The sequence below is a fragment of the Fretibacterium sp. OH1220_COT-178 genome (assembly GCF_003860125.1).
Taxonomy (GTDB): Bacteria; Synergistota; Synergistia; order Synergistales; family Aminobacteriaceae; genus CAJPSE01.
Genome location: NZ_RQYL01000019.1, coordinates 1 through 98,294 on the forward strand (window position 1 = coordinate 1; position 98,294 = coordinate 98,294).

General features: G+C 67.1%; 97 protein-coding genes and 2 tRNA genes. 55 read left to right on the forward strand and 44 right to left on the reverse strand.

Annotation, left to right across the window (positions count from 1 at the left end):
* The 4 genes from EII26_RS08275 to EII26_RS08290 all read right to left on the reverse strand — a co-directional run.
* On the reverse strand, nucleotides 1–3,556 hold a 3,556-nt coding region (locus EII26_RS08275), incomplete at its 3' end, for an RHS repeat protein (RefSeq protein WP_148092555.1).
* A gap of 446 nt (nucleotides 3,557–4,002) precedes the next feature.
* Nucleotides 4,003–4,584: a hypothetical protein gene (locus EII26_RS08280; protein WP_124888690.1), complete on the reverse strand. Its 582-nt coding sequence runs from the start codon at nucleotides 4,582–4,584 to the stop codon at nucleotides 4,003–4,005.
* A 77-nt stretch (nucleotides 4,585–4,661) separates the two neighbouring features.
* On the reverse strand, nucleotides 4,662–5,447 hold the full coding sequence (gene amrB, locus EII26_RS08285; protein ID WP_124888691.1) for an AmmeMemoRadiSam system protein B: 786 nt from the start codon (nucleotides 5,445–5,447) through the stop codon (nucleotides 4,662–4,664).
* Nucleotides 5,448–5,518: 71 nt separating this feature from the next.
* Entirely contained in the window at nucleotides 5,519–8,017 is a 2,499-nt protein-coding gene (locus EII26_RS08290; protein WP_124888692.1) for a DUF3160 domain-containing protein, read from the reverse strand.
* 461 nt (nucleotides 8,018–8,478) lie between these two features.
* Between EII26_RS08290 and EII26_RS08295 the strand changes: the two genes are divergently transcribed.
* The 6 genes from EII26_RS08295 to EII26_RS08320 all read left to right on the forward strand — a co-directional run bounded on the left by EII26_RS08295 (nucleotide 8,479) and on the right by EII26_RS08320 (nucleotide 13,562).
* Nucleotides 8,479–8,694 (forward strand): hypothetical protein, encoded by a 216-nt coding sequence (locus EII26_RS08295; RefSeq protein WP_124888693.1) that lies wholly within the window; start codon nucleotides 8,479–8,481, stop codon nucleotides 8,692–8,694.
* A gap of 4 nt (nucleotides 8,695–8,698) precedes the next feature.
* A complete protein-coding gene (locus EII26_RS08300) occupies nucleotides 8,699–9,073 on the forward strand; it encodes a DUF134 domain-containing protein (RefSeq protein WP_124888694.1) in 375 nt (124 codons plus the stop codon).
* 166 nt (nucleotides 9,074–9,239) lie between these two features.
* Nucleotides 9,240–10,628 (forward strand): extracellular solute-binding protein, encoded by a 1,389-nt coding sequence (locus EII26_RS08305; RefSeq protein WP_124888695.1) that lies wholly within the window; start codon nucleotides 9,240–9,242, stop codon nucleotides 10,626–10,628.
* The gene (locus EII26_RS08310; RefSeq protein ID WP_124888696.1) at nucleotides 10,621–12,222 is read left to right on the forward strand and encodes a helix-turn-helix transcriptional regulator; all 1,602 of its coding nucleotides are present in this window, start codon (nucleotides 10,621–10,623) and stop codon (nucleotides 12,220–12,222) included. Before EII26_RS08305 ends, EII26_RS08310 begins: the two co-directional genes overlap by 8 nt.
* A 319-nt stretch (nucleotides 12,223–12,541) precedes the next feature.
* Entirely contained in the window at nucleotides 12,542–13,066 is a 525-nt protein-coding gene (locus tag EII26_RS08315) for a LemA family protein (RefSeq protein ID WP_158612215.1), read from the forward strand.
* Between the two features lie 109 nt (nucleotides 13,067–13,175).
* Nucleotides 13,176–13,562 carry a helix-turn-helix domain-containing protein gene (locus tag EII26_RS08320; RefSeq protein ID WP_158612216.1) on the forward strand — a complete coding sequence of 129 codons (387 nt, stop codon included), beginning with the start codon at nucleotides 13,176–13,178 and terminating at the stop codon, nucleotides 13,560–13,562.
* Between the two features lie 124 nt (nucleotides 13,563–13,686).
* Here the strand turns inward: EII26_RS08320 and EII26_RS08325 are convergent, their stop codons facing one another.
* The 5 genes from EII26_RS08325 to EII26_RS08345 all read right to left on the reverse strand — a co-directional run bounded on the left by EII26_RS08325 (nucleotide 13,687) and on the right by EII26_RS08345 (nucleotide 17,998).
* On the reverse strand, nucleotides 13,687–14,442 hold the full coding sequence (locus tag EII26_RS08325) for a hypothetical protein (RefSeq protein ID WP_124888699.1): 756 nt from the start codon (nucleotides 14,440–14,442) through the stop codon (nucleotides 13,687–13,689).
* A gap of 92 nt (nucleotides 14,443–14,534) precedes the next feature.
* Nucleotides 14,535–15,155, reverse strand: a complete 621-nt coding sequence (locus EII26_RS08330; protein WP_124888700.1) for a hypothetical protein — start codon at nucleotides 15,153–15,155, stop codon at nucleotides 14,535–14,537.
* A 175-nt stretch (nucleotides 15,156–15,330) separates the two neighbouring features.
* Nucleotides 15,331–16,038, reverse strand: coding sequence for an SH3 domain-containing protein (locus EII26_RS08335; protein WP_124888701.1), 708 nt, complete (start codon nucleotides 16,036–16,038; stop codon nucleotides 15,331–15,333).
* A 157-nt stretch (nucleotides 16,039–16,195) separates the two neighbouring features.
* Nucleotides 16,196–17,599: a helix-turn-helix transcriptional regulator gene (locus tag EII26_RS08340; protein ID WP_124888702.1), complete on the reverse strand. Its 1,404-nt coding sequence runs from the start codon at nucleotides 17,597–17,599 to the stop codon at nucleotides 16,196–16,198.
* A gap of 174 nt (nucleotides 17,600–17,773) precedes the next feature.
* Nucleotides 17,774–17,998, reverse strand: coding sequence for a hypothetical protein (locus EII26_RS08345; protein WP_124888703.1), 225 nt, complete (start codon nucleotides 17,996–17,998; stop codon nucleotides 17,774–17,776).
* A 183-nt stretch (nucleotides 17,999–18,181) separates the two neighbouring features.
* On the opposite strand from EII26_RS08345, the gene EII26_RS08350 reads away from it, so the two are divergent.
* The 10 genes from EII26_RS08350 (at nucleotide 18,182) to recA (ending at nucleotide 28,781) form a co-directional block, all read left to right on the forward strand.
* Nucleotides 18,182–19,327 carry a DegT/DnrJ/EryC1/StrS family aminotransferase gene (locus EII26_RS08350; RefSeq protein WP_124888775.1) on the forward strand — a complete coding sequence of 382 codons (1,146 nt, stop codon included), beginning with the start codon at nucleotides 18,182–18,184 and terminating at the stop codon, nucleotides 19,325–19,327.
* A gap of 104 nt (nucleotides 19,328–19,431) precedes the next feature.
* Nucleotides 19,432–20,121, forward strand: a complete 690-nt coding sequence (locus EII26_RS08355) for a zinc metallopeptidase (protein WP_124888704.1) — start codon at nucleotides 19,432–19,434, stop codon at nucleotides 20,119–20,121.
* A gap of 106 nt (nucleotides 20,122–20,227) precedes the next feature.
* A complete protein-coding gene (locus EII26_RS08360) occupies nucleotides 20,228–21,601 on the forward strand; it encodes an RsmB/NOP family class I SAM-dependent RNA methyltransferase (protein ID WP_158612217.1) in 1,374 nt (457 codons plus the stop codon).
* A 6-nt stretch (nucleotides 21,602–21,607) separates the two neighbouring features.
* Nucleotides 21,608–22,852, forward strand: a complete 1,245-nt coding sequence (locus tag EII26_RS08365; protein ID WP_124888706.1) for a PASTA domain-containing protein — start codon at nucleotides 21,608–21,610, stop codon at nucleotides 22,850–22,852.
* Nucleotides 22,853–22,897: 45 nt separating this feature from the next.
* On the forward strand, nucleotides 22,898–23,632 hold the full coding sequence (locus tag EII26_RS08370) for a ribulose-phosphate 3-epimerase (RefSeq protein WP_233572675.1): 735 nt from the start codon (nucleotides 22,898–22,900) through the stop codon (nucleotides 23,630–23,632).
* Nucleotides 23,613–24,458: a helix-turn-helix domain-containing protein gene (locus EII26_RS08375; protein ID WP_124888707.1), complete on the forward strand. Its 846-nt coding sequence runs from the start codon at nucleotides 23,613–23,615 to the stop codon at nucleotides 24,456–24,458. Before EII26_RS08370 ends, EII26_RS08375 begins: the two co-directional genes overlap by 20 nt.
* A 112-nt stretch (nucleotides 24,459–24,570) precedes the next feature.
* Nucleotides 24,571–25,887 carry a 30S ribosomal protein S12 methylthiotransferase RimO gene (rimO, locus tag EII26_RS08380; RefSeq protein WP_233572676.1) on the forward strand — a complete coding sequence of 439 codons (1,317 nt, stop codon included), beginning with the start codon at nucleotides 24,571–24,573 and terminating at the stop codon, nucleotides 25,885–25,887.
* 13 nt (nucleotides 25,888–25,900) lie between these two features.
* Nucleotides 25,901–26,377: a phosphatidylglycerophosphatase A family protein gene (locus EII26_RS08385; RefSeq protein WP_124888708.1), complete on the forward strand. Its 477-nt coding sequence runs from the start codon at nucleotides 25,901–25,903 to the stop codon at nucleotides 26,375–26,377.
* Nucleotides 26,374–27,621: a nicotinamide-nucleotide amidohydrolase family protein gene (locus EII26_RS08390; protein ID WP_124888709.1), complete on the forward strand. Its 1,248-nt coding sequence runs from the start codon at nucleotides 26,374–26,376 to the stop codon at nucleotides 27,619–27,621. The genes EII26_RS08385 and EII26_RS08390 overlap by 4 nt, the downstream gene beginning before the upstream one ends.
* An 8-nt stretch (nucleotides 27,622–27,629) precedes the next feature.
* The gene (gene recA, locus EII26_RS08395) at nucleotides 27,630–28,781 is read left to right on the forward strand and encodes a recombinase RecA (protein ID WP_124888710.1); all 1,152 of its coding nucleotides are present in this window, start codon (nucleotides 27,630–27,632) and stop codon (nucleotides 28,779–28,781) included.
* A gap of 59 nt (nucleotides 28,782–28,840) precedes the next feature.
* On the opposite strand, the gene deoC is transcribed toward recA, so the two are convergent.
* Both deoC and rbsK read right to left on the reverse strand, forming a co-directional pair.
* Nucleotides 28,841–29,494, reverse strand: a complete 654-nt coding sequence (gene deoC / locus EII26_RS08400) for a deoxyribose-phosphate aldolase (RefSeq protein WP_124888711.1) — start codon at nucleotides 29,492–29,494, stop codon at nucleotides 28,841–28,843.
* Nucleotide 29,495: 1 nt separating this feature from the next.
* Nucleotides 29,496–30,404 (reverse strand): ribokinase, encoded by a 909-nt coding sequence (rbsK, locus tag EII26_RS08405; protein WP_124888712.1) that lies wholly within the window; start codon nucleotides 30,402–30,404, stop codon nucleotides 29,496–29,498.
* 203 nt (nucleotides 30,405–30,607) lie between these two features.
* Here rbsK and EII26_RS08410 point away from each other — a divergent pair, with 203 nt between their 5' ends.
* From EII26_RS08410 to EII26_RS08460, 11 genes are all read left to right on the forward strand, one after another.
* Nucleotides 30,608–31,315, forward strand: a complete 708-nt coding sequence (locus tag EII26_RS08410) for an ABC transporter ATP-binding protein (RefSeq protein ID WP_124888713.1) — start codon at nucleotides 30,608–30,610, stop codon at nucleotides 31,313–31,315.
* Nucleotides 31,309–33,681, forward strand: a complete 2,373-nt coding sequence (locus EII26_RS08415) for an ABC transporter permease (protein WP_124888714.1) — start codon at nucleotides 31,309–31,311, stop codon at nucleotides 33,679–33,681. Before EII26_RS08410 ends, EII26_RS08415 begins: the two co-directional genes overlap by 7 nt.
* Before the next feature lie 4 nt (nucleotides 33,682–33,685).
* Nucleotides 33,686–34,900, forward strand: coding sequence for an efflux RND transporter periplasmic adaptor subunit (locus EII26_RS08420; RefSeq protein WP_124888715.1), 1,215 nt, complete (start codon nucleotides 33,686–33,688; stop codon nucleotides 34,898–34,900).
* A 115-nt stretch (nucleotides 34,901–35,015) separates the two neighbouring features.
* Nucleotides 35,016–35,156: a 50S ribosomal protein L34 gene (gene rpmH, locus EII26_RS08425; protein WP_124888716.1), complete on the forward strand. Its 141-nt coding sequence runs from the start codon at nucleotides 35,016–35,018 to the stop codon at nucleotides 35,154–35,156.
* Nucleotides 35,138–35,527: a ribonuclease P protein component gene (gene rnpA / locus EII26_RS08430; RefSeq protein WP_233572678.1), complete on the forward strand. Its 390-nt coding sequence runs from the start codon at nucleotides 35,138–35,140 to the stop codon at nucleotides 35,525–35,527. Before rpmH ends, rnpA begins: the two co-directional genes overlap by 19 nt.
* Nucleotides 35,517–35,828, forward strand: coding sequence for a membrane protein insertion efficiency factor YidD (gene yidD / locus EII26_RS08435; RefSeq protein ID WP_124888717.1), 312 nt, complete (start codon nucleotides 35,517–35,519; stop codon nucleotides 35,826–35,828). The genes rnpA and yidD overlap by 11 nt, the downstream gene beginning before the upstream one ends.
* 97 nt (nucleotides 35,829–35,925) lie before the next feature.
* Nucleotides 35,926–36,741: a YidC/Oxa1 family membrane protein insertase gene (locus tag EII26_RS08440; RefSeq protein ID WP_233572679.1), complete on the forward strand. Its 816-nt coding sequence runs from the start codon at nucleotides 35,926–35,928 to the stop codon at nucleotides 36,739–36,741.
* Nucleotides 36,742–36,787: 46 nt separating this feature from the next.
* Complete coding sequence (gene jag, locus EII26_RS08445; RefSeq protein ID WP_158612218.1) at nucleotides 36,788–37,501, forward strand: RNA-binding cell elongation regulator Jag/EloR; 714 nt, start codon at nucleotides 36,788–36,790, stop codon at nucleotides 37,499–37,501.
* A 7-nt stretch (nucleotides 37,502–37,508) separates the two neighbouring features.
* Entirely contained in the window at nucleotides 37,509–38,309 is an 801-nt protein-coding gene (locus tag EII26_RS08450) for a prolipoprotein diacylglyceryl transferase (protein WP_124888719.1), read from the forward strand.
* A gap of 204 nt (nucleotides 38,310–38,513) precedes the next feature.
* A complete protein-coding gene (locus EII26_RS08455; RefSeq protein WP_124888720.1) occupies nucleotides 38,514–39,965 on the forward strand; it encodes a Do family serine endopeptidase in 1,452 nt (483 codons plus the stop codon).
* Between the two features lie 80 nt (nucleotides 39,966–40,045).
* On the forward strand, nucleotides 40,046–41,287 hold the full coding sequence (locus EII26_RS08460) for a serpin family protein (RefSeq protein ID WP_158612219.1): 1,242 nt from the start codon (nucleotides 40,046–40,048) through the stop codon (nucleotides 41,285–41,287).
* Nucleotides 41,288–41,339: 52 nt separating this feature from the next.
* Here EII26_RS08460 and EII26_RS08465 read toward each other — a convergent pair whose 3' ends face one another.
* The 8 genes from EII26_RS08465 to EII26_RS08500 form a co-directional block, all read right to left on the reverse strand.
* Nucleotides 41,340–42,299, reverse strand: a complete 960-nt coding sequence (locus EII26_RS08465; RefSeq protein WP_124888722.1) for a serine hydrolase domain-containing protein — start codon at nucleotides 42,297–42,299, stop codon at nucleotides 41,340–41,342.
* Complete coding sequence (locus EII26_RS13555; RefSeq protein WP_158612220.1) at nucleotides 42,242–42,682, reverse strand: serine hydrolase domain-containing protein; 441 nt, start codon at nucleotides 42,680–42,682, stop codon at nucleotides 42,242–42,244. Before EII26_RS13555 ends, EII26_RS08465 begins: the two co-directional genes overlap by 58 nt.
* Before the next feature lie 132 nt (nucleotides 42,683–42,814).
* Nucleotides 42,815–42,901: transfer RNA gene (locus EII26_RS08475), tRNA-Leu, on the reverse strand.
* Nucleotides 42,902–43,067: 166 nt separating this feature from the next.
* The gene (locus tag EII26_RS08480) at nucleotides 43,068–44,576 is read right to left on the reverse strand and encodes an ABC transporter substrate-binding protein (protein ID WP_124888724.1); all 1,509 of its coding nucleotides are present in this window, start codon (nucleotides 44,574–44,576) and stop codon (nucleotides 43,068–43,070) included.
* 51 nt (nucleotides 44,577–44,627) lie between these two features.
* Nucleotides 44,628–45,605: an ABC transporter ATP-binding protein gene (locus tag EII26_RS08485; protein WP_124888725.1), complete on the reverse strand. Its 978-nt coding sequence runs from the start codon at nucleotides 45,603–45,605 to the stop codon at nucleotides 44,628–44,630.
* A complete protein-coding gene (locus tag EII26_RS08490) occupies nucleotides 45,602–46,570 on the reverse strand; it encodes an ABC transporter ATP-binding protein (protein ID WP_124888726.1) in 969 nt (322 codons plus the stop codon). Before EII26_RS08490 ends, EII26_RS08485 begins: the two co-directional genes overlap by 4 nt.
* Nucleotides 46,571–46,580: 10 nt before the next feature.
* Nucleotides 46,581–47,480: an ABC transporter permease gene (locus tag EII26_RS08495; RefSeq protein ID WP_124888727.1), complete on the reverse strand. Its 900-nt coding sequence runs from the start codon at nucleotides 47,478–47,480 to the stop codon at nucleotides 46,581–46,583.
* A 12-nt stretch (nucleotides 47,481–47,492) separates the two neighbouring features.
* Nucleotides 47,493–48,446, reverse strand: a complete 954-nt coding sequence (locus EII26_RS08500) for an ABC transporter permease subunit (RefSeq protein WP_199735152.1) — start codon at nucleotides 48,444–48,446, stop codon at nucleotides 47,493–47,495.
* A 226-nt stretch (nucleotides 48,447–48,672) separates the two neighbouring features.
* On the opposite strand from EII26_RS08500, the gene lysW reads away from it, so the two are divergent.
* The 6 genes from lysW (at nucleotide 48,673) to EII26_RS08530 (ending at nucleotide 53,913) form a co-directional block, all read left to right on the forward strand.
* Nucleotides 48,673–48,846 carry a lysine biosynthesis protein LysW gene (gene lysW, locus EII26_RS08505; protein ID WP_124888729.1) on the forward strand — a complete coding sequence of 58 codons (174 nt, stop codon included), beginning with the start codon at nucleotides 48,673–48,675 and terminating at the stop codon, nucleotides 48,844–48,846.
* Nucleotides 48,847–48,849: 3 nt separating this feature from the next.
* Nucleotides 48,850–49,692, forward strand: coding sequence for a lysine biosynthesis protein LysX (gene lysX, locus EII26_RS08510; protein WP_124888730.1), 843 nt, complete (start codon nucleotides 48,850–48,852; stop codon nucleotides 49,690–49,692).
* A 16-nt stretch (nucleotides 49,693–49,708) separates the two neighbouring features.
* Nucleotides 49,709–50,758 (forward strand): N-acetyl-gamma-glutamyl-phosphate reductase, encoded by a 1,050-nt coding sequence (gene argC, locus EII26_RS08515; protein ID WP_124888731.1) that lies wholly within the window; start codon nucleotides 49,709–49,711, stop codon nucleotides 50,756–50,758.
* A 169-nt stretch (nucleotides 50,759–50,927) separates the two neighbouring features.
* The gene (locus EII26_RS08520; RefSeq protein WP_124888732.1) at nucleotides 50,928–51,779 is read left to right on the forward strand and encodes an amino acid kinase family protein; all 852 of its coding nucleotides are present in this window, start codon (nucleotides 50,928–50,930) and stop codon (nucleotides 51,777–51,779) included.
* A complete protein-coding gene (locus tag EII26_RS08525; protein WP_124888733.1) occupies nucleotides 51,749–52,873 on the forward strand; it encodes an aspartate aminotransferase family protein in 1,125 nt (374 codons plus the stop codon). Before EII26_RS08520 ends, EII26_RS08525 begins: the two co-directional genes overlap by 31 nt.
* The gene (locus EII26_RS08530) at nucleotides 52,870–53,913 is read left to right on the forward strand and encodes a M20/M25/M40 family metallo-hydrolase (RefSeq protein ID WP_124888734.1); all 1,044 of its coding nucleotides are present in this window, start codon (nucleotides 52,870–52,872) and stop codon (nucleotides 53,911–53,913) included. The genes EII26_RS08525 and EII26_RS08530 overlap by 4 nt, the downstream gene beginning before the upstream one ends.
* 235 nt (nucleotides 53,914–54,148) lie before the next feature.
* Here EII26_RS08530 and EII26_RS08535 read toward each other — a convergent pair whose 3' ends face one another.
* The 3 genes from EII26_RS08535 to nhaC form a co-directional block, all read right to left on the reverse strand.
* Nucleotides 54,149–54,979, reverse strand: a complete 831-nt coding sequence (locus EII26_RS08535) for a MerR family transcriptional regulator (RefSeq protein ID WP_124888735.1) — start codon at nucleotides 54,977–54,979, stop codon at nucleotides 54,149–54,151.
* A 76-nt stretch (nucleotides 54,980–55,055) separates the two neighbouring features.
* A complete protein-coding gene (iadA, locus tag EII26_RS08540) occupies nucleotides 55,056–56,243 on the reverse strand; it encodes a beta-aspartyl-peptidase (RefSeq protein ID WP_124888736.1) in 1,188 nt (395 codons plus the stop codon).
* A gap of 1 nt (nucleotide 56,244) precedes the next feature.
* The gene (gene nhaC, locus EII26_RS08545; RefSeq protein WP_124888737.1) at nucleotides 56,245–57,663 is read right to left on the reverse strand and encodes a Na+/H+ antiporter NhaC; all 1,419 of its coding nucleotides are present in this window, start codon (nucleotides 57,661–57,663) and stop codon (nucleotides 56,245–56,247) included.
* A gap of 210 nt (nucleotides 57,664–57,873) precedes the next feature.
* On the opposite strand from nhaC, the gene EII26_RS08550 reads away from it, so the two are divergent.
* Entirely contained in the window at nucleotides 57,874–59,076 is a 1,203-nt protein-coding gene (locus EII26_RS08550; RefSeq protein ID WP_124888738.1) for a hypothetical protein, read from the forward strand.
* Nucleotides 59,077–59,152: 76 nt separating this feature from the next.
* Here EII26_RS08550 and ybaK read toward each other — a convergent pair whose 3' ends face one another.
* From ybaK to EII26_RS08570, 4 genes are read right to left on the reverse strand one after another with little or no spacing between them, the layout of a single operon-like run.
* Nucleotides 59,153–59,662 (reverse strand): Cys-tRNA(Pro) deacylase, encoded by a 510-nt coding sequence (gene ybaK / locus EII26_RS08555; RefSeq protein ID WP_124888739.1) that lies wholly within the window; start codon nucleotides 59,660–59,662, stop codon nucleotides 59,153–59,155.
* 13 nt (nucleotides 59,663–59,675) lie between these two features.
* Nucleotides 59,676–60,395, reverse strand: coding sequence for a Crp/Fnr family transcriptional regulator (locus EII26_RS08560; RefSeq protein ID WP_199735145.1), 720 nt, complete (start codon nucleotides 60,393–60,395; stop codon nucleotides 59,676–59,678).
* On the reverse strand, nucleotides 60,386–61,594 hold the full coding sequence (locus EII26_RS08565; protein WP_124888740.1) for a hypothetical protein: 1,209 nt from the start codon (nucleotides 61,592–61,594) through the stop codon (nucleotides 60,386–60,388). Before EII26_RS08565 ends, EII26_RS08560 begins: the two co-directional genes overlap by 10 nt.
* Nucleotides 61,595–61,633: 39 nt before the next feature.
* A complete protein-coding gene (locus tag EII26_RS08570; RefSeq protein WP_158612221.1) occupies nucleotides 61,634–62,911 on the reverse strand; it encodes a 3-deoxy-D-manno-octulosonic acid transferase in 1,278 nt (425 codons plus the stop codon).
* Nucleotides 62,912–63,056: 145 nt separating this feature from the next.
* On the opposite strand from EII26_RS08570, the gene tal reads away from it, so the two are divergent.
* Nucleotides 63,057–64,493: a transaldolase gene (gene tal / locus EII26_RS08575; RefSeq protein WP_158612222.1), complete on the forward strand. Its 1,437-nt coding sequence runs from the start codon at nucleotides 63,057–63,059 to the stop codon at nucleotides 64,491–64,493.
* Nucleotides 64,494–64,525: 32 nt separating this feature from the next.
* Here tal and EII26_RS08580 read toward each other — a convergent pair whose 3' ends face one another.
* The 3 genes from EII26_RS08580 to EII26_RS08590 are packed head-to-tail and all read right to left on the reverse strand — an operon-like array spanning nucleotide 64,526 to nucleotide 69,101.
* A complete protein-coding gene (locus EII26_RS08580) occupies nucleotides 64,526–64,876 on the reverse strand; it encodes a PG0541 family transporter-associated protein (protein ID WP_233572680.1) in 351 nt (116 codons plus the stop codon).
* A 20-nt stretch (nucleotides 64,877–64,896) separates the two neighbouring features.
* The gene (locus tag EII26_RS08585; protein WP_124888744.1) at nucleotides 64,897–68,004 is read right to left on the reverse strand and encodes an efflux RND transporter permease subunit; all 3,108 of its coding nucleotides are present in this window, start codon (nucleotides 68,002–68,004) and stop codon (nucleotides 64,897–64,899) included.
* Nucleotides 68,001–69,101 (reverse strand): efflux RND transporter periplasmic adaptor subunit, encoded by a 1,101-nt coding sequence (locus EII26_RS08590; protein WP_124888745.1) that lies wholly within the window; start codon nucleotides 69,099–69,101, stop codon nucleotides 68,001–68,003. The genes EII26_RS08585 and EII26_RS08590 overlap by 4 nt, the downstream gene beginning before the upstream one ends.
* Before the next feature lie 185 nt (nucleotides 69,102–69,286).
* On the opposite strand from EII26_RS08590, the gene prfB reads away from it, so the two are divergent.
* The 13 genes from prfB (at nucleotide 69,287) to EII26_RS08655 (ending at nucleotide 82,053) form a co-directional block, all read left to right on the forward strand.
* Nucleotides 69,287–70,397, forward strand: a protein-coding gene (prfB, locus tag EII26_RS08595; RefSeq protein ID WP_124888746.1) for a peptide chain release factor 2 whose coding sequence is annotated in 2 segments (ribosomal slippage) — nucleotides 69,287–69,355 and nucleotides 69,357–70,397 — 1,110 coding nt in all. Because the reading frame shifts where the segments join, the coding sequence is not laid out codon by codon here.
* Between the two features lie 178 nt (nucleotides 70,398–70,575).
* On the forward strand, nucleotides 70,576–72,321 hold the full coding sequence (locus EII26_RS08600) for a peptidase S55 (RefSeq protein WP_124888747.1): 1,746 nt from the start codon (nucleotides 70,576–70,578) through the stop codon (nucleotides 72,319–72,321).
* Nucleotides 72,318–72,950: a dTMP kinase gene (tmk, locus tag EII26_RS08605; RefSeq protein ID WP_124888748.1), complete on the forward strand. Its 633-nt coding sequence runs from the start codon at nucleotides 72,318–72,320 to the stop codon at nucleotides 72,948–72,950. The genes EII26_RS08600 and tmk overlap by 4 nt, the downstream gene beginning before the upstream one ends.
* Nucleotides 72,947–73,384 carry a DUF327 domain-containing protein gene (locus EII26_RS08610; RefSeq protein ID WP_124888749.1) on the forward strand — a complete coding sequence of 146 codons (438 nt, stop codon included), beginning with the start codon at nucleotides 72,947–72,949 and terminating at the stop codon, nucleotides 73,382–73,384. Before tmk ends, EII26_RS08610 begins: the two co-directional genes overlap by 4 nt.
* Nucleotides 73,360–74,103 (forward strand): hypothetical protein, encoded by a 744-nt coding sequence (locus EII26_RS08615; RefSeq protein ID WP_124888750.1) that lies wholly within the window; start codon nucleotides 73,360–73,362, stop codon nucleotides 74,101–74,103. The genes EII26_RS08610 and EII26_RS08615 overlap by 25 nt, the downstream gene beginning before the upstream one ends.
* Nucleotides 74,075–75,490 (forward strand): regulatory iron-sulfur-containing complex subunit RicT, encoded by a 1,416-nt coding sequence (gene ricT / locus EII26_RS13615; RefSeq protein WP_124888751.1) that lies wholly within the window; start codon nucleotides 74,075–74,077, stop codon nucleotides 75,488–75,490. Before EII26_RS08615 ends, ricT begins: the two co-directional genes overlap by 29 nt.
* A complete protein-coding gene (gene ftsY, locus EII26_RS08625; RefSeq protein WP_342447307.1) occupies nucleotides 75,487–76,425 on the forward strand; it encodes a signal recognition particle-docking protein FtsY in 939 nt (312 codons plus the stop codon). The genes ricT and ftsY overlap by 4 nt, the downstream gene beginning before the upstream one ends.
* Nucleotides 76,422–77,444 carry a hypothetical protein gene (locus EII26_RS08630; protein ID WP_124888752.1) on the forward strand — a complete coding sequence of 341 codons (1,023 nt, stop codon included), beginning with the start codon at nucleotides 76,422–76,424 and terminating at the stop codon, nucleotides 77,442–77,444. Before ftsY ends, EII26_RS08630 begins: the two co-directional genes overlap by 4 nt.
* Nucleotides 77,441–78,004 carry a DUF4416 family protein gene (locus EII26_RS13620; RefSeq protein WP_124888753.1) on the forward strand — a complete coding sequence of 188 codons (564 nt, stop codon included), beginning with the start codon at nucleotides 77,441–77,443 and terminating at the stop codon, nucleotides 78,002–78,004. Before EII26_RS08630 ends, EII26_RS13620 begins: the two co-directional genes overlap by 4 nt.
* Entirely contained in the window at nucleotides 78,001–79,299 is a 1,299-nt protein-coding gene (purB, locus tag EII26_RS08640; RefSeq protein ID WP_124888754.1) for an adenylosuccinate lyase, read from the forward strand. The genes EII26_RS13620 and purB overlap by 4 nt, the downstream gene beginning before the upstream one ends.
* A 13-nt stretch (nucleotides 79,300–79,312) precedes the next feature.
* A complete protein-coding gene (locus tag EII26_RS08645) occupies nucleotides 79,313–80,209 on the forward strand; it encodes a tyrosine-type recombinase/integrase (RefSeq protein WP_233572681.1) in 897 nt (298 codons plus the stop codon).
* A gap of 52 nt (nucleotides 80,210–80,261) precedes the next feature.
* Entirely contained in the window at nucleotides 80,262–81,110 is an 849-nt protein-coding gene (locus tag EII26_RS08650; RefSeq protein ID WP_124888756.1) for a purine-nucleoside phosphorylase, read from the forward strand.
* Entirely contained in the window at nucleotides 81,100–82,053 is a 954-nt protein-coding gene (locus tag EII26_RS08655) for a M23 family metallopeptidase (RefSeq protein WP_124888757.1), read from the forward strand. The genes EII26_RS08650 and EII26_RS08655 overlap by 11 nt, the downstream gene beginning before the upstream one ends.
* Nucleotides 82,054–82,248: 195 nt before the next feature.
* On the opposite strand, the gene EII26_RS08660 is transcribed toward EII26_RS08655, so the two are convergent.
* The 3 genes from EII26_RS08660 to yqeC all read right to left on the reverse strand — a co-directional run bounded on the left by EII26_RS08660 (nucleotide 82,249) and on the right by yqeC (nucleotide 85,231).
* Entirely contained in the window at nucleotides 82,249–83,730 is a 1,482-nt protein-coding gene (locus EII26_RS08660; RefSeq protein WP_199735146.1) for a sodium:solute symporter family protein, read from the reverse strand.
* Nucleotides 83,731–83,813: 83 nt separating this feature from the next.
* Complete coding sequence (locus EII26_RS08665) at nucleotides 83,814–84,419, reverse strand: nucleotidyltransferase family protein (protein WP_124888758.1); 606 nt, start codon at nucleotides 84,417–84,419, stop codon at nucleotides 83,814–83,816.
* Nucleotides 84,416–85,231 carry a selenium cofactor biosynthesis protein YqeC gene (gene yqeC, locus EII26_RS08670; protein WP_158612223.1) on the reverse strand — a complete coding sequence of 272 codons (816 nt, stop codon included), beginning with the start codon at nucleotides 85,229–85,231 and terminating at the stop codon, nucleotides 84,416–84,418. Before yqeC ends, EII26_RS08665 begins: the two co-directional genes overlap by 4 nt.
* Nucleotides 85,232–85,412: 181 nt before the next feature.
* On the opposite strand from yqeC, the gene EII26_RS08675 reads away from it, so the two are divergent.
* From EII26_RS08675 to EII26_RS08700, 6 genes are all read left to right on the forward strand, one after another.
* Nucleotides 85,413–85,640: a DUF1659 domain-containing protein gene (locus EII26_RS08675; RefSeq protein ID WP_124888760.1), complete on the forward strand. Its 228-nt coding sequence runs from the start codon at nucleotides 85,413–85,415 to the stop codon at nucleotides 85,638–85,640.
* A 75-nt stretch (nucleotides 85,641–85,715) separates the two neighbouring features.
* Nucleotides 85,716–85,928: a DUF2922 domain-containing protein gene (locus tag EII26_RS08680; RefSeq protein ID WP_158612224.1), complete on the forward strand. Its 213-nt coding sequence runs from the start codon at nucleotides 85,716–85,718 to the stop codon at nucleotides 85,926–85,928.
* 93 nt (nucleotides 85,929–86,021) lie between these two features.
* Nucleotides 86,022–86,198: a YvrJ family protein gene (locus EII26_RS08685; RefSeq protein WP_124888762.1), complete on the forward strand. Its 177-nt coding sequence runs from the start codon at nucleotides 86,022–86,024 to the stop codon at nucleotides 86,196–86,198.
* Nucleotides 86,199–86,201: 3 nt separating this feature from the next.
* Nucleotides 86,202–86,579, forward strand: a complete 378-nt coding sequence (locus EII26_RS08690; RefSeq protein ID WP_124888763.1) for a D-Ala-D-Ala carboxypeptidase family metallohydrolase — start codon at nucleotides 86,202–86,204, stop codon at nucleotides 86,577–86,579.
* Between the two features lie 329 nt (nucleotides 86,580–86,908).
* Entirely contained in the window at nucleotides 86,909–87,091 is a 183-nt protein-coding gene (locus EII26_RS08695; RefSeq protein ID WP_124888764.1) for a type II toxin-antitoxin system HicA family toxin, read from the forward strand.
* A 28-nt stretch (nucleotides 87,092–87,119) separates the two neighbouring features.
* Nucleotides 87,120–87,530 carry a type II toxin-antitoxin system HicB family antitoxin gene (locus tag EII26_RS08700; RefSeq protein WP_124888765.1) on the forward strand — a complete coding sequence of 137 codons (411 nt, stop codon included), beginning with the start codon at nucleotides 87,120–87,122 and terminating at the stop codon, nucleotides 87,528–87,530.
* Between the two features lie 191 nt (nucleotides 87,531–87,721).
* Here the strand turns inward: EII26_RS08700 and EII26_RS08705 are convergent.
* The 11 genes from EII26_RS08705 to panB all read right to left on the reverse strand — a co-directional run bounded on the left by EII26_RS08705 (nucleotide 87,722) and on the right by panB (nucleotide 96,575).
* Nucleotides 87,722–87,795 (reverse strand) — tRNA-Cys (locus tag EII26_RS08705).
* Between the two features lie 91 nt (nucleotides 87,796–87,886).
* Nucleotides 87,887–88,690 (reverse strand): CheR family methyltransferase, encoded by an 804-nt coding sequence (locus EII26_RS08710; RefSeq protein WP_124888766.1) that lies wholly within the window; start codon nucleotides 88,688–88,690, stop codon nucleotides 87,887–87,889.
* 31 nt (nucleotides 88,691–88,721) lie between these two features.
* The gene (gene frr / locus EII26_RS08715; RefSeq protein WP_124888767.1) at nucleotides 88,722–89,279 is read right to left on the reverse strand and encodes a ribosome recycling factor; all 558 of its coding nucleotides are present in this window, start codon (nucleotides 89,277–89,279) and stop codon (nucleotides 88,722–88,724) included.
* A gap of 68 nt (nucleotides 89,280–89,347) precedes the next feature.
* Nucleotides 89,348–90,073, reverse strand: a complete 726-nt coding sequence (pyrH, locus tag EII26_RS08720; protein ID WP_124888768.1) for a UMP kinase — start codon at nucleotides 90,071–90,073, stop codon at nucleotides 89,348–89,350.
* Between the two features lie 86 nt (nucleotides 90,074–90,159).
* The gene (tsf, locus tag EII26_RS08725) at nucleotides 90,160–90,756 is read right to left on the reverse strand and encodes a translation elongation factor Ts (RefSeq protein WP_124888769.1); all 597 of its coding nucleotides are present in this window, start codon (nucleotides 90,754–90,756) and stop codon (nucleotides 90,160–90,162) included.
* A 2-nt stretch (nucleotides 90,757–90,758) separates the two neighbouring features.
* A complete protein-coding gene (rpsB, locus tag EII26_RS08730; RefSeq protein WP_124888770.1) occupies nucleotides 90,759–91,583 on the reverse strand; it encodes a 30S ribosomal protein S2 in 825 nt (274 codons plus the stop codon).
* A gap of 206 nt (nucleotides 91,584–91,789) precedes the next feature.
* Nucleotides 91,790–93,067, reverse strand: a complete 1,278-nt coding sequence (locus EII26_RS08735) for a TRAP transporter large permease (protein ID WP_124888771.1) — start codon at nucleotides 93,065–93,067, stop codon at nucleotides 91,790–91,792.
* Entirely contained in the window at nucleotides 93,064–93,549 is a 486-nt protein-coding gene (locus EII26_RS08740; protein WP_233572682.1) for a TRAP transporter small permease, read from the reverse strand. Before EII26_RS08740 ends, EII26_RS08735 begins: the two co-directional genes overlap by 4 nt.
* Before the next feature lie 182 nt (nucleotides 93,550–93,731).
* Entirely contained in the window at nucleotides 93,732–94,730 is a 999-nt protein-coding gene (locus EII26_RS08745; protein ID WP_124888772.1) for a TRAP transporter substrate-binding protein, read from the reverse strand.
* A 71-nt stretch (nucleotides 94,731–94,801) separates the two neighbouring features.
* Nucleotides 94,802–95,725: a ketopantoate reductase family protein gene (locus tag EII26_RS08750; protein WP_124888784.1), complete on the reverse strand. Its 924-nt coding sequence runs from the start codon at nucleotides 95,723–95,725 to the stop codon at nucleotides 94,802–94,804.
* Nucleotides 95,726–95,747: 22 nt separating this feature from the next.
* On the reverse strand, nucleotides 95,748–96,575 hold the full coding sequence (gene panB / locus EII26_RS08755) for a 3-methyl-2-oxobutanoate hydroxymethyltransferase (RefSeq protein ID WP_124888773.1): 828 nt from the start codon (nucleotides 96,573–96,575) through the stop codon (nucleotides 95,748–95,750).
* Between the two features lie 439 nt (nucleotides 96,576–97,014).
* Between panB and EII26_RS08760 the strand changes: the two genes are divergently transcribed.
* A complete protein-coding gene (locus EII26_RS08760) occupies nucleotides 97,015–97,761 on the forward strand; it encodes a FadR/GntR family transcriptional regulator (protein ID WP_124888774.1) in 747 nt (248 codons plus the stop codon).
* A gap of 158 nt (nucleotides 97,762–97,919) precedes the next feature.
* On the opposite strand, the gene EII26_RS13130 is transcribed toward EII26_RS08760, so the two are convergent.
* The coding region (locus EII26_RS13130; RefSeq protein WP_158612225.1) for a hypothetical protein at nucleotides 97,920–98,294 on the reverse strand (375 nt) is incomplete at its 5' end.

The window sequence follows — 98,294 nt, forward strand, 5'->3', positions numbered from 1 at the left end:
CCGTCTCGCCCGTCAGCTGGTTCAGCGCGTTGTAGGTGTAGGTCGTCGCCACGCCGCCCACGCTCTTCGAAACGCGGTTCCCCGCCGCGTCGTAGGCGTAGGTCGTGCTCGTCGTCGTCCCGTTCTCCGTCACCGTCTCGCCCGTCAGGCGGTACAGCGCGTCGTACGCGTACGTCACAGTCCGGTTGCCGCTCCGGCCGCTCTCCTGAACCCCCAGGCGCTCGCCCGCGCTCCCCACCGTGTAGATGTACTCCGCAACCGATGACCCGTTGCGGTCCGTTATCCGCTCGCGCGTCAGCGCGTTCACCGCGTCGTACTCGTACTCCGTCGTCAGGCCGTTGGAGTACGCCGCCTTCGTCAGGTTCCCGTTCGCGTCGTAGGCGTACGTCGTCACCGCGCCCCCGCGGTCCGTCACCGAGGTCAGGCGGCCCAGCACGTCGTACGTGTTGGCCGTGCTCCCGTACGGCGTCGTCAGCCTCAGAACGCGACCCGCCCCGTCGTACGCGTACGACAGCATCGATCCGTCCGGCTTCCGCTCCGACGTCAGACGCCCCAGCGCGTCGTACGTGTGGCGCGTCACCCCGTTCTCGTCCGTCACCGTCTCGATGCGCCCCACCGCGTCGTGGACGAACGCCACCGTCCTGCCGCCCGCCGTGATCTGCCGCAGACGGTCCTTCGCGTCGTACGCGAACAGCGTCTGCGACCCCGAGAAGTCCGTCACCGACTCCACGTTGCCCCGCGCGTCGTAGGCGGTCCGCTTCTCCTGCCCCGCCGCGTTCCTCGTTTTCACCAGACGCCCGCGGTCGTCGTACTCGTACGACGTGCGGTTACCCGCGGGGTCCGTCACCGACGTCAGCTCGCCGACGGTGTTGTACCGGTAGACCCACTCCCGGTTCAGCGCGTCGACAACCCCCGTCAGGCGGTCCAGCCCGTCATACTTGTACGCCGTCGCGTGTCCGTTCTGGTCCGTCTGGCCGGTTATCCTGCCGCGCGCGTCGTAGACGGTCGTCAGCGTGCTCCCGTTCGCCAGCACCGCCTTCGTCCGGTTCCCGTTCGCGTCGTACTCGTAGGCCGTCACGTTCCCCCTGGGGTCCTTCACCTGCGCCAGCTGGGACCTGTCGTTGTACGTGAACTCCGTTCGGTTGCCAAGGGCGTCCGTTATGGCCGTGTTCCGGTCGATGGAGTCGTACGCGTACGCCGTCGCCGCGCCCCCGCGGTCCGTCCGGCTCGTCAGACGGTTCTTCGCGTCGTAGGCAAATTGCTCCGACGAACCGTCCCCGTACGTCTTGCTCAGCAGATTTCCTACGTTGTCGTACGCCATCGCGACGGTCTGGCCGTATCGGTCCGTCGCCCTGACGTTGCGGTTCTCCGCATCGTACTCGAACAATTCCGTCGTCCCGTCGAAGTAGCTCACCCGCGTCAGGTTCCGGAAGACGTCGTACTCGAACGTCGTCCGCCGGCCCGACGAGTCCGTCATGGCCGTCCTGTTTCCCACGACGTCGTACTCCGCGTCCACGAACGTTCCGTCCGGGTACACCGTCTTCGTCACGTTCCCGTATACGTCGTACTGGTACGTCTCCGTCAGCGTCTTGTTGACGCCGTTCTCGCCCGTGCGCGTCAGGGTCTTGGAGAGGGCGTTCCCGTCCGCGTCGTACGTGAACGTCGCCGTCTCGCCCGCTCCGTTCGTCGTCGACAGCACGTTGCCCCCGCCGTCGTACGTGAACTGCATCACCGTTCCGATGGCGTCCGTGATGCTCCTCAGACGGCCGCCGCCCAGGTACTCGTACTGCTTCACGTTCCCCAGCGCGTCCGTCACCCGCGTCATCTGGCCCGCGTCGTCGTAGGCGAACTCCGCCTGCTTCAACCCGAAGGAATGGACCGTCAGCAGCTCGTTCTTGCTCGTGTACGCGTTCTCGACCTTCAGACCCAGCGCGTTCGTCATCGACAACAGACGACCGTCGGCCGAGTAGCTGTACTGCGTCACGTTCCCCAGCGCGTCCGTCGTCGTCGCCCGGCGGCCGTTCTCGTCGTAGGTGTGCGTCGTCGTGTGCCCGTTGCCGTCCGTCACCGACAGCTCGTTCCCGCGCTCGTCGTAGACGTGGAGCGTCGTGTTCCCAAGGCGGTCCGTCACCACCGTACGCCGCGCGTCCAGGTCGTGCGCGTACGACAGACGACGCCCGCTCGCGTCCACCACCGCAATGAGCCGGCCCGCCTCGTCGTACTCGTTGCGCGCCACCTGCACCCCGCGCGGGTCCGTGATGTTCGTCAGGTAATGCGTTCCGTCGTACCCGTACGTCGTCTCATGGCCGCCGATGTCCGTCACCGAGGCCAGGTCGCCCGCGTCGTCGTAGCGGTACGTGACCGAACGGCCCGTCGGCCCGCTGATCTTCGTGATCCGCTTCAGGCCGTCCCGCTCGAAGACGATGGACTTGCCGTCCGAGTGGATCACGCTGTCCTCCGAAATCGTCACGACGTCCCCGTTCGTGCCCGTCACGCTTTCCAGGCCCGTCTGGTCGTTGAAGACATAGACGGTTCCGTCCACCGCCGTCAGCTTGTACCGCTGCGGGTTGTAGGGATCGAGATCGTAGTCGTAGATCCCGCCCTGCTGATACAGCAGTTCCGTGGACTGGCCCAGGGGCTCCAGCTTCGACTTGCTGCCGTTCGTGCTCTCGTAATACGCCACCAGCCAGCGAATCGGATAGATCGACTGATCGGGCTGGAGCTTCAGCGCAAACTTGTCCGTCTTTCCGTTGCCCCAGTGGACGACCACCTCGTGAGGCTTTTCCTCCACCATCCTGTAGGTCTTCCTCCAGCCGCTTCCGGTCTGGACCCTCTTCCAGTTCTTGCCCGGCGTGCCGTTCTCCGAGAGCGTCGCCTTGGACAGTTTCATCTCCCAGCCGTAGCCGAACCGGCCGATGGCGTCCTTTTCCCTGCTGTCGTAGGTCCGTATGACCGAGAGGGGGAGGCCGTGGATGGGGATGTCCATGTCCACGAAGCTCATCGAGAAGTTCCCGACCTTCAACTCTCCCTCCACCGAGACCGTGATCTCCTTCTCGGCCGAGGTGCCGCCCGCCTCCACCGTGAGCCGCAGGATGTAGTGGCCGTTGGTCAGGAGCGTGGGGTCGAACACGCCCAGGACGCCGCCGTCCACGGGCTGCGTCCCCTCGGCGAACACGGTGTAGGTGGACGGTACGTAGCCCGGGTCGCCGGGGTTGCGCATCTGCACCGGCGCGTAGGCCAGCGTGAACTTCGTCATGCCGTCGGCCGCGGCGGTACCGACGATCTCCGTCGGCGCCGTGACCACGGCCATGTCCGAGGGCGCGGTCAGCTCGGCCGTGGCCGCAGGCGCGGCGACGGCCGCACGGACGGGACGGCTCCGGGTGGAAAAAACGTTGTCGTCGTTCGTATCGAGGGAGGCGTATTGCGTGGAGACCGTGCGGATGAGCCGAGGGGAGTTCCTTTTGCCTTCACCCGCGAAAACGGGGAGGGGCAGCAGCTGGAAGAACAGGCTGAACACCAGCAGAGCCGCCGTGATTCTTCGGGACCTGTAACGCATGAGATGCCTCCTTATTCGTCGTCAACCCGTTGTGGGGAAAAGCCGGCAAGCCGAACTTTCGGCTCCGTTCAGATGCCGTTTTCCATCCCGCCACCCCTTTCTTCCTTCGCGCCCGCTTCGCACGTTCCCCCCGTCCTCATTTCCCGCGCAGGGGAGAAGCGCGCACCGAGAAACAAAAAGCGCGAAACGAGCCCATTTGAGGCTGCTTCGCGCTTGCGTTCTGAGGAAGTCGTTCATCGGGCCGCGTCGCCGCCAAATGTCAGACATGCCAAACTTTGTTTTTGTCCTAAAAAACTCTTCTTTCCGCCATATTTAGTAAAATATCAACAACATTTATTGGCAATAGGTATTTTTACTGATTTTGCGGGCGGCAGACCCGATCGCGCATGCTGCCCGCAGGATGGGCCTCGGTTTTTCGACTCGTAAGACGTGAGGTGCTCCCACGGTCATTCCTTCGCCAGCCCGAGGCTCCGGATGGCCCGGTCCGCAACGTCGTCGAGCGGGTCCTCCGTGCCCTCCTCGGGGGAGGCGGGGTAGGAGATCTCGCATTCGCCCCAGACCTCCTCGTTCGCCACCATTCTGCGCCGATGGAACGTCTTTCCATCCCACCAGCAGAGCTCCCAGGAGTCGTCCTCCCTGTTTTCGAACGAGATGGTCTTTGTCCCGACCGCGTTCTTCGCCTCGGCGAAGGATGAGTCGAGGTGTCCTTCGTCCATGACGTGGCCGCCCGAGACGCGGAACTGCGCTTTGCCGTCCTCCGAGGCCAGGACCATCCCGTCCCCGTTCTCCGGCAGCAGGACGACCTTCGTGAAGACCTTGTGCGGCACCTTGACGGCGTAACCGAAACGCTCGTTGAAGTACGCGAGCAGCCCCCGGTCCTCCGGGTCCCAGCTGGGGTAGAGGTCTGCCGTCGCTCCGCTCGCTTCGTCCCTGAGCGTCAGGACCGGATTCTGGGCCGGGGCGCACGATGCCGCCAGAAGCAGAAGCACCGCGATCAGAGCTGTCTTTGCAAGGATGTTCCTCGTCATTGTTCTCGTTCCTCCTCGTCGTTTGTCCTTAAAAGTTCGGAAATCTCGCATAAAAACCTTGGGGGCGATGGCAGGGCTCATTCCGCCGCGGGAACGGCCGTTCCCTTCGAGAACAGCACGGTGGCGTGCCCGGTGGTGCGGTCCGCGTTGGCCAGAAAGTCCGAGGAGTTGCTGCGCTCCAGAAGTTCGCTCCGGGTGACCCCCAGGCTTTGCAGCAGCGTCAGGAAGAGGCGCGCTCCCCGCGGACAGTCCACGTCCAGGCGGTTGAGTTCGCGCAGCCGAAACGCGCGTATCGCGGCGAGGCTGCGGTCGTCCTCGGCGTCGGACTCCGCCCGGGGCTTGTAGTGGGAGAGGTCCATGCTCAGGATCACCACGCCGCCCCGGTCCCGGAGAAGCGCCTCCAGGGTTTTGCGGACGCGCAGAACCTGCAGGTCCGTCGCGGGGGACCTCACGACGATCGGCAGAACCGGGACGTCGCCGAAGTACTTCCGGATGCGCGGGATGTGCTCGGTGATGCCGTGGTCGCGCCGGGGAACGTCGTCCTGGCGCAGAGCGGAGCCCCGGAGCCTCAGGGCGCCCTCCGCGTCGGCGCGCAGGAGGCCCGACGGAGTCCGCCAGTCCGAGGCGCAGAACACGAGGTTTTGGCGCGCCCTCATGAAGTGGTCGGGCCCGATCAGGACCACGCGTTCCGGGGCCGGAACCTGTTCCCGAAGCCGTTCGTAAAGGCGGTCGATGAGGGCCCCCGCCACGTTGTGATGGGGGGCGATGGCCCCGACGACGGGGTTCGGCCCCTGGGCACAGGCCCAGCGGGGCGAGGCGATGATGAGGAGGGCCAACAGGAAACGCATGGGACAACGCAACATCGTATTCTCCTTAGGGGTGGGGGAGGGAACGCTCCGGGGGCGCGAGGCCCCCGGAGCCGATCGAACCGGGACTACTCGTGCAGCTTGGAGTGCCAGGCGGGCAGGTATTGCTTCAGCTCGTCCTGCTTCTTCTCGTCGTAGACGATCGCCTTCCACTGGTCGTCGTCCATGCGCCCCTTCTCCAGGGGCTGGGTGAAGGTGTAGTAGGAGAACATGTACCCCTCCGTCACCCGGAAGCCGCCGGAGCGGTCGTTGACGTAGACGCTGAGCCTGCGCGGCGTGCCGACCCCCATGAAGAGGGCCAGCCCGGCCGAGGCGTCCGTCGCCACGTCGGCGACCAGCGCCATCCTCAGCTGATTCTGCGCCTCCTCGCCGAACACCTCGTAGATGTCCTCGGGAAGGACGGAGGGCAGGCGAAGGTCGCGGATGGCCAGGAAGTCCGACGGCGTCATCGCGTCCTCGAGGGCGCGGTCCGCGATGCCGGCCAGGGTCTCCATCTCCTCCGCAAACTGAGTGAACTTGTCGCGGTAGAACTCGTGCTCCTCGGGGAACATGGGGGTCAGAAACTTCAGGGTCCTGCGCGCGCTCTCCGCCAGGGCGCGGTAGAGCTTGGGCTCGGGCTCCACATAGCCGCGCGGCAGGGGCTGGGCGAAGGCTCCGGCCTCCCATCCGTCCTCGCCGCTGCCCATCTCCGCCCCGCTCTGCTCGGCGTAGAGGATGGTGTCGTGCTTCAGCTCGGCCATGGAGGCCTCCGCCGTCGTCAGCTTCTTGTAGCTCCACGCGGGGGAGCGGAAGAAGAACTGTTCCGAACCCTCGGACGTGCTGTAGGCCCCGAGGGCGTCGAGCCAGGAGGTGTAGACGTTGTCCCCGTCGGCGGAGCCCCGATACTCCGGCCAGCGGCCCCGGAGGCCCTCCAGATTTCTGGAGTAATTCTCGAACCTCTCGTACTGCGCGACCTCCTCCCGGGCTCTGGGCGAGCCCAGCACCGCCATGACGTCCAGCGGGTCGGGAAGGCCGCGCCGGTTCTCCAGCGTGCCCGTCGCGGGATGGGTGAGCGCGTCGAAGACCATCGCGTCGAAGGTGATCCGTCGCGGGAGGATGGCGAACTTCTTGCCGGGCAGCTTCTGGACGGCGCTTTGTTTGCCCGCCTTGTCGAGGGCCTCCATGATCTCCCTGACCTTGTCCGGGTTCCTCAGGTCCCCGAACGCGAACGGCTTGAGCGCCGCGGAAAGGTCGTCGGCCGTGTTGACGTTGGAGCTGCCCACCAGATAGCGGATGGGGTCGTAGAGCGTGCGCCATTTCTCCTGCACCTCGGGGACGGAGAGGATGTGGCACAGCAGCATCGTGGCCGCGGCGCCGCTCTCCGTGTCCAGCGGGAAGGGCGTTCCCAGGAGATAGGTGGTGCGGAAGTAGACCTTGAGGTCGTCGTTCAGCGTGTAGTGCCCCCGCGGGGCGAAGAGCGTGAAGTCCTGCGGCATCTCCGTGAAGGGGTTCTGGCCCATGCCCCGCCCCTCCATGATCCCCTCGGCCAGGGGCTTGAGCCCGTCGTGGATCTCGGAGCCCCCGTTCGTCAGCAGGTGCATGGCCAGGGCGAGGTAGTCGACGACCTTGGAGGCGGCGTCGCGGCCCAGCTCCGAGGACTCCAGGTCCTGCGGCAGGGCCTTCATGGCCTCGTTGATGGCCGCGAGCAGTTCGAAGGTCCGCCCCGTCAGGACCTTCTCCTCCACCTTCTGGAGCATCCGGTCGAAGTAGAGGTGGAACGCGTGGAGCGGCAGGTCCGCGGCGATGAACCGGGGCGTCAGTGGATCGATCGCGTTGTAGGCGTCCACCAGGTCGTCCTCGTTCAGCGATTTCTGCAGGACGGGCCGGGGGTCGACGTAGAAGCCGTTTTTCAGCAGGCCCTCGCGCTCGGCGTCGTCTTTGTAGGAGAGCTTGTCCTCCTCGACCTTCGAGAGGTCCGGGGCGCTGGCCGCCAGGTCGATGAGGGCGGACTCGGGCAGCCATCCGGCGCGCCGGTCGGAGCCCGCAATGCCGGCATGCTCATCCTGGCCCGAGAGATAATCCGTGCCGAAGGTGCAGAGCAGCCAGGCCGCCCCGGAGGCGTCCTTCGCGCGCCCCTCCACCGTGACCACGGCCCCGCGCGGAAGGGAGAAGTCGTGGAACTCCGACACGGGGCGCTTGCCCGGCAGAAGATGGGGAACGACGTCCTCCAGGACCTGGAAGGACTTTGCGTCCACCGCTTCGTATTGGGGCATGGACGTCAGCGCGGAGGCCTCCGCGACGCCCAGCTCCCCCTCGGGCCCCGTCAGGGCCAGCCACCCCTTCTTCGAGGCGGGGCGCCCCTCCACGAGGTCGCCGTAGGCCAGCATGGCCGCCACCTCCATGTCCGCCGGTATGTTCTTCCATCCTCCCTTGGGCGCGGGCTTGGCGGTTTTCAGGTTCTCGAAGACCGGGGCCAGGAGCGCCGTGACGACGTACTGCTTCGTGCCCTGAGCCAGCACGGGCGGCGCCGAAAACAACAACGCGGCGCAAGCGGTGCACAGTGCGATTGCGAGCCACTTCCTTTTCATCGGGATCACCTCGTTCGTTTTTGCGCGTTCCCGGGCGACGGGACGTCCCCCGTGCCCGACAACGCTGCATCCCTGCAACCGTATAGTATACCGTCGGTGCGCATCCGTAAACCTACCCCGGGTCGGTCCGCAAGGGTGGTTTTTGCCATTTTGGGCGAGGCCCCGGAGGGGACGGCTCCCTACGCCCGGATCGGTGCGGCGACGCGGGAATAAGCCTCTTCTCCGGGAGCTCCGTCAGGATTGTCGATCGCAGTTATTGACATATGATGGAAATAGGATATAGTTATAAATGACATATGTCGTTTATTTGCGGCCGGGTCCGGCGGAGCGGCCGACAGGGTCCCTTCAAAGGTCAGGCCGAGGCGTGGCCCTCAGGCCCGCTCGTGCGACGAAGGGTCCGCCGGGACGTCCGTTGTTCGTCATCCATTTATTTGTTTCAAAAATTCGAGGAGGGCAAGATCATGCAGAATCATGAGGAATCGGGTCGGGGCGCTCATCACGGCTGCTGTCACGGACGCGGCAAGGCGGAATGCGGCAAGGCCGGGGAGGGAAGGGGACACTGCCACGGGAGGAAGGACGGCCGCGGTCACGGCGGTCACGGCGGCCAGGGTGCCGGTTGCTGCTGCGGCTCGAAGGACGAGGGAAAAGGGACGGATTCCTGCGATCCCTTGGCCTGAGGCGATGCCCCGCCCGCTGAAACGGCGTTGCGTCTCTGCCATGCCGTGCTGTGTGCGGTTCGTTCCGATGCCCGAGGCGGGAGCGGGCGGAGGGTCGGAGCCCGTGGTTCTTTCGGTCGACGAGTTCGAGGCCCTGCGCCTCATCGATCTGGAGGGACTGAACCAGGAGGAGTGTGCGAGGCGCATGGAGGTCGCCCGGACGACGGTGCAGGCCATCTACGACCGGGCGCGCGAAAAGGTGGCGGATTTTCTGGTCAACGCCAGGGAACTGCGGATTGCGGGCGGGGCCTACCGCCTCTCCGGCGAGCTCGGCAGGGGAGGCCCGGAGCGGCACCGATGCGGCTGTCGGTGGCGTAAGTCCCCTCCCCCGTTGGACTGAAGGTATGGGCCGGCGCGCATGTGTTATGCTAAAATTTCTCCTGAAAATATGAGGACGCGGACGGGCGAAACATAAGGATCGCGGTTGTGCTGTCCGGGCCTCCCGGGGCCGTTGCCCTGCGGCGGTTTTTCCCTGAGGGCGTCCGGATGCCTCGGAGGTGGTGCGCGTGCCGTCCGCGCGGACAGGAAAGGGAATCGTGCTTCTCTCGCTCGTATGCCTCGCTGCCGGAATTGGGGGACTGCTGCTCCGAGGATGGCCTTCCGCGGCTCGGGACCCCGTCGTCCTCACGATGTGGCACAATCCCACCGGGCACCAGAGCGACGCGCTCTCCGAGGCGGTAGATCGCTTCAATCGTTCCGTGGGGCGGGAGAAGGGGATCGCCGTCATAGTCACGACCATCGCCAAGTCGGAGATCCTGCACGAGAAGCTGACCTCCATCGCGCTCGGGGACCCCGGCGCTCCGCAGGCCCCGGACATCGTCGTCGCCTACCCGAAATCCGTGGCCCCGCTCGTCGCCAGGGGGGCATTGGTCGCCTTCGACGATTATTTCTCCTCCAAGGAGCTGGCCGCCTACGTGCCCTCGTTCGTCGAGGCGGGAAGGCTCGCCGACGGGGGGCTGTACGTGTTCCCCATCGGCCGGTCCACAGAGGGGCTGATCGTCAACAGGACGTTCTGGGACCGCTTTTCCCACGAGACGGGAACGCCCCTGACGGAGCTCGCGACCTTCGAGGGGATCGTCCGAACCGCCGAGAGGTACTACCGGTGGACCGACGCCAGAACCCCGGAGGTGAAGGGGGACGGGAGTGCGTTCTTTATGGTGGACAATCCCTTCAACCTGGTGCAGGCGGTCTTCGCCCAGATGGGCGAGGCTCTGTTCGTGGATGGAGGGCTGAACGTGAGGTCTCCCGTCTACGAAAGGGTCTGGAAGCTCCTGTTCGAGCCGGCGGTGAGGGGGCACGAGGCCGTCTACAAGGGCTACGGCACGGACCTGGCCAAGACGGGTGCTCTGCTGTGCTGGACCAGCTCCACCGCGGGCATCACCTTCATGCCGAAGCGCGTGGTCTACGCCGACAACACCTCCGAACCCGTGGAGTTCGAGCTGCTCCCGTTCCCCGTGATGGAGGGGGGGAGCAAGGTCGCAATGCAGCGGGCCGGGGGCTTCTGCCTCTTCCGTTCGACGCCCGCCAGGCAGGCCGCCGCGGTCGAATTTCTGAAGTGGCTGACCGGCCCGGAGGAGAACCTGCGCTACGTCCGGGGCACCGGCTACCTGCCCGTGACCCTGAGTGCGATCGAGAGGGCCCGGGAGACCTGGGGGGAGGGTGCCGAGGGCATCCAGAAGAGCTACATCGAGACGATCGGGATCATGAACCGCGACTACCGTTTTCTGCCCCAGAGCCCCGTCGAAAATTACGGGGAGCTCGAAATCCGTTACGAGGGGCGGATGAGGAGGATCGCCACCGAGGCGCGCAAGCGGTATCGGGAGCTTCTGCCGATGGGGCCGGAGGAGGCCTGGCGTGCCGCTACGGAAGGAGCCTACGAGAGATTTCTTGAGTAAACGTCCTCTGCTCTCGTTTTTCGTCAGGTTGAGGAACATGGGGGGGCTCGGACGCACGCTGCGGCTGAGGCTCTATATGTTCTTCCTGTGCGTCGTGCTCACTATGGCGGCCATCGTGTCGGGGGTTCTGTTTTTCACCGGCACGCTGAGCCTCCGCGACTCCGAGCGCCGCCTTGCGTTCGACAACGAACTGAGGCACCTCGCCTCCGCGACGGAAAAGCGGATGGGGATGCTCTCCGCCATGGCGATACGGATGGGGCATCTCCTTTCGCGCGGCATCGAGCAGTTTCTGGAGGAGCGGGGGCTGGCGGCGGACGACCTGCAGCGGAACCCCAGGGTCCTGGAGCCGCTTCTGGCCGCGCAGTTCGACACCCTGATGCTGTCGCTCGGACAGGCTCAGACCACGGGGGCGTTCCTCATCCTGGACGCCACGGCCAGCCGCAGGATGCGCGAGGCCCGGGTCTCGCGGGCGGGGCTCTACCTCGTCGACTGGGAGCCGGAGCTGGTCAGCGGCAGCACGCTCCAGTTTCAGCTCCTGCGCGGGCCGTCGCACGTGGCGCTCGAGCGGGAGCTCGTGATGGAGAAACACTGGGCCATGGAGTTCGACGTCGAGAATGCGGACTACTTCTCCCAGCCTCAGCGCTGTGCCGTGGAACGTCCGGAGAGCGCCCGTCGCATCTGTTTCTGGTACCCGATGGCGACGGTCCGGAACACGGCCCGAAAGGCGATGCTGTGCAGCGTCCCCCTGATCGATTCCCGCGGGGGCGTGATCGGCGTCTGCGGCTTCGACGTCAGCGATCTCTACTTCAAGCGCACCACCATACCGGCGGGCAACATCTACGGCGGGATCTTCTGCGCCCTGGCGCCGACTTCGGAATCCGGCCTCGACGTCGCTTCGGCGCTGGTCTCATGGCGCTATTTCGTGGAGGAGGAACCCGGCGGTACGGGGCCGCTCGAACGGCTGGGCGAACAGGAGGGGTTCGGACTCTACAGGGCCGGGAGCGGGGAGCTGCTGATCGGCGGCGAACGGGCCGTGAGGATCCAGCCGACGGGGCTGCCCTGCGAGGCCGCCGAATTTTCGTTCGCCCTGCTCGTCCCCAAGGCGGAGTTCGACGCGGTGGGGGACGCACGGAACGCCCGGTTCGCCGTCCTGCTCGCCGTCATGGCGTTGGCCGGCGTTTTGGTCTCGTACTTCTTCAGCCGGTGGTACGTGCGGCCGATTCTGAGGGCGATCGCCGCCGTCAAGGAGAACGCCGAGAATGCCGCGGCCCTGCCCGTGACGAGAATAACGGAGATCGACGACCTGATCGAATTTCTTGCCGCCCGGACCGCCTCTCCCGGGGAGGGGCCGACCGACGACGAGGTGGAGCGCGAGTTCAACGCGAGGGTCAAAACGCTGTCGCGAGCCGAGCACAACGTCTTCGACCTCTACGTCCGGGGCTATTCCGCCGCGGAGATCGCCGCCGCGCTCAACATCAGCACCAATACGGTCAAGACCCACAACCGGAACATCTTCGCCAAGATGCAGGTCTCCTCCCAGCGCGAGCTCCTGATGGCCTACATCGACATCCTCAGAAAACGCCGGAACGGCTGATCCCGTCGCGAAACTCGAAAGGCCCTCCGTCCGCGTCTTCGCGGACGGAGGGCCTTTCGAGTCGGGACTCCGCTTTCGCTCGCCCGTTCGTCCGCGGAGGGGAGAAGAGGCTTTTCGACGCCTCATCCTTCAGGGTGATTTTTTGCCCTCGATCGTTTGCGCATCGCTGTTTTTCGGTCGTAGGCCGCCCGGTGGACGGAGTGCGGAAATCCCACCCGAAGGTGAGGACTTTTGCGGGCTTCCGTTCTATAGTTCGGGCGAGAAGGTCCATGGAGGATGTTGGACGGACCGGCGCTTTTCGAGGCGGAGGGAGGTTCTGGTGGAGCGTTTCTTTTTTGCGGTCTTTCTCGTGTCGACGTTTTTGCTGGCCCTCGTTTTTTCCGTCAGGGCCTACAACGGCCTTGTCAGGCTGAGGGATTTTTGCGATGAGGCCTGGAACGGGGTGCTGCGGACGGTACGGCGGAGGCGGGCGGCGGTCTCGCGGCTCCTCGAGGGGGTGGCGGGGCTGCCTGGGAAAGAGGTCCTTTTGACGAGTCTGAAGATGTCCTGCGCCCAGAACGTGGGGGCGTGGAAGGTCGGCGATCTGGCTTCGGCTGAGGCTGCGCTGTCGGACGAGCTGTCCTCTTTTTGGGCTTGTGCGCTGGAAAACTGCGGCCCGGGGGAACGTGACGAGTGGACGTGCATCCGCGGCGATCTCTCGGCCCTGAGGGCGGATGCGGAGATGGCGAGGGACTACTACAACGCCACCGCCCGGGATTACAACACCCGGCTCCGGCAGTTTCCGTCGAACCTGATCGGCCGGATGTTCCGTTTCGGAGAGGCCGAGTACTTCGAGTCGGATTAGGCGGCCTGATGGTCTGAAGAGGGGATGGAGAAGGGCGGCTTGTGCAGTCCTTGCCGTTTGATGCGGGGCGCGAAGGAATTTCATGATCGATGCGGAAAGGAGCCATTGCATGGAGCAGCAGCGAAAAGAAGGTTCTTGCATTCTGTCGTTTCCCGTCGTCCGCTTTCGGGGCTTCGGGGACGAGGGGGAGCGTTTGCTGAAGTGGGGGTTCGAAGAACTGGGCCTGACCCGGCAGGAGTGCCGCATCGCCCTGATGATCCTGAAGGGCTCCGGAAACGAGGCGATCTGCGGCGAGCTCTACATCACCCGCAATACGCTCAAGTTCCACATCCGGAACGTCAACCGCAAGCTGGGCATCCGCAACCGGGAGGAGCTGTTTGCCCTCTCGCTGCGGCTGACCCGGCCTCAGGAGGGTGCAGCGCGCGGCCGGGGCAAGGTGATCTGCCTGGCGGAGGCGGCGGCGTTCTACAGGCAGCGCTGCAGGGAGGAATCCTGAGTTCGGCTCGGCCGTTTGCATCGTTGAGGCAGGCGGCCGCCTTCCATGGGGCATTCGCCCGGTTGAAATCAGAACCACCGGCCAGCCGGTGGTTCTGATTTGTCTGATTTGCAGGATACCGAAGTCAGTTTTTGACCTGCTTGCCGGCGTCCTTCAGGGCCTTGACCTGGTCCTCGGGAAAGACGCCTTTTTTGATGCTGACCTCCTTCAGGGACGCGATGCCCGCGAGCGGCGTCAGGTCCTCGCCCCGCGAGAAATCGAGGTTCACCTTTTCCAGGCTGGGCAGGGTCGTCAGGGGGGTGAGGTCGGGGACTTTCGAGAAGCTCAGCCCCACGTTCTTGAGCCTCGGCTTGTTCTCGATCCCCTTGAGGCTCCCGAAGGTCTTGGGCAGATTGCTGAGGTCGAGCCAGAGGAGCTCCTCCATCTCGGCGATCAGCGTTAGGTCCTTCTCGGTGTGGGGGACCTTCCGAACGGTCAGGAAGGTCATGTCGGGGAACGACGCCAGGATGGAAATGTCCGTGACGTTGGGCAGATCGATCAGGCTGACCTTGTGCAGCTTCTTCATCTCGGCCAGCGGGGCCAGGCCGGTCAGCTCGTCGCTGTCCGAGATCTTGATCCCGGTGTGGTCGGCGAAGGCCTTGCAGACCTTCTGAAGCGTGGCGTCGTCCATGTCCTCGAGCCAGATGTCGGTCTTGCTCGGACGGTTTCCCTGCGCCTTGGACGCCTCGAGTGCCTGTGCGAGCATATCGTCGGTGACGGCCCCCTCGATCACCAGGAAACCGGTTTTGACCTCTATTTTGGGTTCGGCCAACGCCGTCCCCACGGACAGAGCCAGAATGGTCGCCGCGCAAAGCAAAGTTCCGAAAAGTTTTTTCGTCATCGTGGGTCCTCCTTGGATTCCGCCGCAGCCTTGAGGCTTTTGGGCGTGTGTTTGTTCTTTGTTCTTGGGTAGGGATTGTTCGGGACCTGGAATTAACGGTATTCCGTCTCCAGGCTCACCAGCGCGTAGGTCTTCTTGCCCTTCCACTTCGCGTCGCGGAACACGGCCTTGAAGTCCGCCACCACGTCGTTTTTGTCCTTCACGTTGTAGACGACGCCGGCGGCCTCGTAGCGCCCCTTGCCGTCCGATTCGACCTCGTCCACCCGGGCGTAGTAGACCTTTTCGGGCTCCTGGTCCGCGCCCTTGAAGTGAAAGCGCTTGCCGTCGAGGATGTAGGCGGGTTCTCCGTCCTCGACGGAGGCCGTCGCCTTCAGATCCACGCCGTAATATTTCTTCACGCTCTCCTCGACGAACTTCGCCTCGATGCTCATGTCCCCGTTCTTGTCGGCGCCCTTCTTGTTGGCGACGATTCGGCTCTTGCGGTTGTTCAGATAATTGTGCCCTACGCCGAACCGGACGGCGTCGGCGTAGTTCTCGGGGTCCGCGATCGCCTCCGCGGAGGTGTCCATGAAGCCCAACTCGGTGAAGTTGCTCAGGAACAGGCTCATGGCGTCGATCTCCTTCTTCGTCGGAGCCTCGGCCGCGAACGCCGCGCCCGCAAGGAGCATCACTGCGGCGGTACAGACCAGACGCACAATCGTGCTCTTTCTCATTTCAAAACCTCCCTTTGATTCTGGGCCGCATTCCCGCGGCCCCCGGGTTCGACGTTCTCGGCGCCTCCGGGCGTGGAGCTTCGGAAGCCCGCTCTCCGGGAACGTCAATCGTGAATTTCTGTGTCGCTGGAGCGTGATCCTCCTCCTTTCCGGGGGGAGCGGGGTTCGCGCTCGATCAATCGAACCAGCTCGAGTACTCCATGGCCGCGATCCTGTCGTCCTTGACCGTGAAGATCAGGTATTCCACGGGGCCCAGCTCGTAGCTCCACCGGCCCTCCGACGCGTCTTCGGGCTCGCCCATGAGGTCCGCGAGGCCGGAGGCCGGGTCTCCGATGCGGAAGGGCCCGAAGGGCATCGTGCCCTTCGCGACCGTCACGTTCTTGAGGATGTCGTCGACGTACTGGGCCGTGTGGGTGGGATAGGTCAGGGTGACGTCCGGCAGCTTCTCGCCGGCGCCCTCGATGAAGGTCTTCGTCCTCTTCTCCTTCTGCGGCCGGCCGAACAGGCTTCGGGCCCGGGCCTCGTTGTCGCCGAAGGTCAGGGCGACCTTCCAGACCAGGCGCTGTGCCGGGGTGATGTCCTCGACGTAGTTCACGTCGAGGAACTTGCCGTGGATCCAGGCGGTGCCCGTCTGGGTGGGATGAAGCACCTCGTACCAGACCTCGCCGTTCACCGAAGTCTCGCCCACGGCGTAAAGCGTTTCGTAGTCCACCTTGCCGACGATCTTCGCCTCCGTCGAGGGGTCCTCCCTCAGACGCACGCCCTCCCCTTTGCTCTGCGACAGGACGGGGTACTCCGTCTCCGCTCCGGCGGCCCCCGCCCCCAGGATCAGCGCCCCGGCGGCCAGAAAAATTCCGATGAATCTGCGATGTCGTCCACTCATGATCGAACCTCCCTGTGTTTCGCGCCAGTCCGTGCGGCGCGTCGATCCGCCGTCATGCTCTTTTCCCGTCCGCCCCTCGGGCGACGGAGCTTCGGCGCGCTCTCGCCGCAGGCGTCTGCCGGAAGCCCGCGAATGCGGGGGCGTCGCCCCGATCGCCTCATGTCATGGCGCCCGGCTCCTTTGCCAAAAGGGCCTGCGCCGTCGCGGGCAGGTCGCGCCGCGTGGCGATCCCCAGCTTGCGGTTGATGTTGCGTATATGGAACTTCAGCGTGTTCTTGGAGATGAAAAGCTCCCCGCAGAGGTCCGAATCGCCGGCTCCGTTCAGGATCATCAGGGCGATGCGGCACTCCTGCCGGGTCAGACCCAGGGCCTCGAAGCGCCCCTTCAGGCGGAGCTCCCGTTCCTCGGCCGAGAGCTCCGCCGACGGGGCGGCGTCGGGCTCCCGGATGGGAACGGCCGGCACCGGCGTGGCGGCGGAGGCGGCCGCGGGCACGTCCACGATCGCGCCGGGCAGAAAGAGCAGAAGGCCGGCGACGAGGCCCATGAACAGGGTGAAGCCGGACTGGACCGAAAGGACCTCCATCCCGAAGGGGGCGAGGACGTCCAGAAGCCGGCGCGAGGCGATCAGGGCGAGGACGAGCAGGGAGGCCCCGATGCAGAGCATCCGCGCCGGGTTGGGCGAGTCGGCGGCGTACTGCAGCATCAGCAGCCAGAAGGACAGTTCGAAGAGCAGACAGCCCGAGCTCGTCAGGAGCAGAGCCGCAGAGGCGGACAGCCCGGACAGGGCTATCCCCGCGACCCACGAGGACAGGGCCCCGGCCAGAAGGGTGCGGTAGGAGACCGGCTTGCGGAGGTACAGCAGGGCCAGCAGCCCCGCCAGGGGGAGCAGTGCGGCCAAGTTCCGCAGAACGCCTGGCGGGAACGTCCCCGATCGGGACAGGTGGGACGCGGAAAACGTCTGTGCCCCGTTCAGGATGAGCGCGAAGACGAGGAGGGCGAAGCTCTCCCTGGTGGAGGGCGCGTGCCGGACGTAGCGTTCCCCCTCGGGCATCCAGGGCCTTTCGCGGACGGACAGCAGAAGGAGTCCGGTCGAGAGGAACGGGAGCGCGTAGAGCAGCGGCCCCGTGCGGGAGAGCGGGGGCGTTCCCGCGATGGAGACCAGGGAGGACAGGGAGTAGAGAAGCAGAAAAAGGCGCGGCGAAAACCGCGCGCAGAGCGTCATCCATCGGCAGAAGAGCAGGGCCGAGGCGAAGGCCGGCAACAGGAGCGCCGGGATCTTCAGGGGAGCCCAGAGGCGTTCGAAGAGGGGCAGCGGCAACAGCAGGCAGGGCGTAAGCCAGACCGCCCGGCTGAAGCTGCCCGCCCCCGGCAGGCGGGTGCGGGCGAGCAGGGCGCAACAGACCGCGAAGGCGAACAGGAACGAGGAGAGGAGGAGGGGATCGGACGGGAGAAACGTCCGCGGCGGAACCTGGGAGAACCACACGAGGAACAGCCCGAGCCCCAGGGAGGTCGAGGCCGCCTCGAACGGTGCGATGCGGTCGATGCGCTGTGCCCTGTCCATTCCGTCCCCTCCCGTCCCTCTCGCGGATGTGGTCGTCCCCGTGCTTCCCCAAAAAGAGCCTGCCCTGCCGGACTATTAACCGACGAAAGGCACAAAAAATCAAGCTCCCCGCGGGGATGGTTTTTCCCATCCCCGCGGGGGCCGATCGGCTGCGGGGAGTGCGGACGAGCGGGATCAGGGGGCCGGGTTTTCCGATTCCGATTCAGGCTCCTCCAGAAACCGGGGCATCCATCGCCTCCAGAGCCAAAGGGCGAGCGCGCCCATCAGGACTCCCAGCGCCAGCCCGTAGACGATGTAGTCCGTGCGGCCGCGGCCTAAGGCGTAGCCGGCGTAACCGGCCAGGGCGTAGCCGAACGCGATCACGGACCCCATGGAGAGGAGGGTGATGAAAAGTCGCATGTTCTTCTCCTTGATCGACCGGAATATGGGGATAATGTATCACAGCCGCTCCGCAAAGGGCAACTTCGAGGGGGGGCCGGTCTGGCCCTGCGGAGGAACCGATGTTAACATGGACGGGGACGCGAGGGATGCGTTTCTTTCGGCCGGCCGGGAGGCGCGGCCATCCGAGTCGTGATTAAGGAGATGGTAGGGGTGAACGATCGTCTGCCCATTCTGGATCTGTCCCGCGCCCACGCGGAGATCCGGGACGAGGTGCGTGGGGCTCTCGAGCGCGTCTTCGACGCTCAATCCTTCATTCTGGGGCGCGAGGTCCGGACGTTCGAGGAACATGTGGAGAGCTACCTGGAGATTCCCGACGGTTCGGCCGTCGGCTGTGCCTCGGGGACGGACGCCCTGCTCCTGGCCCTCATGGCCTTGGACGTCGGGCCCGGAGACGAGGTCGTCACCACCCCCTACAGCTTCTTCGCCACGGCCGCCGCCGTCGTGCGCCTGGGGGCGACCCCGGTTTTTGCGGACATCGATCCCGCGACCTACAATATCGACCTGAACGACGTCGAGCGCAGGATGACCCCGCGGACCAAGGTGTTTCTGCCCGTCCATCTGTTCGGGCAGACCGTGCCGATCGAGGGGATCGCGGAGCTCTGCGCCGAGCGGGGCGTGGCGATCGTCGAGGACGCCGCCCAGGCCTTCGGGGCCTGGCGCCGCGTCGGGGACCGGATCGAGCGGGCCGGCGCCATGGGGGACGTGGGGTGCTTCTCCTTCTTCCCCACGAAGAACCTGGGCGGCTGCGGCGACGGAGGTATGGTCGCGGCGCGCGATGCCGGGCGGGCGGGCCGGATGCGCCGCCTCAGGGTCCACGGCGAGGGGAGCACCTACTTCCACGAGGAGGTGGGCCTGAACAGCCGGCTCGACGCCCTTCAGGCCGCGGTCCTGGACGTGAAGCTGCCGTACCTGGAGCGCTGGAACTCGGAGCGGCGGCTGATCGCCGACCGCTACCGCATGTTCTTCGAGTCCCGGGGGCTGACGGACCGCGTGACGCTTCCGGAGGAGCTCGAGGGCAACCATCATATCTATCATCAGTACGTGGTGCGCGTTACGGAGCGCGACGGCCTGATGGCCCATCTCGAGGGGCAGGGGATCGGCGCCCGCGTCTACTACCCGCTGCCCCTGCACCTCCAGCCCTGCTTCGCCTTTCTGGGCGGCCGGCCGGGCGATTTCCCGGAGGCCGAGCGCCTCTCCCGGGAGGCCCTGGCGCTCCCCGTCTTTCCGGGGCTCCGGGCGGAGGAGCAGGAACGGCTGGTCGACGCGGTGGAGGCGTTCCTGGGATAGCGTGCAATCCCCATGAACGGCGGATGCGCTTCCCGCGTCCGCCGTCTATAATGGAGGGGTAACGTCGTGATGTCTTCATTTTGATTCTTCAAGGAGGAATACGCATGTACTATCCCTTCTTCGATCCGACGATGATCCTCGTCCTTCCCGCGCTGCTCCTGTCGCTCTGGGCGCAGTTTCGGGTCAAGAGCACCTTCGACCGGTTCAGCCGTGTGCGCTCGAGCAAGGGCGTGACCGGGGCGCAGGTGGCGAGGATGCTGCTCGACCGTTTCGGCCTCTCGTCCGTCCCGGTCGACCGCGTCGCGGGGGCCCTCACCGATCACTACAACCCCCGGGACCGCACGCTGCACCTCTCCGACTCGGTCTATTCCAGCTCCAGCATCGCGGCGATCGGTGTGGCCGCCCATGAGGTCGGTCACGCCATCCAGCACAGCGAGGGCTATGCGCCCCTGATGTTCCGGAACCGGATCGCGCCCGCGGTGGGGCTCGTCTCCAACATGGCCATCCCCCTCTTCTTCATCGGATTTCTGATGCGGGGGCAGTTTTTGATGAACCTGGGGATCGTGCTCTTTCTGGGAGCCATCGTCTTTCACCTGGTCACCCTGCCGGTGGAGTACAATGCCAGCTCGCGGGCCATCTCGATTCTGAACGGGACGGGGGCGCTCAGCCCGGACGAGCTGAAGGGCGCCAGGAGCGTGCTGAACGCCGCGGCCTGGACCTACGTCGCCGCGGCCCTGATGGCCGTTCTGCAACTGGTGCGCCTTCTGGTCCTCCGAAACTCGCGGGAGCGCTAGTCCTCGAACGGCGTGCGGTTCGCCGTGCCGGTGATCGGTCGATGGGGCACCGCCCGAGATGGAGGGGTGCCCCATTTTTTGTTGGAACGCGGATAGGGGGGAGAGCGTGCGCGGTATCGAGGGGGCGCTTCACGTTCTGGAGCGCGTGAGGGAGGGCCGTTTTGCGGCTGAGGCCCTGCGGGAGGCCGGGGCGGAGATGTCGGCGGGGGACCTCTCGCTGGCCTCGTCGCTGGTCTATATCGTCCTGCGGCGCGAGGAGATGTGGCGCCGCATCGCCGGGGGCTTCCTCAAGAAGTCCCCCGGGGGAGGGCGTCCGGGGCGCGGGACGCCGCGACCGGCGCCGGACGCGCTTGGGAATCTGCCGACGCCGGTGGCCGACTGCCTGTTGCTGGGGACGGCGGGCCTGCTGGAGCTGAGGCACTTCGCGGGAGGCGTACTGGTGAACGGCCTGCTGGAGCATCTCAAGGGGGCGGGACACAAGCGGTTCGTCCCCCTGGCCAACGCCGTGCTGCATGGGGTCGGGGAGCGCGGGGCGGCCCGGGTCGAGGCTTTTCGCCGTTCCTCCTCCCTGGAGGAGCGGGCCCTTTGGGCGGGGGTCCCCGTCTGGTCGCTGCCCGCCTGGACCAAGTCGTGGAAGCGGCCCGAGCTCTCGGAGATCTTCGAGCTGATGCGCATCCCTCCGGCCTCGTCGCTCCGGGTATCCCCGGGGCGGCGGGATGCCCTCGTCGCCCTGCTCGGGAGGGAGGGCATGGAGGCCGAACCCTCCGACCTCTCGGACGCGCTCCGGCTTCCGGGAACGGTCCTTCCGTCCTCGGTTCCGGGGTTCGACCGGGGCTGGTGCACGGTGCAGACCGAGGGCTCCATCCTGGCCGCGTCGCTGGTGGAGCGCTTCTGGCGGGACGGCGCGGTGCTCGACATGTGCTCGGGCCGGGGGGTCAAGGCGGGACAGATCCTTCAGGCCCTGCCGGAGGGGCGCCTCGAGTGCTGGGAGCTCTCCCGGGGCCGGCACGCGAGCGCCGCCCGGGAGATGAGGCGGCTGGGCCTCGAGGGCAGAGCGGAACTGCGCTGCGGCAACGCCCTGGAGCTCGAGCCCCAAGCGGCCCCCTCCGTCGTCCTGCTCGACGCTCCCTGTTCGGGGAGCGGGACCTGGAACCGCAAGCCCGAGTCGAAGTGGAAGCTGGACTGGCAGCGCTTCGACCGTCTCGTAGCGACGCAGAAGAGCTTGCTGGATCGCGCTTTGGCGCTGTGCGCGCCAAATGGTATTATAATTTACGTTACGTGCAGCCTGCTCCGACAGGAGAACGAGAACGTCGTTGCGGAGGTCCTGGCCGGACGGCCGGGCTGCGTCGAGGTACCCGCGCCCTGGCCGGAGGCAGGTCCCTTTCGACGGGGGCGCCCGTGGGGCACGTACGTCTGGCCTGCGTCGCCGTGGCTGGACGGCTTTTACTGTGCCATAATCATGAAGAGAGCGGAGGCCTGAGTGCCGATGGGCAAAGTTATCCGTTGGACCCTGTTGTTTGTTGTGCTGGTGATCTTTTCCTCGGGGGCCGTGGCCTTCTATACGGTGTTCTTTCGGCCGACGAACGCGATCGTGATTCCGCCGCTTCGGGGACGTCCCGTGGTCGAGGCCGTGGACGAGGCCGAACGCCTGGGTTTTGCCGTGAAGATCGAGCAGGTGGAGTCCTCCATGCCCTCCGGGCAGGTGCTGGCCCAGTCCCCCGAGCCGGGGGTGCGCGCGAACAGAAACAAGCTCGTCGTCCTGCAGGTCAGCAGGGGCGGGGAGCGGCGCGCCGTCCCCGACCTGCGGGGACAGGAGCTGTCCCGGGCGCAGCGGTTGCTTCAGGAGCAGGGCTTTGCGGTCGGCGATGTGATCCGCATCAAGGACGGGGCTCAGCCGGGCGGGGTCGTCATCGCGCAGAGCCCGTCGGCGCCCGCCAACATCCCGGTGGACAGGAGGATCGATCTCCTCGTCAGCGAGGGCGGTGGCGGCCGGGACGGCAAGCTGACCGTGCCGGACGTCGCGCGCCGTTCGGAGCGCGAGGCCCGCGACATTCTCACCTCCAGCGGGCTCAGGGTTCTGGCCGTCGACAAGGTGTACAGTCCCTCCATGTCGGAGGGGATGGCGATCGAGACGCGTCCGGCGGCCGGGGCCGTGGCCCGGGCCGGGGACGGGGTGCGCCTGAAGATCGCCACGTTGCAGAAGCCGGCCGGTTACGTGGAGCCCGCGCCCGCACCCGCACCCGACTCGGGGCCGCAGGGCGGCGGGGTGGTCGTGAAGGTCCCGGGGCACGGCGACGTCTTCGTGGGCGAGGGGGCCGGGGGGGAGCAGCTTCCGATCCGTGAGGCCAACCCCAACGTCTCGGTCTTCGACCAGGAGCCGGGGGCCGGGGGCCGGGTGATCCGAAATCCGGCGCTGCCCGGCGCCGTGCGGCCTCCTGCGGCGGAGACGCCGTCGGCCGACCGGCCGCGGCCCGATGCCGATGTTCCGCGGACGCCGGTGCCTCCGGTCTCCCCGGGGGGCAAGGTCGCCAAGGTGCGCTACCAGGTGCCCCCGCTGGCTCAGCCCCTGGACCTGAAGATCGAGATGGTGGATCCCTCGGGCAAGAAGGTCGTGCTGGACCGGAAGGCCCGGAGCGGGGAGCTCGTCTCCCTGTCGGTGCCCTACGAGAAGGAATGCGTCGTGACGTTCTATCTGGGCGGGGAGTTCGTCTGGCAGGATAAATTCCGGTAGGGCGCGCGGCTTCGGCGGCGGCCGTTTCGGAGGAGGACGATGAGTGTGAGGACGAATTCCTATTGGGAGGAAATGAAGGACCGGAGGCGGCGAAGGGTTCTCTTCGCCCCCTCCCTGCTCGGGGCCGACCCGCTTTTTGTCGGCGCTGCCGTGGACGGCCTGAAGGGACGTCAGGATTGGCTGCACCTGGACATCATGGACGGTCATTTCGTCCGCAACCTCTCGTTCGGTCCCGCCATGGCCAAGGCGCTGCGACGACGTTATCCGGACGCCTTCATCGACGCGCACCTGATGGTGGACCGGTTGGACGTGCTGTTGCCCCTGTTCGTCGATGCGGGGGTCTCGCTGCTCACCATCCATGCGGAGACCGAGCCCCAGCTGCTGCACGCGTCGCTGTCCTCCATCCGGCGTGCGGGGCTTCGGGCCGGGGTCGCCCTGGGGCCGGCCTCCGGGTTGGAGCGGGTGCGCCCCGTTCTGGAGATCGTGGATCTGGTCCTGGTGATGTCGGTCACGCCGGGGTTCGGGGGCCAGAGCCTGATCGAGACGACCCTCGAGCGGACGCGTGACCTCGTGCGCCTGCGGGCGGCGGAGGGTTATCGTTATCTCATCCAGATGGACGGCGGCATCAACGGGGACAACGTGGGGCGTGTGGTGCTGGCGGGCTGCGACGTCGTCGTGGCGGGCAGCGCCGTCTTCGAGGCCCCCGACCCGGGAGCCTGTCTGGATGCGATGAGAGCGAAAGCGAAGGAGGCTCTTGACGATGCCGGCATCGGATCGTGACGAGGCGTTGAGGGAACTGGGGCGTCTGGCCGCGGAGCGGCGCGAGGAGGCCCACCTGTCGATCGAGGACGTCTACGAGCGGACGCGGATCCGCATCGAGTTTCTGCGGGGGATAGAGAGCGGAAATTACGAGGGCTTTCCGGACGTCGTCTACATCAAGGGGTTCGTTCGCACCTATCTGCGCGTCATCGGGGGCGAGGACCTGCAGGACCCCTTCATGGGGTGGCTGAACCGATCGATGCCCCGCGTGCCCGACGAGCCCATCAACGTGCTCGGGAACGGGACGTCCCCGACGAAGGGCTTCAAGCCCGTCTCCCATTTCTGGCTCTTTGCGGTGCTGCTCTCCGCCCTGGTCGGTACGGGGGTCTACGTCTGGTACGTGTGGTCCACCGGAGGGATCTCGCTGGAGAAGCTGCGGGCTCTGGGACCCGGCAGCGAGCCCGCGGCCGTTTCGGAGGACGCGCACAGGGCCGGGGAGGCCTCGGGCGACGTCGGGTCCTTCGAGGTGATCCCCGCCTCCATGGAGATCCTCCCCGCGCCCAAGCCTGAGCCTGAGCCCTTGCCCCCGAGCCTGGAGATACGCGCGGACTCGGACGTCTGGATGAAGGTCACCGTGGGGGACAAGGTCGTGTTCTCCAAGACGCTGAAGAAGGGGTCCGTCGTATCCTGGGACCTTCCCGTTCAGGCCAAGGTCACCTACGGGCGGCCCAATGCGGCCTCGGTCACCCTCAACGGAAAGGACCTGGGGGTCGTGAACCCCAAGGGGGCCAAACGCTCGGAGACCTATTTCTACTCCCCGGACGGGAGTCACAGGAAGGCCAAGTGATCCGGCCTCACGGGGCCGGGGGCGGCGGGGAGGTTCGGCCGTCCCCGGCCCGTGTCGTTTTTGGGCGGGCCTGCGGGACCATCGGGGAGGACCGGAAGGTGAGATTGGTGCCTTGAACATTTTTTTTGTGAGCATGGGCTGCGCCAAGAACAGCGTGGACAGCGAGACCCTGATGGGGCGGCTGGCGTTCGAGGGGCATGCCGTCGTGGAGGAGCCCGAGGAGGCGCGCGTCGGGATCATCAACACCTGCGCCTTCATTCAGGACGCGGTGAAGGAGAACATCGACGCGATTCTGGACCTGGAGCTCCTGAAGGAGCGGGGGGTCCTGGAGCGGATCGTGGTGGTGGGCTGCATCGTCAACCGCTACGAGGCGGAGCTGAGGCGGGAGCTCGGCAGCGTGGACCTGTTCGCCCGGGCGGAGGACTGGGACTCGGTCGTGGACTACCTCGCGGGGCTGGAGCGCCCGGAGCGGGGCCCCGCGCCGAGCTGCGGACGCCTCCGTCTGCCCGGGACCCCGGCCTGGACGCGCTATCTCAAGGTGGGCGAGGGGTGCGACACCTTCTGTTCCTATTGCTCCATTCCGCTGATCCGAGGTCGGCTCAGGAGCCTGCCCGTGGAGCGTCTGGTGGAGGAGGCCCGGGCCCTCTGCGCCGAGGGCGCCAGGGAGCTCTGCCTCGTGGGGCAGGACCTGACGGCCTACGGGCGGGACCTCTACGGGGAGCCCGCCACCCTGCGGCTCCTGCGGGAGCTCGACGCAGCCCTGCCCGAGGGGACCTGGGTGCGGCTCCTCTACCTGCACCCCGACCGTCTGACCCCGGAGTTCGTCGACTTCCTGATGGACAGCGGAAAAATTCTGCGTTACCTGGACGTCCCCATCCAGCACATCGACGACGCCATTCTGGTCCGGATGAACCGCAGCCCTGCGAGCGCCCACATCCGGGAGATCTTCCGCCACATCCGGAGGAAGGACCCCCTGTTTGCGCTGCGCACGACCGTCATGACCGGGTTTCCGGGCGAGACGGAGGCCCAGTTCCGAAAGGTCCTGGACTTTCTGGAGGAGGCGGAGATCGATCGGGTGGGGGCGTTCGTCTACTCGCCCGAGGAGGGGACGCGCGCGGCCTCGTTCTCCGACCCGGTCCCCCGGGAGGTGGCCGAGGAGCGCTACGCCCGGCTGATGGAGCTCCAGGCGGAGATATCGCTGGAGCGCAGCGCGCTCTTCGTCGGGCGGGAGCTGGACGTGCTGGTCGAGGAGGTCGACGAAGAGGCCGGTGAAGCCTGGGGGCGCTCCTATCGGGACGCGCCGGAGGTCGACGGCCTGGTCGGCATCTCCGGGGCCGGGGACGCCGTGCCCGGAACGTTCGTCCGCGTGCGCGTGACGGACGGCACGGAGCACGATCTGTTCGGATGCCTCGCGGGCGGCGAGGATTGAGGAGGCGAGGAGGATGGCCGATTTGAAATGGAGTTCCCCGTCCGTCGCGATCGCGACGCTCGGAGGGCTGGGTTTCCACACCAAGATGCCCGGGACCCTGGGGTCCGCCGCGGCCTGTTTTTTTTATGTTTTTCTCCCGGTCCCCTGGTGGGGCGTTCTCGCCCTGGGGCTCCTCGGGACCTGGGCCGCGGACGCCTGCGCGCGCGCCATGGGGGTGGAGGACCCCGGCTCCATCGTCGTGGACGAGGCGGTGGGGATGTGGGTCTCGCTCTACGCGCTTCCGCTCTCCTTCGCCCTGCCGGCCTTCTTCCTCTTCCGGGTGGTGGACATCATCAAGCCCTTTCCCGTCTCCGCCGCGGAACGCCTGCGCGGAGGCGTCGGGATCATGGCGGACGACGTGGTGGGCGGCGTGATGGTCAACCTGTTCCTTCAGGCTATCAACGGGTATCTGTGGGGCGAGGGCTGGCTGTGGGCCCTGTTGGCGCGATGAGGACGGCGGTTTTGGCGGCGATCGGCGACGAGCTCCTGAGCGGGGTTCGGCGCGAGGGGAACTGTGCCGCCCTGGCCTGGCGCCTGCACGACGCCGGCTGGCGCGTCGAGTCCGTGGAGGTGGTCCCCGACGATCCGGAGCAGGTGATCGGCCTTCTGAGGCGATGGGTCGGCCGGACGGAGCTCCTGGTCCTCTCGGGCGGGCTCGGCCCCACCCACGACGACCGGACGCGCGATGCCCTCTCCGCGTATCTGGGCAGCCCCCTGCGCCGGGAGGACGCCCTTTACGACCGGATCGTGGCCCGCTACGACGGGGAGCTCCGCGCGGCGCTGGAGCGGGTCCGCTCCAGCCAGTCGCTGGTTCCGGAGGCGGCGCGGGGCGTCTACAACCCCGAGGGCTCCGCGCTCGGCATCGTCTTCGAGCGCAGTGGAACCCAGGTGTGGAGCCTGCCGGGGGTCCCCTCGGAGTTCGCGGCGATGGTGGAGGGGGCTCTGGGGGGGCTGCTCCTGCCCGCGCACCGCTGGGCCTCCGTCGTCCTGGCGGGCGTCCCGGAGCTGCGCGCCGTCGAGCGGGTCCCGGAGGTGATCGGGGACCCGGGACTGCACGTCTCGGTGCTGCCCTCCTTCGCCTCGGTCGAGCTGATCGTTCGGGGCGAGCCCGAACGCGTCCGTGCCGCGGAACGTCTGATTCGGGACCGCTTCCCCGACGACGCGCTCCCCGAGGGCTGCGCGACGCTCCAGGAGGCGGTGCTCCACGAGGCGCGCGGCCGCGGCATCACGCTTTCCTGCGCGGAGTCCTGCACGGGCGGGCTCGTGCAGGGGGCCCTGACCGCGGTGCCCGGCAGCTCCGAGGCCTTTCTGGGCGGAGTGGTGACCTACGGCGACGAGGCCAAACGAACGGTGCTGGGCGTGGTCCCCGGTATTCTGGAGCGGCATGGGGCGGTCAGTGGGGAGTGCGCCCGGGCCATGGCCGAGGGGGTGCTCCGTCTCTTCGGGACGGACTTGGCCGTCTCGGTCACGGGCATCGCCGGGCCCGAGGGCGGCAGCGCGGAGAAGCCCGTGGGGACCGTGTGGTTTGCCGTGGCCTCCATGAAGGAGGGGACGGTGCGGAGCTCTGCGTTTCTTCGGAATCTTCGGGGGGACCGCGAGGGCGTCCGCGAGAGGGCCGTGGCTTGCGCTCTGTCGGCGCTTTGGCGGTCGGCAGGGGATGAGAGACAGTTTATGGACCTTCAGGAAAGGGTGTGAGTTCGGCCTTGGCGAAAAGGAAAATGCCTCAGACGCGCGAGGAGATGCTGGAACAGACCATCGACGACATTCGCGGAAAGTTCGGTCAGGGGTCCATCATGCGGCTGGGCGACAACGCGCGGACGAACGTCGAGGTGATCCCGTCGGGCATCCTGCCGCTGAACGTGGCGCTCGGCGTCGGGGGCTACCCCAAGGGGCGCATCGTGGAGATCTTCGGCCCGGAGGGCTCGGGAAAGACGACGGTCGCCCTCTACGCGATCGCGGAGGCCCAGAAGGCCGGGGGGGTCGCCGCCTTCATCGACGCGGAGCACGCGCTGGACCCTCGTCTGGCCGCCGCTTTGGGCGTGGACATCGAGTCGCTCTACCTCTCCCAGCCCGACAGCGGCGAGCAGGCGCTCTACGTGCTGGACGCGCTGGTGCGGAGCGGGGCGGTGGACTTGGTGGTGGTGGACTCCGTCGCGGCGCTCACCCCGCAGGCGGAGATCGACGGCAAGATCGGCGAGAGCCAGCTGGGCCTTCAGGCGCGCCTCATGTCCTACGCGCTGCGGCGCCTCACCTCGATCGTGTCCAAGACCAACTGCGTGGTGATCTTCATCAACCAGCTCCGGGCCCTGATCTCGACGGGCTACGGGGCCGGCCCCACGGAGACCACGACGGGCGGACGGGCGCTCAAGTTCTACTCGTCGGTCCGGCTTGAGGTCCGCCGCGGGAAGAAGATCGACAAGGGCGAGGAGACCATCGGGCACGAGCTCTACATGAAGGTGGTCAAGAACAAGCTGGCGCCCCCTTTCCGAACGGCGCACACCAGCCTGATCTACGGGAAGGGCATCCCCATGGGGGTGGCGGTGGTCGATATGGCCGTGGACTACGAGATCATCCGCAGGAAGGGCTCCTGGCTCTCCTACAAGGGGGAGACCCTGGGACAGGGCAAGGAGTCGGTGGCCCAGTTCCTGGAGAAGAATCCCTCGGTCCAGGAGGAGATCATCAAGGAGATCATGGCGGAGGTCGCCAAGGGGATCGGGTTCCTGGCCCCGGCGGGCGAGGGGGACCCCGACGGCACGGCCGGGGAGGAGGGCGGACCGGCCGCCACGGTCGACATGCTGGACGGCCCCATGGAGATCGAGGAGGGGATCCTGGACCTCTCCGACGACGACAAGTGAAACGAGGGGGGCGCCGCGGCGCCCCCCACTTGCGCAGGTCTGCGTCGGTCGACGCCGGATCAGTCCTCCCGGCAGATGGCGACCGACGCGGAGGCCCCGATGCGGGAGGCCCCTGCGGCGATCATCCGCTCCGCGTCCGACCGCGTGCGGATGCCGCCCGATGCCTTGACGCCCCTGTCGGGCCCCACGGCGGCGCGCATCAGGGCGACGTCCGCCTCGGTCGCTCCGCCGGACGAGAAGCCCGTGGAGGTCTTGACGAAGTCCGCCCCGGCCTCCTTGCAGATGCGGCAGGCCCGCTCCTTCTCCGCGTCCGTCAGCAGGCAGGTCTCCAGGATGACCTTCAGGGTTCGGCCGTCGGCCGCCTTGCGGACCGCCGCGACGTCGTCCCGCACGTAGGCGTCGTCGCCCGCCTTCAGGCGCCCCACGTTCAGCACCATATCCACCTCGTCCGCGCCCCGCTCCACGGCGTCCCGGGCCTCGGCGGCCTTCGCGGCCGAGCTCGCGGCCCCCAGGGGAAAGCCCACGACCGTGCAGACCTTCACGCCGCTGTCCGCGAGCTCCCGTGCCGCGAGCTCCACGTAGGAGCCGTTGACGCAGACGGAGGCGAAGCGCCACTGCCGCGCCTCGGCGCACAGCCTCCTCACCGCCTCGGGCGTCGCGTCGGCCTTCAGGAGCGTGTGGTCGATCATCCCGGCCAGTTTTTTTGTGTCCATGTCAGAAATCCGTCCTTTCGAATTCCTCGCGCGTGACGAACGAGGTTTGGGTGCCCGGCCTCGTCGTGGAGAGGGCCGCGTAGCGGTTGGCCAGGGTCATGGCCGTCAGGACATCCCCCAGCCTCAGGTAGTAGTAGGTGAAGCTGCCGATGAAGGCGTCTCCGGCGCCGGTGGTGTCCACCGGCCTGACGATGCAGGGCGGGACCAGTTCCTCGCGCCCGGCCGTGACCCAGAGGCTTCCCTTGCCGCCCAGGGTGACGATGACGTTCCCGACGCCGTCGCGCACCAGGCTGCGGGCCGCCTGGCGCGCCTCCTCGGGGCTCGTGACCGGCATGCCGGTGATCAGCTCCAGCTCCGTCTCGTTGGGGACGAAGAAGGCCGTTCTGCGCACGTAGGCGAAGTCGAGCGCGGCCGCAGGCGCGGGGTTCAGGATGACGGGGATGCCGTTGCGCTCCCCCCAGTCGATGGCGTGGTAGACCGTCGCCAGGTCGATCTCGAGCTGCAGGATGATCATCCGGCATTTTCTGAGGTCCTCCGCGGCGCGGTCGACGTCCGCGGGCTTCAGGGCGTTGTTCGCGCCCTTGACGATCAGGATGCTGTTGTTCGCGTCCCGGTCCACGAAGATCGGGGCCACGCCGTTCGAGGCGCCGGGCACGGGCTCGACGTAGCGGGTGTCCATCCCCAGATTCTTGAAGTTCTCCAGGACGCTCCTGCCGAAGAGGTCGTCGCCCACCTTCGTGACCATGAGGACCTCGCAGCCCAGCTTGGCCAGCGCGACGGCCTGGTTCGCGCCCTTCCCCCCGAATCCCATGCCGAACGCGGGGGCCTCCAGGGTCTCGCCCAGGCGCGGCATGCGGTCGATCGTCGTGACCAGGTCGATCATGTTGCTTCCGATGACGGCTACTTTCATGCTGATGCCCTCCTTGAGAAAAGCCCGGATCGTGTCCCCCTCAATCATAGCACCACTTCGGTCCCGCAGGACGAAGCGGGCGGAATGTGCTATATAATAGCTGTTTGGTGAATCGCACTTATGGATTTCCGGATGCCTGTCCGCATAGCCGCGGCCGGGCGTCCCCGACGGGGAGAGGTGAGCGCCCGTTGAAGGAGGATGGGATGAGGCCCCCGGTGTTCGTCATCGAGGGGCTGACGAAGGAGTACGGGACGGGTGAGGCGGCCGTGCGCGCCCTGCGCGGGATCGATCTGGAGATCCTGGACGGGGAGCTCCTGGTGTTGCTCGGCCCGTCGGGAAGCGGCAAGTCCACGCTGCTGAACGTGGTCGGGGGGCTGGACCGCCCGACGTCCGGCTCGGTGCGCTTTCGGGGCGCGGACCTGGCCGATATGACGGATGTTCAGCTCACCCGCTACCGGCGCGACCACGTGGGGTTCGTCTTTCAGTTCTACAACCTGATGCCCAGCCTCACCGCCCGCGAGAACGTCGAGCTGGTCACCGAGATCGCCCCCGACCCGATGAGCCCGGACGAGGCCCTCGAGCTCGTGGGGCTGGGCGGCCGGACGGAGCACTTCCCCTCGCAGCTCTCCGGCGGGGAGCAGCAGCGCGTCGCCATCGCCCGGGCGGTGGCCAAACGGCCCACCGTGCTCTTCTGCGACGAGCCCACCGGGGCCCTCGACAGCGATACGGGCCGTGCGGTCCTGAGGGTTCTGAAGGACGTCAACGAGGAGCTGGGGACGACGGTGCTGATCGTCACCCACGCCGCGGCGACGGCCGGCATGGCCGACCGGGTGATCCGCTTTGCCGACGGCGGCATCCGCGCGGTCGCCGAGAACGCCATGAAGCGGGACCCGGAGGACATCGAATGGTGAGCGGGGTGGGCGTCCTGAACCGGAAGCTGTTCCGGGACCTCTGGAGGATGAAGGGGCAGGTCGTCGCCATCGGGGCGGTCGTCGCCATGGGCGTGATGATGCTGGTCATGATGTCCGGCCTGCTCGTCTCCCTGGGGGAGACGAGGCGGACCTACTACGAGCGCTACCGGTTTGCCGACGTGTTCGCCCCGGTCAAGCGGGCGCCTCGTTCCCTGGTCTCCGCGCTTGCCGCGGTGCCGGGTGTCGCGGCGGCCGAGGGCCGTGTGACGGGCGAGGCCCTGATCGACCTGCCGGGTCTGGCCCTCCCGATCCGGGCGCGGGCCCTCTCCCTGCCCGCACCGGGCACGAGGCTGAACGACGTCCGGCTCGTCGCCGGCCGTGTTCCCGCCGCCGGGGACGCCGACGAGATTTTGCTGCTGAAAAGCTTCGCTGCGGCCCACGGGCTCTCCCCCGGCGACAGGATCCTGGCGACCCTGAACGGCTCGCGCCGGAGCCTGCGCATCGTGGGGCTGGCCCAGTCCCCGGAGTTCCTCTACATCACGGCGCCCGGGGAGATCGGGGCGGACGACTCCCGGTACGGTGTCCTCTGGATGGGGCGTGGGGCGCTCGACGCGGCCTACGGTCTCAAGGGGGCCTTCAACGAGGCCCTTCTCGCCCTGGAGCGCGGCGCGCGGATCGATGCGGTGCTGGACGCCGCCGATCGCATCCTCGAGCCGTATGGGGCGCTGGGCGCCTACGGCCGCGACGAGCATGGCTCGAACCGCTTCGTCGAGGAGGAACTTCGCCAGCTGCGCTCCATGAGCGTGATCATGCCGCCGCTGTTCCTCGCCGTGGCGGCGTTTCTGCTGACGCTGGTCATCTCGCGCATGGTGCGGTCCGAGCGCGAACAGATCGGGCTCATCAAGGCCTTCGGCTATTCCGACCTGGCGGTGGGCCTGCACTACTTCAAGCTGGCCGTCGCGATCGCCGCTCTGGGTGCGGCGGCAGGCTGCGGGCTGGGCGTGTTGGCCGGACGCAGGCTGGTCCGCATCTACCTGCTCTTCTTCAAGTTTCCCTTCCTGACGTTTCGTCTCGTCCCCGCGCCCTTCGTCATGGGCTTTCTGGCGAGCATCGTTTCGGCGTCGGTCGGGGGCGGCTTCGTCCTGCGCCGCGTCTTCATGCTGACGCCCGCCGCCGCGATGCACCCGCCGTCCCCGCCGGACTACAGCCGCGCCGGGGGGCTGAGCCGGAGGCTCGATGTGCGTCTGGACCAGCCGTGCCGGATGGTGCTGCGCCGCCTGATGCGTCGGCCGGGCCGCATGGTGGGGGCGACGCTCGGGATCGCCTCGGGCATGGCGCTGTCCGTGGGCATGATCTCGATCACGGCGAGCTTCGACCATATGCTGGACCTCACCTTCAACGTGATCGACCGCAGCGATGCGGCGGTCGTCTTCAACGAGGACGTCCCGGAGCGGGCGATCCTGGAGCTGCGGAGCCTGCCCGGGGTGATCGAGGCCGAGCCGTTGCGCAGCGTCCCCGTCATCCTCCGCAGCGGACTCCGCACCCACCATGGGACGATCGACGGCCTGGTCCCGTCCCCGCGCCTCTACCGCGCCGTGGACCGGAACCTGAACGCCATCCTTCTGCGGAAGGGGGGGCTGGTCCTGGCCCGAACCCTGGCGCGTACCCTGGGCGTTCGGGCCGGGGACGTCCTGGACGTGGAGGTGCGCACCGGGCACCGGCCCCGGCTCTTCCTGCCGGTCGTGGGGGTCGCCGGTTCCCTGCTGGGCGCTCCGGCCTACATGGGTCTGGACGACCTGAACCGCGTCCTGCGCCAGCCGGACCGCATCTCCGCCGCCTTTCTCCGAATCGACGGGGCGAGGAGCGCCCCGATCTACCGGAGGCTCAAGCGGATGCCGTCCGTGGCGGGCGTCCGGCTGAAGAACGAGACGCTGGCCGCGCTGCGGTATCAGATGGACACCGGAGCGGGGTCCATGCGCTACATCATGCTGGCGGTGGCCGGCGTGGTCGCCTTCGGCATCGTCTACAACTCGGCGAGCATCGCCTACGCCGAGCGGGCCCGGGACCTGGCGAGCCTGAGGGTGATGGGGTTCACTCGGGGGGAGACGGCCTTCGTCCTGTTGGGGGAGCTGGCCGTCGTGACCCTCGCGGCGCTTCCGATCGGGATCGGCCTCGGGTACCTCCTCTCCCTGGCGCTTTCGGAGGGGTTCAGCACGGAACTCTATCAGATCCCCGCCGTCTTCTCCCCGGCGAGCGCCGGGCTGGGGTCGGTGGTGGTTCTGGGGTCCGCGGTCGCCTCGGGGTGGCTCGTGAAGCGGACGTTGGATGGGGCGGACCTCGCCTCCGTGATCAAGACAAGGGAGTAGACCGATGAAGCGAAAAATTTCGAGGAAGCTCTTCGTCCTGGGAACCCTCGCCGTGCTCGCCGCCGCGCTGGCATACGCCTTCAAGCCCAGCCCGATGGAGGTCGACATGGGCGAGGTCGTGCGCAAGCCCATGACCCTGACCATCGACGAGGAGGGGCGGGCCCGGGTCCGGGAGGCCTACGAGGTGTTCGCCCCCGTCGACGGGCGGCTGCTGCGGGTGGAGGTCGAGCCCGGCGAGGGGGTCTCCGGGGGAAGGTCCGTGGTGGCCAGGATGCTGCCGTCCGTCCCCATGCCCCTGGACATTCGGGACGAGTCCCGCGCCAGCGCCGATCTCGCCGCGGCGGAGGCGGCCCTGCGCCTGGCCCGGTCCGATCGGGAACGGGCCGTTGCCGACCGGGACCTGGCCCAGGTTCAGCTTCGGCGGATACGGCGTCTGAGGGGCTCGGGAGCGGCCAGCCAGCTCCAGCTGGATCAGGCCGAACGGGAGGCGAGGACCACCGCTGCGGCGCTGCACAACGCCGATGCCGCGATCGCCGTCCGGAAGGCGGAGCGCGCCGGGGCCTTGTCGCGCCTGCGCCGCTTCGGGAGCGGGGCCGGGGGCGCCGGGGCGAACGTGATCCCCATCCTCGCACCGGCGGACGGGAGGGTGCTGCGCGTCCTCCGGGAGAGCGAGGGGCCCCTGGCCGCCGGGACGCTCCTCATGGAGGTGGGCGACGTCGAGGCCGGGCTCGAGGTGGTCGCCGAGCTCCTCTCCTCGGAGGCCGTCCGGGTCTCTCCGGGCGATCGGGCGGTCCTGTCGGGTTGGGGCGGGGAGGGGCTCCTGAACGGCGTGGTCGAGAAGATCGAGCCGTTCGCCTTCACCAAGGTCTCCGCTCTGGGGGTCGAGGAGCAGCGGGTGAACGTGATCGTCCGGCTCTCCGACCCGCCCGAGGCGTTCCGGAAGCTGGGCCACGGCTTCCGCGTCGAGGTCGGTATCGTTGTCTGGGAGGACCCGGATGCCCTTACGGTCCCGTCGAGTGCGCTCTTCCGCAACGGCGGGGACTGGACCGTCTTCGTGGTCGAGGATGGGGCCGTCGGCCTGCGCTCCGTGGAGGTCGGCCGGAACAACGGCGTGGACGCCCAGGTGCTGGACGGGCTCCGGCCCGGGGAGCGGGTGGTGCTCTACCCCTCGTCGGACCTGGCCGACGGCATGAGGGTGACGCGCAGGGCGCCGCATTGAGCGACGCGCCCCTCGCTCTTGTCCGCCGCGCCGGGTTTGTGCTATACTTCCCTAGCTTGTGTGTCCTGTGTTATGTTGCCGCACATGGCGGTTTTTATAGAAGGAGGCGTTGTTTGTGGACAAGGGAACCTTTCAGCCGCACAGAAAGCCGCGCAAGAGGAAGATCGGCTTTCTCGCCCGCTCCTCTTCTCCCTCGGGGCGCAGGATTCTTCGCAACAGAAGGCGCAAAGGTCGTAAGTGCCTGACCATGGCATAACCCTGAAAAAAGGGTGGGAGTTCGACCGCATCTTCCGCACCGGTCTTCGCGTTCAGGGAGAACTGGTGCGGTTGTTGCTTTTGAGGGATGAGGGACGGGGCCTGCGCGTCGGCTACGCCGTGGGCCGGCGCCAGGGCAAGGCCCACGTGCGCAACCGGGGCCGCCGCGTCCTGCGCGAGGCCTTTCGGCGCCTGAGCCCCTGGATCGTCTCCGACGTCAGTCTCGTTGCCTCGCTCAAGGACCGGGCGCTCGACGCCTCGGCCGTCGCGGTCTGGCGCGACATGACGAGGGTGCTGAAGCGGCAGGGGCTTCTGGCCGAGGGCTGGGAGGGGGCGGACTGGGACGCGCCCGTCCCGCGTCGTGTCCGCTGAGCGGACTCACGGAGAGGAGCGTCCCCGGCGGCAGGGCGTCGCCGTTGCCTTGGCCGTGCTTCTGATCCGGGGCTACCAGCGTTTTGTGTCGCCGCTCCTGGGCGACCGCTGTCGTTTCTATCCCTCCTGTTCCCAGTACGCGCTGCTCGCGTTTCGGGAATGGGGTTTTTTTCGGGGCTTTTGGCTGACGCTGCGGCGCCTTTTGAAGTGCGGTCCCTGGCACGAGGGGGGCTTTGACCCGCCCCCGCGCAGAGACGGATGTGCGTCGGGCCGCGGTCCGGGACCCCGTCAGGATCGATAGCAATGTCATTACGCGATGCCGGGGGGGGGACGGCTTCCCGACCGAGGAGCCCATCTTTCCACCGGTCTCGCCACAGCGATAGGGAAGGTGAATTTTTTTGAGCTATTTGTGGAATCAGGCCGGAAATTTCATGACATGGCTTCTGGTGAGCCTCCATGGTTTGACGAATTCCTGGGGGCTGGCGATCATCCTTCTGACGATCCTGGTGCGCATCGCCATGCACCCGCTGATGCAGAAGCAGATGATGAGCATGCAGCGGATGCAGAAGCTCCAGCCGATGCTGAAGGTGATTCAGGAGAAGTACAAGGACGACAAGGAGACCCTGAACCGCGAGGTCATGTCGCTCTACAAGGAACACAAGGTCAACCCCGCCGCGGGCTGCCTGCCCCTTCTCATTCAGCTTCCCATATTCATCCTGCTCTACAGCGCCTTGAACCGGCACGGGTTCACGGATGCGACGTTCCTCTCCATCCAGCTGGACGGTTCCGTCCTCACGACCATCGCCAAGGCCATCAACCTGGTGAACGAGGCCGGCGTGCCGATCCCCAAGGAGGAGCTCGGTTTCGTCATGGTGGTCTTCTCCGCCTTCACCAACCCCTCCCTGCTCTTCGCCAACCTCGGGGTCTGGCTTCCCAACACGATCCTGTTGCTGGTCATCGCCTTCCTGACCTGGTATCAGCAGCACATCTCCTCCTCCGGGAATCCTCAGATGGCCATGATGAGCTGGTTCATGCCCATATTCCTGACGTTCATCTGCCTCAGCCTGCCCGGCGGAGTCCTGCTCTACTGGGGCGTCTCGTCCCTCCTCGGGGTGGTGCATCAGCTGCGCGTCATCCGCAGGACCAATCAGGAGATGCAGGAGAAACCGGTGCTGTTTCAGGAGAAGCCGACGCGCGGCAAGTCCGGGGCCTAGAGGGCGCCGGCGGTGTCGGCCCTGACGAAGAAGGAGGGGGTTGTCCGTGAGCGAGGATAGACAGCTTGTTTTCGAGGTGAGCTCCGTCGAGGAGGCCCTGAGTGCGGCGTCCCGCCGGTGGGGTGTCCCCGAGGAGGAGCTCAGGGCCGAGGTGATCGGTTCGGACAAGGGCTTTCTGGGCCTGTTCGGAAAAAAACTCAGGGTCGAGGTGCGCCCCGTCGAGCAGCCCCCGGTCGAGGCCTCCCTGCTCCACAGGGGCAGGGATTTCGTGAACGAACTCCTGGATCTGATGGACCTGCGTGCCGATGCGGTCCTTTTGGAGGAGGAGAACACGGTCGAGATCGAGGGGCAGGACGCGGAGATTCTGGTGGGGCGTCACGGCGACGGCCTGAAGTCCATGGAGTACCTGCTGAATCTGGCCCTTCGCGATCCCGGGGCGGAGCCCCGCGTACGCCTGGACAGCAACGGCTATCGGGAGCGCAGGATGCGGAGCCTGGAGCGCCTGGCGGAGGCCACGGCCAGGCAGGTCCTGGAGTACGGGGCCCCCATCCGCCTCGATCCCATGCTCAGCTGGGAGCGTTGGGTGATCCACACGACCCTCAAGGACAGGGAGGACGTCAGGACCGAATCGGTGGGGGAGGCCCCCGACCGCAAGGTGGTCGTCCTGCCCAGGATCGACGCCTCGCGCCTCCAGGAGGGGGGCGGCTGCAGGCCCGTCCCCTCGCGTTCGGTGCATCGCAAGCGCCGCCATCGGGCTTGAGGGGCTTATGTTTCCCGTTCTTCTCAGGTTTGGCAGCATAACGGTCGACACGTATTACGTGTTCTGGATGATCGCCCTCTCCGTGGCGATGCTCTGGAGCGTGCGCCGTTTCCGGCTTTACGGGGTGGACGACGACGAGGCCAGGCGCGTCATCGGGTGGGCGTTCTTCGCCATGCTGCTCGGTGCCCGGACCTTCGAGTACATCTGGAACTTCGAGGCGTACTACGAGAATCCCTCTTTGATCCTGGACCTTCGCCACGGCGGGCTCTCCGAGGTCGGTGCCTTCACCGGGGCCTTCCTCGCGGCTTTTGCGCTGTGCCGGCGCAACCCCAGGCTCTCGTTCCAGAGGCTCTGCGACGTGGTGGCGCCTCCGGCGATCTTCACCATGGCGCTGGGCCGTTGGGGCTGCTTCTTCAACGGCTGCTGCGTGGGGCTCCCCACGCGGATGCGTTTTGGAGTGCACTTTCCCTACGACGCGCCCTCGATCCTGCGGCACCCCACCCAGATCTACTATTCCGTGGCCTCGGCCCTGATCCTGCTGGTCCTTCTGCTTGCGGAACGGCGCATCCTCAGGAGCGGGAGGCTTCCGAAGGGCTCGGTCCTCACTCCGCTGGGCCTGATCCTCTACTCCCTGATGCGCCTCTCCATCGACGGCCTGAGGGCCGAGGGGCTTGCCGAGGGCCTGGGCTTCTCGCACTGGGTGCTGCTGGCGGCGCTGCCCCTGGAGGCGGTATGGCTGGTGCGGTCCGTCCGGTCCCTGAGGTGCGTTGCGGGGCCCGTTTCGGAAAGCGCATCGGGCAGCGACTGACCGCCGAAGGGCACGGAAACGGCCGACCCCCCGGGGAAAAATCCCCGGGGGGTCGTTTGTCGCACGTCCACCCTCATTTATCGTTTTTTTTCGGATTCCTCCTTCGGTAAAAAACTGCATGAAGGATCCCGGTTCGGAGCCTACAATGGTTCCGTTACGTGCTGGAAGCCGTTTCAGGCCATTTATTCTGGAGGTGCTTTTGAGATGCTGCGTGTTGTTCCGAAGTTTAAAGGATGTCTGGGATTTGCCCTGGCCCTGCTCCTGGCCCTCGAGGCCGTGGGCGGGGGAGCGGCGCAGGCCGCCTCGAATGCCGCGGCCCTGTCGCCCGTCGTCCCGATCGTCAAGAAGGCCTCGCCGGCCGTCGTGAACATCGATGTGGAGACGAAGGCCAAGCGTACCGCGGTTCCCTTTCCCTTCGACGACGATCCCATATTCCGCCACTTCTTCGGCGAGGCGTTCAAGAACTTCACGCGGTCCGTGCCGATGAAGGGGCGGGGCTCCGGCTTCATCGTCTCCAAGGAGGGGCAGATCCTGACGAACAACCACGTCATCGACGGCGTGGACAAGATCACGGTCACCCTTTCCGACGGGAAGACCTACTCCGCCAAGGTGGTGGGCAAGGACCCCACCTTCGACCTGGCGGTCATCAAGATCGATCCGGAGCAGGACCTGCCCGTGCTGCCCCTGGGCGACTCCGACACCGTCGAGGTGGGCGAGTGGGTCGTCGCGATCGGGAACCCCTACGGGCTCGAGCACTCGGTGACGGTCGGCGTCATCTCCGCGAAGAACCGCAGCATCCATGCGCGGGACGTGAACTTCGACGGCTTCCTGCAGACGGACGCGGCGATCAACCCCGGAAACAGCGGCGGGCCCCTCCTGAACATGGACGGGGAGGTGGTGGGGATCAACACGGCCATCCTTCCCTACGCGCAGGGACTGGGCTTTGCGGTGCCCGTGAACATGGCCAAGCAGATCATGGGCGATCTCGTCTCCTACGGCAAGGTGAAGCGCGGATGGCTGGGCATCTCCGTCCAGAACCTGACCCCGGAGATCGCGGAGGCCTACGGAGTCGAGGAAAAGAGCGGCGTGATCGTGGGCGACGTCTTCGCGGACTCCGCCGCGGACAAGGCCGGTTTGATGCGCGGCGACGTGGTTACGGCGCTCAACGGCGAGAAGGTCAAGGATGTGCTGTGGTTCGTCAACAAGGTCCGCTCCCAGGCCCCGAACTCCGAGCTCAGGATGGACGTGTTGCGCGAGGGCAAAAAGCTGACCCTCAAGGCCAGGCTGAACGAGCGCCCCGACGATCCCGACGGGAAGCCCTCCTCGGAGAGCGATTCCATCGAGGGGGCCAGCGAGGCTCTGGAGAAGGTGGGCCTCAGGGTGGCGCCGATCAACAGGGAGCTTCGGCGTGAGTACAAGCTGGACCCCAAGAGCGACGGCCTCCTCGTGGTGGAGGTCGAGGATGGCTCGCCCGCGCAGATGGCGGGTATCGGGGAGGGCGACCGGCTCCTTCAGGTGAACGGCAGGAAGGTCGTGACCGTCGAGGACCTGAAGGGCGCCATGCAGAAGAAGAGCGACTCCGTGGTGCTTCTGATCGACAGGGGCGGAAAGACGTTCTTCGTGTCGCTTCAGAAGAACGGCTCGGAGTCGAAATAGACCGCGTCGCGTTGTCGGGGGGGGGAGCGCTCGGCTCCGCCCCCTTTCGTGAGCATGCATGTTTTCGGGAGGTGTCCGTCTTGAACTTTTTTTGTCGTCCCGAGCGCTTCGGTGGGCTTTGCGCTCTTCTGATCGTCTCCGTCCTGTTCGCCTCCTCAGCCTGGGCGTCCGTCCCCGGGGAGGGGCCGCGCGCCGCAGCGGCGCGGTCCGTGAACGCCTTTGCCCTCGACGTCTACCGCCAGTTGGCGCTGGCGGAGAAGGGCGACGTCTTCTTCTCGCCCTACAGCATCGTGTCGGCCCTGGGCATGAGCTATGCCGGAGCCCGCGGCGAGACCGCCGCGGAGATGGGGCGGGTCCTTCATGCCGGCGAAGGGTTCCACGCTTCATTGGGGGCCCTGGTGCGGGAGTTCGACAAATCCTTTGCCGGCGTTGAGGGAGGGCCCCTTCTCGCCACGGCGAACCGGGTCTGGGTGCAGAAGGGGAGCGACCTGCGCCCAGAGTATGCGGATCTTTTGAGCCGGGACTACGGCGGCGAGACGGCCCGGCTGGACTTCGAGGGCGATTCCAAGGGGGCCCGGGATGCGATCAACGCCTGGGTGGAGGAGCGGACCCGCAAGAGGATCCGAAACCTGATCCAGGGGCTCGATCCTTCGACGAAACTGGTGCTGACCAATGCGGTCTACTTCAGGGCCGATTGGGCGAACCCCTTCGACGAGGGGGGGACGAAGCCCCTGCCCTTCCATAGGGGCTCCGAGGACCCGATCGACGTTCCCACGATGTACCAGAGAGAGCATCTGCTTTATGCCGAGGCGGACGGGCTTCAGCTTCTCCGCCTGCCCTATAGCGACGATCTCTCGATGCTCGTCGTGCTGCCGCGCGACGCGGAGGGGATGGAGCGGCTCGCGGGGCGCCTGGGAGAGGAGTCGGGGCCCGAGCTCGTCGAGCAATGGCGCAAGGGACTGAGGCTGCACGACGTCGAGGTCTGGCTGCCGAAGTTCAGGCTGGAGAAGCGATATTCGCTGAACGAGCTGCTCGTCTCCCTGGGGATGGGACGAGCCTTCGGTCCGGACGCGGACTTCTCGGGGATGCTCTCGGAGGACGTTCCGCTCCGCATCGATCAGGTGGTCCACCAGACCTTCATCGAGCTGGACGAGAGGAAGACCGAGGCCGCGGCCGCTACGGCGGTTGTGATGCTGAGGGCCACGATGCTCCCCGAGAAGCTGTCCCGCGTCGCCTTCCGCGCGGACCGGCCGTTTCTCTACTTCATCCTGGACGACAGGACGGGGACCATCCTGTTCATGGGGCGGCAGACCTTTCGGTGAGAACGCCGCGATTTTTTGAGCGAAAGGGCCCCCGCGGGGGCCCTTTCGTCGTTCAGGCCGGCTCGTTCTGCCGGTCCTCCCTGGGGATGATCCGGCCGCCGTGCCGAACCCCCATGACGGCGTTCTCCGCATCCCGGCACAGGATGAGGTCCGACGCGGTGTGGGGGGCGAGGATGAGCAGCATCTCACGCCCGACGATGCGGATGGACTGTTCCGCTCCGTCGAGCCGGAGCCCGATTCCGGCGTCCTTCCGGTAGATCTCGAGGAGGGTGCCCTCGTCGGATCTGTAGGTCCCGCAGGCGTTCTCGACGGTCTCCGCCGACCACGCCGTCTCGGTGTATTCGGGCTGACGGACCGGAGCCCTTCCGTTCAGCAGGCGCATGGCGGCCGCAGCGATCTCCGAGACGGGAACGTTTGACGTGTTGCAGAACACCAGCACCCCGGCCTCGAGCTCGGGCGAGAAGAGCATCATGTTGGAGATGCCCGTCATCCCCCCTCCGTGCCCCACGACGGTGAGGTCGTCCATGAAGCGCGTCGAGAGCCCGTAGCCGTAGTATTGCTGGAACCGGTAAAACTGGACGGGCTTTTGCATCTCCCGCACGTAGTAGCGCCCCAGGATCCTGGCGCCGTTCTCCCCCGTTCCCTCCCCCAGAAGCATGCGGACGTACCTCTTCATGTCGCCGATGGTGGAGCGCAGCGCGCCGCCCCCCATGAGCACGAAGGCGTTGTCGTAGAAGTCCCGGCCCATGTCCTCGCGGGGCCCGTCCGGGCCGTTTCGATGGATGTAGAGGTGCGTACAGTTCTCGTCGTATCGCGGTTTTTCGAACTCGAGGGTGCTGCGGTGCATTTCGAGCGGCTCCAGGATGTGCCGGACGACGTAGTGGGCAAACGAGGGCTCGCCCCCGTATCGTCGGACGATGTCCGAGATGAGTCCATAGCCGTCGTTGCTGTAGCTCATCCGCTCCCCCGGCCGGCCGATGTGGCGGGTGCGTGCGTCCAGACGCCCCGCCACCGCGCCAGGATCCGCTTTTCCGGGAAAAAGCCCGCGGAATGGCTCAGCAGGTGGGCGACCCTCACGCCCTTCTGGTTCCTGCCGATGAACTCCGGGATGTAGTCGCTGACCAGCCCCTGCAGATCGACGAGCCCGCGCTCCACCAGCTGCAGAAGGGCGACGCAGGTGACGGATTTGGTGAGGGACGCCATCCCGAACAACGTGTCGGGGGCGATCTCCAGGCGCCTTTTTGCGTCGCGCCAGCCGAAGAAGGCCTCGTAGTACGTCCTGTCCCTGCCGAAGATCGAGACGGCGGTGCCGGCGGCGTCGTAGCTTGTCATGACATCCCTCACGAGCTGTTCGAACTCCGCGAGGCGGCTGCCGCAAACTTTGGGGTGAGGCATCGGTGTTCCACTTCCCTTTCTCGAGGAGATAGGAAACGGGGGGAGCCCCCCGAGGGGCATTATGGCACATCCGGGGGAGGCGTGCAAAAGAGAAGGGACGGCCCGAGGCCGTCCCTTCGAAACTGCATTTTATGGTGCGGAGGGGGAGAATCGAACTCCCACAGCTTTACAGCCACAAGATCCTTAGTCTTGCGCGTCTACCAATTCCGCCACCCCCGCAAAACAGGAAATATTATACAGACTATCCCGGGAACGTCAAGAGGAAGGGGCGAAAAAGTCGGCTCCGATAGGGGGTCGCACGACGGGAGGGGATGGGGCTCTGGGGCCGGGGGAACGGCAAAGGGGGGCCGAAGGCTCCGGCCCCCCCGATCCATGACCCGGGGGTCTATTGCTCCGCCGTCACGTTCTCCAGCTTGTGGTAGCCCGCGGGGTCGAGGGCGAAGCCCTGCACCTTCCTGGATGCACCGGCGTTGATCGTGGAGTAGAAGAGCGGCGCGTTGTTCGAGACGTCCTGCAGGATGTCCTCGAGGTCGGAGTAGGCCTTGCGCCGGACCGCCTCGTCCGTGCTGTTGCGGCCCAGGTTCACGAGCTCGTTCACCTTGGGGTCCTGGATGAAGCTGCGGTTTCCGGGGGCGCCCACCTGGGTGGAGTAGACCAGGGAGTAGTAGGTGTAGTCGGCGTCGGCCGTGGAGGTCGTCCACCCGAAGTAGCCCATGTCGTGCTCGCCATTGGCGCAGCGCTCGATGAAGCTGCCGAACTCCATCACCTTCACCTCGCACTGGATGCCGACCTCGAGCAGCATCGCCTGAATGGCCTGGCAGACCTCGATGCGGACCTGGTTGTCGTTCACCCACAGCGTGCAGGAGAAGCCGTCGGCGTATCCCGCCTCCTTCAGCAGCTTCCTGGCGAGCTCCACGTCGTAGGCGTACGGCTTGTGCCCGGAGTAGCCGAACACGCCCGGGGCGATCAGGGCGCCGGCGGGGTCCCCCGCGCCGTACATGATGGCGTCGATGATCGTCTCGACGTCGATGGCGTGCCGGATCGCCTGGCGCACCAGCTTGTTGTCGAAGGGCTTCTTCTTCATGTTGAAGGAGACGTACCAGCAGGATAGCCCCGCCTTCTCGAGGAGCTCGAGGTTCGCGTTCTCCCGGACGCGCTTGACGTCGTTGGCCTGGATGTCCGTGGCGATGTCCACCTCGCCGGTCTCGAGCGCGATGGTGCGCTGCGCCGCCTCGGGGACGACCTTCATGACGAGGTTCGCGGTCTTGGGCGCGCCGGCGTAGTAGGCGTCGAACGCGGCCAGCTTGATGGCGTCGCCCTGCTTCCACTCCACGAACTTGTAGGGGCCGGACCCCACGGGGTTCAGGCGGAAACGGGCCTCGTCGGCCTTCACGTAGGCCTCCGGGACGATGGCCGAGGAGGGGTGCGCCAGGTTGCGCAGGGCCGCGGCGTAGGGGGCGGCCGTCTCGATGACGACGGTCTGGTCGTCCACCAGCCTGACCTCCTTGATGAAGTTGACGATGTAGGAGACGGCGGTGGAGGCGATGGCGCGATCGAGCGAGAACTTGACGTCCCTCGCCGTCAGATCGCTGCCGTCGTGGAACTTGATCCCCTTACGGACGCGGATCTGGAGCTGGGTGTCGCTGAGGTGCTCCCAGGACTCCGCGATCTGGCCGGCGACCTTGCCGTCGGCGTCCGTCGTGAACAGCGTGTCGAAGATCTGGTTGGTCACCATGACGGCGGGCGTCTCCTTGCCGATGTGCGGATCGAGCGAGGTGACGTCCGCGCCCTGGGCCCAGGTCAGGGTGTCCTTGCGGGCCGGGCCCGCCGCTGCGGGCATGCCGGTGGAGAGGAAGAGCGCCGTGACGAGAAGTGCTGACAGAAACCGTTTCATCGTAGACCTCCTGTTGATTGGGATGATGACACAACCGGACGCGGGGCCGGTTTATGTTCGGGGTTGCGGGGCGCGGCCGTACAGGGTACAGGCGCAGAAGTGGCCGGGGGCGACCTCCGCCAGCGGAACGTCCCGCGCGGTGCACTCGGGAGCCGCCCGGGGACAGCGCTTGGCGAAACGGCAGCCGGCGTCGGGATCGACGGGCGAGGTGATCTCGCCCGTCAGGGGGATGCGCTCCGGGACGAAATCCGGGTCCGGAACGGGAATCGCGGAGAGCAGCGCCTTGGTGTAGGGGTGCATCGGGTGCGCGAAGAGCTCGTCCGCCGGGGCCTTCTCCACCATCTGGCCCAGGTACATCACCGCGATGTCGTCCGACAAATGCTTGACCACGGAGAGGTCGTGCGTGATGAACATGTAGGTGAGCCCCAGGTCCCGCTGGAGGTCCTGCATCAGGTTCAGGATCTGGGCCTGGATGGAGACGTCGAGCGCGGAGACGGGCTCGTCGCAGACGATGAACTTCGGCTCGAGGGCCAGCGCCCGGGCGATGCCGATCCGTTGGCGCCGCCCCCCGTCCAGCTCGTGCGGGTAGGCATTGATCAGGCGCTCGGAGAGGCCGACCCGGTCCATCATGTCCAGGACGCGCCGGCTCAGGGCGGTCCGGTCCCGCCCGGAGCAGACGCCCTGGATCAGCAGGGGCTCCGTGATCGTCTCGAACACGGTCATCCGCGGGTTCAGGGAGGCGAAGGGGTCCTGGAAGATGATCTGCATCTCCCGCCGGAGCTTCTTGAGACGCTCCGGGCCGTAGGTCAGAATGTTCTGGCCCTCGAACCACACCTCGCCGGAGGTCGGCTCGTGGAGCCGCAGGATGGCACGTCCCAGCGTGGACTTGCCGCACCCGGACTCGCCCACGACCCCGAGCGTCTCGCGCGCACGGATGGAGAAGCTCACGTCGTCCACGGCGTGGAGCGTCCCGGCCCGCGTGCTGAAGTATTTTTTGAGGTGTACGACCCTGAGCAGTTCGGCGTTCATGCCCGGCCTCCTCCCACGAGCACGCAGCGCACGGCGTGCGCGCCGCCGACGTCCGTCAGCGGGACCGGCAGAGCGCAGGCATCGCAGCGGTGCGGACAGCGCTCCGAGAAGGAGCAGCCCGGAGGCAGGTTCGTCGGGTCCGGCATCAGTCCCTTGATGGGGCGCAGCCGGTCCGCCTTGGAGTCGAGGCTCGGGATGGACTGGAACAGCCCCACCGTGTACGGGTGCCTCGGGTCCTTGAAGACGTCCCGCAGGGTGCCGTACTCCATCAGGGTCCCCGCGTAGAGGATGGCCACGGTATCGCAGTTCTGCGCCACCACGCCCAGGTCGTGCGTGATGAGCATGACGGACGTGTCGAGCCGGTTCTTGAGCTCGCGGATCATGTCGAGCACCTGGGCCTGGATGGTGACGTCCAGGGCCGTCGTCGGCTCGTCGGCGATCAGGAGGCGGGGCGCGCAGGCCAGCGCGATGGCGATCCCGACCCGCTGCTTCATGCCGCCGGAGAACTGGTGAGGGTACTCGGACGCGCGCTGCGGCGGGATCCCCACCATCTCCAGCATCCCCGCGGCCTCGGCGCGCGCCGCGCGCCGGTCGAGCTTCTTGTGGGCCTGGATGACCTCCATGATCTGGTCGCCCACCGTCATCACGGGGTTGAGGCTTGTCATGGGGTCCTGAAAGATCATGGAGATCTTTCGGCCGCGTATGCCGCGCATCTCGACCTCGGAGAGCTCCAGCAGGTCCCGGCCCTCGAACAGCACCCGGCCGGAGACGATCCGGCCCGGGGGCGTGGGGACGAGGCGCAGGATGCCCTTGGCCAGCGTCGTCTTGCCCGCGCCCCCCTCGCCGACGACGCCCAGGGTCTGCCCCTTCAGGAGGGGCAGCGTCACGGAGTTCAGGGCGGCCACGACCCCGTCGTCGGTCTCGTAGCGTATGACCAGGTCCTTGACCTCGAGCAGCTTGTCCATGTCCGTTCCCTCAGCTCTTCAATTTGGGGTCCAGGGCGTCCCTGAGCCCGTCCCCGACGAGGTTGAGCGCCAGAATCGTCAGCATGATCCCGAGCCCGGGGATCATCGTGATGTGCCACGCGTCGCGGATGTAGGTTCTTGCGTTGGAGAGCATCGAGCCCCACTCCGGGGTCGGGGGCTGGATGCCCAGCCCGAGGAAGCTCAGGCCGGCGATGGAGAGTATGGCGCCCGCGACGCCCAGCGTGGCCTGCACGATGAGCGGGGCCAGGGAGTTGGGGACGATGTACTTGGTGATGATCCGGGGATCGCTCGCGCCCACCGAGCGGGCGGCCTCGATGAACTCCTGCTCCTTGACGGTGAGGACCGAGGCGCGGACCGTCCGGGCGAAGGTGGGGACGTAGGCGATGCTGATCGCGATGAGCACGTTGACGAGCCCCGGTCCCAGAGCGGCGACGATCGCGGTGGCCAGGAGCATCGAGGGGATCGCCAGCAGGATGTCCATGGCGCGCATCAGGACGTTGTCGGCCCTCTTGTAGTAGCCCGCGACCGCCCCGATGGCCCCACCGGCGAGCGTGGAGAACGCGATGCCCGCCATGCCCATGAACAGGGAGTAGCGGATGCCCCAGAGCATCCTCAAAAACATGTCCCGGCCGAACTCGTCGAGCCCGAAGATGTGCGCGGCGCTCGGCCCCTTCAGCTTGAGCCGCAGGTTCTGCTTGATGACGCTGCTCCTGTAGAAGGCCTGACCGTCCGCGAGGTCCCACACGATGGTGACGACGGCCGCCCCCGCCAGAATCAGCAAGAACGCGAGGGACAGGAGGGCCAGCCTGTTCTTCTTGAATCGGCGCCACGCCTCCTGCCAGAGGGTGCGCTGCTTCCGGGCGGCGGGTTCGAGATGTTTTCCGTTCATGATGGTTTCGGCTCACCGTCCTTGGAACTGAGACTTGATGCGCGGGTCGACGAACGCGTAGATGATGTCGACCGCCAGATTGACCAGGGAGAACATGACCGCGAGAAAGATCACCGAGCCCAGAACCAGCGGCATGTCCTTGGACTTGATGGACTCCACCATCAGGCGTCCGAGCCCCGGCCAGGAGAAGATGGTCTCCGTCAGCATCGCCCCGCCCAGAAGGTGGCCGAACTGGAGGCCGACCGCGGTTACGATGGGGATCAGCGCGTTGCGCATCATGTGGCGGGTGGTGACGAGGCGCTCCGGAATGCCCTTGGAGCGCGCGGTGCTGATGTAGTCCTGCCGGATGACCTCCAGCATGGACGAACGGGTCATGCGGACGATCGTGGCGGCGCAGCCCGTGCCGAGCGTCAGTGCGGGAAGGATCAGGCTCTTGAGCAGGGGCCAGAGGCCCTCGCCCATGCCCTGGGAGGGGAGCCAGCCCAGCCCGAGCGAGAAGATCAGGACCACGACGAGCCCGAACCAGAAGTTGGGCATCGCGACGCCGATCAGGGAGAGCACGGTGGTGGTGTAGTCCAGCAGGGTGTACTGGTGCTTCGCCGAGACGATCCCGGTCGGAATGCCGATGAGCAGAGCGACGAGGATACCCGCCAGGGCCAGGATGCAGGTGGCGGGGAAGCGGTCCAGCACCGTGTCCATGACGTCGATCTTGTTGCGGTAGGAGGTGCCCAGGTCGCCCCGGAGGGCTCCGGCCATGTAACGGAGGTAGCGGACGACGATGGGGTCGTTCAGCCCCAGCTCCTGGCGGGTCTGGGCCAGCAGTTCCGGCGTGGCGCCGTCCCCCAGGACGATGGCGGCGGGGTCCCCCGGCGTCAGGGCCAGGATGAAGAACACGATGAAGGTGACCCCCAGCAGCACGGGGATCATCATCAGGAGCCGTCTCAGGATGTAGCGGGACAAGGGCATCAACTCCGTGGGGTTGCTTATGGTCTCCCGGAAGAGGAGGTGTCGGCGGCACGCGTAAAACGTCCCCGATGGAATGCCGTCGTCAAGGGGACATCTCCACCATTCTAGCACGTTGTCGCGGTGTTGTCCTTCCGGTGCGCAATCGGCGGCGGATGCCGCTTGACAAAAGTTGCGAGTGAGGATACCATTCCTCACTAAATAAACTTTATTTTGTGAGGTGGGTATTATGTCAACAAAAGTTCAGTGCGTGGTTTGCGAAGGGGACGTCACCTTGGCCGCCGAGGTCTTGGAGGGGGAGCTGCTGATCTGCCCCGACTGCGGAACCGAGCTGGAGGTCGTCTCGCTGAATCCCCCGACGCTCGCCGAGGCCCCCGAGGTTCAGGAGGACTGGGGAGAATAGCCCATGGCGCGGCTCTTCATCTTCTACACGCGTCTTCGCGTCGAGGAAAAGCTCCTGTTCAAGGCCGCGGAGGAGCGCAAGATCCCCTTCTCGGCGATCGACGTCGGCGACGCGCTCTGGCCGGAACTCCCCGCCGAGGCCGGCGACGTGGCGCTCTGCCGCTGCGTCGGACAAACGCAGAACTCGGCGCTGGCCGTCCTGCTGGAATCGCGGGGGGTGGCCACGGTCAACCCCTCGGGGGTGATGGCCGTCTGTGCCGACAAGATCGTTACCGCCGCCCGGCTCTCGGAGGCCGGGATTCCCCAGCCCGAATACGCGGTGGCCTTCTCCCTGGAGGGGGCGATCGAGGGGGGGAGGCGCCTGGGCTACCCTCTGGTTCTCAAGCCGGCGACGGGAAGCTGGGGCAGGCTCCTGGCGAAGATCAACGACCGGGATGCGCTCGAGGCGGTGGTCGAGCACAAGCTCCACATGGGCGCGGCGCACTCGGTCCTCTTCATGCAGCAGTACGTCGAGAAGCGGGGGTTCGACCTGCGCGCTACGGTGGTCGGAGGCAGGGCGATCACCCTGATCAAACGGTGCAGCGAACACTGGATCACCAACACGGCGCGCGGTGCGGTGCCCGAGGCCTGCCTCCTGAACCCCGAGATCGAGGGGCTCCTTGACCGGGTTCAGAGTGCCGTCGGGGGAGAGGTCCTTGCGGTGGACCTCTTTGAAACTCCGGGGGGATACCTGGTCAACGAGGTGAACGGCCAACCCGAATTCCGCAGCTCGGACGGCGGGCTGACGGGGGTCGACGTCGCGGGACGGCTGGTGGAACACGCGTGGTCCCTGGCGGCACGGGGATGAAGGGAGGGGGAGGAGGATGACGACGAGGTTTCGGGCGGCGGTCTGGGGGGCGAACGGCATGGCGGGGGGCGAGGTCCTGCGCATTCTGGCCGCGCACCCCTCCGTCGGGGTGTCCTGCGCCGTCTCGAGGAGCCGGAGCGGGCAGCCGGTATGGCATGCGCATCCGCACCTCCGGAGCGCGTTTCCGGAGCTCGTGTTCAGCGCCCCGGAGGAGGCTTTGGAGCGCGAGGCGGACGTCGCCTTTCTGGCCCTTCCCCACGGGACGGCGCAACCGCTCATCAAGGTCTATCTGGACAGAGGGGGCAAGGTGGCCGATCTGTCCGCGGACGTGCGCCTCCGGAGCGCGTCGGACTATCGGAGATGGTACGGGGCGCCCCCGCTCCATCCGGAGCTCCTGGAGCGGGCGGTCTACGGTCTTCCGGAGCTGCATCGGGAGGCGCTCAGGGGCGCCTCTCTGGCGAGCGGGGTGGGCTGCAACGCGTCCTGCTCCATCCTCGGCCTCTATCCCCTCGCCCGGGCGGGGCTCGTCGGGGAGGCCCGAATCGAGGTCCGGGTCGGATCGTCCGAGGCCGGGGCGGCGCCGACCGTCGGCAGCCATCACCCCTACCGCAGCCGGACGCTCCGCGTCTACGAGGCGTTCCGGCACCGTCACCTCGCGGAGATCCTACAGGAATTGGACCTCTCCGAGGATCGGGTCACCCTGACGATGACGGCGGTGGAGATGATCCGCGGCGTCCAGATGATCGCGCAGGTGTCGCTCTCCCGCTCCGTGCGGGAGGCGGAGCTCTGGAAGCTCTATCGCGCCGCCTATGCGGACGAGCCGTTCGTCTCGCTCTGCCCGGCACGCCCCTCGCACCTGCGCCTTCCCGACCCGAAGCTGCTGACCGGGAGCAATCGGGTTCTCACGGGGTTCTCCCTCCACGAGGACGGCAGGCGGCTGATCGTCGTATGCGCGCTGGACAACCTGATGAAGGGCGCGGCGGGCAGCGCCGTGCAGTCCGCGAACCTGATGCTGGGCCTTCCGGAGGGGGAGGGGTTGGGGATGCTGCCGGTCTATCCGGCATAATTCCAATTTCAAATCATTCGTATGCTTCGTTGTTTTTGCTCCCCTTGCTTGACGTACTGTTATGTACGCCTGCGCTGCGGTTCGCAAAAGCCGCCTCGCCTACAAATGATTTCGAAATGGAATAAAGGCGGGATGAGGGAATGATTTTTGGCCGAAAGGAGATTCTGCGATGAACGGAGCCCATTCTTTCCAAGGCGTGGTCAAAATAGGCGGAGCACGGGGCAACGCCGTGTGCCCCCTTCTGGAGGAGCTGGCCGACCGAACCCGGCGCGGGGAACGCTGGGCGCTCGTCCACGGCGCGAGCTCCATGATGGAGGACCTCTCCCGGGCCGTGGGCATGGAGCCGGTCTACGTCGTCAGCCCCGGAGGGTTCCGAAGCCGTTTCGTCGGGGAGAGGGAGCTCGCCCTCTTCGAGGCCGCCTGCTGCCGTTTTTCCGTCGATCTGGTGGCGGCGCTCGGCAGGCTCGGAGTCCGTGCCGTCCCGCTCTATCCCGGCTCGGCGAAGGGCGCCAGCGCCAAGCGCAAGAATTCGCTTCGCGTCGTCGAGGACGGCAGGGTGCGGATGATGCACGGAAACTACAGCGGTGCCATCGCCGCCTTCGATCCCTCCGACATCCGCTCCGTCTGGGACTCGGGCGGGCTTCCTCTGCTTCCGCCGCTGGCGTCGGACGAGGCCGTCCCGGGCTCCCGCCTCAACGTGGACGGCGACCGCATGGCCGCGGCCGCGGCCGCGGCGGTCGGGGCCGACGTGCTGGCGATCCTCAGCAACGTCCCCGGGCTCCTGCGCACGCCGTCCGACCCGTCCTCGCGGGTGGAGAAGGGCACCCTTTCCGAATGGGAAAGTCTCGAGCCCCTGGCCAAGGGAAACATGAAGCGCAAGCTGCTGGCCGCCCGGGAAGCCCTGGAGGGGGGCGCGGAGACCGTGGTCATCGCGGACAGCCGAAACGCTCGGCCGATCGGGGCCGGTCTCGACGGAGGAGGCACCCTGCTGTGTCGGGGCTCTATGGCAGCCGCGGTCTGACGATCGTCTCCGGATCGGGCGCCTTCGTCCGGGACGGCGCGGGGAAGGAGTATCTCGACTTCTACTGCGGCAGCGGCGCGGCGCTCTTCGGCCATGCCCATCCCCGGCTCAGGGAAGCCCTGGCGAACGCCTCCGGTCGGCCCTGGACCATCGGACCGGGCATGGGGGCGGAGGTTCGGGACCGGCTCAAGGCGCGCCTGAACCGCCTGCTCCCCGGGCGGTCGCTCTTCTATTGCAACAGCGGCACGGAGTCGATCGAGGCGGCGCTGAAGCTCGCGGTTGCCCTCCGCCCCGAGAGGAGGAAGATCCTTGCCCTGCGGCGCGCCTTCCACGGCCGGACTCTCGGGGCGCTCGCCCTCACCTTCAATCCGCAGTACCGCAGGAGCTGGACGCACCTCCTGGCGCCGGTCCTGCACGTGAGGCCCGAGGAGCTGCCGGGGGCCGTCGACGGGGACACGGCCGCGGTCTTCGTCGAGCCGATCCAGGGGGAGGGCGGCGTCCATCCCCTGTCCGCCTCGCTCGGCGCGGCGATCGGCGCGGCCTGTGCCCGGACGGGGGCATTGCTCGTCTGCGACGAGGTGCAGTGCGGATGGGGGCGCTGCGGGGCGTTTTCGGCGAGTTCGCTCGCCGGGCTGGAGCCGGACATCCTGTGCTTCGCCAAGGGCGTCGCCGGGGGTCTGCCCGTCGGACTCACCCTGTGGAAGAAGGAGCTGGGGGATTTCGCGCCCGGCGGACACGGCTCCACTTACGGCGGGAATCCGCTGGTCCTGGCCGTCGCCGAGGCCGCGCTGGGCCTTCTGGAGGAGGGGACCCCGATCGCCGGGGCCCGGTCGGGAGGGGAGTATTTCAGGAAGCTCCTCAAGGGGATCGATTCCCCCCTGATCGCGGAGGTCCGGGGCATGGGACTGCTGAACGGCGTGGAGCTGACCGTGAAGGCCGCGCCCGTCATCCGCCGGATGCAGCGGAACGGGGTCCTGGCCCTGCCGGCGGGCCCGTCGGTGGTGCGCTTTCTCCCTCCCTTTCCCGCCGTGCGGGAGGACTTCGACAGGGCGGCCGCCGTACTCGCGGACGCCCTGAAGGCGGAGGCGGCGTGAAAGGCTCCGTGGAGCTCCTCACAAAGCTCGTCTCCATCCCCAGCCCGAGCGGGGACGAGGGGGAGGCGTGCCGCCATCTCGCGGACGCGCTCCCCTCCGTCGGATGGGAGCGCGTCGAGATCGACGGCGTGGGGAACGTCGTCGCCTCCCGGGGTTCCGGGGAAAGGGAGATCGTCCTGCTGGGGCACATCGACACCGTGCCGGGCGGTCCGCCCTGCGCCCTGAAGGGGGATTGCCTTTGGGGACGCGGGAGCGTGGACGCGAAGGGGCCGTTGTGCGCCTTTGCGGTCGCCGGCGGAAACGTGCCGGTCTCCGCCGGCTGGAGGGTCACCCTCGTCGCCGCCGTGGGCGAGGAGACCGACTCGCGCGGCGCGCGCCACCGGATCCCCCAGCACGCGCCCGCGGCCTGCATCGTCGGCGAGCCCTCGGGCACGGATGGAGTCACCATAGGCTATCGCGGCTGCATCCGGCTCGTCCTCTCGGCGGAGGACGGAGGCGCGCACCGAAGCGGAAGCGAGGGGCCGATCACGGCGACCGTCCGCGCGGCCTCGGACCTCCTGGCGCTTGTCGACGCCGCGGATTCTCCCGGACTTCCGATCATTCGGCGGCCGTCCGGGGCGGTGGTATCGATGTTCGGCGAGGAACGGGGGCGCCGGACGGGGAGGATCGAGCTGGACCTGCGCCTGCCGGAGGGATGCGATCCGCAGGACTGGCTGAACGCCGCCGCCTCGGCGACGGAACGGAGGGGCGTCTCGATCGGGATCCTCGCCGCCATCCCCCCGCACGTCGAGGACAAGGACAACGCCGTAGCGCGGGCGCTGCGCCTGGGCATCCGCAGAAACGGCCTGGCCCCAAGGATTCTTGCCAAGGGGGGGACCGCCGACTTCAACCTGGCCGCCGCCTGGAAATGCCCCATGGCCGCCTACGGCCCCGGGGACGGCAGGCTGGACCACACCGACGGGGAGCACCTCCCGCTCCCCGAGTACGAGGCCTCGATCGCGGTGCTTTCGAGCGCCCTTCCCCTCCTCATGAAAATGTAATGTCATACCCAATCGCGTTCGACGCGGAGGCAATTACCTGCCTCCCCCTGATGAAGCAACCGATAAAGCTCCCAAGCGACCGGCACGGCGTCTGCGGGCTTTCAGCCCGCAGATAAGCGGAGAGCCGGCGAGGAACGAGCTGTGCGAGTCGCTTATAAGCGAGAAAGCAAATCTCTGATTTGCGTTTTCGAGCTTAGGGGCTTCATCAGGGGCTTTACCAGATCTGGCCGCCTGCTTATCGTGCCTTGCGCACCGGCCACTGGACCTCGGTGCGCAGCTCCTCCGGCGGGACCTCGTGAGGGCTGTTCAGGTAGACGTTCCGCGCGCCGTCGGACCCCGACACGGGCTCGTAGCCGTTCTCCTTCATCCAATGCCGCAGCGCGGTGTAGGCGCCCTCCAGCTGGTCGTAGGGTCCCTTGTGCAGGGTGCAGGCCATCGGGCCGCCGGGAACCGTCCGGACCTTCAGCCGGTCCGTGTCCGGGACAGGGTTCGTGAAGGACAGGCAGAATTCGACGTCGATGTTGTTGGGGTCGAACTCCTCCCCGTAATAGATGTCGAAGCACTCCCCGCCGTAGGCGCTGCCGTTCCGTTCCAGGTGGTTCCACAGCTCCGTGAAGATCCGGTGGCTCTCCTCCGATATGTTCTCCATCGTGATGAAGCAGCGGTGCGTCAGCGCCCGGACGGGCGCCACCTCTCGGACGGTGACCTCGTAGGACAAGAAAAACGCCTCCTTTTCCAAAGTGAGTTTTTCCAGGAGCTCCAGGTCCCTGTGTCCCTTCCTCAGGCGTTCCTGGAGCACCCGGCGGTGCCGGTCGAGAAAGGAGGCGATCGCCCCGGGCTCCCTGGCGGTCAGGAATGCCCGGATCTCCTCCAGCGGCACGTCCAGCTCCCTCAGTCGGCGGATGCGTAGCGCCTCCACGAACTGCCCCGCCGAGTAGTGGCGGTAGCCCGTCGCGTCGTCGATCCACACGGGCCTCAGCAGGCCCTTCTCGTCGTAGAACCGCAGCGCCTTCACCGAGAGCATCGTCGCCCTGGAGAACTCTCCGATCGTCAGCAGGTTGCTCATGGCGTCTCTCCTTTCTCGATGGCCTCACTATAAACCCTCCCGCAGGGGGAGGGTCAAGCGGAAGGAGGCGGGGAACTCACTCCTGCGTCTCGAACGTCCCTCTGGCCAGCACCCCCCCGTCCCGCATCATCACGCGCCCCCTGGCCACGACGTGGCGCAGGGCGTCGTTCCCGTCCAGGACCAGGATGTCGGCGTCGCAGCCCTCCTTCAGGCGCCCCTTGCGGGGCAGGCAGAGCTGGTCGGCCACGTGGCTCGTCGCCATGCCGACGGCCTTTTCCGGCCCCACCTCGGGGTCCTCCATCAGCTCGAGCACGCAGGCGAGGACGGAGTCGATGGGGCCGATCCCCATGCCGACGAGCTTGCCGCCCGCGTCGAAGCGGGGCATGCTGCCGTTGCCGTCGGAGCTGAGGGTGATGCGCTCCGCCGCCACGCCGCCGGCCAGCAGGCGCTTCACGGCCCGCCTCGTCGGGAGCCCGAACACGGGCCTTTCCCCGGGGGCCGCGGTGATGTCGAGGTTGCCGCCCCGCAGCCCGTACTCCACGGCCCTCTCCAGCAGCGCCTCGCTGCGCGAGACGTGGGTGGGGGCGAACTGCGCCAGCGGTACGTCCGTCCCCTCGATGGCGGCGAGCAGGGGGTCGAAGGCCGACGGCTCCGAGCCCATGTGGACGCAGACCGTCCCGGCCTTGCCGGCCAGCATCCCGCCGACGCGGGCGTCGGAGACGGCCCGGCGCAGTTCCTCCACCGTGGGGTGCGAGCTTCGGTGGTCCGACAGGGCGATCTTGAGCCCGATCACCTTGTCGATCAGGCAGAGGTCGTCCATCACGCCGCCCGTCAGCGTGGGGGAGGGGACGGCGTAGCTGCCCGTCAGGATCCAGGTGCTCAGCCCCTCCTCCTCCAGTCCGCGCGCCTTCATCAGGAGGTCGCGCAGGCCCCGGCAGGTGCCGTCGGTCCCCGTGAGCCCCACCGCCGAGGTGACCCCGGCCCGGACGAACGAGGAGAGCTGAAGCGGCGGCGTCCGAAATCGGGGCCCGCCCTCGCCGCCCGCGCCGTTGAAATGCACGTGGCGGTCGATCACGCCGGGCAGCACCTTGGCCCCCTGCGCGTCGAGCACCGTGACCTCCGGGCCGAGTCGCTCCATGTGCTGCCTCAGCTCCCCGGCGGCGCCGGCGGGGTGCACGGCGGCGATCCTCTCCCCCACGACCACAAGCGTCCCCAGCCCGAGGGGGGCTGGGGAGAGGATATTCGCGTTTTCGATCAGCAGCATGCTAGGCCTGTTTCTTCAGTTCCGACGGCCAGATGCCGATGCCGGTGAAGCCGTAGAACCACGCGGTCAGAAAGCCGGCGTAGCAGAGCACGGCCCAGGGGGCGTACTCGACGACGGAGACGCCCAGGACGGTGGACATGTAGATGCCCGCGGCCGACCAGGGGATCAGGGGCACCACCACGGTCCCGGAGTCCTCCAGTGTACGGGAGAGGACGCGCCGGGAGATGTTCATCTCGTCGCAGAGGTCCTTGTACATGGTGCCGGGGACGATCTCGCTGAGGTAGGAGTTCCCGGTGCCCAGCCCGGTCAGGATGCCCGTCAGGGAGGCGGACATGACGAAGCGCCCGCGGCTGTTGCCGATGAAACGCGCGCGCAGCGACTCGCACAGGGTACGGAAGGTGCCGGTGTACTCCAGCTGCCCCGCGAAGAGATAGGCGAAGAAGACCACGACGACGGAGCCGGACATGAAGGCCAGCCCTCCGCGGCTCAGCAGCTTGTCGAGGGCCTCGAGCCCCGTCGCGATCTTGGGGCCGGAGGCCATGAACTTGACCGTCGTCGTGAGATCGTAGCCCTGGAGCAGCGCCAGGGGGATGGAGACGACGATCGCCACCCACAGGACGGGCAGGGTCGGATAGCGCTTGTAGGCCAGGGCCAGGACCACGAACGGAGGGATCAGGGACAGCGGGGTCAGGCGGAAGGTCTTGCCGATGGCGCCGACGATGGCGTCGACCTGCGACATGTCGAGTTCGCCCACGCCCTGCGAGCCGATGTAGGCGTAGATCCCCAGGCCGATCAGGAAGGCGGGGACGGTGGTCCAGAGCATGGAGCGGATGTGGTCCACCACCTCCACCTCGGCGACGGCCGCGGCCAGGACCGTCGTGTCGGAGACGGGGCTCAGCTTGTCCCCGAAGTAGGCGCCGGCGACGATGGCGCCCGCCGTCGCGGGCAGGGAGACGCCGAGCCCCTGCGCGATGCCGATGAAGGCGACGCCGAAGGTCGCGGCGGTGCCCCAGGAGGTCCCCGTGAAGCAGGAGGAGAGGCAGCAGATGAGGAACGCCGCGGGCAGGAAGACCTTAGGGCTCAGCAGCTTGAGGCCGGTGTAGATGAGGTAGGGGATGGTCCCCGAGGCCATCCAGACGGCGATCAGCGGCCCCACGGTCAGCAGGATCATGATGGCGCCCGTGGCCCGGGCCACCATGGGCACGACCCCTCCGTCGAAGAGCTCGTTCCAGGAGTAGCCGTAGCGGAAGCAGAACATCGCCGTCGTGAACATCCCGCAGAACATCAGCAGGAGCGCGACGTCGAAGCCGAAGGCGAGGCGTCCCGCGACGATGATGAGCAGGATGGTGCCGAAGATGCCCAGTGCTCCGCTGAGCCCGATTTCCTTTGTCTTTGCGCTTGGGGTTGAAACGTTGGACACGACAAAGCCTCCTTGATGAAATAGGGTGAAATGTGAAACCGTCCTCGTCCCGATCGGGTGGAGAGAAAATGCGGTGCCGGGGGATCCCTCCTTTTCCTTGAAATGAGATGCGAAAATACGGCGATATCACGGTGCGGACGACGACGCAACTATGATATCATTTCGCCGAAAAATTTCTGACGGCCCGTCGTCCTTGGGGAGGCGTTCGGTATGAGGGTGCATGAGGGAAACGTGCGGGGATACGGCGCGGAGCGCGGGGCTTCGGGCCGAATGGGGAGGCGTGTCCTGGCGGCGGGATTCGCTCTGTTTCTGCTGGCCGCACCGGCCTTCTCCACCTCGGAGGACTCCCTGCCGGGCTATCTGGTCGAGAAGTGGGGGCGCCTGACCGGGACGCTCTCGGAGGCCCTCGCCCTGCGGGACAGGCAGGAGACGCTGCCGGCCTCCTCGTGGTTCGGCGCGGACAAGTCCAGCAACGCGAAGAAGATCGACGAGCTGCTGGACCAGGCGCTCGAGATTCTGGTCCAGGGACGGGCCGGGGACCTGCGGCGCCAGGCCCTGGAGCTTCGGACGGACATCCCCGGGCTGCGCCTGGAGGCGGACGGGCTCAGAAATGAGCGCATCTCGGCCCCGGAGACCTCCCGTCTGCCCTGGGTGAGGACCCGGGCGAAGATCGACGAGCGCCTCTCGGAGCTGGAGGAGGAGATCTCGCACAGGGAGAGGGCGCTCTCGGAGGTCAACGCGCAGCTTGCGGAGGCGCTGCGCGCCCTGGGGCTCCAGCTAGACCAGGGACAGATCGACGTCCTGCTGAGCTCGGTGACGGGGGACGATCTTTTGCAGAACGCCGTGGTGTTCGCCAACGTCCGGGCGATGGTCGAGAAGCTGGCGGAGCTCTCCCGGGAGGATCGGGACAATCTGGAGATCAACCGCCGGTACAGCGGGCTGTACCTGGTGCTGAACGACCTGCTGATCCACACGCAGGAGGAGCTGGTGCGCAAGATCGACGAGGACTACAAGCCGCGGCTGGGCGAGATCGCCAAGGAGGCGGAGGCGCTTCGCCGGGACGCGCTGGCCAAGGCCGGTCAGAAGGGCTACACGGAGGCCCAGAGGCGGTCCTTCTCCCTCAATGCGGAGTCCAACGCCATGACCCTGCGGGTCGCCGACCTCTACATGCAGCTTCTGGACTCGCAGCGCAAGGGGGTTCTGGACAACCTGACCGACCTGCGGCGCAACCGGGACCTGGCGGAGAACACCTACCGGACGGTGCGGAGCTCGGGCGACCTGCGGAACCTCATCCGCTCGGGGCTGGAGCTTTTCGACTCCATCCACGCGCTCTCGATGCCGGAGATCCGTCCCTTCGAGAACGAGACGATCCGCCGGGAGTTCGAGGAGATCAACAAGCGGCTGAAGCGCTGAATTTCGGATGACGCGAGGGAGCGGATTGCAGGGGGCGGCGCCTGGCCGCCCCCTTTTGCGCGCCTCCGGCCGTGCTTCACGGATGGGCCGGTCCCGGGGCGATCCCTTCCCGGCCCGCTTCCTCGGTCAGGTCGGCCAGGGAGAAGGGCAGCGCCTTGCGCAGCTCGCCGAGGGCGATCCTCATCTGCAGCCCGATCCGGCCCGCGCTGACGACGATCGTGCCGAGCCGCTCCGCGGACGCGTCGATCACGGTGCGGAAAGTTTTTTTCATCCCCACGGGCGAGCATCCGCCGTGCACGTAGCCCGTCAGGGGCAGGAGCTCCTTCGAGCGCACCATCTCCACGGACTTCTCCCCCACGGCCCTCGCGGCCTTCCGCAGGTCCAGTTCGCCCGTCGCCGGGACGACGAAGACGTAGTGGTCCCGCGTCCTGCCGACCGTGACCAGCGTCTTGAAGATCCTCTCGGGCCCGATCCCCAGCAGGCGCGCCGCCTCGAGGGCGCTCACGGCCTCGGACGCGGGGTAGGAGAGGGCCTCGTATTCGGCCCTTTTGGCGTCCAGGATGCGCATCGCGTTGGTCTTGTCCATGAATCTCTCCCCCTCAATGCAGGGTGAAGCGGTTTTTTCGGTAAGTCAGAAGCCCCTCGTCCCGCATCCGGCCCAGCTCCCGCGAGAGCGCGCTGCGGTCCACGCAGAGGTAGTCCGCCAGGGCCTGGCGGTCGAAGGGAACGTCGAATGCGTTTCGCCCCGCCCGCCGCGCCTGGTCGGAGAGATAGGCCGAGAGCTTCTCCCGGATGGTCCGCCTGGCGAGCGCCTCGATCCGCTGCGTGAGCATGACGTTCTTGTCGGCCAGGATGCGCAGCATGTTCCGGACGAGCTTCCGGAGCGCCGACCGGTCGGGGAGCGCCAGGGCCCCGCGGAAGTCCAGGAACAGGATCCGGCAGGGCTCCTCCGCGACCACGCTCACGGTCAGGCTCTTCTGGGTCGAGCAGGAAAAGGCCTCGCCGAAGAGCTCTCCGGGCTCGAGCCGGGCGAGGATCGTCCGGTTGCCCCAGGCGTCCTCCTTGATGACCGCGACGCCGCCCGAGAGGACGAGCCCGACCCGGAGCACGTCCTCCCCGGCGGTGAAGATGAAGGCCCCCTTGGAGAAATCCCTTTTCCCCGCGCCGAGGCAGTCCAGCAGGGCCGGGAAATCGGCCCCTTCGACCCCCTCGAACAGGGGGTGCCCCGTCAGCAGGGAACGGAGCCCTTCCGTTGCGTCCTCGCCCCGGGCGCCGCCGGACCCGACCGGCCCGAGGGGCGGGCGAAGGGTCAGCGCCACGTCCGCGCCCGGTCCAGCATCCGGTCCCGGTCGAGCGGCCGGACGGCCTCCACGATCCACTCGCGCATCGCCGCGCCCTCCGGCGTGTCCTGGGAGGCGGAGAGGAACTCCAGCTCCACGTCCAGCTCCCGGGCCACGTCGTGGGCCAGGACGGGCCAGACCCTGCCGATGTCGCCGATGATCGGGACGCTGCCCTCGTGGCGGGCGAAGGCGGACATCTCCATGCGGAAGGGGATCCGCGCCACCTTCGTCTTGGGGAGCCCCTTGTCGATGGCCTCCTGGACCGTGGCGTTCAGGTCGACGGCGCGCCTCAGATTCTCGTCCAGGTCGATGCGGATCAGCGTCCTGTCCCTGAGGCTGTAGGTGAACTGCCGCGACCAGGAGGCCCAGATGCCGTGCCCCGTGTAGCACTCGAAGGGGCCGTCGTGGATCTCCTGGGTCAGGGCGACGGCGGACTCGACGATGACCTCGCAGTCGGCGATCATGCGGGCCAGCCTCATGGAGCGCGCCGAGACGGGGATGCTGTCGCCGACGGCCATTCCGATGGCCCCTCCGCCGACCAGCTGCGGGATCGTCACCAGGACCGGCACGCCGCGCGCGTCGGCCGCGCCCAGCATGGTGTGGGGGTCGCAGCCCCAGCCGGCGACGGCCTCGAAGGGGAGCCCGTAGAGCTGGGCCAGGGTCAGGATCTCGCCCGCCAGGCGCTCGCCCCTCAGGCCCATCGGATAGGCCATGTTCCCGGCCGCCTTGACGATCTCGCTGTGGACCGGAAGCCCCCGGCCCCGCTCCAGAAGCGCGTCGTCCAGGGGCATCTCCCGCTTCAGGGCTTCCCACTCCGCGTCCTCCATCCGCGTGAACTCGAACAGGTCGCCCCGCGGCATGGTTTCCATGTCCATGCCCAGAGCCGCGGCGTCCACCCGCCACACCCGGTCGAGCGCCCCTCCCATCTCGTGCGAGACGACGGCGGAGCTCGTGGAGACCGCGTCCACCAGCCCGACGCGGATCAGCTCCGCGATCAGGGTCGTGACGCCCTCGTGGATGTTGGGGCCGCTCCCCGTGACGACCATGACCCTGCCGCCGCGGCGCTTGGCCCGGACGATACGCTCGACCGCCGAGGCCAGGGCATCGCGCGAACGTTCGTCCAGCGACGCACGAAAGGATTCGACCAGGGGCCGGCCGAACAGCGTGCTTGATTTCATGAGGTTCCCTCCAGCAATGTCCCCGCGGGTGCGGGGGAATCAGTTCAGGTAGCTTCTGATGACCTCCCACGTCCTCCCCGCCGCCCCGCCGAGGGTGTCGAAGTAGTCCCGGCAGGCCCCGCGGACGCGCTCCCTCTCGGAGGGGGCCAGGGCCCGCTCCCAGGCGTCGGCGAGCTCGCGGCAGTTGCCGACGCGCTTGGCGGCCCCCATCCGGTCCATGCGGGCCGTGTCCGGGAAGTCGGCCATGTCGGGGCCGTGCGCGGCCGGGATGCCCAGCAGCGCGGGCTCCAGCGGGTTCTGTCCGCCCTTCTGCACGAGGCTGCCGCCGACGAACGCCGCGTCGGCCGCGGAGTAGAGGTCGAAGAGCGGCCCGATCCGGTCGGCGACCGCGACGTCCCAGTCCTCGGGCAGGCGCGAGAGCAGGTCCGCCTGGAGTTCGGGGTAGGGGAGCGCTGCGGCGACCACGAACAGGGCGCGCTCGGGGTGGCGCGGCACGATCACCAGACGGGCACCCGGATGCCGGCTCCGCAGCTCGCGGAAGGCCGCTATCACGATCTCGTCCTCTCCCCGATGGGTGCTGCCGGCCACGAACAGGGGGGCGTCCCCCCGGCGCAGGTGACCCCATCGTGACGGATCGGCCTCCTCCTTTCGGGCCTTCAGGGCGTCCACCTTGCAGTCGCCCGTCACGACGATCCGCTCCGCGGGCACGCCCAGCGCCAGGAAATGCTCCCGGTCCTCGTCGAAGCGCACCAGAAGGCGCTCGAAGCAGGAGAGCACGCCGCGCCAGAAGGGGGCCTGTTTCCGGAGCTTCCCGAAGCTCTTCTCGGAGAGCCTGCCGTTCGCCAGAAAGGCGGGGATTCCCCGCGCCTTCAGCTCCGAGAGCATCTGGGGCCAGCGCTCCGTCTCCATCGCGACGTAGGCCCTGGGGCGGGCGGCGTCGAGCGCCGAGCGGACGTACTTGGGGGTGTCCCAGGGGCTGTAGATCATCCGCGCGGCTTCGCCGATCAGCCGTTCGGCCATCTCGCGGCCCGTCTGAGTGACGGTCGAGAGCAGGCAGGGCAGGGTTGCGCCCCTCCCGTCCCCCTTCATCTCGCGGATCAGGGCGCTGGCGGACTGCACCTCCCCGACCGAGACGGCGTGGACCCAGACGCCCCCCTCGGGAACGCCCTCGAGCCGTCCCATCCGCTCGTCCAGGCCGACGGCGTACTTCTTTCGGAGCCACCGCAGCCCGCCGCCCCCGAAAAAGGCGCTGATGCCCAGACGATAGGCGGCCATCCCGGCCCGCCAGGTCCATGTCTCCCGCTTCGTATCCTGCAAGGCGCACACCTCCATGCAAAAACGGACATTTCTTAGAGAACGATGAGAACGATCGATACGGGGTCGCGGCATCGGGTCGGCCGCGCCCGGAAAATCCAGTATAATGGGGACGCAAGCACCCGCTCCCATTATACTGGAGGTTCCGATGGAGCTTTGCGAAAAGGTCTACGCGCTCGTCGCCCGGATTCCCCGGGGACGTGTGGCCTCCTACGGACAGGTGGCCGCTTGGTGCGGATCGCCCCGTGCCGCCCGGGCGGTGGGGCGGGCTCTGGCCCGTGTTCCTCGGGGGCTGGGGTTGCCGTGCCATCGCGTCGTCCGGTCGGACGGATCGGTGACGGAGGCCTTCGGGCCCGGCGGGCAGAGGCGTCTCCTCGAGCGGGAGGGGATCGTCTTCACGCCCGACGGGCGGGTGGACATGGGGCGCTTCCACTGGGAGGGCGAGGGGCTTGCCCCGCCGCCCGGGCGGGGGACGAAAAAACAACGGGAGGCGATGACGGTCATGAGGACCGTGCTGCACGATGTGGCGGAGCTGGGGCAGAGCATTTGGCTGGATACGATAAGCCGGGACCTGATCCTTTCCGGGGGCCTGCAGGAGTGGATCGGCCAGGGGGTGGCCGGGGTGACGACGAACCCCTCGATCTTCGAGCAGGCCATTGCGAACACGGGGGACTACGACCGTGAGATCGCGGCGATGGCCCGCGAGGGGCGGGATGCGTCCGCGATCTACGAGGCCCTGACGCTGCAGGAGGTCGGAGCGGCGGCCGACATACTGAGGCCGGTCCATGACCGGACCGGGGGACTGGACGGCTACGTGAGCCTGGAGGTCAATCCGCTGCTGGCGGCGGACCGCGACAGCACCGTCTCCGAGGCGCGTCGCCTTTTCGCCGCCCTGGGGCGTCCGAACGTCATGATCAAGATCCCGGCCACGCCCGAGGGGGTCGGCGCGGTCGAGGACTGCATCGCGGCCGGGGTCAACGTCAACGCGACGCTCATCTTCTCGGCGGAGCAGTACGCGTCGGTCGCGGAGGCGTACGTTCGGGGCCTGGAGGCCCGGGCGTTGCAGGGGCTCCCCCCGACGGTGGCCTCCGTCGCCTCGGTCTTCGTCAGCCGCGTGGATACGGCGGTGGACAAGGTGCTGGTGGAGAAGGGCGAGTCGGCGCTTCAGGGAAGGATCGCCGTCGATGGGATCCGGGCGGCCTACCGACGTTTCCGGACCATCTTTTCCGGCCCGCGGTGGGACGCCCTGGCCGCAAAGGGCGCCGGGGTCCAGCGTCCGCTCTGGGCCAGCACGGGGACGAAGAACCCCGCCTACTCGGACGTCCTGTACCTGGAGGCGCTGATCGGGCCGGATACGGTGAACACGGTGCCGCCCAAGACCCTGACCGCGTTTTTGGACCACGGCCGCGCCGCCCTTACGCTGGACGGCGATCCGCAGGAGGAGCGAAACCGTCTGGCTCGGCTCGGGGAACTGGGGATCGACCTCGATGCGATCTGCGCCACGCTGCTGAAGGATGGGCTCTCGGCGTTCGAGGCCGCGTTCCGGTCGCTGCTGGCGGCCATCGGGGAGAAGGCCGGAGCCTGAGGGCCGCTCCGGCGGGGCGGCCCTCCGCGGGCTCACAGCAGTCTTGCGGCCCGGTTGGCGTAGAGCCTGATCCCGCTCTGGGCGATGAAGGGGTCCTGGAGGAGCCGGCTCAGGGCCGACATCGCGTCGTCCAGGCGGGCGTCGTCACAGACGAACTGCACCATCCAGTTCTTTCCGGGAAAGACGGCGTCGTCCCAGCGCGTTCCCTCCCCCTCGTTGTCCCTGGCCAGCACGTCGCGCCAAACGCTGTAGAACGGGACGTCACAATCGTCCAGGGCCTCCATCACCTCGTCTCGGATCGTCTCCCCAAAGACGACCCAGACCATGTTGAAACCGTCGGCGCCTCCCGCAGCGGGGGGCGCCGCGTCGTATCGTTCCGTCATCCTTCCGCCCTCCGATCCCTTCATGGCGTTGGCCTGGCCTCCCTGAAACGCGCTTTTTTCCGGATGCGCTCCTCGAAGATGCTGTACATGACCGGGACGATCAGGAGCGTCACGGCCGTGGACAGCATCAGCCCGCCCATGACGGAGACCGCCAGGGGCCTCCAGAGCTCGGCGCCCTGGGCATTGCTCACCGCCATGGGCAGCATCCCGAAGAACGTCGTGAGCGTGGTCATGAGCACCGGGCGCAGGCGTCGGGCTCCGGCCTGGGAGAGGGCCTCCCTCAGGGGGGCCCCGCGCGCCCGGAGAAGGTTCACGTAGTCCAGCAGCACGATGGCGTTGTTGACCACGATCCCCACCAGCATCACCACGCCCAGCAGCCCCTGAAGCGAGAGGGGAAGCCCCGTCAGCAGATAGGCGAAGACCACGCCCGTCAGGGCGAAGGGGATGCTGAACATGATGACGAAGGGGTCCAGAAACGCCTCGTACTGTCCGGCCATTACCATGTAGACCAGGATCACGCCCAGGACCGCCAGAAGCGCCATCTGCCGGAAGGCGACGGCCTGCTCCTTGATCTCGCCCCCGAAGTCCAGGGTGATCCCCGGCGGGATGTCCAGCTCCCGAACGGCCCGCCGCGCGTCGGCCGTGACCTCGCCCAGGGAGCGCCCGTGGACGTTGGCGTCCACCACCACGTAGCGCTGCTTGTTCTTGCGCTGGATCTCGGGAGGACCGCTCTGGTCCGCGATGCGCGCGACCGTCGAGAGCCGGATCATGCCGCCCGCCGCCGTCGGGACCGTCAGACGGTCGAACACGGCGCGCGCGTTGCGCTGGTCCGCCTGCAGCCGGATGCGTATGGGGTAGTCGTCCTCGCCCTCCCAGTAGCTTTCCCGCGTCCTGTGCCCGTAGAAGAAGGCCCTGAGCGTCGCGGCCACGGCCGAGGTGCTGACCCCGTGCAGCATGGCCTTCTCCCGGTCGATGTCCACCCAGATCTCGGGACGGTTCTGCTTCTGGCTGATCCCGACGTCCACGGCTCCGGGGAGCGCGCTCAGAAGGCTCTTGACCCGATTCGAGACCGCGAGGACCTCCCCGAGGTCGTCGCCGAACACCTCGACGTTCAGGGGTTTCGTGCCCAGAAACATGGCCTTGATGGGGGAGGAGTTCACGACGTTGAGCTTCTCGATGCCCGGCTGGGTGCGGAGCCAGGCCCGGAGGGCCTCCCCGACCTGCGCGGCGCTTCGGGACCGCTTGCTCTTGTCGACCAGCTTCAGCCCCACGTTGCCGATGTTGGTGCCCGCCTGCTGTCCCGCGGCGACGCTCATGCCCTTCTCGTCCACGCCGTCGTAGCCGAAGACGCTCAGGGCCTCGGGGACGTGCTCCGTGATGTGGGCGATCGTCCGGACCACGAGGCGGTCGGTCTCCTCCATGCGGGTCCCCTCGGGCAGGGTGATCTGGATGGAGATCTCGCCCGTGTCAGGGTCGGGGGTCAGCTCGGTGCCCACGTAGCGGAACCCGGCCGCGGTCAGGACGAGCAGGAGCAGAGAGCCGGCGATCAGGAGTCCCCGGTTCGAGAGGCTCCAGTCCAGCAGGTTCTGGTAGCCGGTCTCCAGACGGACGAGCGCGGCGTCCGTCCAGCGATGCAGCCTGAGACGGTCCTCGCCCCTGCGGAAGAACACGCTGCCCATCATCGGGACGAAGGTGAGGCTGACGAAGAGCGAGGCCGCGACGGCGGCGACCATCACGACGGTGAGGGAGGAGAAGAATATGCCCACCAGCCCCCCGATGAAGGCCAGGGGAAGGAGCACCACCACCGTGGTGAGGGTCGAGGCGACGAGCGCGGACTGGACCTCCGTGGCTCCGACGATGCTGGCGACGCCCCTTCGCGTGCCCCGCTCCATGTGATGGACGATCTGGTCCGTCGCGACGATGCAGTTGTCCACGACCATGCCGCTGGCCATGGCCAGGGCGGACAGGGTGAAGATGTTGATGGTGTAGCCGAACTGCCCCATGAAGATGAAGGTGATGACCAGGGAGAAGGGGATGGCACCGCAGACGATGAGCGAGGCGGGAAGCCGCTTCAGGAAGATCCAGGTGACCGCGAAGACCAGGAGGATCCCCAGCCCGAGCGAGCGCGACAGGTTGCCGATGGAGTTCAGGATGAACTCGGAGGTGTGCAGGCCGATGCTGTAGTCCACGTCCGCGGGGAAGTCGTGCGCCTTCATCTCGGCCAGTTTTGCGATGACGGCCCGGGTCACCTCGACGGTGTTGGCGTCGCTGTTCTTGAGGATCGGCAGGATGACGGCCCCCCGGTCGTAGTGATAACCCTGGAGGTCGACGTCCTTGTAGGTGTCCCGCACCTCCGCGACGTCCCGAAGGTGCACGGCGTTCCCTCCGGAGGCCCCGACGACCGTGCCCGCGAGGTCCTCGAGGGAGTGGAAGCGCCCGGGGACGCGGACGTAGTACTCGGTCTTGCCCTGTTTCAGCGATCCGGCGGGGATGTTGAGGTTCTCCCCCTCGATCGTGCGCACGATGGACGCCGCCGGGATCCGAAAGGCCTCGAGCCGGTCCAGGTCCATCTGCACCTGAATCTCACGCTGGCGGCCGCCGTAGACCAGCACCTGACCCACCCCCGGCACGCGGGAGAGCGTCTCCTTCACCGTCCTCTCCGCGAAGTGGTGGAGACCGTCGAAGGAGCGCTCGGCGGTCAGGGACACGATGAGGATCGGGATGGTGCCGGAGGTGATCCGGAGGAGAAACGGCTCCTCGGCGTCCTCGGGCAGATCGCGCCGGGCGATGTTGATGGCGTCCCGGACGTCGCCCATCCGGGCATCCAGGTTCTCCCCCCACTTGAACTTGACGTTGACGACGGAGATGTTGTCGAGCGACTTGGAGAAGATGCTGTCCACGCCCTCGAGCAGCGACACCCTGTTCTCGACGGCCTTCGTGACCCGCTGTTCGACGTCGCTGGCCGAGGCCCCGGGCCAGGTCACCAGCACGTTGACGACAGGAGGCTCGATCTCCGGAAGGAGGTCCAGCTTGAGGTTCACGAAGACGATCCCCCCCACCAGGATGACGGCGAGGAAGACCATGAGCGTCGAGACGCGGCGCCGAACGGATAGTTCCGGAAGGTTCACGGCCGCGTCACCTCGATGGCGATCCCGTCCCTCAGCTTCGAGGAGCGGACGGCGACGATGCGGTCCCCGGAGGCCAGGCCGGAGCGCACCTCGACGATGTTGTCCTGTTCCGATCCGGTCTCGATCTTGCGCAATACGGCCTTGTCGCCGCCGGCATCCTCGGAGACCACGTAGCAGATCCGCTCGCCCGTCCCCGGCAGGAGGGCGACGCTCTCCAGGGGCAGTCCCCAGGCCTCGCGCTCCCCGACGGCGATGGTCACTCGGGCGAACATGCCGGGCTTGAGAAGCCCCTCGGAGTCGAGCAGAACGTCCACCTTGCCCGTCCGGGTCACCGGGTCCAGGGAGGGGTGCACCTGCGAGACGGTGGCCTCGAACTCCCGGTGCGGCAGGGCGTCCGCGCGGACGCGGACCTTCTGCCCCGCCTTGACGGAGGCGTAAAGGCGCTCGGGAACGCTGCCCGTCACCTTGACGCGGGCCTGCCGGGAGATGACGAACGCCGGCGCGGCCCCGGTGGTGTCGCCGGGGTCGATGCTGCGTTTCAGGAGGATGCCCGATATCGGGGCCGTCACCGTGCTGTAGCCCAGCAGAATGCGGGCGCTCGCCAAAGCGGCCCGGGCCTCCTGCTCCTGGCGGGACGCACCCTGAAATTCGGCCTCGACATGGTCGAACTGCTGGCGGCTCACGGCCTTCTGCTTGAAGAGCCTGGTCATGCGGCTGTAATCCGCCCGGGCCGTAGCCGCGTAGCTGGCGGCCCTGCCCACCGCCGCCTCGGCCTGCAGAACCTGTTGGCGCAGAAGGCTGTCGTCGAGGACGGCCAGCTTCTGCCCCTCGCGGACCTGCGCCCCCTCCTCGACGAGCACCTTCAGAACCGTTTTTCCCTGAGCCTTGGCGACGACGGCCGCCTTTTCCTCGGGCTCGATGTTGGCGGAGAAGGAGACGGTCTCCTCGAAGACGGCGCGCCTCGGAGCGATCGCCTCGATCCTCAGGATGTCGGGGGGCGCGGCGGCCTGCGACAGCGCTTGGGTCTCGTGCCTCCGGTAGAGGATCAGCCCCGTGAAGATGGCGATGAAAAGAACACCCCAAAGGAGCTTTTTCATGGCATGACCTCGCTTTCCCTTGTACTGGGGCTTCGGATTCGAAGTCTTTCTCGGCTTTTTTGAGGGGCGGAGGTGTATTTTTGCGTACTTGGCCTCGATCGGCCTCGAACTTTGACGGATGTTACGCTATTATAGAACAAACAAAAATGGAGAGCGACCCTCTCCGCCCTTTTGGAGGAATACGCATGATCGTGGCGAACGTATCGGTATTGGAGGAACTGCGCACCCTCAAGCGGGAGCTGCAGGACAGTCTTTGACCTGCCCGCGCTGAGGGAACGGGCGAAGGAGCTGGAGGCGGCGACGTCGGCCCCGGACTTCTGGTCGCGGGAGGGGAATCAGGAGCTCCTGAAGGAGCTCTCGGGGATCAACGGTCGCATCGCGGAATGGGAGGGGGTCTCCTCCGAGCTGGAGGATCTGGAGGTCCTCGAGGAGATGCTGCGGGAGGACGACGACGCCGAGCTGCAGGGGGAGTTCGAGCGGCGCGCGGAGGAGCTGCGCCGGACGCTGGAACATCACAAGCTGTTGATCCTCCTGGATGAGGAGTACGACACCTCCAACGCGATCCTGACCGTGCACGCCGGCTCCGGAGGGCTGGACTCCCAGGACTGGGCGGAGATGCTGCTCCGGATGTACCTGCGCTACGCGGAGCGCGAGGGCTTGAAGACGACGGTCCTGGAGGCCGCCTCCGACGAGGAGGCGGGGATCAAGAGCGCCACCGTGATGGTGGAGGGCGACCACGCCTACGGCTTCCTGAAGGGCGAGAAGGGCGTGCACCGTCTGGTGCGCATCTCGCCGTTCGACTCCGCGCATCGGCGCCACACCAGCTTCGCCTCGGTGGGGGTGTCGCCGGAGTTCCCGGACGACGTGGACGTGGAGGTGCGCGCCGAGGACCTTCGGGTGGACACCTTCCGGGCCAGCGGAGCGGGCGGACAGTACGTGAACCGGACGGACTCCGCCGTGCGCATCACCCACATTCCGACGGGGATCGTGGTGAGCTGTCAGAACGAGCGGTCGCAGCACATGAACCGCCAGGTGGCGATGCACGTGCTGAAGAGCAAGCTCTACGAGCTCGCGTTGCAGGAGCGGCAAAACGAGCTGGCCTCGGTGGTCGGGGACAAGAAGGAGAGCACGTGGGGCAGCCAGATCCGCTCCTACGTGCTGCATCCCTATACCCTGGCCAAGGACCACCGCACCGGGAGCGAGAAGGGCAACGTTCAGGCCGTGCTCGACGGGGACCTGGGCGATTTCATCATGGGATACCTGCGCTGGCACGCGCGGGGCGAGAGGGAGGCCTAGCGCCGCGGAGGGGAGGACGAGGGCGCTGCGGCGAAGGCTCCGAATCCGCGTTCGGTCCGGCCCCGTCGTGAAAAATTCAGGGAAGCTCCATCGCCTTCCGCCGAGGGGACGTCCGGCTTTTTGTGCGGTCCCCGCGGCCCTTCCCGCGAGCTTTCCCAGTCTGGAGTGGTTTGGATTCATGATTGTATCACTGCGGCGAGCCGCCGTTATCCTGTTCCTCCTTTTTGCCTGTTCGGCGCCCGCCTCGGCGGCGCCCGTCCCCTTCGTCCCCGATCGGCCGACGATCTCCGTGGGGGCCGTGAGGCCCGGCATGGGGGGGTATTTGCTCACGGTCCTGAGGGGGACGAAGCCCGTACGCCTGCCCCTGACGGTCGTCGACGTCGTGCCCCAGAAGGGCGAGGTGCACAGCGCCATTCTGGTGCGGCTCCTGTCGTCCCCGAACAACCGTTCCGGCGGCGTGGCGCAGGGCATGAGCGGTTCGCCGGTCTACATCGGGGGCCGGCTGGCCGGTGCCGTGGGGAGCGGGTGGGAGTTCAGCGACCACAACCTGGCGATGGTCACGCCCATCGAGGATATGTGCGCGGTCTTCTCCCGGCCCGAGAGGCTCGCGCGTCCGAGGGGGCTCTCGGGCCGGGGCACGAACGCCCCGGCGGCGCCGCTCTCGGTCGCGGGGCTGGGAGGAGGCGGGGCCGATCGCCTTTCCCGGTCCTTGGGCGTTTCCGTCTCCCCCACGCCCGTCGGCTCGTCCGAGGAGTTGAGGGTCGTGCCCGGCAGGCTCTCGCCCGGGGAGGCCGTCGCGGCCCTGCTGGTCTGGGGGGACGTCGAGGTCGGCGCGACGGGAACCGTCACGGCCACGTCCCGGGACGGCCGTTTTCTGGCCTTCGGACACCCCTTCCTGGGGCGGGGGGCCGTCAACTTTCCCGTGGCTCGGGCCCGCATCCACGAGACGGTCTACAGCCAGGCCTTCCCCTTCAAGCTGGGGAGCCCCGTCTCGCTGGTGGGGACCGTCACGCAGGATCGGGCGGCGGGCATCGGGGGGCGGACGGATTTCTTCACCCCCTCGGTCTCGGCGACCCTGGCCTTTACGGACCTCGATCAGGGGGGGGAGCGCACGGTCCGCAACGTCCGGGTCGTCCCGGACCCCTTTCTGGGAAGCCGCCTGCTGGAGGGGGTCTTCACCGGGCTCCTGGACGAGGTGTGGCGGCGTAAGGGGCAGGGGACCATGACCGTGAACCTCAGGATCGACGGCCGTGGCGTGGAGAATGGGTGGACCCGTACGAACGTCTTTTTTTCGGAGACCGACGTCTCGTCGGCGGCGCTCCGCGAGGCCGCGAGGATCTGGGAGCTCTTTCTGCTGCAGCCCTTTGCGGACGGCATGCCCGTCGGGTTCCGCCTGGAGGTCGAGGCTACGGAGGAGCCCCGGGTCCTGTTCATCGAGGATGTGGCCGTCTCCTCCGACGCGCGGCCCGGCGATTCCCTGGAGGTGGGGGTGACGCTGCGGCCCTGGCGCAGGCGCCCGGTCCGGAAGGAGTTCAGGCTGACCGTGCCGAAGGAGGCCACCGGGACCTGCGAGCTGCTGGTCCGCGGCGGGGGCATTCAGCCCCTGCCCCAGCTGGCGCTGGATGGGGGCTGGAAGTCCATCGACGGCTTGAAGCGCCTGTTGACGGAGGTCGGGGCGATGGACGCCAACAACGAGCTGGTCGTGGAGCTGCTCTGCGATCCCGACACGATCAAGGCCGCCAAGGAGGGCGTCCGGAGCGACGACCGCCGCGACTCCCCCGAGCTGCTGCCCGAGGAGCGGGAGTTCCTCAGCGAGACGAAGGCGCGCAGGATCGGGGAGGGGACGCTCAGGATCTCGCGCTCGGACTACGTCGTCGACGGGCTGATGAAGCGCCTGATCACGGTGAAGGAGGAGGAGGAGTGACCGGGGGCGGCCTCTTCGTCACGGTGGAGGGCGTCGATGGCTGCGGCAAGAGCACTCAGACCGCCCGAATGGCCCGATGGCTGGAGGGCTGGTCGGGCCGCGGGGTGTTGCGGACCTTCGAGCCGGGGGGGTGGGCCGGCGGCGGCCTGCTGCGCTCCCTGATCCTGGGCGGCGACGTTCCGGACGACCGCACGGAGCTGCTGCTCTTCCTGGCCGACCGCAGCGGGCATCTGGCGTCGGTCGTCGTGCCCGCGCTTTCGGCGGGAGAGATCGTCCTGTGCGAGCGCTATTCGGACTCCACCCTGGCCTATCAGGTCTGGGGACGCGGGCTCCCGGAGGCTTTCGCCGGCCCTCTGATCGAGGTCTGCGGCTTCGTCCGGCCCGACCTGACGGTTCTGCTGGACGTCGACGTCGGGACGGCGGAGCGCCGTCTGCGGGGACGGGGCGCGGCCGATCGCATCGAGTCCGCGGGCGCGGGCTTTATGGCGCGCGTCGCCGAGGGGTACCGGGAGCTGGCCCGGCGGAGCCCGGAGCGGTTCGTCGTCGTGGACGCCTCCGGCTCGGAGGACGAGGTCGCGGCACTCGTCGAGGCGGCCGTCCGCGGCCGTCTGGAGGGGGCTTTCGATTGAGGGTCAAGAGGAGCGGGGAGGGCGCGAAGGGCAGGGTGGAGTACGGCGGCGGGGGCGGAGGACGCTCCGCCTCGGCGCCGGGCTCCGTCGCCGCCCCGGCCCCCTTCGGCCTGGCGATGGAGGAGTCGGAGATTCGGGTGCTCCTCGACCGCCTCGACGCCGTGTCGGCCCGCCTCTCGGTCTTTCCGGCGGAGCGCCTGATTGCGGAGTATCGCTCGATTCTGACGGATCTGCTCCGTCGGGCCATGAAGGGCTTCAGCCTCAGGCGCGACCTCCGCTGGCGCAAGACCGACCGCAAGATGTTCGTCACGATCGAGCGGGCCGAGGCCGCCATGGAGGAGCTCGAGGACGCCTTCCGCAGGGAGGGCGACCGCAGCCGGGCCATAGCCCTGCTGGAGGAGATCAAAGGATGCCTGATATCCCTGCTTCTGTGAGCGTGCTCTCCTTTGAGGACCTGCCCGCCTGGCGCGGACTGCTGTCGGAGTTCGAGAGGGGGGACGTCCCGCACTGCCGGGCGCTTTCCGCACCGTTGGCCTGGCACGAGGCTTTGCTGCGCGCCCTGGCGCCCCTCTATCTCGCCTCCGGCGGCCCGGTCGGGGACGGGCATCCGGACCTGTTCGTCGTCGGGGAGGTCGGAAAGGCGCCCAACATCGAGGCCTGTCGGGCCCTGATTCAGGACCTGGCCCTGAAGCCGGTCCGATCCGTCCGCCGTCTGGGGGTCGTGATGGCGGCCGATCGGCTGCTTCTTCCCGCCGCGAACAGCCTGCTGAAGCTGGCGGAGGAGCCTCCGTCCCACGCCTGCATCCTCTTTTTGCTGGAGGGAACCGTTCTGTTGCCCACGCTTCGCAGCCGTGCGCGCCTCTCGGTTCTGGCCGGACCGCTGGAGGTGGAGGGGGCGCCGCCGCCTGGGGACGACGCGGATTGGCTTCGATGGGTCGGGGAGGCCGGGGATTTCGGGGCGATCGCAGGCGATTTGGCGGCGTGGCGGGTCCATGCGCTCCGTTCGGGGGACGTCGAGCTTGCCGCGCGCTTCGAGCGGCTCAGGCTGATCGCGGAGTCGGGAAAACTCTCGGTCCCCGTGTTTTGCGATCTTTTGACTTTGGCACTCAGGGAGGAGCTTCCTTTTGAGCATTTATTTGGCGACTTTCGGTAAGCTGCGCTATCTTGGCCTGGCCGAGATTCCCGATCCGGCCGCTGCGGAGACCCGATGGATCCTCATCAGGACGGTTCGGGGCCTGGAGATGGGGCTGCTGGGAGGCCCGCTGTCCCAGGAACAGGAGGCGAAGTATCGTGCGTCCTGCCTGGAGGACGTCGGGGGAGGGGACCAGACGCGCGGTCCGGAGCCCATGCTCCAGGAGGTCGAGTACGTGCAGAATGCGGACGCCGAGCAGGTCGAAGCGTACTATCAGTGCCGAAACGACGAGAACGAGGTCCTGGTCCGGGCCCGGGAGATCCTGGTCTCGCAGGGCATCCAGATGAAGCTGGTGGACGTCGAGTTCCTCATGGACCGCAAGAAGCTCTTCTTCTACTTCACCTCGGAGCAGCGGGTCGATTTCCGGGCCTACGTCCGGGATCTCGCCAAGGAGTTCAGGACCCGCATCGAGATGCGTCAGATCGGGGTGAGGGACGAGGCGCGCGTGGTGCGCGGCGTCGCCCCCTGCGGAAGGCCCTGTTGCTGCAGCTACTGGCTTCACCGGTTCACGCCCATCTGCATCCGCATGGTCAAGGAGCAGAACCTGGCCCTGAACCCCACGAAGATATCGGGCATCTGCGGCCGTCTGATGTGCTGCATGGCCTACGAGCATCCGCTCTACAACAAGCTGTGGAAGTCCCTTCCCAGTCCCGGGTCCAAGGTCAGGACGGAGAACGGAAACTACGTCCTGGAGAGCGTGGACCTCTCTGCGGAGTGCGTTCGGGTCCGCTTCCCCAGCGGCCGCGTCGTGCCGGTCTCCGTCGCGGAGTTTCAGGACTTCAAGGATGCCGTCCTCCAGGGCAAGGATTGGGGGGACGAGGGCGCCGGCGCGCCGGCGCCGCGTTTCCCGTCGGGGCCGCGCAGAACGGCACCGAAAAGGGACCCCGGGCCGGGAAAGGGCGACGCCCGCCCTTCGCTGCCCCATCGTCTCAAGCCCGAGAAGATCTCCCTGGACGAGCACCTGGCGGGACGGGAACGGCTGCAGTCCGACGCGGCCCCGGGGCTCGACGGAGGCGCGGCCGAGGAGAGGAATGGGGCGCCGCGGAAGCGGCGCCGCCGAAAGAGCGGAGCGGCCGCGAGGGAGGGCGCGCGGCCGGAGGGAGCCTCCGTGCCGGCGCCGCATCCCGAGGGCGGCGGCACGGAGAGGGCGAACAGGCCCCAGAGGCCTCCTCGTGCCCAGGCACCCCGACAGGGGGGGACCGAGGCCGGAGCGGTCTCCGCTCCGGGCGGAGGAGAGGCCCCTCGGGAGGGGCGCCGCTCGAGGCCGCGCCGTAGGCCGGACGGGCGTGACCGGCGCTCTCAGGACCGCCCGGAGGGCGGCGGGGACAATGGGAAAGGGGAGGCATGATGGCGTTTTTCTCTCGGCTGAAGGATAGCCTCAAGGGGGTCAAGGATCGGTGGAGCGGCGGGATCGCGTCGCTCTTCTCCGGAAAGGCCTTCGACGACGGGTTCTGGGAGGAGCTCGAGGATCGCCTGATCTCGGGCGACGTGGGCGCGGAGCTCTCGGAGGAGCTGGTCGGGACCCTGAAGCGGGAGGCGCGGCAGCGGGGGATCTCCAGCCCCGAGGCCCTGAAGGAGGTCTTCGTGTCCCTGATCTCCGAGGAGCTGCTCTCGGTCCCCGGAACGGGCCTTCCGTTCGAGCCCGACGAGGGCGACACTCCCCTCGTCCTGCTGATGATCGGCGTCAACGGCAGCGGAAAGACGACCTCGGCGGGCAAGCTGGCCACGCAGTTTCTGAAGCGCGGGAAGCGCGTCGTGATGGCGGCGGCGGACACCTTCCGGGCCGCGGCCATCGAGCAGCTCCAGGTGTGGGGCGAGCGGGCCGGGGTGCGGGTCGTCGCCCAGAGCCAGGGCAGCGACCCGGCGGCCGTGGCCTTCGACGCCTGGCAGGCCGCCCGCGCCTCCGGGGCCGACGTCCTGATCGTGGATACGGCGGGGCGTCTGCACGCCAAGCACAACCTCATGGAGGAGCTGCGGAAGGTCCATCGCGTGCTCGAACGGGAGGCGGGAGAGGCTCGGCTGCGGACGGTCCTCGTCCTGGACTCCGTCCTGGGGCAGAACTCCGTGGCTCAGGCCGAGACCTTCAACTCCATCCTGCCGCTGTCCGCGGTGATCCTGACCAAATACGACAACACCGCCAAGGGCGGGGTGGTCCTCTCCGTCGCGCGCAAGCTCAAGGTCCCGGTGCGCTACATCGGGTTGGGCGAGGGGGCGGACGACCTCAGCCCGTTCGATCCCGTGGAGTTCGCCGCCGCATTGATGGAAAGCGAGCCCCCTCGATGAACGGTTCCCCGGAGGAGCTTCTGCTCGCCCTGTCGCCGGGGTCGACGCTGCTCGTCCTGCTGCGCACCCTTTACAGTCTGCGCCTGGACTTCGGGGTCCTGTGGCCCGACGGATCCGAGCACGCTTTCGTGTTCCGCAAGGACCAGCTCGTGGCCCTGATCGGGCGCGGACGCTCCGAGGCGCTCGTCCGGGACCTGCCCGACCTCGCCCGGGAGGGGCTGATCCGCCTTGTGGAGCCCGAGGAGGCGGAGGCCGAGGGCGTTCAGGCCCTCCTTGTCGAGCGTCGGGGGGGCCGCGTCCTTCCTCTGTCGGAGGCGGTTGCGCCCTGGGAGCCGCAGTTTCCCGAGTGGTGGGAGGCCCCTCTGCCCTTTGCGATGAACGCGCGGGGCCGGATGCGGATCAACCGGACCGCGTCGCTGATGTTCGGCTCCGACCTGGGGCGTCTGAGCGTCGCGGAGCTGCCCGAGAAGGATGAGTTCATCGTGGAGCTCGAGGGCCGGGAGACTCCGTGTTTTCTGGCCTTTCGCCGTCTCGAGTCGGACATCTTCATCATCGAGGACTGCACCGGCGAGCTGCTGGAGGCCCAGGACATCTCGTGGTGGGCGGCGGTGGGCCGCGCCTGGACGGCCTCCATCGAGGCCGAGGGCCGGGCGTGGCGCCGTGAGGAGACGGCTCCGCCCGAGGGGTTCCCCGGCCGGGCCTGGCCCTGCGAGTGGGAGGGACGCGTTCTGGGCTGGCTCTGTGTGGAGGAGCCGGGACCCCAGGAGGCCCCGGACGGGGGAAGGCAGGACGGGGAATCCCAGGCGGAGCGGGCCCCGGCCCCAAGGAAAAAGCCCCGGGCCCGCCGTTCCGCGCCGAAGCGGGAGGACGAGGTGCTGAAGGCCATCGGGCCGCAGACGATGGCGCTTCTGGCCGCGGGGCAGGTGCCGGAGGAGGATCCGAGCCGGGAGGGGCGGACCGCCGAGGAGGAGGCGCAGGTGCGCCGTTCCGGCGCCAAGGGGCGGGGACGGAGGCCGTGAGCGGGCCCCTCGTGAAGCGCGTCGCCGGGGTGCTCTACCCCGACTCCGAGGAGGAGCGCTTCGCCTGGGTGGTCGAGGAGGCCTCCCGGCTCTGGGGCGCCCCGGACCTCGTGGGGGACGCCGTGCCCTTCGACCTGACGGATTACTATCGGGACATCGCGCCGCGCCTTCTGCGGCGTTTCGTCTGTTTCGCGGGGTTGGTCGACGCCGGAGGGCTCCCGGACTGGAAGCTCGCGTCGTGCGCGCTGGAGGCCCGGAGCCGGGCCCCCCGTGCGGTCAACGTCGATCCGGGCTATGTGGACGGCGCCCGTCTCGTGCTGGCCTCGACGAAGGACCACGCGCACCGAGTATGGCTCCGGGACGGCGTCTACGCCGAGGTGACGCTGCGCTTTCGGTTCGGCCGCTGGCAGAGCTTCGATTACACCTTTCCGGACTTCCGGGAGGGGCGCTACGACGGGTTCCTGTCGGAGGCGCGCCGGCTCTGGCTTGTGGAGACGGGCCGGGGCAAGCGCCGCAGGACTCGCGGGGGCCGCCCTCCACAAAGGAGTGATGTGGGATGATCGATCGCTACACGACGAAGGAGTTTGCCCGGCTATGGAGCGACGAAAACCGTCTCTCCGTGATGCTGGAGGTGGAGCTGGCCGTGTGTCGGGCATGGTGCGAGATGGGCCGGATCCCCGAGGACGCCCTGAGGGAGATCCTGGCGGGGGCGCGTTTCTCCGTGGAGCGGGTCCGCGAGATCGAGGGCGAGGTGCAGCACGACGTCGTCGCCTTCGTCAGCGCCGTGGCGGAGAACGTGGGCAGGAGCGGCCGCTATCTGCACCTGGGGCTCACGAGCAGCGATGTGCTGGATACGGCGAGCTCCATCATGCTGCGCGACTCCCTGGACCTGATCGCCGCGGAGGTCGGGGAGCTGGATGCCGCGGTGCTGGATTTGGCGCGGCGCTACAGGCGCCTGCCCTGTGTGGGGCGCACGCATGGGGTCCACGCCGAGCCGACGACCCTGGGGCTGAAGTTCCTGAACTGGCACGCGGAGCTGAAGCGCGACCTGGAGCGCCTGGCCCTGGCGCGGGAGCATATCGCCTGCGGCAAGATCTCCGGCGCGGTGGGGACCTACGCCCTCTGCCCTCCGGAGCTCGAGGCGCGGGTCTGCGAGCTCCTGGGCCTGACCCCCGCGGCGGTCTCCAGCCAGATCCTCCAGCGCGACCGACATGCCGAGGTGCTGAATGCGCTGGCCCTCTTGGGCTGTGCGATGGAGCGGATGGCGACCGAGGTCCGGCACCTTCAGCGAACGGAGGTCCGGGAGGCCTGCGAGCCGTTCGGCAAGGGGCAGAAGGGCTCGAGCGCGATGCCCCACAAGCGGAACCCCATCAAGTGCGAGCGCGTCTGCGGCATGGCCCGCCTCCTGCGCGGCTATGCCCTGACCGGGATGGAGAACGTGGCGCTCTGGCACGAGCGGGACATCAGCCACTCCTCGACGGAGCGCGTCCTGTGGCCGGACGCCTTCAACGCCGCCGGCTTCATGCTGCGCGAGATGACGGGCGTGCTGAGGGGGCTGGTGGTGGACGAGGCGCGCGTCAGCGGCAACATCGACCTGACGGGAGGGCTGGTCTACAGCCAGAGGGTGCTGACCTTCCTGCTCGACGAGCTCGGCCTCTCCCGCGAGGCGGCTTATGCGGTCGTCCAGGAGAACGCGATGCGCACGATCCGGGGCGACGGACGCTTTCTGGATCTGCTGCTGCGGGACGGGCGGATCCAGGGGCTGGTGGAGCCGGATCGTCTGGAGGCCCTGTTCGAGAACGGGTTCTACCTTCGGCACGTCGATGCCGTCTTCGACCGTTTCGCGGACGACTGACGAGGCGTGGGCCTTGAACCTGCATGCGGCGAGGGATCGGGCCGCCCGTTTCTGTCTCTACCTGGTGGCGGAGCGGGGCCGGAGCCACAAGACGGCGGAGAGCTACGCCTCGGACCTCCGCCAGTGGATGGCCTTCTGCGAGGCGACGGGTCGCTCCCCCTACCCGCCCTCTCCGGCCGACGTCGCCGATTTCCGGCTCGCGCTCGAGTCCGACGGCAAGGCCCGTGCGACGCAGCACCGCGCGGTCGCGGCCCTGCGTTCCTGGATTCGGTTCGTCGAGATGGAGGAGGGAGAGGGGGAGGAGGAGCTGGACCTGCCCGAGCTTCCCCGGAGGACGCGGAAGGAGCCGCGCGTGCTCAACGAGGCGGAGATCAAGCGTCTCCTGGACGCCTGCCGCGGTCCGCGGCCCCTGGACCTGCGGGACCGCGCGATCGTCGAGGTGGGGTACGGATGCGGTCTGAGGGCCAGCGAGCTCTGCGGCCTCGAGGTCCTGGACCTGGATTTCGAGGCGCGCCTGCTGCGGACCCGGGGCAAGGGCAACAAGGTGCGGGTCGTGCCCTTCCTGGGGGAGGCGGCGCGCAGCGTCCGCCTCTACCTGGATTCCGCGCGGCCGGACCTGAACCGCAGGGGGGATGCGCACGTGTTCCTCTCCCGGCTGGGGCGCCCTCTGCGCCGCGAGGACCTCTGGCGCATCCTGAGGCGGCGGGGAACCGTCGCGGGCATCGCGCGGTCGCGCCTGTATCCGCACATCCTGCGCCACAGCTTCGCGACGCACCTCCTGGCGAGGGGGATGGACATGCGGACGCTCCAGGAGATGCTCGGTCACTCGTCGATCATGACGACGCAGGTCTACGCCCACTTCGACCGCGAGATGCGGACGGAGTACGACCGTTTTCACCCCCGAGCCTGAGTCGGCGGACCGAACCCCGGAAGCGCTTGGAACGAAGAAGGAGGAGTTTTCGATGTTGGATGCACTCAGCGATTACGAGCGCGCCGTGAAGGCGCTCGATTCCATCCGCCGCGTGGCCGGAACCTTCGAGCCCGCCACGGCCGTCGTCCTGGGGTCCGGTCTGGGCTCCGTGGCGGACGAGGTGGAGTCCGCCCGAATCCTTAACACCGCGGAGATCCCGGGCTGGCCGCTCTCGACGGCGCCCGGGCACGCCGGGCGCATCGTGATGGGGACGCTCGAGGGCCGGCCGGTGATCCTGCTCCAGGGCCGGGTCCACTTCTACGAGGGCTATTCCATGCGGGAGGTCACCTTCCCGGTGCGGGTGCTGGGGATGATGGGCGTGCGGCAGTACGTGGCCACGAACGCCTCGGGCGGGGTCGACCCCGATCTCGCCCCGGGGGATATCGTGGCGGTGCGGGACCACATCAATCTCATGGGGGCCAACCCTCTGACGGGCGCGTCGGAGCCGCGGTGGAACGTGCGCTTTCCCGACATGACCCACGCCTACAGTCCCCGGCTGCTGGAGGTCCTGGACCGGGCCGCCGCCGGGGTGGGGATCGCCCTGAAGCGGGGCGTCTACGCGGCGTTCATGGGGCCCTCCTACGAGACCCCGGCCGAGGTCCGGATGGCTCGCATCCTGGGGGCGGACCTCGTGGGGATGTCCACGGTCCCCGAGGTCATCGTCGCGAACGCCATGGGGATGGAGACCGCCGTGCTCTCCTGCGTGGCCAACAGGGCCGCGGGGATGGGGGACGAGCATCTGACGGAGGAGGACGTCCTCCGGGTGATGGCCGATTCGTCGCACGCCCTGGGGGGCCTGCTCCGGGCGCTGATGCGCGCCCTCGCCTCCGATGGCCGCTAGGCCGCCTGGGGAGGCGAGCGGAAAAAGCGCCGCTCGGGTCCTTGCGGGGGGCCTTGCGGCCCTTGCCCTGCTGCTCCTCTGTCCCGCCTCCTGGGGCGGCACGTTCGTGACCTTTCCGGAGAGCTGGGACGTCGGGCAGGCCTTCGCCGTCTCCCTGACCTCGTCCGCGGAGTACGAGGACCCATGCGTGACCTGGCTGGGACGGAGGGTCTCGCTGGACGTCGAGCCGGGCGGGGAGGGCCGCATTTCCTACGGCCTGCTCGGCTCCTACGTCCGGGACGTCAAGCCGGGCGACCACCCGCTGGTCTTCGAGTTCGTCCAGCGGGGACAGCATATCCGGGTCACGGGGACCGTGCGGCTCCTGCCCCGGAAGTACCCCGAGGAGCACCTCAAGGTCAGCCCGAAGATGGTCTTCCCGGCCAAGGTGGACCAGGCGCGGATCAAGAGGGAGGCGGCCCTCGCCGCCGCCGCCAAGAGGACGATGACGGTCGAGCGGCTCTGGGCCAGCCCCCTGCAGAAGCCGGTCCGGAGCATCGTCACCAGCAGCTACGGGTTCCGGCGCGTCTACAACGGGACGCCGCGGAGCCCCCATGCCGGGACGGACTTCCGGGCCGCGGTGGGGACTCCGGTCGCCGCACCGCTCGCCGGCACCGTGATCCTGACGGGGGACCACTATTACGCCGGCAAGAGCGTTTACGTGGACTCGGGAAACGGCGTGCTCAGCCTGTTCTTTCATCTGAGCGAGATCGGGGTGAAGAAGGGCGACCGCGTCGTGAAGGGGCAGATCGTCGGCAGGAGCGGCGCCACGGGCCGGATCACCGGTCCCCATCTGCACTACGGGCTCTGCCTGGCGGGCCAGTACGTCGATCCGTACCCACTGTTCGAGGACAGCGTCACCGGGATGCTGAAGCGCATGGAGCGCGAGGAGATCGTGACGGAGTGACGCCGGCGTAGGAACCCATCCTCATTTTTGGGGGGGGCGGCCGCCTCGCGCGTTTCATCATAATTCGCGCTGACCGAAGGGATCGGGGTCTTTCGGCGCTCAATGGGGCACGACAGGATTTCGGCAGCGCGCAACTCGAAAATCAAGGGGGCGGCACATTGCCGCCCCCGTTCTTGTTGCGTTGTGGCGAAGGCATCACTCCTCGATCGCCAGCTCCGTGGAGTTGCGGCGCGAGGGCAGGATCAGGCAGACCAGCAGGAAGACGACGAGGCTCAGAAGCAGCCCCACCAAAATCGGCTCGTCCATCAGCCCCAGAAGGACGGGGTGGCTGAGCCCCTTCTGCGCCAGGAAGTCCAGAACCAGCGCTTTGCGGTGCTCCATCATCAGAACGACCGCGCTGCCCGCGATCAGGGAGGCGACGGCCCCGGCCTCGGAGGCGCGCTTCCAGTACAGTCCGAACACGTAGGGGAAGAAGGAGCCCGCGGCCCGGAGCGTGAAGGAGAACATCAGCAGCGTGATGATGTTGCCCACGTTGAAGTAGGCGACGGCCCCGGCCAGAAGGCCGATCACCACCATGGTGACGCGGGTGACGTTCAGGACGCGCCCGCTCGACGCCCGGGGGTTGATGAAGGTCTTGTAGAGGTCGTTGCCGAAGATCGAGCCGGCGCCCAGCAGGTCGGAGTCCGCGCTCGACATGGTCGCGGAGAGGATTCCCGCGAAGAGCAGCCCCACGATGACCGCGGGCATGGTGGCCATGGCCAGGTGCGGCAGGGCGTATTTGGGGCCCTCCTTCAGGATCAGGCCGGAGTCGATCCTGTTCATGTTGATCAGGGCCAGGGTGATGATGCCCAGCAGCGTCGGGATGAAGGCGTAGGCGAAGTTGACGATGGCGGCGATGATGGAGCCCTGACGCGCGGCCCTGCCGTCCCGCGCCGCGTAGTAGCGGGAGACGGCCTCCTGCCCCACGGTGAAGGACGCGACGTACATGATCACGAGCGCTGCGATCTTGTAGGGCCCGATCCCCTTGAAGAGGTCGAAGGTCCCCTCCGGAACGTTCGCTGCGACGTTGCCCATCCCGCCGGCCATGTCGAGCGCGTAGGGCAGGGCCGCCGCCATGCCGAACACGATCAGGAACACCTGCACGAAGTCCGTCAGGGTGACGCTCCAGAGCCCGCCCATGACCGCGTAGACCGTGACCACCACCGTGACGCCCAGAACCGCCATCTTGTAGTCGATCCCCAGCATGACCGAGACGACCGCGGAGGACGCGATGAACTGCGCCGCCGTCAGGCCAATGAGGGGCAGGATCATGATGATGGCGGTGATGGCGCCGGAGAGCGGTCCGTAGCGCCTGCGGAAGTACTCCGGGACCGTCTTGACCTCCGCGGCCCGGAACCTGTGGGCGAGGAAGGTCAGGATGACGAAGGCGATGCCCATCGCGGTGACGTACCACGACGCGCTCAGTCCCCAGGCCCCGAATCCCTTCTCGACAACCCCCAGGGAGCTTCCCCCGCCGATCTCCGTGGCGGCGAGGGTCCCCGCCATCAGCAGCGGCCCGAGCCTGCGGCCCGCGACCATGAAGTCCTCGTTGGAGCTGATCCGGGTCGAGGACCACCAGCCGATGAGCAGCATCAGCAGCATGTAGCCGGCGACGATCAGAATTACCGTGTTCTGCAAGCAAATTCCTCCTCTGCTCTTGGATTGCGAAAAGCCCTCCTCTTTCCGACGAAAGGTCCTTTTCGCGCTATGGGGTCAGCGTATCACATCGCCCCCGTTTTTTCAAAATCCACGGCAGCGCCCTCCGAGAGGGCGGCGTACGCCTCCGGCGTGTCGAGGTCCGCAAAAAGTCCGTCCGGCCCGTCGACCGTCCACAGCTCCTCCCGGTACCGGCGGAGGAGATCCCGCCCGCCCCGGTCCCCCGCCAGGGCCCTCAGACGCCCGCGCCACAGGTCCTCGAAAAAGATCGGGTGCCCAAAGCGGCCGCCGCGGCAGGGCGCCAGGGCTGTGCGTCCCGACGGCCTCCGGTCGAAGGCCCGTCTCAACCGCGCCATGTCGTCCGGCCGGGCGGTGGGCAGGTCGCCCAGCATCAGGCAGAAGGGGCCGGGGGGCAGCGCGTCGAGGCCGATCGCGAGCGACGAGGCGTAGCCGCGTTCCGGGGCCGGGTTGATCCGGACGTCGACGTCCTCTCCCAGGGGGGGCAGCGCACGCCGGGTCGCCTCGGAGAGCACGCAGAAGACCGGGGTCAGGCCCGCAAGACGCAGGTTCCGCAGCACGGCCTCCAGCACCGTCCCGGAACCGAACGGCAGCAGCAGCTTCTGGGTCCCCATGCGGCGCGACAGACCGGCGGCCGGCAGGACGGCGTTCATCGGGTCCGCTCCGGCCGGAGGACGGCGTCGTGGCGCAGCGCGTGCAGGGAGCCCAGGATCAGGAGGTCCCAGGAGCGCAGCGCGCGCGTCAGCCGGGGCAGGAAATCGCGGGCCAGAGCCTCGGCCCTGGGGGCGGGGAGAAGGTCCGACCGGTTCATGAGCAGAAACCTTCTCGCGTTGGGGGTGGGGGGCGCGTTCTTGAGGTAGCCGCGCGGGGACTCCAGCAGCGCCGCCAGGCGCTCCGGGGTCAGAGGATCGCCGGGGCGGAACCCGAAATCCTCCGTCATCCGATCCATGCGGTGGACGTGGGCCTCCGTCAGGGGCTCGTCCAGCCGGTCCGCGCCCAGCACGGCGCAGAGCACCGTCGTCCGGCCCGGGATCGGCGGCTCCCAGTCGGCCCAGGCCTTCAGGGGCTTGTGGCGCGCGCCGTCGGCCTCGCAGACCACGAAATCGGCCGCTCCGGCCTCCCACAGCCGGTCGACCGCCCCGGGGAGGAGCCCCTCCAGCTTCTCCCGGTTCCCGTCCCGCACGTGTCTTTGCGCCGTCGTCAGCGGCGATTGGGAGCGCAGCGCCCTGCGGATGCGCTCCACGCCCTCCGCCGCGGGCTCCTCCCCCGTCAGCAGGAGGGGACCGTCTCCGGCCGCCATCTTGGTCGTGGTGGTCAGAAGCACCGTCCCCCGCCGCGCCAGGACCTGACCCAGAGTGCGGAGCAGGGTCGTCTTGCCCCCGCCGCCCACCAGGCTGACCAGCTCCCGTCCCCCCAGGCCGAAGGGGGCGAAAAAGGCCTCCGGGCCTTGTAACGTCGACATCATGCCGATCCCTCCCATCTTCCTCCTCGCTCCATTATATAGAAATCGCCGGCCCCATGAAAACGGGGACGATTTTTACCGCTTGACAATATACAAATATGCAATATAATAATACTGCAAAAACGAATTGGGCCGGAAAAAGGGCGGGAGGGCAGGGAATTCCCGAGCGAAGGGAGGTGAGGCAATGGCAGTTGTGGAGAATGCGCGCAGGAGCGGGGTTTCGGTGAAGCTGAACGCGGGGAACGACCTGTTGACGGGACGGATGATCGTCAAGAGCTGTTCTCTGGGCAAGATCAAGCCCGAGGCGGATGCCGAGAAGGTCATGCGGATCGTGGACCTGCTGGCGGCCGTTCTGGAGTACCCGGCGGTACGGGTAGAGCGGACGGAGGTCAGGAGCCTGGAGAAGGTCTAGGGCGCCGGGGGAGTCCGGCGTCCCCGAAAGGAGGGGATCCGTTGGGCACATTTTATGGGAAGGGAGGTGATGCGTGTGGCAACACGGTTGAAGCTCGTGTTCACGGGCGTGGGGGACAGGAAGATCGCCATGCAGTTTCCCTACGTGCGCGGCTCCGCGACGGGGGCCGAGGTCAAGGCTCTGATGCAGGGGATCGTGGCCGACGGAGGCGTCTATGTGGACGTCCCGACGGGCATCGTCGGGGCGGAGCTCCTGGACAGCACCAGTACCCCCGTCGACCTGGGGTAGGCGAGAGGAGGAGCCGACGATGCGCCGGCGTGGAGGGGGGGCGCAAGCCCCCCTTTTGATCGACAGGCTGATTGAGGATCGGGGAGGCGAAGGATGGAGACGTTTGTTCAGGCGGCGCTGCAGAACGGTTTTTCGGTGGTGGTGGCCGCGTTTTTGCTGCTTCGGATGGAGCGGGAGCTGAGGGGGCTGAGGGAGGCGATCGATCGGCTGCGGTACTGCCAGAGCTGCCGTTTTGCGCCCCTGGTGCGCGAGGACGGGGAGGGGAGGTAGCGGATGCTCTATGCCGTGGAGTTCTTCCGTCCCGAGGAGTTCGCCTGTCCCTGTTGCGGGAGGGGCCGCCCGGCTCGGCTTCTGGTGCTGTGGCTGGACCTGCTGCGCCGGGCCTGGGACGGCCCTGTGCGCGTCAACTCGGGGTACCGATGCGCGGCGCACAACCGGGAGGTCGGGGGCGCGGAGCGGAGCCGGCATCTGCTGGGATGCGCCGCGGACGTGGCTCCCACGAAACCCGGCGGGGGCGCGTTCCCCGCCCTGGCGCACCGGCTGTGCGCCTTGCCCGGCTGGGAGCTGATCGTCCACGACCGCTTCGTCCACATCGGCGTCCCGACTGCGGAGTCGGAGAGGCCCTGGGACGGGGAGACGCTTTTGCTGTGAGCGGGAGGCCGCCTTGAGGGATGGCCGCGCTGTGCCCCTCCGGCCGTTTGTCGGAGGGGAATGCGATTACGGAGACGATACAACCCCGCTGAACGCGATCGTCATTCGCCTCCCCTGAAAGGGGACGGCCAGACTGCCAGCGATTCCCCGAAGGGGAGGGCTGTGCAGGTTGGCTGTTTTCTTCATCAGGTGGCTCGCGTCAGCGAACCGGAGGGGTTGCTCTTCATGCACAGCCACCCCCCAGCCCCTTTGGGGCAGCCCCCTTTTTTTGTTGACACGTGTCAAAGCACGTACTAAAATCGGGGTGTCAGAGCGGGGAGGTGGGGGGTGTGGGCTCGGACGACATCATTAAGATCATCGAGGCCGACGGATGGTTCGCCGTTGCGCAGAGGGGAAGCCACATTCAGTTCCTCCATACGACGAAGCCCGGAAAGGTGACGGTTCCCGCCAACCGCAAGGACCTCCCCAAGGGCACGGTAAATGCGATACTCAGACAAGCGGGGCTCAAATAGCTCCGCACATTCGAGGCAGGTGGCCGACATGAGAGACCGATACATTTTTCCCGCCGTTTTCAACTATGCCGACGACGGCATCTCCGTTTCCTTCCCCGATCTTCCGGGGTGTTTCACCTGCGGCGATACAGACGAGGAGGCCGTGCGGATGGCCGAGGAGGCCGTGGGGCTCCACCTGTACGGTATGGAGCGGGATGGCGACCCCATCCCCGAGCCCAGCCGAGGCGATCGGCTCGCCGTAGCGCCGAACGAATGCATCTTCCTCGTCGATGTCTGGATGCCCCAGGTCCGGGAGGACGTCGAGCCCGTCTACGTCAAGAAGACCCTGACCATCCCCTCGGACCTGAACGAGGCGGCCAAGCGGGCCAACATCAACTTTTCTCAGGTGCTCGCATCGTCGCTCCGCCAGATCCTCAAAAAACGGCCCGTCCGAAACTGAACAGGGGGTCCTCCGGCTCCGGCATGGAGGCTTTTTGCCGCCCCGTTCCCCCGGCCTTCAGTGGAAACGCACCCAAAAGAGGAGGCCCCCGACGGTTGTGCGTCCGGCCGATCAAAGTGGATTGTCAAAAAGCGAAAACCCCGCTCGAAAGCGGGGTTTTATGCTTTACCGGAGAAATCCGGATATTCTGCTGGAGGCGGCACCCAGATTCGAACTGGGGATAAAGGATTTGCAGTCCTCTGCCTTACCACTTGGCTATGCCGCCCTTTCGGGAAAAGAGGGCCGCCCGTAGCGGGCGACGCGCTCTATTTTAATAGGAAGTCCGCACTTCGTCAAGGAAAAAACGGGTCGGGCGCCTATTTGCGCGTGTAGAGGAAGGGGCCCGCCATCTCGAAGCCCATCTTCTTGTAGTCGAAGATCTGCTCGGTGGAGCCGACCAAAAAGTATCCGCCCGGGGCCAGGGCGTTGAAGAATTTGACGTAGAGCAGGGATTTGGTCTCCGCCGTGAAGTAGATGACGACGTTGCGGCAGAGGATGACGTCGAACCCGCTTCCGAAGGGGTCGTCGATCATGTTGAAGCGCTTGAACGTCACGCGGCGCCTGATCTCGGCGTTCACCTCGTAGGTCTCGCCGCCGTCGCGCGTCGTGAAGTACTTGGACAGGTACTCCGGCGGGACGTTCAGGAGCTGGCGCTTGAGGTAGACGCCCTTCTGGGCGATGGCGATGGCCCCCTGATCGATGTCCGCGGCCAGCACGGGGGTCGTGGCGTCCAGCCCGCAGACGGCCGAAAGGATGGCCAGGGAGTACGGCTCCTCGCCCGTCGCGCAGCCCGCGCTCCAGAGCTTCAGCCGCTTGTGCCCGCGCTTTTTAATCAGCTCCGGGATGATCTGGTCCCTCAGCTTCCACCACTGGTTGTCGTTGCGGAAGAACTCCGAGACGTTGATCGTCAGGTGGTCCAGAAACTCCCTCAGCTTCCGGTCGTCGTTCTTGATCGTGTTGAAGTACTCGTCATAGGTCTTGACGTTCCAACGGTCCATCAGCATGTGGACCCGCCGGTGGATCTGATTCTTGTAGGAATTCAGATCCAAGCCGATGATCTTGCGCAGCTTCTGCTTGAACGTCTCGTACTCGGGCGAGTTGTACTGGTTCAGTTCTTCCATCAGGATTCTTCCCCTCCGGCGGCGCGCCGAATCAGTCCTCCAGGACTTCCTTCTCCTTGGCCTTGTAGGCCTCGTCCACCTTCTTGATGTACTCGTCCGTCACGTCCTGGACGTCCTTGGAGTACTTCTTGAGGTCGTCCTCGGTGATGGCGGAGTCCTTCTCCAGCTTCTTGAGGGCCTCCACGGAGTCGCGGCGGTGGTTCCTCAGGACCACGCGGGCCTCCTCCGCCTTCTTCGCCAGGAGTTTCGTCAGCTCGACCCGGCGCTCCCGCGTGAGCTCCGGCAGGGTCAGGCGCACGGACTCCCCGTCGTTCTGGGGCGTGATTCCGAGGTTCGAGGCGAGGATCGCCTTCTCGATCGCCTTCAGGCTCGAGCGGTCGAAGGGCGAGATCTGGAGCTTGCGCCCCTCGGGGACCGTGATGTTCGCCATCTGCTTGAGGGGCGTCGGCGTGCCGTAGTAGTCCGCCTTGATGTCGCTCACCAGGCCCGGATGCGCCCGCCCGGTCCGGATCGCCAGGTACTCGTTATGCAAAAAAGCCAGGGCCTTCTCCATCTTGTCCCTCAGCTGTTTGATCTCGTTCTTGGGCATAACGTCTCCTCCTCTCGTGTTCTCGACCGCCCCTCGCGGGGTACGGCCAGGAAAACGGGGGTCCCCGGTCACTCGGGCTCCCCCTCCTCTACGATTGTACCAATTCGCTCGCCTTTGACAAGCGCCGAAACGAGGCAGCCCGGACTTTGGACGTCCAGGACGAGGATCGGGATCCCGTTCTCGCGGCAGAGGGAGAAGGCCGAGGCGTCCATCACCTCGATGCCGTCCCGCAGCGCCTCGCGGTAGGTGATGCGCGAGAGGAACTTGGCGTCCGCATGGGTTTTGGGATCCTTGTCGTAGATGCCGTCGACCTTGGTCCCCTTCACCATGCAGTCCGCGCCCATCTCCGCCGCGCGCAGCGCCGCGGTGGTGTCCGTGGAGAAGAAGGGGGACCCGGTGCCCGCGGCGAAGATCACCACGCGCCCCTTCTCCATGTGCCGCAGGGCCCGGCGGCGGATGTAGGGCTCGGCGACGGCCCGCATCTCGATCGCGGTTTGGACGCGCGTGGGCACCCCCAGCTTCTCCAGGACGTCCTGGAGCCCCAGGGCGTTGATGACCGTGCCCAGCATCCCCATGTAGTCGGCCTGCGCCCGCTCGATGCCCAGCGTCTGGATGTCCCTGCCGCGCAGCATGTTGCCGCCCCCCACCACCATGCACAGCTGGATGCCCGCGTTGTAGACCGCCGCGAGCTCCGCCCCGATCCGACGCATGGCGTCGAAGTCGAGGCCGAAATGTTTGTCGCCGGCCAGGACCTCGCCGGAGAGCTTGAGGAGCACTCTGTTGTATTTAGGCATCGCAATCCCCCTTTACATAAAACTCCGGCGCGGAGTCGGTCTCGTCCACGCCGGAGTTCTCATTTCACGAAACTATGGATAAAAGGTCACTCCCCGATCATGAACCGGGCGAAGCGCCGGACGACGATGTTCTCGCCCAGCTTGGCGATCGTCTCGACGACCAGGTCGTTGATCTTCTTGTCGGGGTCGCGGATGTAGCCCTGCTCCATCAGGCAGGTCGACTCGTAGAACTTGCGGACCTTGCCCTCCACGATCTTCTCGATGCGGTCCTCGGGCTTGCCCTCGTCGCGGAGCTGCTGGCGGTAGATCTCCTTCTCGCGCTCCAGGTCCTCGGCCGGAACGTCCTCGGCCCGCAGGTACAGGGGGTTCGCCGCCGTGATGTGCATGGCGATCTCGTGCCCCAGGGCGTTGAACTCGTCCGTCTTGGCGACGAAGTCCGTCTCGCTGTTCAGCTCCAGAAGGGCCCCCACCTTGAAGTTGTTGTGGACGTAGTGGAAGATGCGGCCGTCGCTCGCCGTGCGGGAGGCCTTCTTGGCCGCCTTGGCGAGCCCCTTCTCGCGAAGGTAGTCGATGGCCTTCTCCACGCTGCCGCCGACCTCGGCCAGGGCCTTCTTGCAATCCATCATCCCGGAGCCGGTGCGCTCCCGGAGCTCCTTGACCGCGCTTGCGGAAATGTCTGCCATGATCAACGGTCCTCCTCGTCCTCGCTCTGTCCGCTGCCGTAGGTATCGTGCAGGCGCTCGCGGACGGCGATCAGATCCTCTTCCTTGACGTCGACGGGCGCGGCTTCCTCGGCGTCCTTCTCCGCTTCGGCCGCGGCATCGTCCTCTCCCTGGCGCCCCTCGATCACGGCGTTGGCCATGAGGCCGGTGATCAGCTTGATGGCGCGGATGGCGTCGTCGTTGCCGGGAATGGGGTAGTCGATCACCTCGGGGTCGCAGTTCGTGTCCACGATGGAGACCACCGGCACGCCCAGCTTGCGGGCCTCGGCGATGGCGTTCTCCTCGCGGCGCGGGTCGATGAGGAAGATCGCGTCGGGAACGGCGGTCATCTTGGCGATGCCGCCCAGGTACTTCTCCAGCTTCAGCTGCTCCTTACGCAGCGTGGCGAGCTCCTTCTTGGAGAACTTCTCCCACGTGTTGTCCTCGTCGTACTTGCGGAGCTCCAGCATGCGCTGAACGCGCTTGCGGATCGTGGGGAAATTCGTCATCAGGCCGCCCAGCCAGCGCTGGTTGATGAAATGCTGGCCGCAGCGCGTCGCCTCGTCGCGGATCGTGTCCTGCGCCTGGCGCTTCGTCCCGACGAAGAGCACCGTGCCCCCCTCCGAGACCGTCGTGCGGATGAAATCGTACGCCTTGTCCAAGCCCCTCACGGTCTTCTGCAGGTCGATGATGTAGACCCCGTTGCGCTCCGTGAAGATGTAGGGCTTCATCTTGGGGTTCCAGCGCCTCGTCTGGTGCCCGAAGTGCACCCCGCACTCCAGCAACTGCTTCATGCTCACAACTGCCACTTTTTCAACCTCCCAAAGGTTAAGCCTCCGCCCGGCGCTTCGATTTGGAGCCAAAAATCCCGCACCCGTCCACGGACAATGCGCGGGACACCTTCGCGGCCCCGCGCCGAGCGTGTGTGATCGTCAACACGCAGGACAGTATATCAGAAACCCCCGTTTTTGTGGACGGGGTTTCCCGCCTCCCGAACGTTCCGCTTCCCGTCCCGTCAGTAGAGCCCCATCAGGCGCGGCAGCGCCGTGCTCAGAAACGGCAGGTAGCTGAGCAGGAGGATGTCGAGGATCATCACGAGGATGAAGGGGAGGGCCGCACGTGAGATGTCCTCGAGCGATATCCTGGCGATGCCGCAGCTGACGAAGAGGCAGACCCCCAGCGGGGGCGTCACCATGCCGATCGCGAGGTTGACGACGATGACGATGCCGAAGTGCAGGGGGTCGACCCCGATCGTCCGCAGGACGGGCATCAGCACCGGGACCAGGATGATGATGGAGGCGACCGTCTCCATGAACGTCCCGACGAAGAGCAGCAGCAGGTTGATCATCAGGAGGATGACCACGGGATTGGAGGAGAGCGCCAGCATCCCCTCGGCCACCATCTGCGGCACGCGCCTGGAGGTGATCACCCAGCTGAAGGCCGAGGAGGTCCCGATGATGAAGAGGATCACCGCCGTGCTGACCGCCGTGTTCACGAAGATGGCCTTGAGCTGGCCGAGTCGGAGCTCCCGGTAGACGAAGAGCCCGACGAGGAGTCCGTAGACCACGGCCACGACGGCGGCCTCCGTCGGCGTGAAGACCCCGCCGTAGATTCCCCCCAGGATGATGGCGGGCATCAGGAGGGCCCAGAAGGCGTCGCGAAACGCGGCCGCCCGCTCGGCCCACGAATAGCGCCGCTCGCCGCGGTAGCCGCGCCGCCTTGCGATCAGCCACGCGACGAAGATGAGGGAGGACCCGACCAGGACCCCGGGGACCACGCCCCCCATGAAGAGCGCGCCGACCGAGACGCCGGTCATGACCCCGTAGATGATCATCGGGATGCTGGGCGGGATCATCACGCCCAATGTCCCGGCCGTGGCCTGAACCGCCGCCGTGTAGGGCTTTCCGTAGCCCCGCGCCACCATCTCGGGGATCAGGACGCTCCCGATCGCGGCGACGCAGGCCGCCGCCGCCCCCGAGATGGCCCCGAAGAACATGCTGGCGATGATGGCGACGAAGGCCAGCCCGCCGGAGAAATGCCCCACGAAGGTGTTCGCCAGGTGTATGAGGCGGCGCGATATCCCCCCGGTCTCCATGAGGGCCCCGGCCAGGATGAAGAAGGGAACGGCCATGAGGGGGAAGGAGTCCATGGCGGTGAACATCTTCTGGACGAGCACCGTCGGCGGTATCGAGCTCAGCACCAGCGTCAGGAGCGTCGCGCTCCCGATGGACAGGGCAATGGGGATGTTGAGGAGGAACAGCACGATCAGCGTGGCGAAGAGGAGCCCCATCATTGCGCCTTCCCCTCCCCAACGAGCTGCAGCGCCACGGACTCCAGTGCGTAGAGCAGCATCAGCCCCCCGCCCACGACCAGCGCGCCGTAGGGCAGGGCCATCGATATCTCCATCGCCGGGGACTCCTGGGCGGATACGACCCCCAGAAGGCGCATCCCGTAAAAGATCAGCCCGCCGCAGAAGAGCGCGGCGATCAGGGAACCGAACACCTCGACCGCCCGCTTCAGCCGGGGCGGAAAGAGCATCGTCAGGGCCTCGACCCCGATATGCCCCTTTCGGCGCAGGCCGATCCCGGCCCCCAGCATGGAGAGCCACACCATGATGTAGCGGCTGGCCTCCTCGGACCACGGCAGCGACGCCCGCAGGACGAAGCGGAAGATGACCTGCGCGAAGACGATCGCCACCATCGCCCCCACGAGAAAGAACAGCACGTACTCCGTAAACCCCTGAACGAAATCCAGAAACCTCGAGACCCGTCGCATACGACAATCCTCCCCGAACTCTTCTGTGGCAAAACGCCGAACGGCACGCGGCAGGCGCGGAACGGCCTCCTCAGGCCCACCCGGCGAGATGCAGGAGCCTCCGGGCGTCGGCGTTGCCTATAAGAAGGGAGCGCGGCGAAGCACCGCGCCCCCGACTTTCAAAAACGGTCGATCCCGCGCCCCTAGGGCTTGGAGTTCACGATCTTGTCCAGCAGCTCCGCGGCGTCCCCGAGCTCTCCGCGGAAATCCTCGTAGACCTTCCCGGATGCCTCCCTCAAGGGCTCGATGTCGGGCGTCGTGACCTCCATGCCGTTCTTCTTCAGGGTCTCGACGTACTCCTGTTCCATCTTGTCGCAGACCTCGCGCTGATAGAGCGCGGCCTCCTGCGCGGCTGCCGCGAGAACCTCCCGGTATTCCTCGGGCAGCGAGGCGAACACGGGCTGGGCGATGGCGATCATGGCGGGGGAGAACACGTGGCGCGTCAGGGCCAGATGCTTCTGGACCTCGAAGAGCTTGGAGGTGTAGATGACGGGCACGGGGTTCTCCTGGCCGTCGATGGTCCCCTGCTGCAGCGCCGTGAAGACCTCGCTCCACGCCATCGGTGTCGGGTCCGCCCCCAGCAGGCGCCACATCGCCATGTGCACCTTGTTCTCCTGCGTGCGGATCTTGAGCTCCGCGATATCCTTCAGCTCGTTGACCGGGCGCTTGGAGTTGGTGAGGTTGCGGAACCCGTTCTCCATCCACGCCAGGCCGCGGATCCCCTTGGGCTCCAGCAGTCCCAGAATGTGGCGGCCGATCTCACCGTCCAGGACGCCGTAGACATGGGCTTTGTCCTTGAAAAGGAACGGGAAGTCGAAGATGAGGAAGCGCTTCTCGAACCCGCCGACCGGCCCCGTGGAGCCGACGTACATGTCGATGGTCCCGAGCTGGAGCCCCTCCAGAATGTCCCGCTCGCCGGTGCCCAGCTGGTTGTTGGGGAAGATGTCGATCTGCACGTCCCCCTTGGTACGCTCCTCGACCAGCTCCTTGAAGCGGACGGCCCCGTGATGGTACGCGTTCTCCACCGGGACCGCATGGCCCAGCTTGAGGACGAACTTGGCCTCGGCCGAAGCCGTCCCCGCGAACAGAACGGCCGAAAGCAAAAACGCGACAAAGAGAACAGCCTTGAAACGACACTTCATTCTCTGACCCTCCTCATTCGATTTGGCGATACCGCGCCGATAAAGAGCAAAACGCTCCTCCCGCACCCGGGCTACTGCTCGTAGGTCCTCTCCCGGACCTGGATCAGCTTCGTCAGCACCGTATTGACGGGGACGGGGACCCCAAGCCTCTCCCCCTCCTCGACCACGGCGCCGTTGATCACGGAGATCTCCGTCCGGCGCTTGGCCAGGACGTCCTGAAGCATCGACGAACGGTTCTCCCCCGTCCTTTTGGCGATGGCCCGCGTGTGCTCCAGGGGGTCGTCGACCTCGAAGCGGATCCCCTTGGCCCCCGCCACCGCACAGGCCTCCTCGATGGCCGCCCGCATCAGATCCTCCGTCTCGGGGTGCTCGACGAGCTGCCCGTTCCTCAGGCCCGTCACGGCCGTCAGGGCGTTGATGCCGACGTTGACGATCAGTTTGGTCCAGATCAGCCCCATGACGTTCTCCGAGATCTTCGTGACGATGCCGGCCTTCTCGAATGCCGAGGCCAGCGCGGCGATGCGCTCGGACCGGGTGCCGTCCTGCTCGCCGATCACCGTATCGCCCGAACCGGCGTGGCGGATGCGCCCCGGCCCCAGCAGCGTGGAACCGTGCCCGGTGGTCCCGGCCACGACGTGAGCGGCCCCCGCCGCGGCGTTGAGCTTCTCGACGTTGCCCAGGCCGTTCTGCAGCGTCAAGACCATCGTCCGCTCCCCAAGCAGTCCCAGAGCGTCCCGCATGGCGGATTCGGTCAGGGTGGCCTTCACGAATACGATCACGAGGTCGGCGACCCCGGCCTCGGAGGGGTGCGTCACCGCACGGATTTTCTTGATCCGGCGGACCCGGTCCGGCTCCTCGATCTCGAGTCCCGAGGCGTTGAGCGCCTCGACATGCTCACGCCAGACGTCGATCAGGAAGACCTCGTGCCCCGCCTCCGCCAGCGTTCCCCCATAGAGGCAACCCATTGCCCCCGCGCCCAGAATGGCGACCTTCATCGGTCTCACTCCTCCGGCACGATCAATAGATCTTCCCGATGTCGTCCTTGCTGAGCCCGCCGAAGACGTACTCGTCGCTGGGGAACTTGACGTCGCGGACCTCCTGCTTGTAGTCCTGCAGCGCCTTGACGATCTGGTCCCCGATGTCGGCGTACTTCTTGACGAACTTCGGGCGGAAGCGGTCGAACATCCCGAGGAGGTCGTGATAGACCAGCACCTGCCCGTCGCAGTAGCGGCCGGCGCCGATGCCGATCACGGGGATCTTCACGGCCTCGGTGATCGCGCGGCCCAGCTCCTCGGGCACGCACTCCACGACCAGGGAGAACGCTCCGGCCTCCTCCAGGGCCTTCGCCTGCTCCACGATCTTCCGAGCCGCATCCATGTTCTTGCCCTGCAGCTTGAACCCGCCCAGAAGTCCGGCCGTCTGGGGGGTCAGGCCGATGTGCCCCTGCACGCCGATCCCGGCCTCGACCATGCGCCGCACCGTCTCGGGCATGCAGCCCTCCAGCTTGACGACGTCGCAGCCGCCCTCCTTCAGCAGGCGGTTGGCGCTGCGGATGGCCTGCTCCGGCCCCTCGTTGTAGGACCCGAACACGAGGTCCCCGACGATCATGGGGGAGGGCGCGCCCTTCACGACGGCCTTGATGTGGTGCACCATCTGGTCCGTCGTCAGGGGAACCGTGGAGTCGTTGCCCAGCATGGTCATGGACATGCTGTCCCCCACCAGGATCATCTCGATCCCCGCCTTCTCGACCAGGGTCGCCTGGCCGAAGTCGTAGGCCGTGACGTAGCTGATTTTCTCCCCGTTCTGCTTCATCTCCTGGAGCTTCTGAATCGTTACCTTAGCCATGATGCAAGACCTCCCTCAGGATTTTGTGGAAGACGACGGGCTCACCGCCCGGATACAACGCAGGATCGTGCCGAAAAATCGCGCCGTTTTCCCAATAGGGCCGCCGGCTTCATTCTGGAGCATTGTCTTTTACGCAAAAATTCAGTCATTTTAAAAGAAACACCCTTCAAGGCTCGAGGACGATGTGAGAGCCGGTGAAACGAACGACGAACAAAACAAAAAAGCGATGGGAATGTTGAAAAACGAGAATATCGATTTTGGTTATACCAGTTGATCTTACCTTTTCACTTTTGTGTCATAATAGCATAAAAGCGAAAGCTGTAAAGCCGCAGGAGAATTTCGCACGCAGGGCTGTTTTGCGAACAAACCATCGGGCCTGTCCGTTTGTTTTTGCGAATATCGACAATTTTTCGGGACTTTTTGGGATGGTGCCACGCAAATGGAGACGAAACGGGAACGGCTGATTCAGAGACTGACCGAGGAGATCCAAACGGGGTGCTTTCGGGCCGCCTCGCGATTGCCGCCGGAGCGCGTCCTGATGGAGCGGATGGGGGTGACGCGGACCCTCCTCAGGGAGGCCCTGATGACGATGGAGGGCATGGGCAGGATCTCCATCGAGGGACGGAGCGGCATCACCATCGTTCGGAACGGGGAGGAAAAAATAGGCCAGGGCATCGAGAGGCTGGCTCAGTGGCCGTCGGTCCTGAGCGGGGAGATCCTGGAGGTCCGGCTGATTCTCGAGGTCCCCGCCGCGAAGTTCGCCGCCAAAGCACGGAGCGAAGCGGACCTGGAGCAGATGGATCGGTGCCTTGCCGCCCTTTCGGCCTTCGACCACCGCGACGAAAAGGACTACGCCCGCGGGGACGAATGGGACTTCCTGCTGCACCAGACCATCATGAGGGCGGCGGGGAACGAGCTGCTGCTGCGCGTCTACGAGGGCGTGGCCTCCCTGATGCGGGACTTCACGCGGCGCTACCGGGGCGTGCTCTTCAACCGCATCGCCGGATGGGCCGAGAGGGCCTTCCGGGAGCACACGCAGCTGGTCGAGGCCATCCGTGCCCGGAACCCGGAGGAGGCGGGGGAGACGATGCACCGTCATCTATGCCGCACCCTGAAGATCGACCGTTTCGTGAACGATCCGCCCGACCGGTCCGCCCGGGATGTGTTCTGCGGAGAAATTTCCTGACCGGCGGGAGCAGCCGGCGCCAGGCCAAGGATGTCTTCTGCCGATTCTATCGGGCGGCAGGGCTCCCATCCTGTGCGGCGGAGGAGAAATGCCCCTTATCGTTGGGCAGGGCTGCCCGTCCCATCCGCCTGATCGGGCCAAGCTCCTAAACCGCCTTATCACTTCGCCACAGGAATGCTCAGATAGCCGTATTTCCTTTTCTCATACCGCTGTACCTTTTGCCTCACCCTTACCCGCAACGTCCCCTCCATGACCTCTTTTACTCCCACGGGCTCAAGCCACACCGGCAGAGGGTACAATTTGCCCGTTCGGTCGATAAGGCTGTAGTTTGCCTCCTCATCCCCCATAACCATACGGGTCTCATGGGTCCCCCTCTCACTCTGTACAACCATATAGCCCTCACGAAAGACGCCAAGAGGCTCCTCGGAGAACCGGAAGAGAACCTTCCCCGTCTCGTCGATCACCCCAAACGCGTCCTTGGTGGATTCGGGGTCGGAGAGAGCCACCGACGCCAGCCCCTCGGAGAACCGGTA

Excerpts from the sequence above, each read along its gene's own strand:
- EII26_RS08750 (WP_124888784.1), bottom strand. The coding sequence starts at position 95,725 with ATGAAGGTCGCCATTCTGGGCGCGGGGGCAATGGGTTGCCTCTATGGG.
- deoC (WP_124888711.1), bottom strand. The coding sequence starts at position 29,494 with ATGGACACAAAAAAACTGGCCGGGATGATCGACCACACGCTCCTGAAG.
- EII26_RS08600 (WP_124888747.1), top strand. The coding sequence starts at position 70,576 with ATGATTGTATCACTGCGGCGAGCCGCCGTTATCCTGTTCCTCCTTTTT.
- EII26_RS08590 (WP_124888745.1), bottom strand. The coding sequence starts at position 69,101 with ATGAAAAAGCTCCTTTGGGGTGTTCTTTTCATCGCCATCTTCACGGGG.
- EII26_RS08280 (WP_124888690.1), bottom strand. The coding sequence starts at position 4,584 with ATGACGAGGAACATCCTTGCAAAGACAGCTCTGATCGCGGTGCTTCTG.
- EII26_RS08450 (WP_124888719.1), top strand. The coding sequence starts at position 37,509 with ATGTTTCCCGTTCTTCTCAGGTTTGGCAGCATAACGGTCGACACGTAT.
- lysW (WP_124888729.1), top strand. The coding sequence starts at position 48,673 with ATGTCAACAAAAGTTCAGTGCGTGGTTTGCGAAGGGGACGTCACCTTG.
- panB (WP_124888773.1), bottom strand. The coding sequence starts at position 96,575 with ATGGCTAAGGTAACGATTCAGAAGCTCCAGGAGATGAAGCAGAACGGG.
- EII26_RS08615 (WP_124888750.1), top strand. The coding sequence starts at position 73,360 with ATGCCTGATATCCCTGCTTCTGTGAGCGTGCTCTCCTTTGAGGACCTG.
- EII26_RS08650 (WP_124888756.1), top strand. The coding sequence starts at position 80,262 with ATGTTGGATGCACTCAGCGATTACGAGCGCGCCGTGAAGGCGCTCGAT.
- EII26_RS08335 (WP_124888701.1), bottom strand. The coding sequence starts at position 16,038 with ATGAGTGGACGACATCGCAGATTCATCGGAATTTTTCTGGCCGCCGGG.
- EII26_RS08565 (WP_124888740.1), bottom strand. The coding sequence starts at position 61,594 with ATGAAATCAAGCACGCTGTTCGGCCGGCCCCTGGTCGAATCCTTTCGT.
- EII26_RS08390 (WP_124888709.1), top strand. The coding sequence starts at position 26,374 with ATGAGGACGGCGGTTTTGGCGGCGATCGGCGACGAGCTCCTGAGCGGG.
- EII26_RS08710 (WP_124888766.1), bottom strand. The coding sequence starts at position 88,690 with ATGGAAGAACTGAACCAGTACAACTCGCCCGAGTACGAGACGTTCAAG.
- EII26_RS08485 (WP_124888725.1), bottom strand. The coding sequence starts at position 45,605 with ATGAACGCCGAACTGCTCAGGGTCGTACACCTCAAAAAATACTTCAGC.
- iadA (WP_124888736.1), bottom strand. The coding sequence starts at position 56,243 with ATGCTGCTGATCGAAAACGCGAATATCCTCTCCCCAGCCCCCCTCGGG.
- purB (WP_124888754.1), top strand. The coding sequence starts at position 78,001 with ATGATCGATCGCTACACGACGAAGGAGTTTGCCCGGCTATGGAGCGAC.
- EII26_RS08630 (WP_124888752.1), top strand. The coding sequence starts at position 76,422 with ATGAACGGTTCCCCGGAGGAGCTTCTGCTCGCCCTGTCGCCGGGGTCG.
- EII26_RS08500 (WP_199735152.1), bottom strand. The coding sequence starts at position 48,446 with ATGCCCTTGTCCCGCTACATCCTGAGACGGCTCCTGATGATGATCCCC.
- EII26_RS08520 (WP_124888732.1), top strand. The coding sequence starts at position 50,928 with ATGAACGGAGCCCATTCTTTCCAAGGCGTGGTCAAAATAGGCGGAGCA.
- EII26_RS08345 (WP_124888703.1), bottom strand. The coding sequence starts at position 17,998 with ATGCGACTTTTCATCACCCTCCTCTCCATGGGGTCCGTGATCGCGTTC.
- EII26_RS08740 (WP_233572682.1), bottom strand. The coding sequence starts at position 93,549 with ATGCGACGGGTCTCGAGGTTTCTGGATTTCGTTCAGGGGTTTACGGAG.
- EII26_RS08700 (WP_124888765.1), top strand. The coding sequence starts at position 87,120 with ATGAGAGACCGATACATTTTTCCCGCCGTTTTCAACTATGCCGACGAC.
- EII26_RS08320 (WP_158612216.1), top strand. The coding sequence starts at position 13,176 with ATGGAGCAGCAGCGAAAAGAAGGTTCTTGCATTCTGTCGTTTCCCGTC.
- EII26_RS08295 (WP_124888693.1), top strand. The coding sequence starts at position 8,479 with ATGCAGAATCATGAGGAATCGGGTCGGGGCGCTCATCACGGCTGCTGT.
- EII26_RS08665 (WP_124888758.1), bottom strand. The coding sequence starts at position 84,419 with ATGAACGCCGTCCTGCCGGCCGCCGGTCTGTCGCGCCGCATGGGGACC.
- EII26_RS13555 (WP_158612220.1), bottom strand. The coding sequence starts at position 42,682 with ATGCCTCACCCCAAAGTTTGCGGCAGCCGCCTCGCGGAGTTCGAACAG.
- EII26_RS08735 (WP_124888771.1), bottom strand. The coding sequence starts at position 93,067 with ATGATGGGGCTCCTCTTCGCCACGCTGATCGTGCTGTTCCTCCTCAAC.
- EII26_RS08690 (WP_124888763.1), top strand. The coding sequence starts at position 86,202 with ATGCTCTATGCCGTGGAGTTCTTCCGTCCCGAGGAGTTCGCCTGTCCC.
- EII26_RS08355 (WP_124888704.1), top strand. The coding sequence starts at position 19,432 with ATGTACTATCCCTTCTTCGATCCGACGATGATCCTCGTCCTTCCCGCG.
- EII26_RS08535 (WP_124888735.1), bottom strand. The coding sequence starts at position 54,979 with ATGAGCAACCTGCTGACGATCGGAGAGTTCTCCAGGGCGACGATGCTC.
- lysX (WP_124888730.1), top strand. The coding sequence starts at position 48,850 with ATGGCGCGGCTCTTCATCTTCTACACGCGTCTTCGCGTCGAGGAAAAG.
- EII26_RS08375 (WP_124888707.1), top strand. The coding sequence starts at position 23,613 with ATGCCGGCATCGGATCGTGACGAGGCGTTGAGGGAACTGGGGCGTCTG.
- argC (WP_124888731.1), top strand. The coding sequence starts at position 49,709 with ATGACGACGAGGTTTCGGGCGGCGGTCTGGGGGGCGAACGGCATGGCG.
- EII26_RS08675 (WP_124888760.1), top strand. The coding sequence starts at position 85,413 with ATGGCAGTTGTGGAGAATGCGCGCAGGAGCGGGGTTTCGGTGAAGCTG.
- EII26_RS08745 (WP_124888772.1), bottom strand. The coding sequence starts at position 94,730 with ATGAAGTGTCGTTTCAAGGCTGTTCTCTTTGTCGCGTTTTTGCTTTCG.
- amrB (WP_124888691.1), bottom strand. The coding sequence starts at position 5,447 with ATGTTGCGTTGTCCCATGCGTTTCCTGTTGGCCCTCCTCATCATCGCC.
- EII26_RS08410 (WP_124888713.1), top strand. The coding sequence starts at position 30,608 with ATGAGGCCCCCGGTGTTCGTCATCGAGGGGCTGACGAAGGAGTACGGG.
- EII26_RS08495 (WP_124888727.1), bottom strand. The coding sequence starts at position 47,480 with ATGAACGGAAAACATCTCGAACCCGCCGCCCGGAAGCAGCGCACCCTC.
- EII26_RS08480 (WP_124888724.1), bottom strand. The coding sequence starts at position 44,576 with ATGAAACGGTTTCTGTCAGCACTTCTCGTCACGGCGCTCTTCCTCTCC.
- ftsY (WP_342447307.1), top strand. The coding sequence starts at position 75,487 with ATGATGGCGTTTTTCTCTCGGCTGAAGGATAGCCTCAAGGGGGTCAAG.
- rbsK (WP_124888712.1), bottom strand. The coding sequence starts at position 30,404 with ATGAAAGTAGCCGTCATCGGAAGCAACATGATCGACCTGGTCACGACG.
- ybaK (WP_124888739.1), bottom strand. The coding sequence starts at position 59,662 with ATGGACAAGACCAACGCGATGCGCATCCTGGACGCCAAAAGGGCCGAA.
- EII26_RS08580 (WP_233572680.1), bottom strand. The coding sequence starts at position 64,876 with ATGACGGAACGATACGACGCGGCGCCCCCCGCTGCGGGAGGCGCCGAC.
- EII26_RS08760 (WP_124888774.1), top strand. The coding sequence starts at position 97,015 with ATGGAGACGAAACGGGAACGGCTGATTCAGAGACTGACCGAGGAGATC.
- EII26_RS08455 (WP_124888720.1), top strand. The coding sequence starts at position 38,514 with ATGCTGCGTGTTGTTCCGAAGTTTAAAGGATGTCTGGGATTTGCCCTG.
- EII26_RS08415 (WP_124888714.1), top strand. The coding sequence starts at position 31,309 with ATGGTGAGCGGGGTGGGCGTCCTGAACCGGAAGCTGTTCCGGGACCTC.
- tsf (WP_124888769.1), bottom strand. The coding sequence starts at position 90,756 with ATGGCAGACATTTCCGCAAGCGCGGTCAAGGAGCTCCGGGAGCGCACC.
- EII26_RS08365 (WP_124888706.1), top strand. The coding sequence starts at position 21,608 with ATGGGCAAAGTTATCCGTTGGACCCTGTTGTTTGTTGTGCTGGTGATC.
- tal (WP_158612222.1), top strand. The coding sequence starts at position 63,057 with ATGGAGCTTTGCGAAAAGGTCTACGCGCTCGTCGCCCGGATTCCCCGG.
- EII26_RS08655 (WP_124888757.1), top strand. The coding sequence starts at position 81,100 with ATGGCCGCTAGGCCGCCTGGGGAGGCGAGCGGAAAAAGCGCCGCTCGG.
- EII26_RS08325 (WP_124888699.1), bottom strand. The coding sequence starts at position 14,442 with ATGACGAAAAAACTTTTCGGAACTTTGCTTTGCGCGGCGACCATTCTG.
- EII26_RS08340 (WP_124888702.1), bottom strand. The coding sequence starts at position 17,599 with ATGGACAGGGCACAGCGCATCGACCGCATCGCACCGTTCGAGGCGGCC.
- EII26_RS08420 (WP_124888715.1), top strand. The coding sequence starts at position 33,686 with ATGAAGCGAAAAATTTCGAGGAAGCTCTTCGTCCTGGGAACCCTCGCC.
- pyrH (WP_124888768.1), bottom strand. The coding sequence starts at position 90,073 with ATGCCTAAATACAACAGAGTGCTCCTCAAGCTCTCCGGCGAGGTCCTG.
- EII26_RS08550 (WP_124888738.1), top strand. The coding sequence starts at position 57,874 with ATGAGGGTGCATGAGGGAAACGTGCGGGGATACGGCGCGGAGCGCGGG.
- frr (WP_124888767.1), bottom strand. The coding sequence starts at position 89,279 with ATGCCCAAGAACGAGATCAAACAGCTGAGGGACAAGATGGAGAAGGCC.
- EII26_RS08350 (WP_124888775.1), top strand. The coding sequence starts at position 18,182 with ATGGTAGGGGTGAACGATCGTCTGCCCATTCTGGATCTGTCCCGCGCC.
- EII26_RS08685 (WP_124888762.1), top strand. The coding sequence starts at position 86,022 with ATGGAGACGTTTGTTCAGGCGGCGCTGCAGAACGGTTTTTCGGTGGTG.
- EII26_RS08330 (WP_124888700.1), bottom strand. The coding sequence starts at position 15,155 with ATGAGAAAGAGCACGATTGTGCGTCTGGTCTGTACCGCCGCAGTGATG.
- EII26_RS08290 (WP_124888692.1), bottom strand. The coding sequence starts at position 8,017 with ATGAAAAGGAAGTGGCTCGCAATCGCACTGTGCACCGCTTGCGCCGCG.
- EII26_RS08490 (WP_124888726.1), bottom strand. The coding sequence starts at position 46,570 with ATGGACAAGCTGCTCGAGGTCAAGGACCTGGTCATACGCTACGAGACC.
- EII26_RS08385 (WP_124888708.1), top strand. The coding sequence starts at position 25,901 with ATGGCCGATTTGAAATGGAGTTCCCCGTCCGTCGCGATCGCGACGCTC.
- yqeC (WP_158612223.1), bottom strand. The coding sequence starts at position 85,231 with ATGATGTCGACGTTACAAGGCCCGGAGGCCTTTTTCGCCCCCTTCGGC.
- EII26_RS08300 (WP_124888694.1), top strand. The coding sequence starts at position 8,699 with ATGCCCCGCCCGCTGAAACGGCGTTGCGTCTCTGCCATGCCGTGCTGT.